Below are 115,343 nucleotides of genomic sequence, written 5' to 3'. Positions count from 1 at the left end.
CCAGATAGGATAGATTTAGGATTAGGAAGAGCGCCAGGAACTGATCAATTAACCGCTATGGAAATAAGAGGCGAACGTTTTTCAGCGCCACATCACTTTCCACAGGATGTTCAAAAGTTACAGCTTTATTTATCTGATTATAATGGTGACAGTAAAGTACGAGCAATTCCAGGTGAAGGTACCAATGTGCCCATTTGGATTTTAGGTTCAAGTACCGAAAGTGCCCATTTAGCGGCATCTTATGGCTTGCCTTATGCTTTTGCAAGTCATTTTGCACCTACTTATTTTATGGAGGCCATACAAATTTACAGGCAAAATTTCCGTCCATCAGCTACGTTAGCTAAACCTTATGTAATGGCTTGTATAAATGTTGTTGCTGCAGATACAGATCAAGAAGCAGAAAGATTATCAACATCTTTAAAACGTTTATTTATGGGTATTGTTACAGGAAAACGCCAATTGCTGCAACCACCCATAGATAATATGGATGGAGTTTGGAGTGATATTGAGGAAGAAGCCGTAAATCAAATGTTAGCTATCGCTTTTATTGGTGGACCAGAAAAATTAACTGCTCAGTTACAATCATTTGTGTCACAAACCCAGATTGATGAAATTATGGTAACCTCTCATGTTTATGATCATAAAGCAAGGCTTCATTCTTATGAATTACTGGCCAAAATCATTAAAGAGAGTTTGCAGTTGGCGGTTAATAGTTAGCTATTTATAGCAACAATAAAGCAATTTATCAATAGAACAATTTTATTTTAATAATATGGAATATAGACAATTAGGAGCTTCTGGTTTAAATGTCCCTGTACTTAGTTTTGGTACAGCAACTTTTGGTGGAGCGAACGAATTTTTTAAAGCTTGGGGCTCAACTCAAGTAGATGAGGCTACTCGCTTAATTAATGTTTGCATGGATGCTGGCGTTAATTTTTTTGATACTGCAAATATATATTCTCGAGGTATTGCCGAGGAAATTTTAGGCAAAGCTATTGCCGATTTACAACGCGACAAAGTGTTGATTTCTACAAAGGCAACTTTCCCAATGGGAGATGGACCAAATGATTTTGGCTCTGGTCGTTTACATTTAATTGATCAGGTAAATCAAAGTTTGAAACGTTTAAACACAGATTACATAGATGTTTACCACTTACATGGTTTTGATGCTAATACACCCGTTGAAGAGACCTTGAAAACTTTAGATAACTTAATCCAAAGTGGAAAGATAAGATATATTGCTGTTTCTAACTTTTCTGGATGGCATCTAATGAAATCTTTATCAGTTGCTGAAAGATACGGCTGGTCTAAATACATTGGTCACCAAGTTTTATATTCGTTGTACGATAGAGAATTTGAATGGGAACTTATGCCTTTAGCTATAGATCAAAATATAGGCACAATGGTTTGGAGCCCTTTATCTTCTGGTAAATTAGGTGGTAAATATGAACGTGGAAGGCCTTTTCCAACAGAGAACAGAATTCAGCAAGGTGGTTCTCATGGGCCTGCAATTGATCAAGAACGTTTGTTTACCATTGTAGACGCACTGAAAGCAATTGCAGAAGAAACAGAAAAAACGGTTCCTCAAGTAGCGTTAAATTGGTTGGTGCAAAGACCAACGGTTGCTAACATTATCATTGGAGCAAGAAATGAAGAACAGTTGAAGCAGAATTTACTGGCAGTTGGATGGAACTTAACCACTGATCAAGTTAAAAGATTAGATGAAGCAAGTAATGTTTATCCAATTTATCCTTATTGGCATCAACAACAAAATTTAAAATTGGTTCCTCAGCCAAAATTTTATTAGAATAATTACCTCAGAGCCAACGGCATATTGAAATACTTCAATATGCCGTTTTTGTTTTATCTTGAAATTACTATCTTCCACAAAAACCCAAATATGTATAAGCTAACTTTTCTATTTTTAATTTGTTTTACGCTAAATTCATCTGCACAAAGCCCTTATTTTCAGCAAAAACTAAAATATCAAATTAATGTTACCTTAAATGACATTGATAAAACACTAAAAGGTGATGAAACAATAATTTATAAAAATAATTCTAACACCACTTTAGATTTTATCTGGTTTCATATTTATCCCAATGCCTATAAGAATGAAACAACGGCAATGTTTCAACAAATTAAAAACGATCCATCTAGAAAGAAAAAATTAGAAAAATATAGCACTGGCCATATTGAGGGACTTAATTTTAAAGTGAATGATCAATTGGCAATAATAGAAGCACATCCAAATCCTCAATTTATAGATGTAATAAAAGTCAAACTCCCATTTCCACTTAAATCTGGAGATTCTATAAAGATTACCGCTGATTTTAAGGTGAAATTACCTAGTTATTTTTCTAGATCAGGTTATGTAGATGATGAATTTATAATTACTCAATGGTATCCAAAACCAGCTGTGTTTGATAGGGATGGTTGGCACGAATTCCCATATCTTGACATGGGAGAGTTTTACAGTGAGTATGCCGACTATAAGGTAAATATTACTTTGCCTTCTGCCTATGTTGTTGGTGCAACAGGGGTATTGCAAAATGCAGATGAATTGGAGCAATATAAAACAACTGGTGCCAAAAATTTTGCAGCAAAAGATGACAAACCTGCTTTATATGTTCCTAAAGATAAAAATGGAACAAAAACGTTAAGTTATGTAATGGATAATGTGCCTGATTTTGCATGGTTTGCTGATAAAAAGTATGTTGTTTCTTATGATACCTTAAAGCTGTCATCTGGTAAAATTGTAGATGTTTTTACTTACTACTATAACAAAAAGAAAACTTTATGGTTAGAAAGCGTTAATTATGCAAAGGATGCTACTTTAAAATACAGTAATTGGATTGGCGAATATGAATATCCAATTGTGCAAGTTGTAGAAGGACCAAAAAATAATGCCAGTGGCGGAATGGAATATCCTACCATAACGTTAATTACCAGTCCAGATGCAAAAGCACAATCTTTAGATGCAGTTATAACTCATGAAGTAGGGCACAATTGGTTCATGAGTATTTTGGGTAGCAATGAGAGAGCAAATACTTGGCAAGATGAGGGACTAAACACTTATTATCAGTTTAGGTATGAAGCAGAAAAGTATAAGGCTAATTCTATTTTTGGGGATGCGATACCAGAAAATATTAAAGCTTTACCATCCGATCAATTTCAATCTACTTTATATAATGCAATGATTAATAACATTCCAATGAATTCAGCAATAGCAACAGCTGTAGATAAATTTGCTAATTCTGATGATTATGCAATGACATCATACATAAAAACGGCTATTTGGTTATATCTGTTAGAGGCAAGTGTTGGTAAAGATCAAATAGATAATGCCTTTAAAACCTATTACAAGGATTGGAAAAACAAACATCCTTCTCCGCAAGATATGAAAGCTTCTTTCGAAAAATCACTTGGTAAAAACCTGAACCAATTTTTTGAGCTATTAAATAAGCAAGGTTCGTTTAAATAGGTTTAACTCGTTAAAATTCTTATCGGATTAGTAAGTAACTTATGAATAGGGCATTTATCTGCAATTACCATTAATCGCTCTCTTTGTTCAGTAGTTAAATCACCGGTAAATTCTATTTTTACAGCAATAGTTGTTTCCTTAGACATTTCTTCTTCCTTACAGATAGCCAAATCAATTTTTATAGATTCTAGGGGAATCTCTTTTCTATCAGCGTACATTCTAATTGTTATCGCTGTGCAACTACCTAAACTAGCCAATAATAAGGCGCCCGGGTTCATTCCTTCATCTGTTCCTCCTAATTCAGTGGGTTCATCTGCATAAATTAAATGTCCGCCAGCAAATACTTTTGTTTTAAATCTCGATTTATCTAGTTCTGTAATTGCTGTAATTTGTGAACTGCTCATATAATATTAAATTTACCTTAAACATAACATAAAATGGAAGAACAAAACGAAGCTCAACAACGATTAATTAATTTTCAATCGTTTACTGGAAAAGAAATCACTCAGTCTCCATCTCATTTTATGAATTGGTTAAAACCTAGCTTAATTAGTGCAGAAAGAGGAATGTTGCATTGTAGTTATGTGATTAGGAAAGAAATGACAAACCCTTATGGTATTTTGCATGGAGGTATAACTGCAGGAATTATAGATGATTTAATTGGGGCGACAGTGTTTATTTTAGGCTTAAGTGGAAAATATACTACTGTTAATAATAACATAGATTATTTTGCGCCGGCTGTAGAAGGAGATATCATTACAGCTAAAACTGCCATTGTAAAACAGGGAAGGACAATTATTAACTTACAATGTGAAGTTTATTTACCGAATAAAAACAGGTTAATTGCAAAAGGATATTCCAACATGCTTAACATCGGATAAGACATTCTTAAAAGGAATGCTTATTTCTTGTTAAATATTTAACCTTAACAAAACATTTGCAACCTAAGTTTGTTGTACCCTTACCCTAAAACCAAATTGCCATGTTGAACGATTATTTAAACCTCCAATTCGATGTAAAAGGTAAAACCTTTTCAGGATTTTGTATGAGAATTCATGACGATTTTCATTTAACCTATGCGGTAATTTTAGAAGATTGCCATTCCTTTTGCATTTGGCTTGATGAAAAAACATCTAAATGGTATTCTTCTAAGTTTACGAACCTAGATCAAAGCGTTTTGGATCAAATTATTGGTAAATTAGATGTTACAGAAGAGGCAAATATGCTTTCTGTTTCATAATTCCCAATTAAATTGTATTTGTTTTAATTCTTAATAGTCTTTATTGATAGTTTTAAGTTAATTATGTTTTGTAAATTCATAAAAACTTAAACAATAGACTATGAACAGAAAATCTATACTAATTCTATTTGGATTCCTACTGTTTGCTACGGTTACCTATGCCCAAAAAACTTTAAGGGGTAAAGTTACAGATGTTGCAGATGGCAGTGGAATCCCTGGTGTAAGTGTACTTGTAAAGGGAACAAGTTCAGGAACAACAACTCAACCAGATGGTTCTTACACCATTAATGTACCAGCAAGTGGCACAACTTTAATTTTTCAATATTTAGGGTTCGATACCCAAGAAATTACGATCGGAGATAAAACTGTAATTAATGCAATTCTCTCTTCAAGTTCACAAACCTTAGAAGGCGTTGTGGTAACAGCCTTAGGAATAAAGCGTAGCGAAAAATCTGTAGGTTATGCAACTCAAACTGTTAAAGGAGAAAATTTAACTTTAACAAAAGAACAGAATGTAATTGGTTCATTAGCTGGAAAAATTGCAGGGGTTCAGGTTACGGGCTCATCAGGTGCCAATATGGGTGGTACTCAAAAAATCAAAATTAGAAGCGTTAACTCAGTAAATGGTAGCGGACAAGCTTTAATGGTTGTAGATGGAACTCCAATTGCTCAGAGTAATTTTGCTGGTGCAGAAAACGGTGTAGATTACGGTAACATTTCTCAAGATATCAATCCAGAAGATATTGAAAGTGTTAGCGTTTTAAAGGGGCCTGCGGCTTCTGCACTTTATGGTATCAGAGGTCAATATGGTGTTATTCTAATCACTACCAAAAAAGGTTCTAAAGGTTCTAAAAAAGTTAATATTAGCCTCAATTCAGCATTTTCTATTGAGAAAACTGCAAATTTCTTAGAACTTCAAAATATTTATGGAGTTGGTAACAATCAAACTTTTTTAACCCTAACAGGAGGTCAGAAATATGTGAATGGCAATGATGAAAGTTGGGGGCCAAAAATGGATGGAACTCCAGTAAGAATGTTCTATAGCTTTTATCCTCAAGATCCAGAATTTGGTCAATTAACTCCATTTGTTCCTCATCCAGATAATGTTAAAGACTTTTATGAAACAGGTCATAATATTAACAATGGTATCACGGTAACAGGTGGAAGTGAAAATATTGATTATAGAATAAGCTATAATAATGCTTATGTAAATGGTGTAATTCCTAATACTTGGTTAAAACGTAATAACTTGGGCTTAAGTTCATCATTAAAAATAACAGATAAGTTATCTGTTGGTGCCAATGTAAACTATGCTAATAACAACGGACAGAGGCCAACTCAAGGCTATCAAGGCTCTTTTACTGGAGCTACACAATGGTTTCAAAGAAATATAGATATTGATCGTTTGCGTAATTACAAATATGCAGATGGTACAATATTAAACTGGAATGTAAATCCTAATACTACAAGTGGCATTATTACAACAAATAGGCCTAGTGATTGGAATAATCCATTTTTTGATGCTTATGAGGTATTAAATAATGATAATCGTGATCGTTTGTTTGGTGATGTAAATGCAACTTATCAAGTATTGCCTGAATTAAAGTTAAGCGGATTTGTTCGTTCTGATATGTTTACTCAAAACATTACGCATAAAGAGCCTTTAGGTGGTCGTTTGGTAGATAGCTATCAGATTGGTAAATACCAAAATGAAGAGAACAACTATGAATTTTTAGGTCAGTATGCTAAAACATTAAATGATATTTCCTTAAATTTCAATATTGGTGCTAACTTATATACTGTTAAATATTCTCAACAATACCAAGCTACGGTAGGTGGTTTATCAAGTCCGGGCTGGTATTCTGCAGCTGCGTCTATAGATAGGCCAGTAAGCACTTCTTTTTTAAGAAGAAAACAAGTACGAAGCATCTATGCAATGGGTTCATTTGGATATAAAGACACGTATTTTTTAGATGCTTCAATCCGTAATGATATTTCATCGGCTTTGCCAGATAACAATAATTCTTATTGGTACCCATCAGTTTCTGGAAGTTTTGTGTTTAGCGAATTAGTTAAATGGAAAGCTTTATCATTTGGTAAATTAAGGGCAAGTTATGCTATCGCTGGTTCTGATTTAAGTCCATACCAAACTGCATTTACTTATGGTCCTGGTTCTAATTACCCTGCAACTGCTGGAGCAATTAATACTTTGTTAGTGCCCGATAAATTAAAAAATCCAAATATTAAACCTTCATTTGCCAATTCATTTGAAGTTGGGGTTGATTTGAAATTCCTTAAAAATCGTTTAGGATTGGAGTTAACTTATTATAATCAAGAAAACAAAGATCAAATTATCGATTTATCAGTTTCTGGTGCTAGCGGATTTGATCAAACTGTTGTTAATGCTGGTTTAATTCAGAATAAAGGAATTGAAATTTCATTAAGTGGTAGGCCAATACAATCTAAATTATTTAGCTGGGATGCTACTTTAAATTTTGCTCGTAACAAAAACAAAATTGTAGAATTATATCCAGGTATCAATGTTTTACAAAATGATTTAAATACTTATTCTAGTCAAACTATTTATTTAAACTCTACTGTAGGTAGAACGTTTGGTAATTTAATAGGCCCTGGATATAAAATTGATCCAGGTACTGGAAAAGTTTTATTAGGTACAGATAATATGCCTCTATTTGATACCGCTAAAGATTTTGGAAGTGTACTGCCAGATTTTACAGGTGGTTTTCAAAATACATTCAAAATTTGGAAGTTTGATTTAGGTGCAATGATTGATTTTCAAAAAGGCGGACAATTCATGAGTTGGTCTAAAATGTTGTCTGCTAAGTCTGGTCAGGCAACCGAAACAGCAGCAATTAATGATAAAGGTTTTAACGTTCGTGATGCAATAGCAACTGGTGGTGGTGTAAAAGTAAATGGTATTTCTCAAGCAACTGGTCAGGAAGTTACCGCTTATGTAGATGCTAGAACATATTACAGAACGAATCTAGGTACACGCATTTATGACGAATGGATTTACAGCGCTTCATATATAAAGTTACGCGAGGTAAGTTTGGGCTATAATTTTGATGGAAAAGTTTTAGCCAAAACACCTTTTAAAACTGCTAAACTTGCCTTTATTGCTCGTAATCCAGTTATGATATGGCAAAAAGCGCCAAAAGGAGTAGACCCATCAGAATTATCATCAGGTAGTTCGTCTATCAGTTGGATAGAAAAAGGAGAGTTGCAAACTGTTCGATCTTTTGGAGTTAACTTAAACCTAACATTTTAATCTTAAAGCATATGAAAACAATATATAAATCAATTTTCAGCTGTTCTTTAGCATTAGTAATGCTAGGTAGTTGTACTAAATTTGATGATTCGATAAACACAGACCCTAATAGCCCAACAAAGGCATCTGGAACTCAATTAATAGCTAATGCAGAATTATCATTACCGGGAATTAGCTCATCGCCTTATGGTGTGCATTATCCACAATATCTTAGCAACACTTCATTTTCAGATAATAGTCGTTATGTTACTGTAAACTTCAATTTTTATGGTTTATACACAGGACCATTAATGAATTTGGAAAACGTAATTAACAATACAAATTTAGATGCTAGTGAAGGTCCAGTACCTAATCAAATTGCGGTTGCCAAAATTTTAAAAGCATATTATTTTTGGCACATGACAGATAGGTGGGGAGATTTGCCTTATACTGAAGCTTTAAAAGGTGATGTAAATTATTCGCCTAAATACGATAAACAACAAGCAATTTATAATGCTTTATTTACGCTATTGGATGAAGCAAATGCAGCATTTGTAACAGGAGCAATTAAAAATGACATTGTTTATGGTGGTGATGTTACCAAATGGAAAAAGTTAGGAAACACCATTCATGCTTTAATGGCTTTAAGATTAAGCAAGGTTGATGCTACAAAAGGAGCGGCCGAGTTTAACAAGGCGGTAACCAATGGTACGATGACTGCAAATACCGATAATTTAACTTATCCCCATTTGGCAGACCAAAACAATGAAAACTATTGGTACAATTCATTTACCAGATTAGGCAGAAATTGGTTTGCCGTTAGTAAGCCTGTGGTAGATTATATGCAACCCTTAAATGACCCACGTTTACCAGTATACGCTAACAAACCTACTAATACAGCTATCTCCACTTATGTAGGATTAGATTATGGTTTACCAGGTTCTACAACAGTAACTATAGCTAATTACAGTTTGTTGGGGAGCAATTTACGCTTGCAGAACTCGCCTGTGGCTTTGGTTACCTATGCACAATCTCTTTTTGCAATGGCAGAAGCAGCTAAATTAGGTTGGATTACAGGTGGTGATGCCACTGCTTTGGCCAACTATAATAATGCGGTAACAGAGTCTATTAGACAATGGACTGGCTCTACAACTAATGCATCAACCTATTTAGGACAAGCAAGTGTAGCTTACGACCCAGTAAATGCATTAATGAAGATTGGCACACAACGATGGGTGCATCTATTTTTGCATGGTTACGAAGGTTGGGCAGAATGGAGAAGAACAGGTTTTCCTACGTTTCTTGCTCCGCCTCCTGCAAACAATGGTGCGTTAATACCGAGAAGAGAAGCTTATGGAACACAAGAACGCTCTATTAATACAACAAATTATAATGCTGCAGTTTCTGGCTTTCCTTATGGTGGCGCAGATGATTTAAATGCAAGAGTATGGTGGGATAAACCGTAATCAGTTGGCAAATTGAATAATGTCAAACTGAGCCTTTCGAAGTATAAAGGATTATATCAATAAAACGTCCCGTTCTACACAGAGCGGGACGTTCTATTTGAAAAGCAATTTCAGTATTTCATTTGATTGTTAGTCCCGAACTTCGTTTTAATCCCTCGGTTCGTGCCTCAATTTTGGACTTTTCACTTCGTGTGGGTTTATTAAACAAAACCAGTGCTAAAGAACTACAAACTACTTCCAAAAAACAAATAAGCTAATCCTATCGCCGTACAAACACCAACTAAATCTGCCAATAACATAGCACCAACGGCATAACGGGTATTTTTTACGGAAACAGAACCAAAGTAAACTGCAATTACATAAAATGTAGTATCTGCAGCTCCTTGAAAAACACCAGATAATTTACTGGCAAAGGAATCTGCTCCATAAGCAGTCATTGTATCAACCATCATTCCTCTTGCAGCACCACCACTTAATGGCCTAATTAAGGCGGTTGGTAAGGCCTCAACAAATCGGGTATCTGCTCCTAAAAACACGAAGAAATTCTTAATGCCTAAAATCACCACATCGAAAGTGCCACTTGTTCTTAACATACTTATAGCCACCAACATTCCTACTAAGTACGGAATGATTTTAACAGCTGTTTCAAATCCATTTTTAGCGCCATCTATAAAAGCATCAAAAACATCAATTTTCTTATAAATGCCACCTAGAACAATCAATAAAATAACCAGTAAAATTAATCCATTACTCAATAGTCCAGAAAATGATTTAATGCCATCAGCATTTAAAGAAGTTATGTAAAATACAATACCTGCTATTAGAATAGAAAGACTCAAAATCCAACCAATTATAACTGGCTGTAATAGATTAATTTTTTGTTTAAACGACACAATTAACATTGCAGTTATCGTTCCGACAAAGGTTACGATTAAACAAGGGATAAAAATATCAGTTGGGTCGCTTGCATTTTTTGATGCCCGTAATGCAATTACGCTAACAGGAATAAGGTTTAAACCAGCTGCATGCAAACATAAAAACATAATTTGCGAGTTGCTAGCAGTATCCTTATTTGGATTAAGCTCTTGTAAGCTTTCCATAGCTTTTAACCCAAATGGTGTTGCTGCATTGTCTAACCCTAAAAGATTAGCAGAAAAATTCATGATCATGTGCCCCATTGATGGGTGTCCCTTCGGAATTTCTGGAAATAATTTAGAAAAGAATGGCCCGACAATTCTAGATAATAAACGAATGCCGCCAGCTCTTTCGGCAATGCTCATTAAGCCCATAAAAAATGTTAAAATTCCTATCAACTTTAAACAAAGCTCTACAGCTGTCCAACAGGTTTCGATTATTCCATTTACTCCAGTTAAATTAGTTGGGTCATCAGCTTTGCCAACAACCATCCAGCTTAAAATTTCGGTTTCACCAAAAAAGAAACATTTTATACAAGCAACTACAATTGCCACAATGATAAAACCAGACCAAATTCTACTTAATGCCATTCGTTTTTTATTTTGATGTTGAAATTAGGATTTTTTTAAAGCAATTTCCCATTTTGGAAAGATAAAATTGTCTTATCGCTATCCACTAACTCAAAGTTTGCAGTTTGATATAAAATGATTTCTCCTTTGAGCTTTAATTCTTTCGCAGAATAGGTTTGATAGGCATCGCAGAAGCTTAAATCTCCAATATCTTGTATCGAATATGTTTTAGTTGTACTTAAACCATCTAAAGCAGGACATTCATCATAATTTATACCAATACTCACTTCAATTCCATTTAAAATCACATTGTGGATAAGGAAATGAAAAATCTGTTTATTATTTTTTGGAATAGAGAAATAGCTTTTTAAATCTTGTTCTTCGTATGTTTTATTAACTATAGAAATTAATCCAGATAGGATAGAGGTAAAGTAGTATTTTCTAATGTCCTGCTTTTCGAAATCCTTTTGGTAACCACCAGCTTCAATTAAGATAGTTGATGTTCCTGCTTTTTGGAAATTATCGCCAAATGCCCGAGGTTCAAATTCATCATCAAATAAGCCAATGTGTTGCGGTAAATGTTCATCCAAGTCCCTAAACATATCTGCAATAACTAACATTGCGTTTTTTCTGGTTTCATCGATGCTTAATTCTTCATCAATAGCAGGAGCAAGAAAAGATAAGGTTGCAGGTTTTAAAGTTTTAGTAACACTCCATAAGGTTATTTGGTCGTGCAGGTTAAAACCAAAATCAGGATTAACATCAGCTCTGCATTGTTTTAATATTTTAGCCTCTGGAGTAGATTCTTTTAGGTAATCTCTATTGATATCAATTTGCTGAATATTTCTTCTAGTAAAAACTTCTGCACCATCTGGGTTAACCATAGGGATGACAAACAGTTGGCAGTTTTCCATTAACAGTTTTACAACCTTATCATCGCTCTGCAAAAAGTTAAATAGGTCGAACAAGGCCATTGTTCCTGTTGTTTCATCGCCATGCATTTGGCTCCAAAGCATAATTTTTGTTTTGCCTTTTCCCCAACTAATAAGATTGATGTTTTTTCCATTTACAGATTTCCCTAACTCCTTAATTTCAAATGTTGATGGAAGTTTTGCTAATAGTTCTGCAGTATCCTTATGCTTAAAAAAGCGGTCTTTCAACCGCTTTTCTTTAAATATTTCGTAATTATCAATTATAGATTTTATCATCATATTGTTAACTGAAAACTGCTAACTGATTAAGGTTTTTCGTCTGTCAGTTCAAATCCCCAAGTTTTTCCTTTTTCAGTTGCAGGAACTCCACTAACCATCCAAACTGGAGCTTTTGCGCCTTTTAAATAATAATCAAAAAACTGCTGCTCTCTAATTTGAATATCCTTTCTATTTTGACGCTGAACTAAGTTATGTGCTTCGTTATTGTAGTTTAACAACCAAACTGGTTTGCCTAAACGTTTTAAGCCTGTAAACATCTCAATTCCCTGATACCAAGGCACAGCTCCATCTGCATCATTACTCATGATCACCACTGGAGTTTTAACTTTTGGAAAATTAAATAAAGGAGAATTCTCGATGTATAATTCTGGTTTTTCCCATAAGGTTGCTCCAATTCTACTTTGGGTTTTTTCATATTGGAATTGTCGGTTCATTCCACTTTCCCAACGAATACCGCCATAAGCAGATGTCATGTTAACTACAGGTGCACCAGCCCAAGCAGCAGCATACATATTGGTTGCAGTTATTAAGTGTGCAACTTGGTAACCTCCCCAACTCTGACCTTGAATACCAATTTTAGTTCCATCTACCCAAGCATTTTGTTTTAAACTTTCTACACCTGAATTAATAAATTCTTCTGCAGACTTACCTGGGTGACCAGTTTCATAACTAATATCTGGTGCGAAAATCAAATAGCCATTACTTACAAAAAATGGAATATTTAAACGAGATGGAGTAGGAGCAGGAGCTTGATAGCTATACAATCCATCAGAGAGTTTCTCGTAAAAATAAACAATCATTGGGTATTTTTTACTTGGATCAAAGTTCTCAGGTTTGTACAAAATACCTTCAGATTTATAACCTTTTGGTGTTGTCCATTTTACCAATTCTGCAGTTCCCCAATTGTAATTAGCTTGTTGTGGGTTTGTGCTGCTTAATTTTAAAGCAGTTTTTAAATTGTCTTTAGACACATAAACATCTGGCGATGCAGTGTAACTTCCTTTATCAAAAAGAATAACATCAGCATTTTTAGCTTTAACCAAATTAGAATATTTAAATGGAGCCATTATAACCAATTCTGGTGCTTTACTATCATTAATCGCTTTGCGATAGAAACCATTTTGTTTAGTGACATTGTTTATTGCATCTAACCATAATACATCCTTTTTAGTAAAGAACCTAAAATCTGGGTCTAATCTTTCTGCTCTAAAAGTTAAGTTATTTGCCCTGCCAAAGCCAGCGGTTATATTTTTAGGAGCAGTTTTTCCATCTGGCGAAAATTGCCAAATATCAAAACGATCATATAATAAAACAGCTTTATCTTCTTCCATCCAACCTGCAATGCCATAGCTATTTGGTTCATCAGGCACATCATTTTCTTCATCATAAAACTTAACAGTCATTCCTTCGTTTAAAACTGTTGTTTTACCTGTAGCAACTTGGTAGGTTTTCCATAACATTTTTGCTTTGTCATAGTAAATCACATAGTTGCCATCTGGCGATGCCGAAGCATTTCCATCTAAACTTTCGATAATTTTTTTACGAACACCCGTTTTTACATCAACCAGATAGTAATCTCTTACAGAACCGCCAGTCCACTGAGAAGGAATACGATTTCCGTAATCTGTAGAAGCTAAAACAAATGCAGCGTTACCTTCATTAACTAAACTGGCTTCAGGTAATTTAGCATCTGTTAAAGGAACAATTTTAGGGTCTATGCTATAAATATCAATTGCTGTTAAATAACTTCTTTTTAACTCTCTATCTGCATTTTTTAATTGCATAGGTTGCAAGTAATCATCCTTGTAGCCCCAAATATCTAATTTAGCATTTTCGAAATCTACTAAAGTTGTATCTTTTGCTTTTTTAATTGGAGCAATACCGAAGAAAATTTTATTTCCATCCTTGCTAAAATTTACCCTTCCATCTCCACTTACGGCAAATTTTGCAGGCATACCAGTCATGTCATTATCAACCAAAATTTGAGCGGTATCTAATGAAATAGAGTTATAGTATAAATTGTAATCTTTAATCTCTTGTTTTTCTGGACTAGTTTCTCCCAAGAAAGCCAAACGCTCGCTTTCTTCATCAAATACAAAGTTTTTAAAGTTTCCTTTCCCTTTAACCAAGGTTTTTAAAACACCAGTTTCAGTGTTTAATAAGAAAACACCTTGTTTAGCAGCTGCATCTTTTTTAGAACCAGAAGCAGCAAAAACCAACTGTTTACCATCTTTACTAAAACTATAATCAGTTACATATTTATAGACACGTTCAATTCCTGTTGCTAAGTTTTTTATAATTAAATCCGTTCCTTCCTTTGAAGCAGCACTAGCAGGTTCGTCATCCGCAAATAAGTAATCTTCATTATCATTTTTAGGCTCAGCTGCCCCAGCACCCGGTCTGGCCGGTCTTTTACTTGTATCTGGGGCTTTTTCTAAATTATAAGCTAAAAGTGATGCGCCATTTTCAGGGAATTTAAAAGATTTTACTCTAGGTATTTTTGTAATTGCCAAAATTGTCAAATTTGCAATTCCTAAAGTATCCTTAGTCATTTCATCTGGTTTTTTCTTTTTGATTTTTGCTAATCTAGTATCCTTGAATAAAGGTTTAATAGAAAATGCCGCAAACTTTGAGTCTGGACTAAATAATGAAGATGATGACCCACCTCCGAAGCCACCACCACCTGGTGCGGCACCCCTTGCTATTTTGATTTTCTGAGTATTTAGTGTGTTTTGAAAGAATAAATTAGCGTCTCCTTCTTGAACACTCACGCCATAAGCTACCCAAAGTCCATCATTTGATACTTGTTTAGTTCCTATATTCTCCCAACTATCATAAACGTTATGATCTAATGGTTTTTTTTGTGCAAATGCAGCACTTGCAAATAATAATAAGAAAAAGGTTAATTTTTTCTGCATTGTTAATATAGTTTTAAGGTTTGGTTTTATTAGATGTTTAAAAATTGCAAATTTTGATGAGAATTTAGCTATTTGTACGCCAATTTTTACAATTAATGAAGCTTTTATTTGAAAAGCAATGGTTGTGGTTCTATTAAAGCAAGTCTGGCTTTACACTGTAGTTAAGGCTTTGCCTTAAGCTGCCGTTTCAATCCAGTTTAGTTAACATAAACTTGTGCAAATAGGGAAGGTTGTTGCTTGCATAAAAAACCGCAAATGTTCAGATTAAATCTGCGCATTTGCGGCTTATCAGTTTGCAGTTATGGTTCCAAAACTGATAACTGTGAATTGTAAACTGAAAACTACTTACCCTTTTTCTCTTGAGTTTTAGCTTGAGCTTGTGTTCTCATGTAATCATCTAAACGAGCTTGAAACTTAGATTTTTTCTTTTCAGTTTGTGGCTTAGTTTTATTTTCTTGTAAGATGGCGTGAATTTTCTCGTCATTAACCATTCTTCTAATTAAATATTGTTGCAAGAACGTGAACATATTCGCTAAGAAATAGTAATAGTTCAAACCAGCAGGATAGCTATTTAAAACACCTAAGAAAATAATTGGCATGATGTAACCAATATATTTCATTTGACCAGTAGCTCCAGAAATTTGGTTGTTAAAGTAAGTGTAAATTAATGTAGAAATAGTCATCAAAATACACATTAAACTCAAGTGGTCGCCAATAAATGGAATGGTAAAGCCAAATTTAATAAAATCATCATATGTAGATAAATCGTGCATCCATAAGAAGCTTTCTCCTCTTAACTCAAATAAGTTAGGGAAGAAGAAGAAGAAGGCCATTACAAAAGGTAATTGTAGTAACATTGGCAAACAGCCACCCAAAGGATTTACACCAACTTTCTTATAAAGTTTTAAGTATTCTTGTTGTAAAAGTGTAGCATTATCTTCACCGACTTTGGCTTTAATTTCATCCATTTCTGGCTTTAAAATTCTCATTTTAGCCATCGAGATGTACGATTTGTAAGTTAACGGTGACATTGCCAATTTAAGCAATACTGTTAACAACAAAATAATTACACCGTAACCCCAACCAAAACTTTCTAAGAACTGGAATACAGGTAATACTATAAATCTATTGATGTATTTTAATGGCCAATAACCCATATCAACTTGCTTCTCAATCTCTTGACCTTGAGCTTTTAAATTGTCGAATTTGTTATCACCGAAATAGAATTTCATTGCATAGTTTTGAGCAGCTAAATGAGTGTAAGGCAATTGCATATTTGCACCATACCACTTTACTTTACCCGTATCAGTTAAAATTTTAACCTCTAAATCACCTTTTTCAAATGGAACTTGCGGAATTAGAACCGCAGAGAAAAATTGTTGCTTAAATGAGAACCATTCAATTTTACCTTCTTTTAGCTCCTCTTTTTTATCACCACCCATCCCTAAATGGTCTGGATTTTCATTAACATATTTGTAATAAGGTGCTGCGTGTTCTTGTTCTTTTTTATGAGATTTTTCTTGTTGTAACAAAGTAGTTTCCCAATTTAAAGCAACACTATTTCCTTGTACAACTTGGTTTAAGCCATTTAAGTTAATGTTGAAACCAACATTATTACTTCCTGCTTTTACATCATAAACAAACTCAATAAACTTGTCTGCACTGTAATTAGCACGCATGCTAATGCTGTTTGCAGTTTGAGCAGCTTTAGTGAAATACAAATTGTTGGTATTTAATACTTTACCATCAATATTAATATTTAACCCAAACTTGTTATTGTCTTTACCATTGAATAATATAACAGGTTTTTTAGTATAAGTAACCTCTTTTTTTAATTCAACAGATAAAATTTTACCACCTACGTTAGTGAATGTTAATTTTAAGATATCATTTTCTAAAACCGAAGTTTCAGTAACTCCATTAATGTTTCCACCAAATGGACCTTTTAAAGTTGTAGTATCTGGCTTAACAGAATCTGCAGGCTTTGTGGCAGCAACTGCAGGTGCTGTTTTTGCTCCGTTTGCTTTAGCTAGTGAATCTGCAGTAATTTTTTGTCTTTGTTCTTCTTTTTTAAGATCGGCCGCATCAGGCTTCATGAAAAAAACAGAAGCTCCAATAATAACCATTATTAGAAAGAGCCCTGTAAATGTATTTCTATCCATTATGTTGTTTTAAACTTGTATTAATTTGTTTTCTTTTTGGTACGCTCCATCGCGGCGGCGACAAATTTAACAAAAAGTGGGTGAGGATTTGCAACAGTTGACTTTAATTCTGGGTGAAATTGTCCACCAACAAAAAATGGATGGTTTTTAAGCTCAATAATTTCTACCAATTTGCTATCTGGATTTATACCAGAAGCAGTCATTCCAGCATCTTCATATTGCTTTAAATAACTGCTGTTAAATTCATAACGATGTCTGTGTCTTTCAGTTATGTGTTGTTTTCCGTAAGCTGCAAAAGCTTTGGTTCCTTTTTTAATATCGCATGGATATGCGCCTAAACGCATAGTGCCACCTTTTAAAGTAATATTTTTCTGTTCTTCCATCATGTTAATAACAGGATGTTTAGAGTTTTCATCTATCTCAGTAGTATTCGCGTTAGTTAAACCTAAAACGTTTCTACCATATTCTATAACTGCACACTGCATACCTAAACAAATTCCAAAAAACGGAATTTCATTCTCTCTCACATATTTAATCGCTGTTATTTTCCCTTCAATACCACGACTTCCGAAACCAGGAGCAACTAAAACACCTTGTAAATGTCCTAATTTCTCTTTTACGTTATCATCATAAATACTTTCAGATGGAATATATTCTACACGAACTTTACATTCATTTTTAGCACCTGCATGAATAAAAGCTTCTGTAATAGATTTATAAGCGTCTGGTAACTCTACATATTTACCAACTAAACCAATTTTAACATCAGCCGTAGGGTTTTTTAAACGTCCTAAAAAGTCCTTCCAGCTTTCCATATCTGGTTCGTTTTTAGTAGGAAGTTTTAATTTGCTTAAAACTGTTTTGTCCAATTGTTCTTTCATCATCAATAAAGGCACGCTATAAATAGAAGATGCATCTATTGATTCGATTACTGCATTAACGTTTACGTTACAGAATAAAGCAATTTTTTTTCTGATATCTGGACTAATGTGGTGTTCTGTACGGCAAACCAAAATATCAGGCTGGATACCATACTCTAACAATGCTTTAACCGAGTGTTGTGTAGGTTTGGTTTTTAATTCTCCTGCTGCAGCTAAATATGGAACTAATGTTAAGTGAATTACGATTGCGTTATTAGCGCCTTCTTCCCATTTAAACTGGCGAACGGCCTCTACAAATGGTAAAGATTCGATATCACCAACTGTACCACCAATTTCTGTAATTACGATATCATAATCGCCACTTTCACCTAAAATACGCATGTTGCGTTTAATTTCATCGGTAATGTGTGGCACAACTTGAACTGTTTTTCCCAAATAATCGCCAGCTCTTTCTTTATTAATTACATTTTGGTAAATACGACCAGTGGTAATGTTATTAGCCTGTGAAGTAGGGGTGTTCAAAAAACGCTCATAATGACCTAAATCTAAATCTGTCTCTGCTCCATCTTCTGTAACATAACATTCGCCATGCTCATAAGGATTTAATGTTCCTGGATCAATATTAATATAAGGATCAAATTTTTGAATGGTTACACGATAACCTCTTGCTTGTAAAAGTTTGGCTAATGAAGCGGATATGATGCCCTTACCTAATGAGGAAGTAACACCGCCCGTAACAAAAATATACTTAGTCATGTTTGTGAGTTTGTGAAATTAATAGGCTTTTAAGGCCGTTTTAATTGTTTTTGTACGGGATACAAAGCTACACAAATTTATGGTTTTAGTGGTATTTGTTTTGAATAAATTATCTAGTTGATAGTCAATGATTAACTACGTCTTGTCATTCTGAGCTTGAAAAGAATCTAATTAGAGAAGCTTTATTAAGGCAAATTTCTTCATAAATATTAAAAATTTTTAGAAAAACAATGTCAGCAAGTTTTGGCTAATTAACCCGACTTTTCGCTGCTGCCAAAGTTTTAAGTCCCGACTTCATCGGGGAAGGGTCGGCATTCGCTTCAATAAGGTTTATATTACGAAAGCCTGTAGTTATTTGGAACATACAGTTCCCTACTGCAGCAAAAAACCATACAAATTCTTTTTAATGTCTTCTATTTTTCTTGGGTTCTTTTTGTCATCATATCTTGTATACATTTCAATTAGTTTTTTAAACTCCTTTTCGTTGTCAGCTCGTTTACCTTTTGCTGGTTCTGAAATTGCATAAATAGGAACATTTACCGATTCTACCTTTGTTGCAAACCAAGTTGTGTTATATCTAGGAATCGCTAAACCTAATATCATTCCAGGTAAACCAGTAAATCCTTCCGGACCGCCTTTTAATAAAATCTCGTCGGTGTAAAAGGCTACAACATAAACGCTATCGTTAATAACTGCTATTGCTTTTCTACAATCGTAACCAGCAATTTTACGAACATCATTCATAATTTTCCAATCTAAATTAGGGATAGTGTCTGGTAAGATATAATCTTCGCCCATGATAGATTTTTTAATTATCCTTTTGCTTTTCGCTAAATCCGTATACATTTCTGAAGTGTTCTGACCAGATGAAAAAGCAAACATCATGTCACTAGCATTAGTGTCTTTCTTTTGTGCTTTGTAACTAGAGGTTGTTTCATTGAAATTATAATCCCACAATGTGGTTACATATTTTTTCATTTTATCTTTTGCATCATCAGACAACCATTTATTATCGGCCATTTGACGTTGAAGATTTAATTTCTTTTCGTAAGTGATTTTTGCACTCGTAACAAAAACATTTTGAGCCTTTAAACTAACAGTTACAAAAGCCAGCACTAAAATTATTATCGATTTATTCATCATCTTATTTTTTATCTGCTTTCGCAAAATTTCCACTTAAACTATAGGTTAATCCAATTAAAACATATCTAGGAATATAACTATAGGTTGATTCATTGATATAATTTCCACCCACATAGCGGTTATAGCCAATTTTCTCATTCAATATGTCAGAAACTGATAGTTTGAGTTCTAGGGCATCCGTCTTTAACATCTTTTTAGATAGGTAAGCATTCCAGATATGTATGTTTAATGGGGTGTCAAATGATGCATTCGCTGGTCTGAAAGACATAGAAATAGTGGTGTTAAACTCCATTTTTCCTGGTAGCTGAATAGTGCCATTTATCTCGTGGTTATGGGTATATGTTTTACCATTGTTAATACTCCCAGTTGTAGAGCTGCTATTTGTGAAATTTACACTTGGTCTGTAACTCAAATTAACCTTTTCAGTATAATAACTTACACTCGGACTAAGTGAAATATTTTTGTTAGAATTTTCATTTATCACGCCGTTAATAACAGAAACATAGGTTGATTCATTGTAACCAACGCTTAACCCTGTTCTTAAATGCAACTTGGCAAAACCTTTTTGGTACGAAGCATTTCCATAAAAATTACTATTACCATTCATATTTATATAACTAGAAACAGTCTTGTTGTTTTTATCGATAGTTTGAGTTGAAACAATTGCATTATTTGTAAAGCTATAGCTAAAATAACCATACATAAATTGCTCTGATTTAAACTGATAGCTATTAAAATTAAAACCAAAATTATTATTAAATGATGGTTTTAAATTCAAATTCCCAACTACTTCATAAAGCGGATTGCTAATTTGTCTAATTGGTTGCAATTGGTCTACTCTCGGTTGATTGGTATTTCCATTATAACTTAAGGAAAAACTAGTGCTTTTTCCTAGTTTATAATTGAAGTTACTTCGAGGTGCCCAGTTTAAATAATCCCGACTAAACTTGTTGTTTCTGTCTAAATCGTTCAAATCAAAACTTGTTTGAGTGGCCTCTACACCTCCAGAAATAGAGAATTTTGTTGCTCTAAATTGTAAAACAACTTTTGCAATATTTGAGAAGTTATTAAAGTCGAAGTTATTACTTAGCGAATCAATTCTTTGTCTGTTTAACAAATTATCATACACCATTTTATTACTTGATGATTCTACGGTTTTAAAACTATATCCTGTTTGTAAAGACCATTTTTTACCTATTGGCTCGGTATATGAAACTCTTGCACCTAATGAGGTTTGCTTACCTGAATTATCTTTGAATAAATCTAATTTTCTAGTGCTATTTAATACACCATTAGTGTAATAATCAGTAATGTTTAAACTGTTTTCAATACTAGCATTATTAGAAGTTTCTGGTTGAAGGTCTATTGTTAATGTTCTGCCTTTTTTCTTAGATTTTCTTGTATAATTAATATTGCCGTTAAATAATTCACTATCGCCATCTCCAGTAGTGGTTTGGTCATTTCTGCTTACAAATAAACCAGCATCATTTAATGATTGATTATAGTTAATTGCTTTATTCTCACTAGTATTCTTTTTGCCTGCAAATGATATTTTTAATGTAGAAAGTGAATCAACAAATATTTCAAAATTTCCTTTTAGGTTTTGACCTGTTTTTCTGGTATAATCCGTTGTTTTACCAGAGCTGAAAAATGATGTGCCGTTTGGTAATAAATTTTGCCCGTTAGAAGTTCTAATGTCATCTACACGGGTATCGTTATTTTTGTAGTTAAGCTTTAAACCTAACTTATTTTCATTCCACTTATCAGAAAAGTGTGCTCCAAATGTTGTATAGTCAGGCAAGCCATTAGTAGGAGAGAAGTAGTCGTCATAATCTCCACCAGACATATATGAAATTGTACTGCCATCATCCATTACCTCAATCATATCATAGTCTCCGCCTTTTAGTTTAGACATAGCGGCAGTTATTTTCGAATCTTGATTTAGGTTTGATGAATTGCCATAAACTGCAGCTTTCATTTTACCTTTATAAATACCTAACATTCCTCCAATATTTTTAAAATGGTCTAAATCACTATTAGCATCAAGTGTGCTGAGATAACCATTTTTTGCATTATCTTTTAGCTTAATGTTAATTATTTTTTCTTTTTTACCATCTTCAATACCAGTTAATTCAGTCTCTTTGCTTTTTTTGTCGTATACCTGAACTTCCTTTACCGAACTAGCTTTTAAATATTTAGTTGCTAATAAAGGATCATCTCCAAAAAACTCTTCACCTTCAACTAAAACGGTGTTTACATCTTCCCCAGCTGCTTTAATTGCACCATTTTTATCTACTTCAATGCCAGGTAGTCTTCGTAATAAATCTTGAACATTGGCATTTGGTTTAACGGCAAAACTATCTGCCTGAAAAACAATGGTATCACCTCTCATTTTAATAGCAGCTTGTCTTTCTGCCTGAATTTTTACCTCATTCAACAAAAAGGTCTTCGTTTCCATGTGGATAGGGCCGAGATTAAATTTAGAACTATCTGTTAATCTGATATCTCTCACATAATCTGCCATTTTTGGATAGGAAATTAATAAGCTGTAATCGCCTTTTTTAAGATTAGTCAGTTCAAATTCTCCTTTTTCATTGGCCCTAACTGTTTTAACCATGATAGAGTCTGTACTTCTAATAAGCACGATTGAGCTGTTTTGAAGTTTTTTTCTTTCAATGGTATCTACAACAGAGCCTCTAATAGTAGCTTTTTGAGCAAAGGCTGATAAAATACAAAGATTCAGGGCAAGTAAAATAAAGAGCTTTTTGAGCATAGGAAGAGCGATAAATAGTTTGTTTGTGTGTTTGTTTTACTAAAGTATATTAAATGTTTTAGCTAATATGTTAAAGCCTTGTTAATAAATGTTAATTCTTAAAAACTTAGTTGATATGGCTAATATATAACTAATTATTTAGTTTTTAAATTTTAATCAAAAAAAATATCCAGACTAAGCTGGATATTTTTAAATAGGAGGGATTGAATTATTTTTCAATCATTTTGTAATAACGAACATAATCAACTTCCATTTTTTGAGGGAAAATATTATCATCAATCCCTTGACTGCCGCCCCAATCGCCACCAATTGCTAAATTTAGCAATAGATGAAATCTTTTGTCAAATGGCCAAACTTTATAACCTTTTCCTTCATTGGCAAATTCAAAAACAATTACGTCATCAAAATATCCTCGAATAGCATAAGGCGTCCAATCAACTCTATATTTATGAAAAGCTGAACTTGCATCAGGAATCATTTTGGTGCTCGTTTTTTGAGTATTTATTTTGAAATAATATGCTTCAGTGTGTGTAGTGAAGTGCACATTGTTTTGGTCATACCCCACATGTTCCATGATATCTATTTCACCAGATTTTGGCCAATCTCCATAAGCCCTATCTGTTGGCAACATCCATATTGCAGGCCAAGTACCTTTTCCAGTTGGTAATTTTGCACTTACTTCCATTCTTCCATACAAAACATCAAGTTTATTTCTGGTTACCAATCTAGCAGATGTATAAGCCATACCATTCATACTTTCTTTTTTGGCAGTAATAGATAGTTTTCCGTCAGCTACACTAGCATTGGCCAAAGTGTTGGTATAATATTGCTTTTCATTATTTCCCCAACCAGAACCACCAAGATCATAATCCCACTTTGCAGTTGCTGGCAAACCATTATAATCAAATTCATCAGCCCAAAAGGGTGTAGTTTCAAATGTCCAATTTTTATCTACAACAGTAACAGAAGTTGGAGGAATGATAATTGGTTCTTCTACATCTTTACCTGAAGAGCACGATTGACAAGACAATATCGAGCCAGTAGAGAGTGCAACTAGAAAATAAGCATTTTTAATTTTTCTATATATCATAGCGGCTAAAATTATAACTGCCTGATTGTAACATCAGGCAGTTGTTTTTTGTTATTTAAATTCGAAATCGTCAATATAGAAAATGCCTGGATTCACGTGCCCTTCGCCACCTAATTGTACAACTATTTTATCATACAAAGTTTGAGCCGTATAAGCGCTGAAATCAAATTCTAATTGTACCCAAGAATTGTATTGTGCTGCGGTAATTGTTTTTACAACTTCTAACTGGGTGGTCCAAGCATTACCACCTAACAATGAATTTTGAAGTTTGATAGAAACAGTAGGCGCTACCTTGGTGAAATCGTTTCCTCCTGGTAAGAATACTTTCAATCTAATCTTATTCTTTGCAGTTAAATCAAAACGATAAGGCATTGTTACATTTAAGTTTCCGTACTGGCCATCAGGTCCTGTTCTTTTTTCGTAGTAACCAACTTTTGCAGAAGTGTTAACAGGGAATTTTGATGGATTGTCATAACTTCTTACATAATCCATATTTTCTGCAGTCCACGTAAACGTAGCTGTATTTTGAAAATCGTCTGTTAAATTAGCTGCTTGAATTGGTTTTTGAACTGGAGGTATAACAGGTCTTACATATCCTTTCCTTATCAATTTTAAATACCAAGCATTACCAGCATTAGATTTATCTAAGCATCTCAACCACATTTCATCGTTAGTTAATGAAAGAATTTGGTACTGAGATACACCTAAATAGTAAGAAATAAATCCGTTATTACTTATTGTAATGTATTTTATTCCATTTACAGTGGTTACCAACCAAGTTAAGTTAGTAGCAGGAGTATAGTTTACTGTTGGGTCGCTGCTTCCTGTTGGCCCACCAATACCAGGTGCGTTAGATGCATTCGCGAAAGTAGTTCCGTTGTTGGCATACGTATATTTCAATGCATTCATATTAAATGTCATCTCATCATCGTAAAATCCCGTTCCTATTTTTTCATCAGGACCAGCTTGATACCAATCTGGAAATTGAGAACCAATTGGCCCCACACCTAAATGGCCTTGTTGTGTTTGATCAATTACCCACGTTTTTCCTGTTGCATTAGATAATCCGCCAGAAAGGGTTGTAAATGCTGGATCTGTTAGCATTGCTGGATTTGTACTTGCAATTACAACTGTTTTTGTTGTAGAAGCATAACCACCATCTGTAACAATGGTTAATTTTACAGTATATGTTCCTGCTAATGGATAAGAAGCTTGAGCATCAACACCTTCTGCTGTTGCACCATTTCCAAAATCCCAAATAGCTTTAAAGCCTAGACCTGTACTTTTAAAATTAACAACATTAGCATTGGTAGAAGTTGGGGTTACAGTAAACTGAACATCAGCTGTTGTAGGTGCTTTGCCTAGTTCTTTTACAGCATCATCTTTTTTACAAGAAGCCAATATAGTTAACATCAAACATAGACCAATCCAGATTGATGTTTTTGTAGTTTTTTTTAATGATTTCATTTTTTTAATGATTAATTATAACCTGGATTCTGTTTAATATTTCCTTTAGTAACATCAATCTCTGTTTGAGGAATCGGTAAATACTCGCTTTTATTAGCTTTAAATCCAACAGCGCCTAAAACAGCTACAGCTTTACCAGTCCGTACTAAATCAAAGAAACGATGCCCTTCGGTAGCTAACTCTAATCTACGTTCATTATAAATGTTATCTAAAGTAACAGGTACAGATCCAAGTCCAACTCTAGCTCTTACCGCATCTAATAATTCCTTCGCTCTAGTAGGGTTACTACCAGCTTTAACCAAAGCTTCAGCTTGCATTAAATAAGTATCTGCTAACCTGATTTCAATTTCATTAATAGGCCAATTTTGTTCAGCAACACCACTCGCAGAGCGGAAAGCTTTTAAAGGCGCATATTTTTTAATGAAATAATCTGTGTTTTGATAACGGGTATTGTAAGTTGCACCAGCAGTTTTTAAGGCAGCTCCATCAATAATTGTTGCAGCAAAACGTGGGTCAGTTTTCAATACATTAACTAAATCTAATGTAACCGGACAGAAGCCCCAACCACTAGAATAAGTATCGCCATTATAGCTATCCATTCCAATAAATTGAGTGCCAACATTGCCTTCACCACCATTAATCCATCCCCAATCTGACCAAGCAGCATTATTTGAGTGAGGGATTTCTAAGATAGATTCTGAGTTGAATTTGTTTGCAGGATTAAAGATATCTGCATAATTAGCCAATAAAGCATATCCATAAGCATTGCCAGTCTTATTAATGTCTTCAAATAAGGTAATGGCTTCTGTAAGTTTGGTATTATCGTTTTGATACAACAATACCTTTGCTAATTGTGCTTTAGCTGCTCCCATAGATATTCTACCTTTTTCACCAGCAGAAATTGTTGCTGGTAAACCAGGAAAAGCATCTCTCAAATCTTTTTCTATTTGAGTATAAACCTGAGCAGGAGTGGCCTGAACTTGTTTGTATAATTCATCAGTTGGTAAAACTGAAGTTATTAATGGAACTTTTCCAAAAAACCTTACCAAATCAAAATAGAAATACGCTCTTAAGAATTTTGCTTCGGCAGTTACTCTTGTTTTAAAAGCAGCACTTAAAGTAGTCGCTTTTTCAATTTTGCTTAAGATTAAGTTAGCGCGATTAATTCCTGTATAGTTCTTGTTCCATAATCCACCTTGTGGGCCAATTCTAGAATCCATATTGAAATTATCAAATGCAACCCAGTTAGGTTGGTCAGATGCATTACTACCTCCAGCCCAACAATCATCTGAAGCTGCACTTAATAAAGGCATTTTCATAGTGTAACCACCAGTTGTTCCCCATTGGGTAACATCGTAAACAGAAATGATTCCTTGCATTACTTCTGTTTCGTTCTTATAGAAATTATCTTCTAAAGCTGTGCCTTTTGGTGTTAGCTCAAGAAAATCTTTTTTACATGATACGAAAACCTGCATCATCGCAACTATTGCGATAGTACATTTTATATATTTTTTGTTCATCATTTATATTATTAAAAACCAACATTTAAACCTGCAAAGAAAGTTCTAGCTTGTGGGTAAAAACCACGATCAACACCATAACTACCGCCGCCAATCTCTGGATCATAACCTGTATATTTGGTTAGGGTTAATAGGTTATTAGCCATCACATAAAATCTTAATTTATTTAAGCCTGCTTTGCTAATTAAATTTTTTGGTAGTGAGTAACCAACTTGTAATGTTTTTATTCTGAAATATGAACCATCCTCTATAAATAAACTAGATACACGGCTATAATTTTTATTGTCATCAGCCAAAGTAAGTCTAGGTGTTGTGTTGCTAGTACCAGGTCCAGTCCATCTGTTTAAAATTGCAGTTGTGTAATTCGCAGTTGGTAAGTCAAATCTTCTCAATGCATTAAAAACTTGGTTACCAGCTACTCCTTGACCTAAAACAACCAAATCAAAGCCTTTATAAGCTGCATTAAATGTTAAGCCATAAGTAAAATCTGGAGTTGGGTCACCAATAATTTCTCTATCGTTATCACTAATTAAACCATCGCCATTTAAGTCGCGGAATTTAATATCTCCAGGTTTAGCATTAGGCTGAATTAATCCGCCAGCACTATTTTTGTAATTAGTGATGTCTGCTTGAGTTTGGAACAAACCTTCGCTTCTATAACCATAAAATGAACCAATTGCATGACCTACCTTAGTACGAGTAACCTCTAAACCTTGAGGTGTTACCGTTTGTCCGCCTAAGAATTCTTTGTCATCCCCTAAGAAATCTATGTTGTTTGTTAGGAACGATGCATTAGCAGCAACTCTAAATGAGAATTCTCCAATTTTTTTATTGTAACCTATTTCTAATTCAAAACCTTTGTTTGATAAATCGGCTATGTTACCAATTGGACCTGAGTTACCTACATAACCTGGTACTGCAATTTGCAATAACATACCTGATGTTTTTTTATGATACCAATCTGCAGTAATTGTAAAGTTGCCAAACAAAGTTGCATCCATACCAATATCCGTAGATGACGTTTCTTCCCATCTTAAATCTGGATTAGATAAAGCATCAGGACTAACACCATTATTTAAACCAGCAGAAGTACCTAAAGTATAATTCCTTCCACCACTTACGGTAGATAAATATCTAAAATCTCCGATGTTATCATTACCAGTGATACCGTATGATCCTCTGAATTTCAAGAAAGTAACCACTTTGTTTTGAGGGAAGAAGCTCTCTCTACTTGCAATCCATCCAACAGAACCTGATGGGAAATAACCATATTTATTGTTAGGGCCGAAACGTGATGAACCATCTCTACGGACAATACCAGTAAATAAATATTTCTCGTTATAATCATAAGTTAAACGAGCAAACATAGAGTTTAAAGTATTTAAATATTCGCCACCATAAAATACATCATTAGCTCTCGAAACTGGAAACTGCAAAGAAGCATCTTTTAGGTTATTAACTGGAATACCATCTTTAGAACCACCATTTGTTTCACCTTTATTTTTTTGAGCTGAATAACCTAATAACACCGTGAAGTTGTGTTTCTCAATAGATTTGTTATAGCTAATTGTATTCTCTAATGACCAGAATAATCCTCTATTATTGTTTCTATTATAAGAAGTAATTGTTGTTTGATTGATAGAGTTTAAGTAATAGATAGGAGAGAAGCTTTCACTACCCCAAAAGGCTAAATCAACACCACCTTGTGATCTTAATTTTAAACCTTTTATTGGTTCCACTTCAACAAAAGCATTACCAACAATTTTATCAGACCAACCTTTACCTTGTGCTACAGCTAAAGCCGCAATAGGGTTTAAAATTTCAGATTGTGCGTAACTAGAAATTCCGTAAGGCAAACCTTGTGAATTTCTAACAACTGGATTACCAGTGTATAATGGCAAATTGTATCTAGCTGGGTCTGTTTCTACTACGGGCGTAATAGGATCTATATTGATAGCACGGTTTAATGGAGAACCATATTCTGTGTTTGTTGCAACGCCAACTGAGTTAGTTCTTGTATAACCAATAGTTTGACCGAATTTAATTGCCTTAGCTAATTGGTGTTCAGAGTTAAAACGAGCAGTAAATCTTTTGTACTTAGAATTATCTGATGCTACAATACCATCTTGATCAAAATAACCAAACGAGCTATAATAAGTAGATTTTTCATTTCCACCGCTTAAGCTTAATTCGTGATTTTGAATTTTAGCACTGTTATTAAATACAGCAGCTTGCCAATCTGTACCAACACCTAAAGAAGATGGATTCGGGAAACGTGGTGTTCCAACCGTTGGGTTTGCTGCGAATTCTGCTTCGTTGTATAACGTTGCATATTGAGTAGCATTTAATAGGTCTAATTTTCTTGATGGCGCTTGAGTACCTAAATAAGTATTGTAATTAACACTCATTTTACCATTTTTATTACCTTTTTTCGTGGTAACGATAACGACACCATTAGCCGCTCTTGCTCCATAAATTGCTGCAGAAGCTGCATCTTTTAATACTTCTATTGATTCGATGTCTGCTTGGTTTAAGTAATCGATACCTCCACCAACTTGAACTCCATCTACAATATATAAAGCGTCACTGTTGTTAATAGAAGTAGTACCCCTAATACGAAGTGTGGCTCCATCACCTGGTTGACCGGAACTTGTAGTAATAGTTAACCCTGCAGTTCTACCTTGTAAAGATTGTTCAATTCTATTGACTGGCATATTCTCTAAGTCAGATGCCTTAACCTGTGAAATTGCTCCAGTTACAATGCTTTTCTTCTGTGTACCATAACCCACAACAACAACTTGGTCAAGTTCATTTTGCGAATCAGACATCGCAACATTAATAGGTTGCGAACTATTAATTACAAATGTTTGGGTAGCCATACCAATTTGAGAAAACTCAAGAACCGAACCTGCTTTAGGTACTTTGATTCTGAATTGTCCATTTTGATCGGTTGCTACACCTGAGTTAGTGCCCTGAATTTTTACGGATACCCCGGGTAGTGGTAGCCCGTCACTTTTGGAAGTTACTTTTCCCGAAACATCAATTTCTTGAGCGCTGAGGCTCAATGAAAAAAACAGGGAAAAGATCAAAAGAATGAACGTAGATTTTCCTTTCATAACAAATAATTTAAGTTTATATTTTGGTTAGTTCTATCTACAGTTTTTGGGGAGCTAGCTTTCCATCTGCTGCAAATATCATGTAACAAATATATGTGCTCACCTATCCGTAAATGAAAAATTGACCCACTACAATACCCATACAAGAACAACTTATTTCTTTTAAATTTATTTGAAAATGCATTATTCGACCACAACATTAATAAATTTGCTATCTTGAATAATAATTGCTCGCAATAAATTTTAACCAAATATTTACTGTTACGTTTTGAATGAGATGAGATATTTTTTTCTAATCTTTTTGATTGCTTTCTTTCCTCAATTTTACTTGAAAGCACAAGATCCAATCGGCTTACCTCAGGTAAGTAGCTATACTAGTTTAGACTATAAAGGTGGCACTCAAAACTGGGGAATTGCTCAAGACCGAGATGGGATCTTATACTTTGCAAATAATGAAGGCCTATTAACTTATAATGGATCCTACTGGAAATTGTATCCAACTCCACAGAAAACTATAGTTAGATCCGTTAAAATTGATGACAATGGAAAAATTTATATCGGAGGTCAAAATGAAATTGGTTACTTCGAGCCAAATGAATATGGAATTTTAACTTATCACTCTTTAAAAAATTTAATTGCACCAAAAGAAAGGCAATTTCCTGATGTTTGGGATATCATATTTAATGGAAATGAAGTCTGTTTTAGAACAGTTAATAAAATATTTCGGCTAAAGAATAATAGGATTGAAGTATTTCCAACACCAATAGCTTGGGTTTATATGGGGAGGGTAGGCAATGCGGTTTATGCCCAAGAAATAAATATTGGATTAAAAATCCTTATAAATGGTAAATGGGAAATAAAATGTAACGATAAAAGAATTATTACTGGAGTTGTCACTTCTGTTTTACCTTATAATGGAGATACTTTATTAATTACTACGCTAAAAGACGGGCTCTTTTTACTGAAAGGTAATGAGTTAATCAATAAGAAAACTTTTTTAGACAAAATCTTTTATAATGACAGAATTAACGGCGCAATGCAAATTAATAAGGATTTATATGCATTGGGAACCACCTCTTCGGGTTTATTTATTATTAATCGTAAAGGAACATTAATAAGACAGTTTTCTTACTCTGAAGGATTAAATAATAGCAATATAAGAAGCATTTTATTAGATCAGCATCAAAATTTATGGTTGGGCCTGGATGATGGAGTTTCATTTATAGCTTTTAATAGTGCAATAAAGCACATATACCCTGATAGAAGAAAACAGGTTTCTAGCTACGCAAGTAGAATTTTTGCTAATAAACTTTATGTTGGAACTTCAAATGGTGTTTTTGCTGCACCATTAAATACAAAACAAAAAGACTTGAGTAACTCACAATCTCAATTTACAGAGGTTAATAATAGTAAAGGACAAACTTGGGGCTTGGCAGAAATCAATAAACAACTTTTACTGGCAAATGAAGATGGAACTTCAATTATTGATGGAGGTAAAGCAACTCCACTTTATACAGGAACAGGAACTTGGCTGTTCTCATCTTTAAATAAAGCGAACAATAATGTTATAGCTGGTACTTATACAGGTTTGCAATTACTCAATTTTGAAAATAATAAATTTAGCAATAAAGGAACCCTCGCTGCTTTAAATGAGCCATTGAGGTTTATAGCAGTTGATGAAAAACTAAACTGTGTTTGGGCCTCTCATCCTTATAGGGGAGTTTTTAAAATAGATTTGTCTGCTGACAGACAAAAAATGATTAAGGCAAGCTTACTTACACAAAAAGATGGTTTGCCATTAACTTTATATAACTACGTATTTAAAGTTAAAAATAAGATTGTGGTAGCAACTGCTGATGGAATTTATGAATATGATGCTAATCGCAAAAAGTTTAAATCAAGTCAATTTTTTAGACCCATTTTTAAAAATTTATCCATACAATATTTAAATGAAGATCATGATGGAAACATTTGGTTTGTAACTACAAAAAATGTTGGTGTAGTAGATTTCAAGAAAAAAACAAAGAAAGCTAATTTTAGCATTGTAGAATTGCCGGAGTTAACATCAAAAATTGTAGCAGGCTTCGAAAACATTTATCCGTATAACGAAAGAAACATATTTATTGGCGCAAATAAAGGTTTAATTCATATCGACTATAAAAAATATGCAGCCAATATCTATAAGCCAAATGTACTTTTAGGGCAAATTAAAATTGTGGGGAAAACCGATAGCGTTTTTTTTGGTGGTTATTTCAATGGCAGTACAAAAGCTAAACATAAACTTTCATTTGAATACAATTCATTACATTTTGAATATGCATCAACATTATTTGAGCAAAAAGAAAATATAGAATTTAGTTATAAACTAGAAGGGTATGATGAAGAATGGTCTGCATGGAGCAGTAAAAGCGAGAAGGATTATACCAACTTAGGTCATGGAAAGTATGTGTTTTTAGTTAAAGCCAGAAATAACTTGGGTAATGAATCTAAAACCATTAGCTATGCTTTTACAATTTCTCCGGCTTGGTATAGAAGCAATTTGGCTTATGTAATTTATTTCTTTCTTTTTGGCTATATGCTGTATTTGCTCATAAAAGTTCAGGAAAAGGAGCATAAAAAACAACAAGATAACCTACGGCAAAAACACCAATTAGAAATAGAAAGAAACGAGCAACAGATTACAAAACTGCAGAAAAAGCAATTAGAAGCTGATGTTGAGTTTAAAAACAAAGAATTAGCAACCACTACAATGCATTTGGTTCAACGTGGTAAACTGCTTTCTAAAATTGGAGATGAGTTATTGCCGCTTGTACAACAAACAACTAGTAAAGACACGGCAAATGATTTAAAGAAAGTTATAAGGTTATTAAATGAAGCTAAAAAGTTAGATAATGATTGGGAACAATTCTCAATTCACTTTGACCAGGTTCATGCAAATTTCTTAAGTAATTTAAAGGATAAATATCCAAATCTTAGCCCAAGTGATTTGAAACTTTGTGCATACTTAAAGCTGAATTTGTCTTCAAAGGAGATTGCCCAATTACTAAACATAACCTCGAGGGCAGTAGAAGTAAGTAGATACAGATTAAGAAAGAAATTGAATCTAAAACCAGAAGTTAATTTGTTTGATTTTCTATTAAATAGTTCAACTAAAACTACTTAACAGCATTTATAATAGATTTTTACCTTTTTATCCTTTGCAGACCAGCCAATATAAATATTAGTGTCATTGCCTATGCGATAGCTGAAACCATTTAATTTACTTTCTTTTAATTCTTTGTAAAAAACTTTGTCAGGTGCATTTTTATCAGGATTCTCTTGTTCAGTGATGGCTGGAATTAAAATATGCTCCTCATCAAAGAAGAAATTAACTTCATTAGTTAAGAATTTAAGTTTTTTGTCTTCGTTTTTCAAATCAGCAGGAGCTAAATAGCTTTTTAATAATTCTTTAGCTGCTATTTCTTTTTTATAAATCTGTTCTCCATTTTTTGCGGTGATGGTAAATAAAAGTTTCATCTCATCAGGTTCATCTCCCAATAAAGCGACCTTAAAAGTATCTAATTGTACAGTATCTGTAAAAGCTTCAAGTTTAATTTTATGAATATTTCGCGCAGCTTTTTCTGATTTGGAATTACAGGCCACTACTGCAAAAGCAAACAATAGGAGTAGGGAATGAGCGAATTTCATGACTGACTAAATTTACAATCGAATATAAAAAAATATCCTAAAGAATTATTTTTTGTAAATCTTCTGGTGTATCAATTGCAATTGTTTCTATACCTGTTACTTTTGTTTGTATTTGGTAACCATTTTCTAACCAACGCAATTGTTCCAAGCTTTCTGCCAATTCTAATGATGATGGAGCTAATTTGGTAATTTCTAAAAGCGTTTTGGTAGTATAGCCATATATGCCAATATGTTTGTAGAACTGATGAGAAGATATCCATTTCTCTTTCTGATCCGCATTGCGGATATAAGGAATTGGATGGCGACTAAAATATATGGCTTGTTGATTGGCATTAATTACAACTTTTGGAATATTGGTGTTAAAGAGTTCATCATCAGTATGTATCTCTTTAATTAATGTTGCAAGTTGGATTTTATCATCTGTAAAACAAGATCTAACTAATGAAATTTGAGCTGGGTCTATAAATGGTTCATCACCTTGTATATTGATTACAATATCGTATCCTGGTAGTTTTAAGGCAACCTCTGCACAACGGTCTGTTCCACTTTGATGTTTGGTATCTGTCATTATTACTTCGCCACCAAACGCCTCAACAACAGAAGAAATACGTTCATCATCAGTTGCAACGACAACTTTATCTAAATCACATTTTTTAGCTTGCTCGTAAACACGTTGTATCATTGTTTTACCAGCAATATCAACCAAAGGTTTTGCAGGAAAGCGGGTAGAAGCGTAACGAGCGGGAATGATACCTAGAGTTTTCATACTTAGTTTATTTCTTTATTTGGTTTTGTAAAGCTAAACTTTTTTAATCGTTCAGTTATTAAATAAAACAAGCCAATGTAGACTGAATAAAATAAAATCTTAATCAAAAAGCCAATTATTATTTCAAATATTGAAAGATCAATATTTGTTACCATAGACCAACTACTTGGCATATAATCTCTATGTAATGAAGTTATTAGAATAACAAATTGTTCAAATGTAATCAACAGAAACGGTACAAATAATAACCTAATTACCCTTGATTTTCTTACCCATTTAAATCTAATTAGCTGAGTAATTAGAAAGTAAGTAAGTGGTGGCAAAAAAAATGCAAACCAATAAGGGCCAAACATTCTATTGAAAAGATTAAGCCTCTCTTCGCCTCCTTTAAATAATATAAATATTATTAACATTAGAAGGCAGCTCAAATAAACCAATCCACTAAAACTGATAAATCTTGATGATATGTCATCTAATTTATACAATCTGTCTTTTTCTTTTAAAATAATAGAGCTTATTAAGAATACAAGTGTGTAAAGCCCAAATACGATAAAAATGTCAATTCGAATAAAATCCATGATAAGCATTAAAACAAATGTAAATGCATCCATCAGGATTTAATTATTTAGAACAAACCGTTAATCTCTGCTTCAATAGATTGAATAATAGAACCTAGATCTTCCGGGTTATTGGTGAAATCTAGCTTATCCTTATCTAAAATTAAAAGCTTACCCAAGTTATAACCTTTAATCCAAGCCTCATATTTCTCGTTTAATTTAGATAAGTAATCGATACGGATACTTGCTTCGTACTCACGACCACGACGTTGGATATTGTTAACCAAAGTTGGTACTGAGGCTTTTAAATAAACCAATAAATCTGGCGGTTTGATAAATGAGGTAATGTTTTCGAAAATAGCTTTATAGTTCTCGTGGTCTCTGGTAGTCATTAACCCCATTTCATGTAGGTTTTCTGCAAAGATATACGCGTCTTCATAAATCGTACGGTCTTGTATTACATTACGTTTATGACTATCTATCTCAACAATCTGTTGAAAACGGCTATTCAAAAAGTAAATCTGTAAATTAAAGCTCCAACGTTTCATATCGCTGTAAAAATCCTCCAAATAAGGGTTGTTATCTACAGCTTCATATAAAGCTTCCCAGCCATAATTTTTGGCCAATAAACTTGTCAAAGTAGTTTTTCCAGCGCCTATGTTTCCAACTATTGCTATATGCATATTTTGTGAGTTTTGCGTTAGGGGTAATGAGTATGCGTTTTTGTCGCTAATCGCTAATCGCCTACCGCAATATAAATTAAAAACTTTTAAAACCAATTAATTCTCTTACTTCGCGTATTGTTTTTTGTGCGCTTTCTCTAGCTTTTAAAGCACCGTGTTTTGCGACCTGGCGAAGATAAGCCGTATCAGCTGCAATTTCGTTAATGCGCTCACGCATTGGTGCGGTTGTGATGATCATGTCTTCAGCCAATTGCTTTTTGAAATCGCCATAGCGAATAGCCATTTTATTATATTGCTCATCAAAATGTGCTAAAGTATCTTCAGATGATACGATTTTCATTAAATCAAATAAGTTCTGAATGGCTTCTGGTTTCTCTTGAAATTCTGCTGTCGGTCCGCTGTCTGTTATTGCTCTAGAAACCTTTTTACGGATAATTTCTGGTGTATCAGATAAATAAACTGCGTTACCTTCTCCTTCAGATTTACCCATTTTCCCTTTTCCATCCAATCCAGGAACTTTTACTAAGTTTTTAGTATAGCTAAAAGCATAAGGTTCTGGGAAATAATCTTGATTATATAAACGGTTAAACCTGTTTCCAAAAGTACGAGCCATCTCTAAATGTTGTTCTTGGTCTTTTCCAACAGGTACTTTTGTTGCTTTGTGAATTAAAATATCGGCAGCCATTAAAACTGGATAGGTTAATAAACCTGCGTTTACGTTGTCTGGATTACCACGAACCTTATCTTTAAATGAGGTACTGCGTTCCAATTCTCCCATATAAGCATTCATATTTAGGTATAAATACAATTCTGCAATTTCTGGAACATCAGATTGAATATAAATTGTAGTTGCTTCTGGGTCAATGCCACAAGCCAAATATTCTACTAAAACATGTTTTACATTTCCATGTAAATCTGCTGGGGTAGGGTGTGTTGTTAATGAATGTAAATCTGCTATAAAAAAGTAACAATTATACTCATGTTGCATTTGAACAAAGCTTTTTACGGCTCCGTAATAATTTCCTATATGTAATTTTCCTGTAGAGCGTATACCGCTCACTACTGTTTCTTTCATAATTGCCCGAAATTAAGAAAAAACCTATGAATGGATTTGAAATATTTATTTTTTGTAATCGGTGTTAAAAAATAATTATATAAAAATCTGATTTAAAGTTACTTAAATATGTGTTGACCGTCGCTTCATCGTCCGTTGATCGTCGGTTGACCGTCCAAAAGCCTATTTCGACGGTCAACCGTCGGTATACCGAGCCTATACCGACGAACAACTGCACTAAAATCTCTCAATTACTTAATAGATATTCAAAAAGTAACAAATAGATTTTCTTAATTTGTACTTTTGATAAGATGATTAAACTACTCAGAAAGATACATTACGTCTTTTCTTTATTCAGTATCCTTTTTTTCTTTATTCTATTTTGGCCTATCTATGTTTTAGGGACCAAAAATCCCAAAAATTATTCATTCGTAAATAAGATAAGAACATTACATTCTTTTTTATGTACGGCAGTTGTAGGTATTTTCTTCAAGTTCAGTTTTGAAAAAGAGTTGGATAAAAACCAAACTTATATTTACTGTGCCAATCATACCTCTAATTTAGATATCATTATTTTTTGCTTATTAGCCAAAGGACGATACCATTTTATGGGAAAAGAAGAATTAATGAAAAACCCGGTATTGGGCATCTTTTTTAGAACCATTGATATTGCCGTATCTCGTGAGAGTAAAATATCAGCATTTAGGGCATTTAAAAAGGCTGGTGAAAATTTAGAAAAAGGAATGAGTTTAATTATTTTTCCTGAGGGAAGAATTGATAATGCCTATCCGCCAATTTTGCAAGAATTTAAGAATGGACCATTTAGGTTAGCAATAGAAAAAAACATTCCTATTGTGCCAGTAAGTGTGATAAATATTTGGCAAATCATGTGGGATGACGGGATGAAGTTTGGTACTAGGCCTGGAATTGGTGATATTTATGTTCATGAGCCAATTTTAACTACTATCTTAGCTGAAGATAGTGCTGATGCCTTAAAGGAAGAAGTTTTTAAAAAGATAAACAGTAAGCTACAAAAATAGATGATAATAGATAAACAAACTGTTCATAAAGTCGCAGACTTAGCAAGAATTGACATAAAAGAAGAAGAAGTGGAAACACTAACTGTTGAAATGAATAAGATTTTAACCTTTATGGAAAAACTAAATGAATTGGACACAACAGGAGTAAAACCGCTTGTTTATATGAATGAGGAAGTTAATGTGTGGCGTGAAGATATTGCTAGACAAGAAATTAGTGTGGAAGATGGCTTAAAGAACTCGGCTAAACATAACGAAAGCTTTTTCTTTGTGCCAAAGATTATAGAAAAGTGATTTAACTGTAACATATGATAGGCATAGCCTGTCTAAAAAAAGAAAAAACAATAGCTGTATCACCATAAAATAGAATCCACACAATGCAAAAAGCACTCATTACCATTAATGATATAGGCCGTAAATATGTTATTGGCTCAGAAGTTATTCACGCTTTAAAATCTGTTAGCCTTTCAATCAACAAAGGAGAGTTTGTAGCTTTAATGGGTCCATCAGGTTCTGGAAAATCTACATTAATGAATATTTTAGGTTGTTTAGATACGCCAAGCAAAGGTGATTATATCTTAAATGGTACCAATGTAAGTCACATGACTGAAAACGAGTTAGCTGAAGTGCGCAATTCTGAAATAGGTTTTGTTTTTCAAACATTCAACCTTCTGCCTCGTGCTACCTCATTAGATAATGTTGCATTGCCTTTAATTTATGCAGGTGCCAGTAAAAAGGAACGTAATGAGCGTGCAACTAAAGCTTTAGAAAATGTTGGATTAGGTAATCGTGTTACACACAAGCCAAATGAACTTTCTGGTGGGCAACGCCAACGTGTTGCTGTTGCAAGAGCATTAATCAATAATCCGTCTATTATATTAGCGGATGAGCCAACGGGTAACTTAGATACAAAAACTTCTATTGAAATTATGGGATTATTAGAAGAGATTCACAGTAAAGGGAATACCATTATTCTGGTTACTCATGAGGAAGATATCGCACAACATGCACACCGTATCGTACGTATGCGTGATGGATTGATAGAAAAAGATTACATCAACGAAGATATCAAAACAGTTTCACCTCGTTTATCTCATTTAGAGAAAAAAGGTGATGATTTTGAAAGCATAGTTTAACTTGATATGAGATGTGAGATTTAGATTTGAGATAAGCCAAGTCTCAATACTCATATCTCAATACTCATATCTCAAAATGAAGATTTACACCAAAACTGGAGATAAAGGCGAAACCTCACTAATTGGAGGTGTACGTGTGCCTAAATATCACATTAGAATTGAGAGTTACGGAACGGTTGATGAATTAAATTCTTACATAGGTTTAATCATGTGTCAGGCTATAGATACGCATCACCAACAGGTTTTAAAGGAAATTCAAGATAGGTTATTCACAATTGGTTCTTCATTAGCATCGGACCCAAAGAAGTCTAAAATGAAAATTCCCGACCTCTTAGAAAGTGATATTGTGTTACTGGAAAAAGAAATGGATGATATGAATGAAGTTCTTCCTGCTTTAAAAAATTTTATATTACCAGGAGGAAATACTGTTGTATCTTATTGTCATTTAGCTCGTTGTGTGTGCAGAAGAGCAGAAAGATTAACGGTTGAATTGGCTTCATCTAGCTTTGTTGACAGCAATATTACAATTTATTTGAACAGATTAAGTGATTATTTATTTGTTTTGGCTCGTAAATTGAATGACGATGCTAAAACAGAAGAAAACATCTGGATACCACGAATTTAAATAGTGGAAAAAAATATTTGTTTTGCTCATTTTTTTTAACATACTTTTGCGCTTTCAGATTTAGAATAATTAATATTAAGAATATGTATTGGACATTAGAACTCGCATCGCACTTGGAAGACGCTCCATGGCCTGCAACAAAAGACGAATTAATAGATTACGGTATCCGTTCTGGTGCACCTGTAGAGGTGATTGAAAATTTACAAGCATTGGAAGATGATGGTGAGCCTTATGAAACTATTGAAGAAATTTGGCCGGATTATCCTACCAAAGATGACTTCTTCTTTAATGAAGATGAATATTAAAGCCTAAAGATTTAAAAGCCTCAGTATAAAAACTGAGGTTTTTTTATTTTATAGAACAATTTAGAGCTAGTTGTTGTTAATGTTTAGAAATCGGATAAAAACGAAAATATTATAAACTTATTAATCAACTAAAATCTAAATGTCATGGGAAATCTACTTTATGTTATCGCAGTAATCTTAGTCATCATCTGGGCAATCAGCTTCCTTGGAGGCTTTTACACAGGCGGTATAATTCACGTTTTATTGGTAATAGCAATTGTTGCTATTCTATTAAAAGTAATTAGAGGCGCAGCCTAGATAGCACAAAAATAATTGAGCTCTGATAATTAATTTATCAGGGCTTTTTTATTTTATTAGAAAAGCTGCTAATTCTAAATCTTCTGGATAAGTGATTTTGATGTTGTTTCTTTCTCCTTCAATAAGGTTGATTTTAAAACCAGCTTTTTCTACTACAGAAGCATCATCTGTAAATTTAGGTCTGTAATGCTGTTGGTACGCTGTTCTTAATTGACTTATTTCGAAAGTTTGCGGAGTTTGAATTAATACTAATTCGTCTCTATTGATAATCTTGCTTTCCTTGTCTTTTACCTTTCTAACAGAATCACTAGGCTTTATACACGTAACGGCATTTCCTTTTTGCTCAGCTACTTCATAAGCATTAGCTATGAGCTTGCTGCTAATAATGGGTCTAACGGCGTCGTGTATAGCCACAATTCCTTCATCTTTAATGGCCATCAATCCATTTCTTACAGAATGGAATCTTTGCTCGCCACCACGAATAATAAGGTGAGGGATATCGAAGTTATGCTTAAAGCATAATTCTTCCCACTGTTGGTGTAAATCAGCATTTAAAACAAGAATAATTTCTGGATTGAATATAGAATTGTGAAAAGCCAACATAGTGTGCATAAGCACGGGCTTATCTTTTAGCAATAAAAATTGTTTAGCAACTGAGTTTTGCATACGCTTACCAGATCCGCCACCAACAATTATTGCGTAGTATTTCATTTTGAGTATTTAGATGTTAGTATAAAGTATTTAGACAAGTTTATCTAAATACTTTATACTAAATACTAACTTCTATATAATTAACATCGCATCGCCATAGCTATAAAAGCGATACTTCTCCTTTAACGCTACTTGGTATGCATTCATTACATTTTCGTAGCCTCCAAATGCACTTACCATCATTAACAAAGTTGATTCTGGTGTGTGGAAGTTAGTAATCATACAATTTGCAATACTGAAATCGTACGGAGGGAAGATAAACTTGCTAGTCCAATCGTTAGCAGGTTTTAATCTTCTGCCAGATGAAACTGCAGATTCGATAGCACGCATAGATGTTGTACCAACCGCACAAATTCTTCTTTTATCATCGATTGCCTTGTTAACAATATCAACAGCAGGTTGCTCAATAATAAACTGCTCCGAGTCCATTTTGTGTTTAGTTAAATCTTCTACCTCAACAGGTCTAAAAGTACCTAAACCAACGTGCAAGGTAACTTCAGCAAAATCTACACCTTTTAATTCTAAACGTTTCATTAACTCCCTGCTAAAGTGTAAACCAGCAGTTGGAGCTGCTACAGCACCCTCATGCTTAGCGAAAATTGTTTGGTAACGTTCTTTATCTTGAGCAGTTGCTTTACGTTTGATATATTTTGGAAGTGGTGTTTCTCCTAGGATTTCAACATTTTTTCTGAATTCTTCGTCGGTACCATCAAATAAGAAGCGAATAGTACGGCCACGAGAAGTAGTGTTATCTACAACTTCGGCAACTAATAAATCGTCATCGCCAAAATATAACTTATTTCCAACACGAATTTTACGAGCTGGATCTACCAAAACATCCCATAAACGTAATTCTTTATTTAATTCGCGAAGTAAAAAAACTTCAATTGTTGCTCCAGTTTTTTCTTTATTTCCATATAAACGAGCAGGAAATACTTTTGTATTATTAAGGATCATTACATCCTTGTCATCAAAATACCCTAAAACATCTTTAAAAATCTTATGCTCAATCTTGCCACTATCTTTGTGCAAAACCATTAAACGGGCTTCGTCTCTATTTTCTGCAGGATTGTTCGCTAAAAGCGATTCAGGTAAATTAAACTTAAATTGAGATAACTTCATGTTTTTTTGATGTAGTAAATTAGGGCGCAAATTTACAAATTATAATTATGTTTTTTGCAATTAATAATTCTATGTGTTTTAGCACTAACCTAATCGATTGTATTTTTTATAATATACATCACTATGTGTAACCTTTTTAAGTATTTTTGGTCTAAACGATATGATGATGATTTTTAGACTTATTGGTGAGAGTTTCAGGTTTGCTTGGGATGCACTTCGTCAAAATAAATTAAGAACCGCACTTTCTCTACTTGGTATTACAATTGGTATTTTTATAATCATAGCTGTATTTACCGGTGTAGATACAATGAAAAATAAAATTCAAAGTAGCGTTGATAAATTAGGCTCAAATACATTATTTGTGCAAAAATGGCCTTGGATTTTTAGTGATAATTTTCCTTGGTGGAAATATGTTAATCGCCCTGAGCCATCATTAAGAGATTATAATGCCTTAAAAAACCGTATGGATATGGCGGTTGGGGTATGTTATGAGGTTTCGACCAGTAATCGCACCATTAAATATCGTAGCAATTCTGTTGATGGAGCGAGTTTAAATGCAGCTTCTCAAGAATACGATAAAACTTGGGATTTAGAGTTTGGAGATGGAAGATATTTTACAGAAAGTGAAGGCAGGGCTGGTTCACCCGTTTGTATATTAGGGGCAGAAATTGCTGATGGTTTGTTTGATGGTGACGAACCAGTTGGAAAACAGATTAAGGTAATGGGTAGACGAGTTACGGTTGTTGGGGTTTTTAAAAGAGAGGGTGAGGACATGATGGGGATGTCTCAAGATAAAAATGTTCTTATACCATTAAATCTGGCTAAAAGTATGTTCGATGTAAATAACGAACGATATAACCCACAAGTTACGGTTAGAGGAAAAGAGAATATCAGTTTAGAGGAAGTGGAAAGCGAATTGAAAGGACAAATGAGGTCCATTCGTAGATTAAGACCTGGTCAAGAGGATGATTTTTCCCTGAATAAAACTACCATGCTTTCTAACCAATTAGATATCATGTTTGGAGTAGTTAAAATTGCAGGCTGGATAATCGGTGGATTCTCCATACTGGTTGGTGGTTTTGGCATTGCAAATATTATGTTTGTTTCTGTAAAAGAACGCACAAATATTATAGGTATTCAAAAATCTTTAGGCGCTAAAAACTACTTTATCTTATTGCAATTTATTTTTGAAGCAGTTGCTTTATGTATCATGGGAGGTTTATTTGGACTTGGATTGGTATATATAGGTACATTGTTAATTACGTACCTTGCTGATGTTGAAGTGATTTTATATCTTAGTAATATAACATTAGGTATAGGTGTTTCAGTTATTATTGGTTTAATCGCAGGTTTTTGGCCAGCTTATGCCGCTTCAAGGTTAGATCCAGTTGAAGCGATACGTTCTTAACCCCTAAATCCCTTAAACGGGGCTTGGCAAATTTCAAAACAAAACATAAAAAAATGAGCAGTTTTTTCTGCTCATTTTTGGTAACTATTTTTATGAAAGTGGTTATTAGCTCTAAAAAAACTAGCTCAATTTAGCTAATGCTTCTTTAATTCTTCTTAAAGCTTCAATTAAGCTTTCGTCGGATGCTGCATAAGATAAACGAATATAGTTGTTGTTTCCAAATGAATCACCACCTACAGTAGCAACGTGACCAACATTTAACAAGTATAAAGCTAAATCTGCAGAATCTTTAATTACATTTCCATCAGCATCTTTTTTGCCGAAGAAAGAACTTATTTCTGGGAAGAAATAAAATGCACCATCAGGTAAATTTGTTTTAACTCCTGGAATATCATTCAACAATTCATAAACTAACTGTCTACGTCTTGCAAAAGCCTTTTTCATTTCTAATACAGTCTCTAAACCCGACTCATAGGCTACAATGCCAGCACGTTGTGAGATAGAACAAGTTCCTGAAGTGGTTTGACCTTGCATTTTATCGTTAGCTGCAGCAATTTCTTTGTTTGCTGCAATGTAGCCTAATCTCCAACCAGTCATTGCAAATGCCTTAGAAAAACCATTTACGATAATTACACGATCTTTAATGCTGTCAAATTGAGCGATAGACTCATGCTGATCAACAAAGTTGATGTGCTCATAAATCTCATCAGATAAAATATAGATATCTGGATATTTCTCAAATACCATAACTAATGCCGCTAATTCTTCTCTGCTGTAAACCGTACCTGTTGGGTTACAAGGAGATGAGAACATGAAAAGCTTACTTTTAGGAGTAATTGCAGCTTCTAATTGTTCTGGAGTAATTTTAAAATCACTTTCAATTGTTGTATCGATAAAAACAGATTTACCTTCAGCTAAAACAACCATTTCAGAATAAGAAACCCAATAAGGAGTTGGAATGATAACTTCTTCTCCTGGGTTAATTAAAGTTAAAATAACGTTAGATAAAGATTGCTTAGCTCCAGTAGAAACTACAATTTGAGAAATATCGTAATCTAAATTATTTTCTGTTTTTAACTTATTTACAATCGCCTGGCGCAATTCTGGGTATCCCGGAACTGGAGAGTAGCGAGTATAGTTTTCGTCTAACGCTGTTTTTGCAGCTTCCTTTACGTGATCTGGTGTATTAAAATCTGGTTCGCCAATGCTTAAGCTAATAATATTAATTCCTTTAGCTGCTAATTCGCGACCAAGTTTGGTCATTTTAAGTGTAGCTGACTCTGATAAGTTGTTGATTCTTTGAGATAAAACTGCCATAATATTTTTGTGAATGCGCAAATATAAAAACCAAATGTTACTAGGCAATAAAAAAGATACTTTTTCTTAAAATTCGGTGCTTAAACTGTATTTTTGCCTGCTAAATATCAGATTTTGCATCCAAAAAAGAAAGCCATTCTTATTTCACTCTGTGTGAGCATTATTTTAATGCTAGCAAAGTTTGCAGCTTATTTTTTAACTAATTCTAATGCAATTTTAACTGATGCAGCAGAAAGCATTGTTAACGTGATTGCCAGTTCATTTGCGTTTTACAGCATCTATTTAAGCACTTTACCTAAAGATGAAAACCATCCTTATGGCCACGGTAAGGTTGAGTTTTTCTCGGCGTTTGTAGAAGGTGTTTTAATTGGCGTTGCTGGGATAATCATTATATTTAAGTCAGCTCATGATTTATTCTATCCAAGTGAAATCAAACAACTGTTTGACGGAGCAATAATTATTGGAGCTACAGGTTTTATTAATTTAATAATTGGCTTTTATTTAATTCAAACAGGTAAAAAACATCAATCTATTACATTAGAGGCTGATGGTAAACATTTATTAACCGATTCTATTAGCAGTGCTGGATTAGTTTTAGGTGTGATTTTAATTCAATTCACTCAATTTTATTGGCTAGATGGAGTTATTTCAATCGCCCTTGGTTTATATATTATTTTTAATGGCTATAAATTAACCAGAAAATCTGTTGGTGGTTTAATGGATGAAAGTAATATAGAACTGGTTAAGGAGATAGTAACTGTTTTACAAGGCAATAGGCAAAATAGTTGGATTGATGTACATAATTTACGAGCTCAACAATACGGAGCAGATTTACATATAGATTGCCACGTTACACTTCCATATTACTTCGATTTAAATACTGTCCATAAAGAAATATCAAGTATTGATAAATTGATTAACATTACTGGTTCTCACCAAACTGAATTATTTATACACGCAGACCCTTGTTTGCCTGCTTGTTGCAATTATTGCAAAATGCCAAATTGCCAAGTGAGACAGGAAGACTTTAAGGGCGAAATAAAATGGACAATGGAAAACGTAACTAAAAACCAAAAGCATTTTAGCCAATGAGTTACTTTAATGTAAGAGTTTATGGATTGCTTATCAGTTCTAAAAACGAAGTTTTAATAAGCGATGAATACGAATATGACCAATATTTTTCGAAATTTCCTGGTGGAGGATTAGAACTTGGCGAAGGTTTAATTGAAGCTTTGAAACGTGAGTTTATGGAAGAGTGTAATGTAGAAGTTGAGGTTACTGGTCATTTTTATACAACTGATTTTTACGAAAAATCTTCTTTTAACGATAGCCAAGTAATTAGTGTTTATTATTTGGTTAAGGAGATTCATCCCCTGCAATTAAACTTCAAAACAAAAGTCTTTGATTTTGACGAAGGAGTTTTCCAATCTTTTAGATGGATTAATCTTAAAGATTTATCTGAAGATGATGTAACTTTTAAAACAGATAAAGCAGTTGCAAATCTTTTAAAGAAAGACGTTTTTTAAAATGGGGGAACGGATATTATATTATACAATACCTGTTTTGAAGCTGCTTTTATTTGTGGTTTTATTTCTGTTCTGTTTTTTGCCAACAACAATTTTATTCCAATTCAATTTTATTCAGCAGATTGAAAGCCCTCTTTTAGCAGATTTAATTGTTGAATTGTGTTTATGTTTAGCTGTAATTGGAGCATTATTAATGGTCTTCCAGCTCCTAAAGAAATATAGTTTTTACGATGTTTTTGTAATTCCAGAAAATTCAGTTTCAGGATTTTTAAAAGGAAGTTTAATTGGATTATTTTTGATTTTAATTTGTGCTGGTTTTACAATGCTAAATGGTAATGTTATTTTTAGTGCTGGGAATATCAAGATAATTGAAATTTTAGGCTATTTGATATTCTTTGTTCTGGTTGCTGTTTTTGAAGAGTTATTGTTTAGAACATTTCCATTGCTTGTTTTCGCAGAGCGATATCACGCAGCATTAGCTATTTTCTTAAGTAGTGTTTTATTTGGGTTGGCACATCTCGGTAACGATGGATTTACTTGGTTAGCAATGTTAAATATAACTTTAGCAGGAATTTTGTTTTCGATATTTACCATGCAAAAATGGAATATAAGTTGGGCAATAGGCATACATTTCGGCTGGAACTTTACACAAGGAACTATTTTAGGCTATCAAGTTAGTGGCGGAAAATCTTCAGGAATATTAATTGCAAAACCAGTGGGACAAACATATTTATCTGGAGGAACATTTGGAATTGAAGGTTCTGTTTTTTGTACTGCCATATTGATGATTTTAATCTTATTCTTGATATTCAAATACAAAATTGAACCTGTTCAAGAGCTATTATTAGAAGAAGAATTGGAAGAAGAAATGACAATATGAGTTTAATAGAAAGAGATAAAAAAGTAATCTGGCATCCATATACACAAATGAAAGATGCGCAAAACCCTATTCCAATTGTTAGAGGAGAAGGCGTTTATCTTTATGATGAAAATGGAAATAAGTACATTGATGCTGTTTCTTCTTGGTGGGTAACTATTCATGGTCACGCTCACCCATACATTGCAGAGAAGGTTTCTGCACAGTTAAAAGAACTAGAACACGTAATTTTTGCTGGCTTTACTCATGAACCTGCAGTTCTTTTGGCAGAGCGCTTATTGCCCTTATTGCCAGGTAAGCAAGATAAAATTTTCTATAGCGATAACGGTTCAACGGCTGTCGAAGTTGCTTTGAAGATGTGCTTGCAGTATTGGAATAACAAAGGAAATACGCAAAAAAAGAAGGTTTTGGCATTTAAAGATGCTTATCACGGAGATACTTTTGGAGCAATGTCCGTAAGTGGTAGGAGTATTTTTACCAATCCATTTAATGATTTGTTATTTGATGTGGAGTTTATCGATTTGCCTAACGAAACGAATATCTCAAATCTCACATCTCACGTCTCAGGTCACTCTTCCGAATTATGCTGTTTTATCTTCGAACCTTTAATTTTAGGTGCAGGCGGAATGCTAATGTATGAAGCAAAATACCTTGATGAACTTTTAAAAAGTTGCAAAGAAAACGAAGTTTTAACAATTGCAGATGAAGTAATGACAGGTTTTGGTCGCACAGGTACGTATTTCGCTTGTGAGCAACTAAAACATCATCCAGATATATTTTGCTTAAGTAAAGGGTTAACAGGCGGAACGATGTCAATGGGTGTGACCAGTTGCAACGAAAAGATTTTCGAAGCTTTTTTAAGTGATGATAAATTGAAAACCTTGTATCACGGACATTCATTTACAGCAAATCCTATTGCTTGTGCAGCGTCGTTAGCAAGTTTAGATATTTTACTGGCTAAAGAAACTTTGACAAATATCAAAAGGGTAGAAGCACAACATAAAATCTTTTATAAACAAATAGAAGACCATCCAAAAGTTAGAACCATTAGGCAAACTGGAACTATCATTGCCATTGAATGGGAAACAGGAAGTGATACTTCATATCTTAGCGGACTAAGAGACAGACTTTATAATTACTTTTTAGGAAAAGGAATTATCCTCCGCCCATTAGGTAACATCATTTATATCTTACCTCCGTATGTCATTTCTAACGTTGATTTGGCGTACATTTACAACTCAATTCAACAAGCTTTAGACGAAATATAATATGCAATTAACTTCGATTTTAGAAAATATTGTAAATGATAATTTACTGCATTCCAAATGGTTAAATACATTGTCATATATGGAAAATGCAGGTGCAAAAAAGATATCCGCTTCTGAACATAAAGAAGAAGTAACGCTACTTATTTTAAAGCACGCTGCCGAAGAACATCGTCACGCTTATTATTTGAAAAAGCAATTAGCAAAACTTGATGAAACTGTTTGCAAGACTTATAGCAATGCCGAATTATTGGCTCCAAGTCATACTAAATATTACTTAAATACTTTAGATGTTTTGGTTTGCAGATACTTAAAAAATCATTTTAACTTATCTGGCTACGATTTAAAATTTGCTGCTTATCTTTTTGTTACTTATGCAATTGAAGTTAGAGCAGATGAATTGTATCCGATTTATCAAGATATTTTAACCGCCAAAGAAAGTCGAGTTACTGTAAAATCTATCATTTTAGAGGAAGAAGGTCACTTAGAAGAAATGTTAAACCAACTAAGAGAGTTTTCTGCTGATTGGGAAAAACACGCAAATGAAATCATTAAAATTGAGCAACAAATGTTTAACGATTGGATGGTGGGTTTAGCTAAAGAAGTTGCTGCATGAGAATTGATTAATTTTTAGAAAAGCAAGTTCAGATTTTCATTTCAAGGTAAGTCCCGCTTTACATTTCAATACTTTTGCGCTTCGACTTCGCTCAGCGTAACAAAAGTATTTTCATTGCAATCGGGTTTATCATACGCAGGTTTATGCTATTAGTTGGGGTTTACTTGCAACAGCCTAAGTTAAATAGCCGGATGGAAGCGGCATCTCCTGATTTTTAATCGGGAATACAGCGTAAAGCAGGATTTCGATTAATTATTGCACAAGCATTGCGCTTCAAAAAACTAACAAGCAATTAGATTGTTGTAAATAAAAACTAAATATTATGTCTAAGTTTTCAGAATTAATAAATGGCAACAAGCCAGTTTTAGTAGATTTTTTCGCTGAATGGTGCGGACCTTGTAAAATGATGGCGCCAATTTTAGACCAAGTTAAAAGTGAGATAGGGGATAAAGCATCCATCATTAAGGTTGATGTAGATAAAAATAGAAATGCTGCTGCTGCCTATAATGTGCAAGGTGTGCCTACATTTATTTTATTCAAAAATGGCAAACAAATCTGGCGACAAAGTGGTGCTATTCTAGCTGCTCAGCTTAAAAATGTGATTGAGAGTAATAGTTAAACCTTAACAACCTTAGTTGGCGTAACAGCATAAACCTGCTCATTCGCTCTTGGTTTAATCAAACTTAAACCTGTAAACGCGCTAAAAGCAGGTATTACCGCATAATCATTACCAAAATAAAAGCAAGGAAATTTTAAGCTTTGTTTTGCCTTTCCGTAAACAGAAACTCCGGGGTGAATGTGACCACTGATTGGATAAAGGTTTTCTTCTGTACATTTTACGGCATCGTGTATAAAACAGAAGTTCGGTGTGCAATAGCTGGGTTCGTGAATTTCAATTCCCAAATTCTCGTATTGTTTTTCATGCAATTTATCGTGGTTTCCTTTTACCAGAACAAACTTCAAATTAGAATATTGCTCTTTCCAACGTTCAAATTCATCGATATCTGTATTCAAATCATGATGAAACATATCTCCATTAATCAATAATGTTTCTGGTTGATATTGGCTTAAAAGGTTGCTTAATCTGTTTAAATCACTCTGTGCAAGTGTAGATGGAACTTGCAAACCAGCTTTGCGGAAATGGGCTGCTTTACCTAGATGTAAGTCGCTTATGGCTAATAGTTGTTCGTTTGGTAAAAAAATGGCTCTTTCTTTAGCTAAAATCAGCTCTTCGTCTCTAATCGTTATCGTCATCTATTCAGTATTGTCATGCTGGGCTTGTCGAAGCATTTATCGTTTGATTAAACAAAGTTAAGTGATTATGACTTTTATACTTTAACAACTTTTAAACATTTGATATCAGCTTTGACAACTTTCTTTGCAATTTGATAGAAAATTGTCAAAGCTTTTTATTATTTAAAAACTTCAACTTTCATATGCTCAATTCTGTGTTCCAATTCCTCTGAACTCATATTGGCACGTAAACTATCAACTTTAATCGGGAATGATAATGGCGTAAATCTTTTTGGATGTGTAATTACAATAGTACTTTGCTGAATGCGATGTAAAGCTGCCGCTAATCTTGGTTCTTCCAATTGCTGATAGAAAACCTCGTCATAAGCTTGTCGCAATAACAAATTGTTTTTGTCGAAATCGCTAAAAACATTAAAAAACAATCCTGCAGAAGATTGCAAATGTTTATTCGCTACATACTTGCCAGGATAACCTTGAAAAACCAAGCCAGAAATGCAGGCAATATCTCTAAATTTTCTACGAGCCATTTCTGTAGAATTGATACTTAAGGAAATGTCTTCTGTTAGATTTTCAGGGGAGAAAACCTCGTAAGCAATAGCATCATCCATCGGGATTTCAATATCGCTCAATAACTCAAAGCCATAATCATTCATCGCTAAAGAGAAAGTTATCGGTACCAATTTACTCAATCGATAAGCAACTAAAGCCGCTAAAATCTCATGAACCAATCTTCCTTCAAAAGGATAGGCAAAGAGGTGGAAACCTTCTTTATTGTTTATCATTTCGATTAATAATTCATCATTTCTTGGTACGTGTGAACGTTCTTGTTGCACTAAAAACAAAGGATAAACCACATCTAATTCTTCTTCTTGATGGGTTTTATTTAATACTTCATTGTATTTTTTTCTTAAAACGGTTCCTAAACTTGAAGACAATGGCAATCTGCCACCTAACCAACTTGGCGACATTGCTTTTTTCTGTTTGCTTTTGCGAACAATAACAGTCATATCTTTAATATGCACAAACTCTAAAATTCTTCCTGCCAAGGTAAAGCTATCGCCAGCTTTGAGTTTAGAAACAAAATATTCTTCTACCATTCCGATGTAGCCACCAGAGAGAAATTTAACTTTCAGCATTGCATCACTTACAATGGTGCCAATGTGTAATCGGTGACGCATTGCAATTTGCCTGCTTTTTACCTTCCAAAGTCCATCTTCTTCATCTTTTGAAACTTTTTTAAACTCTTGATAAGCAGTTAAGCTATCTCCACCAGAGGTGATAAATTGCATCATCCAACTCCATTCTTCAGGTAAAAGCATCTTAAAAGCGTGGGTGTTTTTTACTTCATCATAAATGATTTTATCCTCAAATCCATCGCCAATGGCAAGTGTTACCAAATATTGAATAAGCGTATCGAAAACCATAATTACAGGCTCTCTGCTTTCTATATTGTTTTCTTTTGCAGCTTCTTTAATCGCGGCTGCTTCGACCAATTCTAAAGCGTGAGTAGGCAAGAAGTAAATTTTTGAAGTTTCACCAGGTGAGTGACTCGAACGACCAGCTCTTTGCAAAAATCTAGCAACGCCTTTTGGCGAACCCACTTGAACAACGGTGTCTACGGGCTTAAAATCTACACCTAAATCTAATGATGAGGTGGCAAGAACTGCTTTTAATAAACCAGTGTGTAAAGCATCTTCAATCCAGTTTCTTAACTCAAAATCTATAGAGCCGTGATGAATTGCAATTCTCCCAGCTAGTTCGGGCTCAATATTCAGTAAATACTGGTACCACATTTCAGACTGGCCACGAGTATTGATAAAGATTAAGGTGGTTTTGCTCTTTTCTATAATTGGCAAGAGTTTGTATGCTAATTTTAAGCCCAAATGTCCCGCCCAAGGCAAAGTTTCAATATCATCTGGTAAAATAGATTTGATGATGATTTTTTTATTCAGCTTTGCTTTAATGATGGTTCTTTTAGCTGTTGTATCAGGCTCAATTACATCTAAGGCTTCCTCAATATTGCCTATGGTTGCAGAAATTCCCCAAACTCTTAAATGCTGCTTTTTATTTGCCTTTTGTAAACCTTTAATTCTCGAAATGGCTAACTCTACCAAAACGCCACGTTTACTTCCTAAAAGTTCGTGCCATTCATCAGCTACAATACATTTTAAGCTCTCAAACAAAGTTGATGAACCTTTTTGAGCCAATAAAAGGTGTAAGCTTTCTGGAGTGATGAGCAATACCTCGGGCATTGATTTTTTCTGTTGCAGCTTCTCTGCTTGTGAGGTATCTCCATTTCTTACCCCAACGTGCCAGTCTAATTCAAGTTCTGCTAAAACCTCTCGCATCGCTCTTGCAATATCTTTGGCTAGAGAACGTAAAGGTGTAATCCAGATGAGCTGTAAGCGGTCCTTGGCCCTTTTCTTATCCTTTACTTCCGACAAGTTAATCCCTTCAATTACAACGGCTAAAAACAACGAAAATGTTTTACCGAAACCAGTAGGAGCGTTAACCAAACCGCTATAACCTTTGGCGTAATAACTCCAAGCTTCTTCTTGAAACTTAAAAGGTTTTTTATCGTCTTTCTTAAGCCAATCGAGAACTTGCTGATAACCTTTTGTTTTAGCTAAACTCATAATGTAGAATACAATAACTGTTTGAGGTCATCTAAAGTATTAATTTCATCGGCTTTTTTATCTTTTCGCCATCGGGCGATACGAGGAAAACGCAATGCTAAACCAGCTTTATGTCGTTTACTTTCGGCAATACCTTCAAAAGCAATCTCAAATACTAATTCTGGTTTTACCGTTCTAACCGGACCAAATTTTTCTATTGCGTTTTTGTTTACAAACGAATTAACCTCTTTTATTTCTTTATCTGTTAAACCAGAATAGGCTTTAGCTATGGTGATTAATTGTTCGCCATCTCTCACTGCGAAGGTATAATCGGTATAAAAATTAGCTCTGCGTCCGCTTCCTTTTTGAGCATAAATCATAACAGTATCAACTGTATAAGGATTTATTTTCCATTTCCACCAATCGCCACGTTTACGACCAGTATGGAAAATAGAATCTAGCTTTTTAAGCATAATGCCTTCACTGTTTAATTCTCTTGAAGTTTCTCTTAGCTCGGCCAGTTTTTCCCAACTGTCAAATTCAATTACTGGAGATAGTAAGGCGATATCTTTTGTTGTTAAATTACCTATGATATCAACTAAGATTTTCCTGCGTTTTGATAAGGGTTCTTGTCGAATATCATTACTTTCAAACTCTAAAACATCATAAGTAAAGAAGCCGATTGGTGCATCGTTTAGTTGAGATTTATTTATCGTTTTGCGATTTAACCTTTGTTGCAAAGTGCTAAATGATTGTACTTTGCCGTCTTTAACCGAAAGTATTTCTCCATCTAAAACTGTTCCGTCTGGTAATTCGTCTTTTAAAAAATGTAGTTCAGGAAATTGATTTGTTACCAGTTCTTCACCTCGTGACCAAATAAATAATTCCCCATTCCGTTTTACAATTTGTCCACGAATACCATCCCATTTCCATTCAGCTTGCCAAGCACTGGTTTCTCCCAAATTTACTGGTTCAGCTTCTAAAGCATAAGCCAAACAAAAAGGGTAGGGCCAACTATTGTCGGTATCCACATATACACCAGCAATAAGTTCTTGATAGGTGATTTCATTTGGCAACCATTTGCCCATAATGCTATGCATTATTTTGCTACTCTCTTCTTCACTATGTTTGGCAATAGCGTTAACTAACATTTTATTAGAAACCCCAATTCTGAAATTTCCAGATATTAACTTGTTGAAAATGAAACGTTCTTGTGTATTTAGGCTATTCCAAGCATCTAAAATGTATTCTTTTTTAACCTCGTCAGTTTCGCCTTGTAATTGTGCAAGTTCGTTAATCCATTGGTGTAAAGGTTTTTCAACTGTATTTTCTGCTGTCGGAAGAACCAAAGCAATGGTTTCACTTAAATCGCCCACGCTACTGTAACTTTCAGAAAATAACCATTCAGGAATTCCACTTAATTCAATTGCCCATTGTTTAATTAATGCAGCATTAACTGGTCGTTTTGGCCTTTTACCAGTAAACATAGCGATAACATAAGGTTTATCTCTGTCATCAGCTTCTGTAAAATACAAAACTAATGCAGCAATTTTATCATTGGTTTTATTGCTGAGTTCTAATTCTTGGATGAGTTGTGAAAACCTTTTCATAATAAGATTTGAGTATTGAGATGTGAGATTTGAGACAAATTGCAAACCTTATTTTATTTCTTCTTTATTTGACTCTCCAATAATCTCGTCATCATCTTCTGCGCCATATTTAGTGGTTACTTCTTCAGAATTTATACCGATTTCGTTCAAATATTTTGAAAAAACTGTTATAACACCGTGTGTAACAAATACTTTTTCTGCTTCAGTGGCTTTAATGGCCGATAATAATCCTGGCCAATCTGCGTGGTCGCTCAAAGCAAAACCAGCATCAGCACTACGCCATCTTCTTCCAGCTCTAACCGCCATCCATCCAGAACAAACACCAATTGCAGGTTGCTGTAAGCTTTTTACCCAACGCCCATCAGCTAATGCAGGCGGAATAATCACTATCCCTTTTTGCATTTCATCTTTTTTAATTTCTGGTGTTATTCTTATTGTTTCTGGCAATTCTACACCAGCTTCAGCGAAGCCTTCATTTAAATTGGCAATAGAATTATGAACGTAGATTGGATATTCACCAGCTAGATTTTTGATTAACCTTTGTGCCTTACCTAAGCTATAAGCAACTAAAATACTTGTTTTTCCCTTTGTACAATTATCATTAATCCAGCTTTTAATTTGTTTAAAAATTAATTCCTGAGGTTGCCAATTGTAAATAGGTAAGCCAAAAGTGCTTTCAGAAACAAAAGTATGGCATTTTACCGGCTCAAAAGCGGTGCTAATACCATCATATTCTACTTTGTAATCTCCAGAAACTACACAGATTTCTCCCTTATACTCTATTCTAATTTGCGATGAACCAATTACGTGGCCTGCTGGAAAAAGACTTAACTTAACGCCATTTATGTCTATTTCCTTGTTGTATGGCAAGGTTTGTACGTTATCTTCTAAGCCATATCTTTGCTTTAAAATTGGTTTAGTTAAATCGTGGCATAAATAGTTTTTATTGCCCCACTTCACGTGGTCTGCGTGCCCATGTGTTGTTACTGCATAATCTACAGGATGCCAAGGGTCAATGTGAAAATTGCCTTGTTTACAGTAAATTCCTCTGTTTGTAAATGTTATTAATGCCATACCTACTATAAACGAACAAGCCGGCTTATAAGTTTTATTAATAATTATCGGGTAATTAGCCGATATTTGGAATTATCGGGTAATTAGCCGATATTAGATTTATGATAGCTGTAATAACTGGAGACATAATTAATTCTAGAGAACTACCTGATGAGTGGATAGGTACACTTAAATCTGCATTAGTAGGGCTTTTTGGTAAAAATGTTAACTGGGAAATATTTAGGGGCGATAGTTTTCAGATAGAATTAAATGCAAAAGATGCGGTAATAAACGCCATATATATTAAGGCTTGTATTAAAACTTTAAAAAATGCTGATGTAAGAATAGGAATAGGCATTGGGAAGAAAACCGTTAATGCAGAAAAGGTAACTGAGGCAAATGGAGAAGCTTTTATTAACTCTGGAAGTGCTTTTGATACGTTAAAAGTAAATAAGTTAAATATGGCTATTAAAACGCCTTGGCCAAAGTTTGATGAAGAGATAAATTTATTTATTAAATTGGCATTAATAACAATGGATAGTTGGGGGCAAATTTCTGCCGAAATGGTTAAGTATGCCATAGAAAACCAAAACACCAAACAAGATAAGATTGCAAAAATATCTGGCAGAAGTCAATCTTCTGTAAGTGAAGCTTTAAAAAGAGCTCATTTTACTGAGATAATGGAACTTGAAAACAGGTATAAAGCTCAAATTGCCAAACTAATTAAAAAATAATGGAAATTGCTTTACTGAAACTCTTACTAGCTCATATCTTGGGCGATTTCTTTTTGCAACCTAACTCTTGGGTCGAAGAAAAGGAAAAAAAGAAACTAAAATCAGCTAAATTTTATTTGCATGTCGCACTTCATGTTGTACTCATATTTATAGTTTTTTTATCTTTTAGTGTTTGGAAAATAGCTTTGGTTGTTGGTGCTCTACACGGAATTATTGATGCTTTAAAGCTCACCTTTCAAAACGAAAAAACAAAACGAATTTGGTTTTTTGTAGACCAAATATTACATACTGTAGTTGTCTTAATTTGTTGGCATTATTATTATTATGCCATCATAAACCTCGATTTTTTACAAAATGCCAAGTTCTTGTTGTTTCTAATAGGCGCACTCTTTCTCACATCGCCAGCTGCCATATTTATAAAGGTAATTATAGCTAAATGGATACCAGAGAGTACTGCATCTTCGCTGCAAGATGCAGGAAAGTTTATTGGAATTATAGAACGTCTGTTAATTTACTTATTCGTTTGCACGCATCATTTTGAAGCAGTTGGTTTTTTATTGGCAGCCAAGTCCATTTTTAGGTTTGGCGACCTAAAAGAAGCACACGATATTAAACTTACTGAATATGTTTTAATTGGAACTTTATTGAGCTTTGGGATTGCGCTAATTTTGGCAACGAGTATTTTGAATGTTAATCTCTAAGATTTTTTGAAAAGTAATTATAGAAACCTATTTAAGTTGGTTAACCAATGCTAATGCATATACCTCTTTGTTAATGGTTCGTTAACCAATCGCTGTCAGACTGTTGCCTCATTACACATTTTTTCTAAACCTAATGGAAACGAGCACGAGTCCAGTGTAAGTCACTTATATTAATTAGATTTGGTGCTTTGCGTTTTACAGGCAAGAGCAAAAAAAAGTTGCTATGGGAAGTTCATAATTACTTAGGGAGTAAGACTAAAAAAGTTGCTGACAGAGAATTATTTCACCTGCCCAGTAAGGAATATATTTTACCAAATTTAGATAATAATTTAATTGAAGATGCTTATCAGGAACTAGAATTACTGGGATTTCCCGTTACTTTGAGTATGTTCGACTTACTCAAAACAGATTACCACGGTGATATTTTAGCTAAAAATTTAGAGAAGCACGAAGGCAAAGTGGTAAAGATGTTGGGTAATTTCGTGTGCGATAAAACAGTTCACACCATTAAAAGTACTAAAATGTGGTTTGGCACCTTCATAGATAGTGAAGGGGATTTCTTTGATACTACACATTTCCCAAATGGTTCACCTATTTATCCTTTTAGAGGTAAGGGATGTTACTTGATTTTAGGTAAAGTTGTGCTTGATTTTGGAGTGCCTAGTGTTGAGGTGATTAAGTTTGCTAAATTGCCAATTATGGATAACCCTGTATTGGTAACCGATAGTAAGCCATTAAAGCAGAAATATAATTGATTAGCCGCAGATTCGCTGATTTTAAAGAATAAGAAACTATTAAAGATAAAAGTAATAGGCTAAGTATTGTAATTGGGTTGTTGTATCCCGAAGCCGAAGCAAAATCTCAAACTATTAATCTGCTAATCTGTGGCTAAAAATTCAATAGGTTTTACATTAAAATGCACCTCAAAAAAACATTATCCCCAAGGACAAAACTTTTCCACATATAGATGCATATTGAGGGTTATTTTGTTAAATTCGCAAGGTTATAGTAAAACCTAATTTAAAATTTGCGGTTGGCACTTAGCGGTTGGCATTTTATATGCTGAATACGATACGCTTAACGCAAAACAAAAAAAATTTATGGCAGAAGATTTAGAAAATCAAGAGAACGACAAAATCATTTCAATAAACATAGACGAGCAGATGAAATCTGCTTACATCGATTATTCGATGTCTGTTATTGTAAGTAGGGCTTTGCCTGATGTACGTGACGGGTTAAAACCAGTACACCGCCGTGTTTTATACGGTATGCTAGACTTAGGTTTAGGTGCAGGAAAACCTTATAAAAAATCTGCTCGTATTGTAGGAGAGGTATTGGGTAAGTATCACCCTCACGGAGATTCATCTGTTTATATGACCATGGTACGTATGGCTCAAGAGTGGAGCTTACGTTATTTAATGGTTGATGGACAAGGTAACTATGGTTCAATTGATGGGGATTCGCCGGCAGCAATGCGTTATACGGAGGCACGTTTCCAGAAAATGGCAGAAGAAATGTTGGCAGATATCAATAAAGATACTGTTGATTTTCAGTTAAACTTTGATGATTCGTTACAAGAACCAACGGTACTGCCTGCAAAGGTTCCAAATTTGTTAATCAATGGCTCATCTGGTATTGCAGTAGGTATGGCAACCAATATGGCGCCACACAACATTACTGAGGTTATCAATGCAACTGTTGCTTATATCGAAAACAACGAAATTACAATTCCTGAGTTAATGAAATTTGTAAAAGGTCCTGATTTCCCGACAGGAGCTATTATTTATGGTTATTCAGGTGTTCAGGATGCTTTTGAAACTGGTAGAGGTCGTATTGTAATGCGTGCTAAAGCTGAGATTGAAACCGTTAAAGATCGCGAAACGATTATTGTAACTGAAATCCCTTACCAAGTAAATAAGGCCATGATGATTGAGCGTACTGCTGAATTGGTTGGCGAGAAAAAACTGGAAGGTATTTCTAACATTAAAGATGAATCGAATAAAGATGGTATTCGTATCGTTTATGAAATTAAACGTGATGCAAATGCAAGTATCGTTTTAAATAACTTATACAAACAAACTGCTTTACAGACATCTTTCAGTGTAAATAATATTGCGTTGGTTCATGGCCGTCCGCAAATGTTAAATTTAAAAGATTTAATTCGTCACTTTGTTGATCACAGACACGATGTAGTTGTTCGTAGAACGAAGTTTGAATTAGCAGAAGCTGAAAAACGTGCACACATATTAGAAGGTTTATTAATCGCTTTAGACCATATTGAAGAAGTGATTAAATTAATTCGTGCATCAAATACACCAGAAGAAGCAAGAGTTGGCTTAATGGAACAATTTGGTTTAAGCGACATTCAGGCAAGAGCAATCTTAGACATGACCTTACGTAGGTTAACAGGCCTGGAACGTGATAAAATTAAAGATGAGTACGCAGAATTGATGAAAACCATTGAGTATTTGAAATCAATTTTGGATAGCGAAACTTTAAGAATGCAGATCATTAAGGATGAGTTAGCTGAAATGCTTGAAAAATATGGCGATGAACGTAGAACTACAATCGTTCACTCGGCAGAAGACATGAGCATGGAAGACTTCATCGAAGATGAAGAAGTTGTAATTACTATTTCTCATGAAGGTTACATTAAACGTACCCCAGCCTCAGAATACCGTACACAAGGTAGGGGTGGAAAAGGATCTAAAGGAAGTGATTCTAGAAATGAAGATTTCATTGAGCACTTATTAATAGCTTCAAACCATAATTACATGTTATTCTTTACCGAAGCGGGACGTTGTTTCTGGTTAAGAGTTTATGAAATTCCCGAAGGAAGTAGATTGAGTAAAGGAAGAGCATTACAAAATATCATCAATATCCCTAAAGAAGAAAAGGTTAAAGCTTATATCAAGGTTAAAAACTTAAAAGACCAAGATTATTTAGAGAATAACTTCATCATCATGTGTACTAAAAAAGGTACCATTAAGAAAACTTCTCTAGAAGCTTATTCTCGCCCACGGGTTAATGGTATTAATGCAATTAATATTAACGAAGGTGATCAATTGCTAGAGGCTAGTTTAACAACTGGAAGCAGTGAGATTGTAATGGCTTTACGTTCTGGAAGAGCAATTCGTTTTAACGAAAGTACGGTTAGACCGATGGGAAGAACTGCAACAGGAGTAAGGGGTGTTACTTTAGCCCATGATAAAGATGAAGTAGTTGGTATGATTGCTATTGATGACCCATCTGCAACTGTATTGGTGGTTTCTGAAAAAGGTTATGGTAAACGTACTGATATTGACGACTATCGAGTTACAAATCGTGGTGGTAAAGGTGTTAAAACTATAAATGTAACTGAAAAAACTGGCGCATTAGTTGCTATTAAAAATGTAACAGATGCTGATGATTTAATGATCATTAATAAATCTGGTATAGTTATTAGGATAGTAGTGAGTGAGTTAAGAGTAATGGGTAGAGCAACTCAAGGAGTTAGGTTGATCACATTAAAAGGTAATGATGAAATCGCATCTGTAGCTAAAATTGAACACGAAGATGAGGTTGAAGAAGTAGAAGAAGTAGAAATCGTTGAAGGTTCAACCGTAGAAACTGTTAAGGATTCGACGGGAAAAGTCGAAGAAAAACCTATTGAAGATAACAGTTCTGATACCGAGGAAGAAACAGAAGAGAATTAATATAATTTAAAAAAAATAATAAACAATGAAAAAATTACTTTTAAGCATACTATTTGTAGGTGTGGCATTACTGGCAAATGCACAAAAGAGTGAAATAGCTGAAGCAAAAAAAGCATGGGATTTATTTACTTTGGTAAGTGGGGGGAAACAGCCTTTTGATAAAACAATGGCAAGTTTAAACAAAGGCTTAGGACATACAGATCTTGCAATTGCAAATGAAAAATCTAAAGTTTTGCCAGATGCGTGGTCTTACAGAGCACTATTTGCTTCAGCAATTGCATTAACTGATTCTGTTAATGCTGAAAATTCTTTAGCAAAGCAAAAGATTGCAGAAGAAGCAATTGAAAAAGCAAAATCACTTGATGCTAAATCGTCTGAGAAGGATAATCTAGCCACAGCACAGCTGAATATTAGGAATGCTATAAGTGGCCGCGCTGTAAGAGCATATTATAAGAAAGATTATGCTATAGCTTTAGCAATGTTTAATCAGCTTATCGCATTAAACCCTAATGATACTTCAATGTATGTCAATGCTGCTGTGACAGCTAAATTGGCAAAAGACTACCCTCAGGCAATTGAAAAGTACAAAAAAATAATCAGTCTAAATGTGCCACAGGTCAAAGATTTTTATTCTGAGGCCATTACAACAAATTTAGAATTTGTTAAAGATACAACAGCCGCTTTAGCATTACTTAAGGAAGCCTCCGCAAAATACCCAGACGATGCAGCTTTTATAGGTGTCGAAACAGATATATACATTGTTAGAGGTGACATTGTTAAATCTCAAGAGATGTTGAATAAGTTAATTGCCAGAGATCCAAAAAAGCCAATTTATCATCATTTAATGGGAGATACATATTACAAACAAGCTTTAGAAATTCAAGCACAAAAAAACAAGCTAGACCAAAAGAAGATTAAAGAACTTGATGCTTTAACTGCAAAAATGACCAAGCTTATTGATGAAGCATTACCGCACTATAAAAAAGCTACAGAATTAGATACAAACTATGTGCCTTCTTTAGAGTCACTGAAACAGATTTATGGTTTTAAAAATGATGCAAAAAACTTTGATGATGTTAAGAAAAGGCTAGATGCTATTCCAGCTAAAAACTAGAATTAGATATTTTTTTTTAAAAGAGGGATAATTTATCCCTCTTTTTTTTTGTTATTTTTGTAATGTTATTTTTGTAATATTAATACTCGTAAAATGATAAGTAAGTATTTAGTCTCGCTTTTCCTGTTAATTAGTTCTCAAGCTGTAGCCCAAACATCTCAAGTTCAAATTGCACAAAATAGTGTAGGAAAACTACAGGCTAGTATTGCCAATAAAGAAGATTTTAAAAAGCAACTAACTATAATAGCTGAGGGGATAAAAGCTCTTGAGTTGGCTAAAGTAGATAAAAAGACCAAAAATTGGCCAGAAACCTGGGCTCTCAAAGCATATCTAAGTTCTTATATTGCAATTATTGATGACAATGAGTCTAATGCAGATAAATATTATGGTTTAGCAACTGAAGCTTATGAAAAAGCAAAAACATTAGATAAATATCAGTCTAATAATGCCTTAATTACAGCTGCAAATCACAACATTAATAGTAAAAAACAAAAGGATGGTAATAAAGCATACCAACAAAATGATTTTATAACTTCTTATAAATTACTAAAACAGGTAAGCGATTATTTCCAAACAGATACAACTTTAGCAGTAAATACCGCAATTTGTGCGCAGAATATCCAATATTATAATGAAGCCTTAACGTATTATAAAAGAGCGAAAGATAATGGCATTAAAAATTTTTTTGTATTTCAGTATTTAGCTAATATATACAGTTCAAAGTTTGAAAGTGAACTTGCAATAAAAACGTTAGAAGATGGTTTAGTTGTAAATCCGTATCATCCATATTTAACAAATGATTATATTAATTTACTGCTTGATAATGATAAATATGATAAAGCACTTAAAATTATTGAAGGATCAATAGCAACTGAAAAAAGAAGTAAATTACTGCTTTTTCTTTATGGTTATCTCCAACAATCTGAGTTAAATAATAAACCAACTGCTGAGATAGCTTTTAAAAATGCATTAGATATTGATCAAAATTATTTTGATGCATTATATCAATTAGGTTTAGTATATATTAATAATTCTAATGATGCATTAAAGGAGAAAAACAAACAAAAAGCTAGTTCTTTTATTAATCGTGCAGAACTAACTTTATTAAGAGCCCATGAGATTAATCCTAATGATAGAAATACAATTCAACTTTTAATTCAAATCTATACCAGAAAGAATAAGTTAGATAAAGTCCAGGAATTGAAAAGAAAATTAAATGAGTTTTAAAAACTATATGCCCAAAGGAGGGTATAGTAATTTATTACTTAACATAATGTTAATTATAAGACATTGTTGTAAAATAAAATTATTTTATCTAACCTTATTAATTTTTTTATTAAGTTTTTGTAATGTTTATTCTAATGTTAAATTATGATAACCTGACATTTGCAGAAGCTGAAAAATGAATTTAGAATTGGTAAATTACGAGCCGGGTATCATGAAGTTGAGATTCCATTAGAATTATTCTAGTTTAAAATTATATTTTTACAACAAACCTTTAAAATGACTACGAAAAAATCAACACTAGGCTTCATATTTATTACCATTTTAATTGATTGTATTGGTTTTGGAATAATAATACCTGTTTTACCAGATTTGATAAAAGAGATTTCAGGAAAATCTTTAGCAAACGCTTCAGAATATGGTGGATTGTTATTAGTTGCTTATTCAATTGCCCAGTTTATTTTTGCTCCAATTGTTGGTGGCTTAAGTGATAAATATGGTCGCCGACCAATTTTGTTGATATCCCTTTTAGGTTTAGGTATAGATTATATTTTCTTGTCATTTGCACCAACATTAGCTTGGCTGTTTTTAGGGCGAATTATTGCTGGAATTACAGGTGCAAGCTTTACAACAGCGATGGCCTACATTGCTGATATAAGTACCCCAGAAAAGAAAGCCCAAAATTTCGGAATGGTTGGTGTTGCTTTTGGGTTGGGTTTTACTATAGGGCCACTTATAGGTGGTTTATTTAGCGAAATGGGACTTAGGGTTCCGTTTATGATATCCGCAGGTTTAACACTTTTAAACTGGTTTTATGGTTATTTCATATTACCAGAATCTTTAGCTAAAGAAAACCGCAGGGAATTTTCCTGGAAAAGAGCAAACCCAATTGGTTCATTAAAAAGTGTTTCAAAATACCCTGCTATTATAGGATTAGTTATTGCTTTGCTATTGCTTTACATTGCTAGTCATTCGGTACAATCCAACTGGGGATATTATGTAAAAGAAAAATTCAATTGGGATCCAAAAATGATTGGTTATTCATTAACCGTTGTAGGTATTGCTGTAGCTATAGTCCAAGGCGGGCTAATTCGTATAGTAATTCCTAAAATTGGCAGTAAAAAAGCAATTATGTTGGGATTATCTTTGTATGCAATTGGATTTACTTTATTTGCTTTCGCAACAAATGGTTTAATGATGATGATTTTTATTCTTCCTTACTGTTTAGCAGGAATTGGAAACCCTGCAATGCAGACCATTATTTCAAATCAAGTTCCAGATAATGCTCAAGGAGAAATTCAAGGAATTGTTACGGGTATGCAAAGTTTAGGAGCTATTATTGGGCCATTTTTAATGGCGTTTATTTTTGCCCATTTTATTGATAAAAATAACAGTATTTATTTTCCAGGTGCACCATTTATCCTCAGTGCAATTTTAGCATTAATTTCATTATTCATTACAATATCAGCATTAAGAAAACATCACTAAAGTAGTTCTATCGCCAAATTTGCTAACTCACTCCTCTCCCCTTTTTGCAGGGTAATATGTGCATATAATGGATGTTTTTTGGCATTTTCTATCAAATAAGATAATCCATTACTTTCGGAATCTAAATATGGTGTATCAATTTGATAGATATCTCCAGTAAATACGATTTTCGTATGCTCGCCAGCTCTTGAGATGATGGTTTTAACTTCATGTGGTGTAAGATTCTGTGCCTCATCAACTATAAAGAAGATTTTAGTAATTGTTCTTCCACGTATGAATGCAAGTGGTGCGATTTGAATTTTCTCTGTACGAATTAACTCATCAATCTTGAAAAGCATTTTTTCATCGCCAGCAAATTGTTCTCTTATAAACTTTAAATTATCCCATATTGGCGCCATGTATGGGTCTATCTTAGCCTTAACATCACCTGGTAAAAAACCAATATCTTTATTGCTTAGAGGAACAATTGGTCTTGTAATGTAGATTTGTCTAAAATCTTTTCTTTGCTCTAAAGCCGTAGCTAACGCCAATAAAGTTTTACCAGTACCAGCATTTCCTTGGATGCTAACTAGTTTTATATCAGGGTTTAATAAAGCATCAATGGCAAATGACTGTTCGGCATTGCGGGGATAGATGTTAAAAGCTGATTCTTGAAAAATGTACCTTAGATTTTTAGCAACTTTATCATAGAAAGCAATAGCACTTTTTTTCTTGTTCCTTAATATATAGAAATGATTAGAATCAGTGTAAGGTAATGTTAATGATGAGGCATCAATAGTTCCGTTATTTTTAAGTGCATCAATAACTTCTATAGAAAAATCTAAGATTTCTGTCTTACCTGTATAAAGTTCATCTGCATTTTTAATTTTACCTGTTTCATAATCCTCAGCATATAAGTCTAAGGCTTTAGCCTTTAAGCGTAAACAAATATCTTTTGAAACTAATATAACCTTACGTTTTGGGTTTTCTTCCTTTAAAGCAAGTGCAGCATTTAAAATGCGATTGTCAAATTTCCCGTCACCAAAAAGTTTTTCAGCATTATTTTTTTTTGGGTGTTCATCTAAAACAACCTTAAACTTCCCAAGGCCATTCTTTTTTAGGTTAAACCACTTATTAATCAAATGGTTTTTAGATGCCTTATCTATCAATCTGATAAAATTTCTCGCTTCGAAATTACGTGTATCATTTCCACTTTTAAAATTATCAAGTTCTTCCAATACGAGAATTGGAACAGCAACATCATGTTCTTGAAAATTATTTACAGCATCATGGTCATAAAGAATAACCGAAGTATCTAAAACAAATATCTTTTTTGAGGAATTTTTATCTTGAAGTGCAGCCTTTGACATAATACCTTAAATTTAGTATTTACCATTTAAAGATTATAGTTATTCGAAATAAAAAAGCTGCAAAACGAAAAACGGAGACCATCTTCTTTCGATTTGGTTCTCCGTTTTAACCTTATCTTTAACCGTAGTTAAAAATATGGCATCAATTGAATGTACTTAACCTAATTCGTGGCTCTGTTCATCTTGCGAATTCCTGAACTCATTTATAACCTATTATTTATATTGCTTTACTCCGTAAAATGCGGCAATTGATAATAGTGCCCGATATTGCTTTTCAAACTAATTATTGGTTTTACAACCGCTAAGTCTTTCAAATATCTTTCTCTTGCGAGTGATTGTTTAATAACTTAATTTTTTACATGCTAACCGTCTTGCGACTTCTTAATGTAAAACGATTTTGCATTTTGCAACGCTCGTCGAATTTGTATCAAATTAATTATAGGCCTTACAACCTCTGTTATTGTAAACTTAGCTGCTCTTGCGAGTGATTGAGTTTTTAATTACTTAATCTTTTACATGCTAACCGTCTTGCGACTTCTTAATGTAAACCGTTGGCATTTTGCAATGCTTCTCGAATTTGATGTTTAAGCTTTGAATACTCCCAAAAATTTTAGCCTTGCGACTTAGTTTTTGTTTTGGATTATTCTATCAGACTGTCAAAGTACTTCGTTATTGATATCATCTAAAGTAGCCTCTAAAGCAATATGTGTCAAGTAAAATCGATTTTTCTTTCTAACAAGTTATGAACTTTTAATAGTTAGTTATCAACAAGCTACAATTCAACTTATTATTGAATGGTTAATGAAATGAATGGTTTTTCTTTTAAAAGCTATCAGGTTATTAACAATTGTTATTAACTGCCTTGTTCACATTTTACTCAAAAAAACATAGAATTGGAAAATGAAATTCTGCATATTTTTTTAGTTCTACTAAAAATCTTTGTTTTTAAAGTATGATTTTCAAAGCTTTTTAAAACCTAAATAATGTAAATTTGTACCATGTTTAATCAACCAATTAGAAATATACAAGACTTTTTGCTGAGTACTTATTTTGCAGATGGTTTGCGTATTACAATTGGTGTGCTTTGCCCCTCTTTGCTTTTAGCACAATTTGGAATGTTGCAGTATGGGATGACCCTCTCATTAGGTGCATTGTGTATTAGCGTGGTAGATTCACCTGGTCCAATTGTGCATCGTAGAAATGCAATGTTAATTACAACAGCCTTAATCACAATTATTTCTATTATAGTTGGCTTAACGAACAAAAGCATTATTGTTACTGGAACATTGTTAGTTATTTGCAGTTTTATTTTCTCTATGCTTTTTGTTTATGGAGATAGAGCGGCTTCAATAGGCGTTTCTGTATTGCTAATCATGGTTTTAAGTATAGATGATATTAGGCCATGGAAAGAAGTTATGCTTTATGCTTTACTCATTTTTGCGGGTAGTATTTGGTATACACTGCTAAGTTATTTTGTTTACAGACTTCGCCCTTACCGATTAGTACAACAAATATTAAGTGATTCCATTTTACAAGTAAGTGATTTTTTAAGAGCGAAAGCTAAGTTTTATCACGAAAATGCAGATTACGAAAAGAATTATGCTGAATTATTACAATTGCAAGTACATGTTCATGAAAAGCAGAATGAAGTTAGAGAAGTACTATTTAGAACTAGGGAAATCGTAAGAGAATCTACGCCAGAGGGAAGATTTTTGTTATTAGTTTTTGTAGACATGGTTGATTTATTTGAGCAAGTAATGTCTACCTACTATAATTATAAACAGTTACACGAGCAGTTTGATTCTATCGGCATTTTGCCCCAGTATGAAGATGTAATTAATAAAATTGCAGCTTCGCTAGATGAAATTTCTTTTGCACTGAAGAGTGGAGGAACGCCAGGCTTAGCTTATGGATTAGTAGAAGATGTAGCAAAGCTAAAGGACCAAATTACTAAACTTGAGGTTAATAGAGATGAAAAATACACAACTTTAGGTTTAATAGCTTTAAAAAACATTGAAGTAAATATTGAAAATATTGTTTCGAGAGTTAAAACGATTAATAGCTATTTCAATAAAAATGAGAAGAAAAATTTAAAGAGTAGAGATATTGATGTAGATAAATTTATTACCAGACAAAGTACTGATGTTAAGTTGTTATTAGACAATCTAACATTTAGTTCTTCTACATTTAGACACTCTGTTAGGGTTGCTATTGTAATGCTTATAGGGTTTATAGTTGCTAAAAGCTTAGGTTTTGCACATAGCTACTGGATACTCTTAACTATTTTGGTTATTTCTAAACCTGGATTTAGTTTAACAAAAGAAAGAAACATACAGCGTTTGGTGGGAACAATAGTTGGTGCTTTTATTGGTATGGGTATTTTAATGTACATACACGATAAAAATACCTTATTTGTAATTTTGCTGATTTGTATGATTGGCAGTTATAGTTTTCAGCGTAAAAATTATGTGGTAAGTGTATTGTTTATGACACCATACATTTTAGTGCTCTTTGATTTTTTAGGTATGGGAAGTATATCCGTAGCTAGAGAAAGGATTTATGATACTTTAATAGGTTCTGGCATTGCGTTATTGGCAAGTTATTCGCTTTTTCCTAATTGGGAGCATGAGAAATTAAAACAAGCAATGGTTGATATCATTAAAGCCAATTCAAATTACTATAAAGAAGTAACCTTGTTATATTTTGAACAGAACCACAATTTAACAAATTATAAACTAGCCAGAAAAGCTGTTTATGTAAGTACATCAAACTTGGCTTCTTTGTTTCAACGGATGTTTTCTGAGCCTAAAAGCAAGCAGTTACACATTAAAGAATTGCATCAATTTACGGTATTAAATCATTTGCTGTCATCTTATATAGCCACTTTATCCTTATATAAAAAAGAACACCAATTTGTGCATAGCAATTTTGAGGAGTTAAAACCAGTTTCAGAAAACACTATTTATTTATTGAATTTATCTTCAGAAAATTTATTGATCCACAACGAAAATATTAGCAATGTGCCATTAATCCGTAGAAAAAATGTGGTAGAGCTAAATTTAGATGATGAAAATATGATTATCTCAGAACAGTTTGATTCAATTCAGAAAGTGGCTTATGACATCTTTAAGTTAGCAGAAAAGCTAAAAATTTAAAGCTTTTACTACTTTCAAACTAACATTTTTTTTAGCTATTTCTTATTTCTAACAACAAAAGAAAACCTATTAGCTATCCGCTTGTTATTTAATCATAAAAAATAAAAATATGAACAAGTTATATACAGGTGCTGTTGAAGCAAAGGGTGGAAGAGATGGACACGTTAAATCAACTGACGGAATAATTGATTTTGAACTAAAAAAACCAAAAGAACTAGGCGGACAAGGTGGTGCTACAAATCCTGAACAATTATTTGCAGCAGCATGGGGTGGTTGTTATTTAGGGGCGTTAGGTAGTGTGGCCGAACCTGAGGGAGTTGATACAAGTGAAGCTACGGTTAATGTTCAAGTATCGTTTAATAAAGATGGTAAAGAGTTTGCTCTTTCTGCAGATTTAGACGTTCATATACCAAATGTTTCTCATGATGAAACTCAAAGGTTAGCAGATATGGCACATAAGGTTTGTCCATATTCTAAAGCAACTAGAGGTAATATTGAGGTTAGAGTTACTGCAGTCTAGAATAAATCCGTCTTGTTGGATTTATTTCATCATCTGGTTTGCAAGAAAGACCCTGAAATGAATTCAGTCTGACGATACATAACAAAAAAAACCTTCACAATATTGTTAAGGTTTTTTATTTAATTAACGCTACATCTTATTAATCAACTAAGCAACAACCGTTTCTTTAATTGTATTCTCTGGTCTGCCATTTTTAAAGGCTTCCCTAGTTTTTAAACCTAGTAATTCAAACATAGCCATGTCATCCACAAAAGAAGGATTTGGTGTGGTTAATAATTTATCGCCGGCGAAAATAGAGCTTGCACCAGCCATGAAACAGAAAGCCTGTTCTAAAGTGCTCATTTCCATTCTTCCGGCACTTAAACGTACAACAGAGTTTGGCATTACAATTCTTGCCGTTGCAATCATTCGTACCATATCCCAAATTGGTACACGTGGTTGGTCTTCTAGTGGTGTGCCTTTTACTGGTACAAGTGCGTTAACAGGAACTGACTCGGGGTGTTTTTCCATATTAGCTAAAGTTTGCAACATCGAAATTCTATCCTCTGGCGTTTCGCCTAAGCCAATTATACCCCCACTGCAAACTGTTAATTTGGCTTTACGTACGTTTTTGATAGTATTTAAACGGTCATCATAAGTACGTGTAGATATAATTCTTTTGTAATCATCTTCAGAGGTATCAATGTTATGGTTATATGCATATAAACCTGCATCAGCTAAACGTTGAGCCTGATTTTCTGTTAACATACCCAAGGTACAACATACCTCCATATCCATATCGTTAACTGCTTTAACCATTTCAATTACTCGGTCAAAATCTCGATTGTCTCTAACCTCACGCCAAGCAGCCCCCATACATAATCGAGATGCTCCACCCTCTTTTGCTTTAACGGCAGCACTCACAACCTGACCAATCTGCATTAAAGGTTGTACTTCTAAGTCAGTGTGGTAACGAGCAGCTTGTGGACAGTAAGAACAATCTTCTGCACAACCGCCTGTTTTTATAGATATCAATGAGCTAATTTGAACCTCATTATAATCTTTCTGCTCACGATGAATACTTGCAGCTTCATAAACCAAATCCAAAAACGGCTTGTGATAAATCGCTGAAATTTCTTCCTTTGTCCAATCGTGTCTTAATGTTTGCATATTTTATTTATTCGTTTTATTAATATGTTCTATTTAATCTCGTTTTTATAAAAGTAATTTGCTAGCTAATCCTAATAATAGTAAAAATCCGAAAACGTCTGTAAATGTTGTAATTATTATAGATGATGCAATAGCTGGGTCAATGCCAACTCTTTTTAATACCAAAGGAATACTTGAACCAGTAATCCCTGCAATAACCAAATTACCAGTCATAGCCATAAAAATAACTAGGCCTAACATTGGTTCTCCATCAAAAAAGTAAGCAAAAATAAATACGATTAAGCCTGTTACCGCACCATTAATTAAACCTACTGTAAACTCTTTTAATACTGTTCTATAGGCCTGATTGTCTGTTAAATCATATAATGAAATACGTCTAACTGTTACAGCTAAGGCTTGTGTTGCTGCGTTTCCCCCCATTCCTGCAATAATTACCATATAGGCAGAAAGTACCGCTAGCTGACTTAATGTACTTTCGTAATGACGCACAACCGCCGATGCCAGAAAAGCTGTACCTAAATTAATAATTAACCAAGGTAGACGAGATTTTACCGCTTCAATCCAGTTACCACTTAACTCCTCGTCTTCAGATACCCCAGATATTTTCAGGAAATCTTCTGTGTTTTCATCTTCTAAAACGTCAATCACATCATCAAATGTAACGCGTCCCAGTAAATGCATTTCGTCATCTACAACCGGAATACTGGTTAAATTATACTGTGATATAAGCTTTGCTACTTCTTCTTGGTCAGTATCTGCCTTAACGTAAACTACATCAGCATTAACCATATCGGTTATTTTGGCGTTGCCTTTAGCTTTAATGATATCTTTTAAAGAAACAATTCCTTTAAATATATTATTATCATCAACAACGTTTACGGTATAGAATTCTTCAATCTCTTCACTCTGACGTATGATTTCATCAATAGCATCTTTTTTAGTGAGGTTTAAGTTAATTCGGATAACCTCGGTATTCATTAAACCTCCGGCAGTTTCCTCATCATAACTCATCAAATTCCTGATGCTCGATGCGTCGTCCTCACTCAGGTCTTCAAGGATTTCCTTTTGTTCGTGCTCTTCTAATTGCGAAATAATATCCGTTGCATCATCGTAATCAAGCTCTTCAACAATTTCGGTACGCTTGTCTGGGTGTAATTGCAAAAGCAATTCTTCTGGATGCGCTTCTTCATGCATCTCAGAAATCACTTCAGAAGCAATCTCAACATCCAATAAATTTATGATTCGTTGTTGGTCTTCGCTATTGATGCTTTCAAATAAAATAGCAATTTCAGACGCGTGATATTCCGCAAGCGTAGCTTTAAGTAGTTCATTGTCACCACTTATTGCCTGCTTCAGTTTAGAAACGTCTGTTTTATCTAAATCAAATGATTGCATAAGCTACTAAGATAGAAATAATTTATTTTCAAAATGCCACAAAAAGCCATTTAGAATAGATATAAAAGGTTTTTTAACATTAAAAAAACAGTGTCAGTATTTCTTTGCAATTGCAGTCCTTCTTTTCGTTGCTGCCGAGAAAAACGGCATACACTTCAATAAGGTTTATATAACTGAGGTAGTGGTTCTTTTGAACATACCGTCATTGCGAGGAGGAACGACAGCCTGTCCCGACTATTCGGGAAAGCAATCTTTCTTGCTTAGCATACTTTAGTCCTTAAAAAACAAATCGATTTTCTTGACTAAGGAGCTCATACTTTCGTTATGATTAATTGTATAATATAAATCAGCATTAATTGATTTATCTACCACAACCCCATCTCTAATTTTCAATATATAAGGGAAGCCTTTCTTGTCCTTAATGCCATATAACACGGTTGAAATATAAGATTTATTAAAATCTGAAACAGGATTCCTCCCATCCAAATAAATAACATTTATGCTGTTGTTAAGCAAGGGCAAAACCTCTTGTTCTATTAATTTTTGAATAGACTGTTTGTTATTATAACAAAAGAAGTTAGCATTGTTTATTTTTAAAACATATTGTTCATAAGCCTTTTTATAGGCTTTTTCATCAAAATAACTCTTAATAGATAGAAAGATGAATACTGGAAAAAATAATAAAAGCAATGGAACAATTACAACAATTGCCAGTAATATTATTAGGCTCTCTCTTATAATTCTTATGAACCTCATTGGTATTTTATCTTTTCAAGATACTTATTTATAAGCCGTATAAATTTCTTTCCTATGAAAAACATCATTTTGCTAACTAAACCCGTCCCGATAGCTATCGGGAGCATGAAAGTCACATTTTTCCCCGAAGGAGGCGGGACAGTACCCACAAATTGAATACAGGTTTTGATTTTCAAAAAATTATCAATTTAGATAGATTTTTCACAGGTTCTGAATGACAAAATTGTTTCAAATCTCACTTCTCAATACTCATATCTCACTTAAACCAACCCTTCCTCCAAAAGTAAATTACCTGCACAACTGCAATTAAACCCATTACAATCATGGTATACAAATAACCGTGTTCTTGGTAAAGTTCTGGCATATTTTGAGGTAATATCTTTCCTGTAATTGGGTCTTCCCTACTAAAGTTCATACCGTAAATACCTGCAATAAATGTTAGCGGAATAAAGATAGATGAAATGATAGTTAACACCTTCATAATTTCATTCATTCTATTGCTTATGATAGACAAATACATATCTATATTACTTGCCGAAATCTCCTTTAGTGACTCTACCATATCAATAATCTGTATGCAATGGTCGTAAGCATCACGCAAGTAAACTTTAGTAGACTCTCCAATCAGCGGACTATCGGTTCTTAAAATATCGTTCATTTTATCACGCTCTGGCCAAGCTACTCTTCTCAATGTAATTAGGTTACGTTTAATTAATTGAGTGTCGAACATGATACTTTTATCTGGTTTTTCGAATAATCTATCCTCTATCAAATCTAGTTGCTCACTCCAATTGCCCAAAACGGCAAAGTATTCATCGATAATCATATCCATTAAGGCATACATCAGGTAACTGCTTCCACCTATGCGAATATTACCCTTACCTATCTCTAAACGATTACGAATTGGGTCTAAACAGTCTGCGTATTTATCCTGAAAAGTGAATAATACGTTACTGGTTAAAATGAATGACAATTGTTCGTTTTCTAAAACATTCTCTTCATCAAGAAAGAGCATTCTGCTGATGGCAAAATCATAAGCTCCATATTCTTCATATTTAGGACGTTGGTAAGTTCTTGTAATGTCTTCTAAAATAAGCTTGTTGATATTCCAATCCTTAGTTAATGTATCAAACATAGAAAGGGAATTAAAACCCTTTATTTCAACCCAGTAGTTATAAATTTTGTCAGTTAAGCGTTGCTTTAAACCTTCAATGTTTTCAATATGTTCTACCTTGTAATAACCTTCGTTATAGGTATATAAGTTGATGTGAGGTGCTAAAGAATTCTCATCAATATAAACGGTACCTGGACTAGAACCAGGACTTGGTAAAGCATAACGATGTTTATGATGTTTGTGTTTGCTTTTAGACATTTATTAAAGATATGATTTTGTTTGTGGACCTTGATTAAACAATAAATCTACAATACTTAAATTAGGAATAAATTCGTTTCTATCGCTAAACACTTGAAAATAGTTTTTCGTTTGAAAGGAATGAATAGTTTTTTTACTAAAACTGTCTCTTAAATCTAATCCTTCTGGCTCCCTAAAATATTCTTCGGTAAAATTAATAGTTGGATTTACTTTCAATTGTTTGAAGATCCAGTTCAATAACTCTAGGTTATAATCAAAAAGGAAATCATATTTTTTCTCATAAAATGGCGCAATACCATCTTCATAATATTCAAAATAAGCAGAACTTCTATAACAAGTTTGTAAGCTTAGCCAATGTAGGCGTTGCCATTTTGCATCGTAGCTAATTTTAACATCCTTGTATGGTTTGTGAACTTTAGAACCTTTAATAACAGGTACCACTAAATCCAATATGCCATCTGGCGATGCTATATTTGCTCTATTTCTGAAAGTTTGCTTAGGGAAATGTTCTTGTTTTTCTAATGAAATACTGAAGTTTTGTTCTTTTAAAGCTGTAATATAACTTACAGGTGGAATATAAAAAAGTGGAAATATAGCTGAACTTTGCATCTGTTATTTTATGTTTGCAATCTAGGCATCGAAATTAATGATTAAAAAAGGCATTTTGCACATCGGGTTATTTTTTTTGTATTTGTTATCTCTATTGCCCTTATCCATTTTACACTTTTTTGCCAGGTTAATTTATTATCCACTTTATCATATTGTAAAATATAGACGAAAAGTAGTAAGAGAAAATCTGCAAAAATCTTTTCCAGAAAAGAGTGTTAAAGAGATTATTCGCATTGAAAAAAGCTTTTACAAATATTTGGCAGATTTGATTTTCGAAATCATCAAGTTAAATACAATTTCAGAAAAGGAATTACGTAAACGTGTTAAATTTAATGGTCTAGAACAAATTGAGGCTTACTTTAGTAAAGGAGAAAGTGTGTTGGCATGTACTGGGCATTATGGTAATTGGGAGTTATGCATGCTAGCATTGGGATTAAACTTAAGTGCGACTGAATATGTGATTTATAAGCCATTAGCTAGTGAATTATTTGAAAAATGGTTTCAAAAATTAAGAACACGTTTTGGAAATGAATTTGTGCCGATGCGCCAAACGTTAAGAAAGGTAATTGCTACTAAAGACCAGCCCACGATGTTCTGTTTTGCTGCCGACCAAACGCCTGTTAAGGAGGAAACACAGTATACTTTGCAATGGTTAAATCAACCAACTGCTGTTTTGTTAGGCTTAGAGAAAATAGCGCTACAGACCAATAGACCAATATTTTATTTTGATGTAATTAAAGTTAAACGAGGTTATTATGAGGTTGATTGTTTGCTTTTATGCGAAGAACCAAAAGTTACAGAAGGCCACGAAATTACCGATAAACTTTATGAGTTTTTAAATAAAACCATTCAGGCCAAGCCAGATTTTTGGCTTTGGAGCCATAAGCGATGGAAATTTGTTAAGTAGATGGATATGAAACCAAGTGTAGCGGTTGTAATTTTAAATTGGAATGGTAAAGTCTTGTTAGAAAGGTTTTTACCTAGTGTGGTGCAATCTAGCTATGAGAATCTACAAATCATAGTAGGTGATAATGCTTCCACAGATGATTCCATTGAGTTTATCAAAACAAATTTCCCTCAAATAACTATCCTTACGAACAATAAAAACTATGGTTTTGCTGGTGGGTATAACCACATTTTACAAAGAGTAAATGCCGATTATTTTGTGCTGCTAAACTCTGATGTTGAAGTTCCAGAAAATTGGATAAAACCTGTAATAGCTTTAATGGAGAGCGATGAAAAGATTGCAGTTGCTCAACCAAAAATAAAATATCAAGTTCAAAAAGACCAGTTTGAGTATGCTGGTGCGGCTGGTGGCTTTATGGATTTATATGCTTATCCATTTTGTAGGGGAAGAATTTTTGATGAAGTTGAGTTCGATCATAATCAATACAATACAAATGCAGATATCTTTTGGGCAAGTGGAGCCGCATTTTTCATTAAAAGCAAAGCCTGGAAAGAAGTAAATGGTTTAGATGCTGATTTGTTTGCCCATATGGAAGAAATAGATTTATGCTGGCGTTTAAAAAACCTAGGCTATCGTATTGTTGCTTGCACAGATGTGGAAGTTTACCATTTAGGTGGTGGTACACTTAATGCGGTTAATCCTTTTAAAACCTATTTAAACTTTAGGAATAACCTAATTATCATGCAAAAAAATTTACCAAAGGGCGATGCATATCAACTAATCTTTGCAAGGATTTGGCTGGATTTTGCCGCTTGGTTACAATTTTTATTAAAAGGAAAACCTAAATTTACATTAGCTATTTCTAAGGCTCATTTTCATTTTTTCAGAGACTTAAATAAAACAGCTGCAAAAAGAAGCGAAAAACAAATTGCATTTAAAAATCATACCGGCGTTTACAAACACAGTATTGTTTGGGCTTATTTCATTAAAAAGACAAAGAAGTTTAGCGACTTAAGATGGTTTTAAATACCTTTTAATTGCTCACCAATTGTTTTTTCTATCCAATAAACAGTATTTCCTGCTAAGCCTATTGTACTGAATTTAATCAAACCATCTTTACCTACAATTACATGTGTAGGATACCCATCAATTTCATATTTTTGAGCATAAAATCTTCCTTCATCAATTATATTATAATTAAAGGGAGTAGTTTTTAAAAATGCTGCAAGGTCAGTTTTGTTGTCTAATCCTATTCCAATAAATACTACATTTTTATTGTCTTTGTATTTTTCTACTACTTTATTCAGCTCAGGAATTTCCTGCTTACAAGGTGGACAATTGATAAACCAAAAATTGATAACATACACTTTATCAATCGATGTTTTTAAATCGTATTTATTTCCATTGATGTCTGTAAACTTATCACCTTTAAACTTCTCTCCTTCTTTTAATGAGGCTGCCTGACGAGGTTTTGGCATATTAAGTATTGCGGCTTTCCTTCTTTCATCAGCCCTTGCCTTTTCAACATCATTCATTTTGTAGGCTACAAATTCATCAAGTCCTGTCACCTTTTTTAAATTGTACTCTCCTGTTTGCATTAATTTCTGCCAAATGGAATAAGGCAAAACAGTTCCCGAACTATCTTTTACAATTGTATTTTCATCCAATTTTGTGGTTGTTCTTGTCGTTGTTTGCGCATGAACACTTACTGCAAAAAACAAAATAATTATGAATAGGTATGCTTTCATTTGATAGGAGTTATTTTAATAAACTTTCAATTGCTAAACGGTAGCCATCTAAGCCGAAACCTGTTAAAACCCCTTTACAGTTTTTTCCTGTTAACGAAATATGGCGAAATTCTTCACGAGCGTAAATATTAGAGATATGTACCTCAACCACAGGAGTTTTTATGGCCGCAATGGCATCAGCAATAGCTACAGAAGTGTGTGTATAACCTCCTGCATTAATGATAATGCCATCATAAGAAAAGCCAATCTCGTGTAATTTGTTAATCAACTCCCCTTCTACATTGCTTTGGTAGTAATCAATTTCTATGATACTGTACATTTCACGCAGTTGCGAAATATAAGATTCAAATCCTTCTGAGCCATATATTGATGGTTCACGTAAACCTAAAAGATTTAAATTTGGACCGTTGATTATTTGTATTTTCATACGTTTTTGTTTGAAATGTTGTAACGTTGCAATGTTATAAAAAAAACTCAATAAATTTAATGAATACCCAATCTTATCTTAAAGGTTTTAAGGATTATTTAAAATTAGAACGTTCACTTTCTAAGCATTCTATTGAGGCTTATTTAAACGACGTTGATAAATTGGTACAATATTACTTAGCAATAGATAAGGATTTAAATCTCAATCAAATACAATTATTAGATTTAAGGGCTTTCATCACTTGGTTAAATGAAATCGGAATGCAAGCCAATACACAAGCAAGAGTAATTTCTGGTATCAAAGCCTTTTTTAATTATTTAATGCAAGAAGAAATTATTGAGGAAGACCCAACTGCATTATTAGAAGCTCCTAAACTAACCAGGAAACTTCCAGATACTTTAAATATTCATGAGATTAATAAACTAATTGATGCCATTGATGCTTCAAAACCTGAAGGAATGCGTAACAAAGCCATAATTGAAATGCTCTATGGTTGTGGCTTACGTGTTACTGAGTTGGTAGAATTGAGGATCTCTAATATTTATGCTGATACAGAATTTATTAAGGTTATTGGAAAAGGGAATAAAGAACGTTTAGTGCCAATTGGTTCTGTCGCTTTAAAACTATTGGAAATCTATGTAAATGAAGTACGTGTTCATTTGAACATTAAACGTGGGCATGAAGATTTTATATTTTTAAATCGTTTGGGAAGTAGGTTATCACGTATTTCTGTTTTCACGTTAATCAAAGATTTAGCTGCTAAAACTGGAATTCACAAAAGTATCAGTCCACATACCTTACGTCATTCTTTTGCCACTCATTTAATAGAAGGTGGTGCAGATTTAAGAGCAGTTCAAGAAATGCTGGGGCACGCAAGCATAACCACTACAGAGATTTACACACATTTAGATAGAGATTATTTAAGAAGTGTAATTACGCAGTTTCATCCGAGGTCTTAACCCCCAACCCCCTAAAGGGGGGTTGCAAGATGTAAATAGATGATAAACTGCGAGTAGTTTTTTATTCGTTTGAAAGGAAGTCCCCTTTAGGGGATTTAGGGGTTGTAGCTAGCCCTAATCATCCTATCTTTCCCCTGCATATCTTTTTTTAACTCAATGTTTTTAAATCCTTTATCTTTTAATAAATTAACTGTTTGTTCACCAAGGTATTCATTAATTTCAAAGAAAAGCAGTCCATTATTTGCTAAGTTTTTTAAGGCAAAACTGGCAATGGTTTCGTAAAATATCAATGGATTTTCATTGCTTACAAACAATGCCCTGTGCGGTTCATTGGCAACCACGTTTTGATGCATTGCTGGTTTCTCATCTTCTTTAATATATGGAGGGTTGCTAACGATAACGGAGTATTGAGTATTGAGTATTGAGTATTGAGATTGGAGTATATCATCTTTAATAAACCCAACTTCGACATTATTTAATATGGCATTTTTTTTTGCTGTTTCTATTGTATCTTCTGCAATGTCTAATGCATAAACGTTGGCATTAGGAAGGTTTTTCTTTAGCGAAATGGCTATGCAACCACTACCTGTGCCAATATCAAGTATATTTTTGATTGACGATTGACGATTGACGATTGCATCATTCGTAAATCGTAAATCGTAATTCTTAACTTCTTCGATAATCCACTCTACTAATTCTTCTGTTTCTGGTCTTGGGATTAAAACAGATTCGTCTACTTTAAAGGTGAAACCATAAAAATGAGCTTCTCCTAAAATGTACTGAATTGGTCTCCCGGTTTTTAATTCTTTTAAAATAGCAAGAAACTTTGCGGCTTGCTCTTCAGCTATTTCCAAATCCTTTTTAAGCGAATAATCAGCTCTGCTATAATTTAAAAGATATTGAAGTGTAACCAAAAACAAAGCTTGACTTTCATCTTCCTGATAAATAGCGCTTAAGCTTTCCTTAAAATTTTGAGCTAATTGTTTTAATTGCATTTGCTGTAAAAATAGTCATAATCAGACGAATTGATATGCGTAAATCAAAAATCACCTACCATATGGCAGGTAGGTAAATCGAAAATATAACCTACATTTGTAGCAATGACCGATGAACTTTATATGCAACGTTGCCTTGAATTGGCCAAATTGGGGATGGGAAATGTGAGCCCGAACCCTATGGTTGGTTGCGTAATTGTTCATGAAGGCCAAATAATTGGAGAAGGTTATCATCAAAAAATTGGCGAAGCCCATGCTGAAGTAAACGCCATTAATAACGTATTTTCAAATTTTAGTGAAACCGCTCCTGCCCTTTTAAAAAATGCCACAGCTTATGTAAGTTTAGAACCCTGTGCTCATTTCGGAAAAACTCCTCCTTGTGCAGATTTGCTGGTTAAACATCAACTCAAAAAGGTTGTTATTGGTAATACCGACCCATTTTCTGAAGTAAATGGCAAAGGAATTGAAAAACTAAAGGCAGCTGGAATAATAGTAGAAACAGGCATTTTAGCGGACCAATGTACTTACTTAAATCGCAGGTTTTTTACTAGAATAAAACAACAAAGACCTTTTATTATTCTAAAGTGGGCACAAACTGCTAATGGCTTTTTTGCACCAGCTGGCGCTTCTCAACAATGGATTTCTGGTCCACTGGCTAAACAATGTGCCCATCAATGGAGAACAGAAGAAGATGCAATTTTAGTGGGCAAACAAACGGCAATGATTGATAATCCTCAACTAACAGCTAGAAATGTAGCAGGAAAAAATCCAATCAGAATAATAATTGATAAAAATTTAACCATTCCATCAAGTCATCATATTTATAACAAGGAAGCAAAAACGATTATCTTCAACGAAGTTAAAACTGATGTTATTGATAATATCCACTTTGTGCAGATGGAAGATATGCAGTTTTATTTAGCTCAGAAAATAGCTTTTCAGCTATATTTAATGGATATTCAATCTGTAATTATTGAAGGTGGCGCTCAAATCTTAAATCAGTTTATTAACGCTAATTTGTGGGATGAGGCTAGAGTTTTTACAGCTAAAACAGTTTGGGAAAATGGTATTAAAGCGCCACAATTAATTGGAGATGTAATTGAACATTTGCAAATTGGCGATGATGAATTAACAATAACTCAGCATATATAAAGAATGATTTATTTAATATTAAGTATAATTTGTAGCGTTACGGTTGGTGTTCTATTAAAATTGGCCAAGCGTTATCAAATTAATATCATGCAAGCCGTAACGTGGAACTATCTATTCGCAATTGGCTTAAGTGCTTTTTTCTTTAAACCAGATTTTAGCACTATTGGTACGCATATCAGCACACCTATTTATATTGTAATAGGCATTTTACTTCCTGTTATATTTTTGGTTCAAGGTTTTGCTGTAAGGTTAACAGGTTTGGCAAGAACAGATATTGCGCAACGTTTATCCTTATTTATATCGCTTTGTGCTGCTTATTTCTTGTTTAATGAGCATTTCGACCGGTTAAAATATGTCGGACTGATTCTAGGTTTTATTGCTATCATTTTCACAATGTACCGTAAATCTGGAAGTCCCTCTTCTAAAAATGGTTGGTTGTATTTGCTACTTGTTTTTGTAGGTTTTGGCATCATAGATGTTTGTTTCAAATTAGTTAGTCAAATCACTGTTATTCCTTATGCAACATCGCTTTTCATTATTTTCTGCATTGCTTTTATTTTATCGCTTATCTACATTTTGTATTTGGCAATAACCAAGAAAACCAAATTGCAATTGGTGAATTTTATATGTGGTTGTATCTTGGGTTTATTCAATTTTGGTAATATCTTATTTTATTTAAAAGCTCATAAGGCAATGGCCGATAACCCTTCTACAGTATTTGCAGCAATGAATATTGGTGTAATCATAGCCGGAAGTTTTATCGGAATTGTATTGTTTAAAGAGCGTCTAAGCAAATGGAATTACTTCGGACTAGCCTTAGCACTAGCAGCAATCATCTTGATCACTTTATCGAAATTGCATGCTGTTCGATGATACTTATCAAACCATTTTAAAAACTTCTGAAGGTATTTTTAGGGATAAAGGCAGTAAGTTTATCGCCTATGCATATTCATTAAAAAGTGAAACCGAGGTTAAGGAAATCATCGCTAAATTAAGAAGCGAACATACAAAAGCAAGGCATTTCTGCTGGGCTTTACGTTTAACTCCAGATAGAAATGTATTCAAGTTAAATGATGATGGAGAGCCTTCAGGTACAGCTGGTCGACCGATTTTAAACACGCTCCTTTCTGCCGATATAACCAATGTTTTAGTAGTGGTTGTTCGCTATTTTGGCGGGACATTGTTAGGTGTTCCTGGTTTAATTAATGCTTATAAAACTGCTACTGTAGAAGCAATTAAAGAAAATCAAATCGTCACCAAAACAGTAAATGACATTTATCAAATCAACTTCGATTATTTGGTAATGAATCAAGTAATGAAAATTGTAAAAGACGAAAATTTAGAAATCATTAACCAAGAATTTGATACCAATTGTCTAATAAAATTTGAAGTTCGAAAATCTAATCTCAACATTGTTTTAGCAAAATTAGAAAAGGTTGAAGGAATTGAGCTAAGGTATTTGGCTACTGTATAGCGGGCCGTCATTTCCTTCACTTTACCGTAATTTCGATCCCGATTCTTCTTCGGGAGAGAAATCTCCAACCCTCTTAAGCACTGGCCTAGCTTTGCCGTCATTCCAGACCATATGGCAATCGTAAAGCGAAAAACCAACTATGGCAACTGTCTTTCGTGTTAACATACCCTTCCGATAGCTATCGGAACGAGTTGGGTATGACTTGATTTCTATGAACCAATAAGCTATTTTTATTAAGTTTGTTATTCCTTTCCCGTAAGCTAAAGCAAACGGCAATGAACAAATGACACTAATGAACCATTTATGAAATTATCAGAAGCTGATTTAATCATCAATCCAGATGGAAGTATCTATCATCTAAACCTATTACCAGAAGATATTGCCGACACAGTAATCACAGTTGGTGATTTGGATCGTGTTGGAGAAATAAGTAAACACTTTGATTCAATTGAGCTTAAAAAGGGTAAAAGGGAGTTCATTACACATACAGGCTATTTGGGTAAAAAGCGGATCACCGTTATTTCAACAGGTATTGGTACTGATAATATTGATATTGTTTTTAATGAATTAGATGCTTTGGTTAACATCAATTTCGAAACAAGGGAGATTAAAAAAGAACTAAAATCCTTGAATATCATTCGTGTTGGTACTTCCGGCGCTGTTCAACCAGATATCCCTATGGGTACAATTTTAGCATCTACTTATGGGTTGGGTTTTGATGCCTTGATGCATTATTACATTCAACAAATGTCTGGCGATGAGCACAGTTTATTAGATAGTATCAAATCTCATTTTTCGCATATCAAAGGCATTCATCCTTACTTAACTGCTGCAGATTCAACCTTGTTGCAAACCATAGGGAAAGACATGGAAAAAGGAATTACAGTTACAGCGCCAGGGTTTTATGCGCCACAAGGCCGACAAGTACGAGCAAAAAATGCCGTTCCAAACTTTATCAGTCAATTAAATAGCTTTAAAGATGGAGCGAATAGGATTACCAATTTAGAAATGGAAACAGCTGGCATTTATGCCCTAGCTAAAACACTAGGACATAAAGCACTCTCTGTTAATGCAATTTTGGCTAGCCGTGTTAAATTTGAATTTAGCACCGAACCTAACAAGATTGTAGACAAAGCAATTCAAATGGTGTTAGGCAGCATCTAAGCCTCAGGTATTTTCTCTACCACTAGCTCATTTCCGGCCATATCTATATAAATAACCGTCATTTCATTTAAATCTGTTACCCACTTCTCTACTCCTGCTGCTGCTGCTTGTCTACAAAAAGTTTGATAATCCGTTTCCCCATTTTGATGAATCTTCAAAGCTTCACGAATACCACTTATAGATGATTCTGGTTCAATAATCAAATCTTCATAAATCGGCGGACCTTGAACAGCTTCGTCGCCAGTGCCAAAATAAGTAGACATACCGTTAATCACATATACATCATTTCTGGTTACACCCATTGCCTTAATTTCTTGAATGAAAGCTGGAAAATCTGCTCCGCTTTTTACTTTTGATTCTGCGATATGTATTTCTTCTAGGTTAAGCATAGTTTCTAAATTTATTGACTTACAACTTTATAAATCGTGGTTTGGCTGTACACCTCATCTGGCTCTAAAATAGTACTTGGAAAATCAGGAATGTTAATACCATTTGGATGATGTTGTGTTTCTACACAAAAAGCGTCAAATTCATTGTAATCTATTCCCCCTTTTCCATTTTTTACCCCTAAATATTTAGAAGTATATAAATGAGCAACAGGCTCTGTACTGTAAACTAACAAAGATAAGCCACTATTAGTTTCAGTTGTTTTACTCGCTAATGTTAAGCTTCCATATTCTTTATCTAACACATACGTTTGGTCATAGCCCATTTTTTCATCCCAACCTTCTCCTATCGCTTTTCCTTTTCTAAAATCGTGATGCGTTCCTTCAACAGGCAATAATTTTCCAGTTACCACACTGTTAGTGTCTTGTTCTAGCCAATGTGAAGCATTCATCTGATGGATGTGATTTTTAATATTTCCACCAGTTGGTGATAAATTAAAGTAGCTATGATGTGTTAAATTGATTGCTGTTGCTTCATCTGTATCCCCCGAATAAGATAAAATTAACTCGTTGTTATTAGTCAATTCAAAACTTAACTGAATAGCCAAATCGCCCGGGAAATTCTCTTCGCCATCAAGGCTGAAATATTGAAAGGTAACCTTAGCATTTGGTTCTTCAGCAATGTCGATAATGTCCCAAACCTTTTTGTCAAACCCTTCAACACCACCATGTAAACAATCTTCACCATTGGTTTGAGCTAACTGATATTCAATCCCGTCAATTTCAATTTTCCCACCTTTAATTCTATTGGCATAACGACCAATAATTGCACCTAGGTAAGGGTAGTCTTTTAGGTAATCTGGACTAAGATATCCTTCAAATTCATCAAAACCTAAAACGATATCTTGTTTATCACCTTTGGCATTTGTAACTATAAATTTGTTGATTATGGTACCATAATTGAAAATCTTTACCAAACTGCCTTTATCATTGCTTAATTCGACTGCAATTACCTCTTTTTTATCAATAAAAATGCCTGTATTTATTTGCTTTACTTTCATAAATTGTATCTTAGCTTGCTGGCTAAATTACAACTTAAACTCAGAAATATTCCAGTAAAATATTTTTTATGAAAGACCAATTAGTAGATAAATTTTTAGAGAAGTACAATCAACAACCAACCGCATCTTATTTCGCCCCAGGTAGAGTAAATTTAATAGGAGAACATATCGATTATAATGGAGGTTTAGTAATGCCTTGTGCCATTACAGCAGGCACCTGGTTACTTTTAGCACCAAACGATGATAATGTAATCAGATTTAGTAGCGTAAATTTTGAAGGTGACCAAATCATTCCTATTGAAAAAAGCTACACAAAAAATGGAAACGATTGGTATAACTATCCATTAGGTGTTTTTCATGAATTACAACAATTCGACTGGCTTTCAGGCGGATTAGATTTATTGTATTTTGGAAACATCCCAATTGGCTCTGGCCTATCATCTTCTGCATCTATTGAGATTTTAACCGCTTATGCTTTAAACGATTATTATAATTTAGGTCACGATAAACTAGAATTAGTTAAGCTTTCTAAAAGAGTAGAAAATATCTTTATTGGATTAAACTCTGGTATCATGGATCAGTTTTCTGTTGCTTTTGGTGAAGCCAATAAAGCCATCGTGTTAAACTGTGATTCATTAAAATACAAAATTGTAGATTGTGATTTGGGCGATTATGTATTGGCCATTATCAATACAAACAAAGCTAGAAAACTAGAAGAATCTAAATACAATGAAAGGTATGAAGAGTGCCAAACTGCTTTGAAGACCTTACAAACAGCAATTAACATTAACAACTTATGTGAGTTAACGGCAGAGAAATTTGCATTACATAGTCATTTAATTACTGATGAAACTGTATTAAAAAGAACAACTCACGTAGTGAAGGAAAATGATAGGGTTCATTTAGCTGCTAAAGCATTAAACGCAGGACAATTAGAAGAGTTTGGTCGATTAATGTATGCTTCACATCAATCTTTAAGAGAATTGTATGAAGTTTCTGGAAAAGAACTAGATGCTGTGGTAGATTTTTGTAAGGATTACGAACATGTTATTGGTGCAAGAATGACTGGCGCTGGTTTTGGTGGTTGTGCCATCGCCCTGCTTAAAAAGGGACAAGAAGAAGACTTTGCTAAAAAACTAACTGATTATTATGTAGATAAAATCGGCTATCCTGCTGCAATTTATGTGCATCAGATTGGTAACGGTGTAGGTAAAATTTAAAAATAAAGTCCTTGGTTGGTGTCCCACCAACCAAAATTAAAATAAAACCACATAGACACATAACTATTTGCCTATGTGGTAAAACCAAATAATGAGAAAACTAAAACTCGACGAACTTAATCGTGTAGACATTCAGGAATTTAAAGAGCAAGAGAAATTACCTGTTGTTGTAGTGCTAGATAATGTGAGAAGCATGCACAATGTAGGTTCTGTTTTCCGCACGGCTGATGGCTTTTCAATCGAAAAAGTAATACTTTGCGGTATTACTGCCCAGCCACCACATCGTGAGATAGAGAAAACTGCTTTGGGTGCAACACAATCTGTAGAATGGGAACATTTTGAAGATACTTTAACTGCCATTGATTCGCTAAGGAACCAAGGTTATCAAATCATCGCTATTGAGCAAGCTGAAAATAGCACCATGCTTAATACTTTTAAACCAGATACAGCTGCTAAATATGCTTTAATTTTTGGCAATGAAGTAAATGGAGTAAGTGACGAGGCTATGCAAAAGATTGATGAATGTATCGAAATTCCACAATTTGGAACTAAACATTCTTTTAATATTGTAATTTCTGCTGGTATTGTTCTTTGGGATTTCTTCGCGAAATTAAGATTGTAACCCACTTTTCCGTCATATCGAACGAGGAACGAGGAGATATCTCTATGTTATTAGCACTAGCTTGGTTGACATTACATAAGTAACGTACAGATTTCTCAATCGCGAAAAGCTCATATCGAAATGACGGTATATGATCGTGCCCACCACCAATAATTAAGCAAACATTATGGAAAACCCACTTTTAAAAAAGCTTCAAATCAAATCTGGTTTTAAGGTAAAAGTATTGAATGCACCAGAAAACTTTCCAAATATTATTGGCGATATTCCATCAGAAATAAGCATTTCACCTAGTGATGTAGAAAATTATGATGGCTTATTAATTTTCGCCATCACAAAAGCTGATTTATTAGCCACATTAAATCAAGAGGCCAAGTTGATTAATGATAAAACTATTTGTTGGATTATCTATCCAAAAGCTAAATCTAAACTAGCTAGCGACTTAAACTTAATGATGGGTTGGGATGATTTAAAAGTCTATAATTTAACACCTTGTGCTTCTGCTGCAATAGATGAGACTTGGACAGCCATAAGAATTAAACCAGTTAATGCCCAAAAGAAATCTGGTCGCGGTAATGCAGAAATACAAACCAATGATTATAGCAACTATGTTGATATAACCAATAAAATCGTAACTCTCCCTGCAGACCTAAAAGCGGAGTTGGAAAAACAAAGCAGTGCTTTAAGTTTTTATGAATCAATATCTTATACTAATCGCAAAGAATATGTGCTTTGGGTAATCACCGCTAAACAAGAAAAAACAAGATTAGAACGTATACAAAAAACTGTAGAGAAGTTATTGACTGGTAAAAAGAACCCAACAGAAAAGTAAAATAGTATTGTCATCCTGAGCTTGTCGAAGGACGTTTCGACAAGCTCAACGTGACAAACTTAACTAACCCATCAAAACTTTATCAGGTGTAATTGGTAAACTTCTTATCCTTTTACCCGTTGCATTAAAAACAGCATTAGCAACTGCACCGGCAAAACCAATGATTGCAATCTCTCCCATTCCCTTCGCTCCCATCGGATTTACAATTGGGTCTGGTTTATCAATAAAAATTACATCCACCTCAGGTACATCTGCATGTACAGGAACGTGGTAATCAGCAAAGTTGTTATTTACATATCTGCCATAGCGATTATCTAAAATGGCTTCTTCTGTTAAGGCCATTCCAATGCCACCAACTGCACCACCAACCATCTGGCTACGAGCTGTTTTCGGACTAACAATCTTTCCACTATCTCCAACAGAAACAATTTTACTCACTTTTACCACACCCGTTAATTGATGCACTTTAACCTGCACAAAGTGGATAGAAAAAGAGTACATCGAATAATTCTTTGCATCTGGGTTATTCTGAGACGATTGAATGGTTTTTTCAATCATCGGTAAGTTGTTTTTCTTCAATACATCAACAAAGTTAGAGGTAGCATCCATATTTGAATTAGCTGCTAATTCTGCAATAGTTGCTTTTAAGGCTACACAAACATCATTAACAGCAGAACCAACTGTAGAAAGTGTAGCAGAGCCACCCTGACTTGGTGCTGGTGGTAAAGAAGAATCGCCTAACTCAAACGTAATTTTATCAGTAGGGATATTCATTAGCTTACTAGCAATTAATCCCATTCCTGTTCCAGTTCCTGGACCAATATCACTTGTGGCACTTTGTAAAACCAAAGTTCCATCTGCTTTTAAGATACCTTTTACACTAGCTCTACCTCTACCAGCATTAAACACACCAATACTTACACCATAGCCTACGTTCCAAGAACCTTCTACAATGCTTCTAGGTTTGTTTTTCCTTTTATCCCAACCAATTTTGGCCGAACCTAATTTATAAGCTTCCTTAATATATTTACTAGAAAATGGTCTATTTTGAGCAGGGTCCTTTTCTGGATCATTTTTAATCCTAAAGTCTAGTGGATCCATATCCAAAGCGTGAGCCATTTCATCAATAGCACTTTCTAAAGCAAAGGCTCCCGTCGCTTCACCTGGTCCACGCATCCAAATAGGCACACTCATATCTAGTGGAACGATGTAATAATTGGTATTCACATTTTCAGAACTGTACATAAACTTACTCATGTTCACTACGCCTTCAGTAAAGTTCTCGTATGTAGAGCTTTGTCCAAAAGCTGTATGCGTGATACCTGTAATTTTGCCATCCTTAGTTGCGCCTAAGCCAATCTTTTGATGTGCCGCAGGTCTGTTACCAACCATTGTAAACATCTGGTCGCGGGTAATAACTAGCTTAACAGGCTTTTTAAGATGTTTAGATGCCATCACCGTAGCAATTTCCAAAGGCCATGTTCTTAAAGCCATTCCAAAACCACCTCCCACAAATTCAGAATTAACCTGAACACTTTCCGCAGGAATTTTAAACGCCCCAGCAATTGTGTTTTGGGTAGCCTTTACACCTTGTGTTTTGGCATAAACTGTAACTTGGTCGTTTGGTCGCCAATCTGCAATAATCCCATGCAATTCCATCGGATTATGAGTTTCAACTGGCATTACATAAGTTTGCTCAACCTGTACTTCGGCAGTTTTATAAGCATTTTCCACGCCTCTTACATAAGGTGCAGCACCTTGTAATTTTTTTACACTGGCATCTTTAATGCTTTTCTCAAAATCAGTATTAAAAGCTCCTTTTTCATAAGTTACCTTAACTAAAGATGCTGCAAAAGTGGCCCTTTCAAAAGTATCAGCCACAACTAAGGCAATTGGTTGCCCATTAAATAAAACTTGGTCAGTATAAAATATCTTCAGTTTTGCACCACCTTCTGCTTCATATCCAGCAACTGAAGGTTTATTTAAGTGAGATAGTACACCCAAAACTCCCGGAGCTCCCGAAGCTGCTTTGCTATCTATTGCTGTTATTTTTCCTTTGGTTATAGTGCTCGTAACTAAAACACCATAAGTTAATCCAGGTAATTGATACTCTGCAAAATATTTAGCCTTTCCAGTTACCTTATCAACACCGTCTACACGGTCGTTTTCATCTTTAAAAAATAAATTTCCCATTACGCTTTCGATTTGGCAATAGTTAACGCTTCAATAATTGAGTTTGGGGCAAGCTTTAGTTTGAAATCATTTTCTCCAAAACCTTTAGCATCCTTCATAGCAAGTTTTGCAGCTTCCTCAAAATTTGCTGGAGTTGCTGTTTTCCCTTTTAAAAATGCTTCAGCAGTTGTCAATCGCCAAGGTTTGTGTGCAACACCACCCATTGCCAAACGAACATTTGTAATAGAGCCATCCTTAATCTCCAATGCAGCCGCAACAGAAACTAAGGCAAAAGCATAAGAAGAACGGTCTCTTACTTTTAAATAATGAATATGCTTGTTTAAATTGTTTACTGGGATTTCTAACCTCACAATCAATTCACCTTTTTGCAAATTATTGTCTTTTTCTGGTGTTGTACCAGCTAAACGGTGAAAATCTACAAAGTTTATCTTTCTTTCACCTTTCGTACCAGCAATAACTACTTGAGCATCTAATGCGGCTAAACCAACACACATGTCACTGGGGTGAACAGCAATACAAGATGCTGATGTGCCGAATATGGCATGCATTCTATTGTAACCACCAATTGCACCACAACCTGTTCCTGGCTCCCGTTTATTGCAAGGCATTGTGGTATCGTAAAAATAACCACAACGTGTGCGTTGCATCATGTTACCACCAACAGTAGCTACGTTTCTTAATTGTGCGGAAGCACCAGATTGCAAAGCCAACATTAATAAGGGGAATTTGGCTGCAACAATCGCATTTTCAGCCAATGCCGAATTAGAAACCAATGCGCCAATATGCAATATGTTATTTTTTAACTCAATCTGTTTTAAAGGCAGGTGATTAATATCAATCAGCTTTTCTGGAGCGGTTACTCCCCTTTTCATTAAATCAACCAAGTTCGTTCCCCCAGCAATAAATGTTGCTTTTGGATCTTTACTCACTAAACCCAACGCGGTTTTAACAACCGTAGTTCTTAAGTATTGGAAATTAATCATATCGCTGCTCCCTTTTCTTTAACTTCTTGTATCGCATCAATTATGTTAGGGTAAGCGCCACAGCGACAAATATTTCCACTCATGTATTCCCTGATTTCTTCCTTAGAATTAGCGTGACCTTCACGAATACAAGCCACAGCGCTCATGATTTGTCCTGGTGTGCAATAACCACATTGAAAACCATCATGTTTAATAAAAGCAGCTTGCATTGGATGTAGTACATCGCCATTGGCTAAACCCTCAATGGTAGTAATGCTCTTTCCTTCGTTCATTACTGCCAAACTCAAACAAGAATTTACTCTAACGCCATCTACGTGAACTGTACAAGCGCCACACTGCCCATGGTCGCAACCTTTTTTAGTACCCGTTAAGCGTAATTGCTCCCTTAATAAATCTAAAAGCGTAACTCTAGGCTCTACTTTTAAAGAAAAAGGCTTGTTATTTACCTTCAAGTTCAAGGGGATTTTCTCAAAAAGTTCTGCAAATTGCTCATCTACTTTATTGTCTGCCGCTTTTAAAACCGTTAAAGGCGTTAAGGATAGTGCAGTAATAAGTGTAGATTTTTTTAAGAAATCACGGCGTGTATCACCAGATTGGTTAGTATCAATTTCAGCCATAATAAATAAGGAATGGTTATTTCTCTAATATCGGAATAACAAAATTTCTTTCATTAGGTTTTGGCAATTTAGAAGGATTCTATAGTAAGAGCCGTCATTGCGACGTGGCAATCTACTAGGCAAAGTCAAATAATTTATTTAGAAAAACAATGACACCAGCTTTTGGCTAAACCCGCCCTTCATTTTACTTTACTTCTTGCTCGTTTCAAAAAAATAAGAACAAGGTATTGACTTTTATTTCTTTGAATTAATGCTGTTTTTCGCTAAGGTCTTACGAGCAATAAAAATTTCTAATGCAATTAATAATAATGAAATGGCAATTGATATATAAAAGAAGTTGCCTAATCCACCGTTCTTAACTTCAACAGGAACGGCTGAAAGTGGCGGATAGATGGTTTCGCCTGCAAGTTTATATTGAAATATGGTACCAAAGACCATAACTAGCGTCAATAAAAAATTTAGGATTAAAAATATGCAGTTAGCAATTAGATTTTCTAATCTTACAATTAAAATTCTTACCAAATAAACTGGGTAAAAAACTAACATACAACATATAAAAAAGAAGAGATTACTCTTCACTAAGAAATAAGTATCATGAAGGTTAATATCAATACTGTGACTACCAAAGCCTATCCCCATATAAAAGGAAAGAAGAATAGAAATTAGACATAAAACAACAAACCAAACAATTTCTTTTTGATAGTTTTTCATTTACCTAAACTAATTAATAAAATCAAAAAGCCACAGACCTTCAGACTTAAAATCTGCGAATCTGTGGCTATTAATTTATCGTCATTTCAACGTTAGGAGAAATCTGCTAGATAGACTTCTCGTCGCTGCGCACTGTCGAAATGACGCTTTCCTTTTCTTATGCGTAAGCAACAGCATCCTTAGATGGCAACTTGCTGTAACCCATTAAATATTCATCTACTTTTCTAGCGGTTTCTCTTCCTTCAGAAATGGCCCATACAACTAAAGACTGACCTCTTCTCATGTCACCAGCGGCAAAAACCTTCGGAATATTAGTTTGAAACTCACCTTCAACTGCCTTTACATTTCCACGCACATCTAATTCTACACCTAGTTTTTCTATTAATCCTTCTTTTTGAGGATGCAAGAAACCCATCGCTAATAAAACCAATTCACAAGGATATTCTTTTTCTGTACCTGGAACTTCTTTGAAACCTAAAGCTCTTCCATTGGCATCAATTTCCCATTGCACCTCAATAACACTTAAAGATTTTAAATTACCGTTTTCATCAGCATTGAACTTCTGTGTATTAACCGCCCAATTCCTATGTGCACCTTCCTCATGTGATGAAGTTACTTTTAACAACATTGGGTATTGTGGCCAAGGCATATGCTCAGTTCTGCTTTGTGGTGGCATTGGCATGATCTCAAACTGCGTAACCGATTTTGCACCCTGACGGTTTGATGTACCAATACAATCTGAACCTGTATCTCCACCACCAATTACAATTACGTTTTTACCAGTTGCTTTTAATTCCTTGCCTACAATTGGTCTACCACCAACTCTTTTGTTTTGTTGCTTTAAGAAGTCCATTGCAGGATAAATACCTTCTAATTCTCTTCCCGGCAAGTTTAAGTCACGCGGAATAGTAGAACCGCCTGCCAATACAATAGCTTGATAATCTCTTAATAAGGTACTTAATTCTACATTTTCACCAACGTTAGCATTACAGTTAAATACAATGCCTTCTTCTTCCATTAAGTTAATCCTTCTCTCTACTACATCTTTTTGTAGTTTAAAATCTGGAATACCGTATCTTAATAAACCACCTGGAACATCATCACGTTCAAAAACCACTACTTCATGACCAGCTTTATTCAGTTGAGCTGCAGCTGCCAATCCTGCCGGACCAGAGCCAATTACAGCCACTTTTTTGCCTGTTCTAATTAATGGTGCATTTGCTTTGATGAAACCCTTTTCAAAAGCAATTTCTATAATGTGTTTTTCAATTTCCTCAATTGATACTGGAGATTTATTGATACCTAGCACACAAGCGCTTTCGCAAGGTGCAGGGCAAATTCTTCCTGTAAATTCTGGGAAGTTATTAGTGCTTAATAATATTTCAGTAGCATTTAACCATTCTCCCTTATAAACTGCATCATTAAATTCTGGTATAACATTACCTAATGGGCAACCTGATTGGCAAAATGGAACGCCACAATCCATACAACGAGCGGCTTGTTTATTTAACTGTTCTGCCGGAAGCGGATCTAGGAATTCGTTATAATGTTGTAAACGATCTTTTGGTTCTTGTCTTGAAGGCGAAACTCTTTCGTATTCAAAAAATCCTGTCACTTTTCCCATCTTAATTGATTTTAACTTGTTGACGTTGTAATAAAACTGCTTTGTATTCTTTAGGGAAAACTTTAACGAAATGTGCAGATTGTGTTTCCCAATCGCTTAAAATAAATTCTGCAACTCTACTGCTAGTTAATCTGATATGATTCTTCAATAAAGTCTGAATCCTTTCCTCATCCTCTGCCTGTAGTGGATCTAAATCAACCATCTCTGGGTTACATTTGTTAGCAAAGGTTTTGCTTACATCGTAAATCCAGGCGATACCACCACTCATTCCTGCAGCGAAGTTACTTCCTGTATCTCCAATTACTAAAACCTCTCCACCTGTCATGTACTCACAACCATGGTCTCCTACTCCCTCTACTACTGCAGTTGCACCTGAGTTACGTACAGCAAAACGCTCACCTGCTTTACCTCTTACATATAGCTCTCCAGAAGTCGCACCATAAAGTGCTACGTTACCAATAATGATATTTTGCTCTGGTACATAAGTGATATCTCCGAATGGATAAATAACCAATTTAGCACCTGATAAACCTTTACCCACATAGTCATTTCCTTCTCCTTCTAATGATAAGGTTAAACCCTTAGCGGCAAAGGCACCAAAACTTTGTCCAGCAGAACCATGGAATTTAAAGTTGATGGTGTCTGCTGGTAATCCAGCACCTTTATGAACCTTAGAAACTTCGTTAGATAACATTGTTCCTAACGCCCTATCTGTATTTTTAACATCAAAGTTGGCAAATACTGGTTCGTTATTTAAAATAGCAGGTTGTGCTTTTTCAATTAATTGATGATCTAACACGTTATCCAACCCGTGATCTTGGAATTCGGTTTGAGTTAATGGTAAACCATTTGATGGTTCTTTATACAAGATTGGAGATAAATCTACATATTTCAATTTCCAATCTTCATCACCAATCGCTCTCACTTTTAATACTTGAGACTGACCAACCATTTCATTGATTGTTCTGAAACCTAACTCGGCCATGATCTCACGTAATTCTTCTGCTAAGAAATGGAATAGATTAACCACATGGTCAGCATCGCCAGTAAATAGCTTTCTTAATTCTGGATCTTGTGTTGCCACACCAACCGGACAAGTATTTAAATGACATTTACGCATCATGATACAACCAGCAGTTACTAAAGCCGCTGTGGCTACACCCCACTCTTCTGCCCCTAATAAAGCGGCAATGGCAATATCACGACCAGTTTTTAGCTGACCATCAGTTTGTACAACAACCCTACTTCTTAACCTATTTTTTACTAAAGTTTGATGAGCTTCTGCTAAACCTAATTCCCATGGCAAACCTGCATGTTGAATTGAGGTTAAAGGTGATGCACCAGTTCCGCCATCATAACCTGATACTAAAATTACATCAGCGTGTGCTTTTGCAACTCCGGCAGCAATGGTACCTACACCTGCTTTAGAAACTAGCTTTACGTTAATTCTAGCAGCCCTGTTGGCATTCTTCAAATCGAAAATCAGCTGTGCTAAATCTTCAATTGAATAGATGTCATGGTGTGGTGGTGGCGAGATTAAACCTACCCCCGGTGTAGCGTGACGAACTTTTGCAATCCAATCATCCACTTTGTGGCCAGGTAACTGACCACCTTCTCCCGGTTTTGCACCTTGAGCCATTTTAATCTGTAACTCATCAGCGTTAGTTAAGTAATAACTGGTTACACCAAAACGAGCAGAAGCAATTTGTTTAATTGCAGAACGCATCGAATCGCCATTTGCCATTGTCTGGTAACGCATTTCATCCTCTCCTCCTTCTCCAGTATTACTTTTTCCGCCGATGCGGTTCATGGCAATTGCTAAAGTGGAGTGTGCTTCATGAGAAATTGAACCAAACGACATGGCACCAGTTGCAAACCTTTTTAAGATAGATTCAGTAGATTCTACCTCATCTAATCCTATCGCAGGGCGAGAATAATCAAATTCCAATAATCCACGAATGGTATAGGCCTGAGCAGTTTGCTCATTAATTAATTTAGAATATCTTTTGAAAGTAGCGAAATCATTTCTCCTTGTTGCATTTTGTAACAAGTGAATGGTTTCTGGATTAAACAAGTGTTTTTCACCACGTCTTCTCCATTTGTAAGTTCCACCAGCAGCTAAAATTGGTTCTGCTTGTGTTTTTGGTCCGAAACTACGACGATGTTTAATTAATGTTTCGTGAGCAATTTCATCTAAACCCAATCCACCGATACGAGAAACAGCGCCTGTGAAATGTGTATTTACTACTTGCTGATTGATACCTAAAATTTCAAATATCTGTGCACCATGGTAAGATTGTAATGTCGAAATTCCCATTTTAGAGAAAATCTTTAATAAACCATTATTTGTAGCGTAGATATAGTTAGAAATTAACTTCTCCTGACTTAAACCACTTTCAGCATCAAATCTTCTGATGGTTTCTAATGCTAAATATGGGTTAACAGCAGTTGCACCAAAACCAATTAAGGTAGCGAAATGATGAACTTCCCAAACATCACCAGCTTCTACCACAATACCTACTGCACCGCGATAACCTTTTCTGATCAAATGGTGGTGTACTGAAGAAACTGCCAATAAAGAAGGAATTGCAGCATGTTCTGAATCGATTGCCCTATCGGAAAGCACGATTACTTGGAAACCATCTTCAACTGCATCTACTGCATAACGACATAAACGATCTAAAGCTTTTTGCATTGCTCCAGGTTTGCCATCTGCTCTAAAATACATTTGAAGTGTTTTAGATTGGAACAACCCAGTATCTATACTACGTAGCTTTTCTAGTTCTAAATTGGTTAATATTGGATGTTTGATACCCACACAGTGACACTGCATTTGATTTTCTTCCAATAAGTTACCATTGTTACCCATGAATCCTGCTAAGGACATCACCACTTTCTCACGAATGGGGTCAATTGGGGGATTGGTAACTTGAGCAAATAACTGTTTAAAGTAAGAAGATAAATGTTGTGGGCGTTTAGATAAAATAGCCAAAGGCGTATCTGTACCCATCGAACCTATCGCTTCCTTACCTTCAATTGCCATTGGTTTTAACAACAAATCGATATCTTCTCTGCTGTAACCAAAAACTTGTTGATATTTAAAGATAGAATCTTCGGCCAAGTTGGTAAACATTACCCTTGGTTCTGGCAATTCCTCTAATTTAATTTGATATTGATTAATCCAGTCTGCATAAGGACGGCGACCACAAACTTGTTGTTTAATTTCTTGATCGCTGATAATTCTACCTTGTTGCATATCTACAACAAACATTTTGCCTGGTGTTAATCGGCCTTTTTCAATAACCGTACTTTGGTCAATTGCTAAAGCACCAGATTCTGACGCCATGATTACCCTATCATCGCTAGTTAGCACATAACGAGACGGACGTAAACCATTACGGTCTAAGGTAGCACCAATTAAACGACCATCAGTAAAGGCAATTGCAGCAGGTCCATCCCATGGCTCCATTAACGAGGCATGGAATTGATAGAATGCCTTTTTAATTGGATCCATATCTTCGTTACCATCCCAAGCTTCAGGAATTAACATCATTAAAACGTGAGGTAATGAACGACCAGCGTGTAATAAAAGTTCAACTACGTTATCCAAACAACCAGAATCTGATTGTGTCTCATCAATTACAGGAAGAATCATATTTAATTCTTCTGGCGTAAAATAAGGAGATGCGAAAGATTTTACGCTAGACCTAAACCAGTTTAAGTTTCCTTGCAAAGTGTTGATCTCTCCGTTGTGGGCAATAAACCTAAATGGTTGCGCTAATCTCCAAGAAGGGAAAGTATTGGTAGCAAAACGTGAGTGAACTAAGCCAAACGCAGAAACCATGCGTTTATCACTTAACTCGGTAAAATAAGTTCTTACTTGTAAAGAAGTAAGTTGACCCTTATATATAATGGTACGTGAAGAGAAAGATACAATGTAGAAATTCTCTTTACTACCATCAACAGTATTGTAAATTGTTTTGGTTAAATAGGTTTTAAGGACAAAAAGTTTACGTTCAAAATCTGCTCCTTCAGCAATGTCATAAGGTCTGGCTACAAATACCTGCTCAATTTCTGGCTCAACAGAAAGTGCCATGTTACCAATATCCGTAGTATCAACCTGTACTTTTCTAAAGCCTAGTACTTCAAGGCCTAGTTTTTCGGCAGTACGATAAATAATCTCACGACATTCTTCTCTTGCACGTATTTCTTTAGGTAAAAAGAGTTGGCCAACGCCATAATCTCCATAAGCAGGTAAGCTAAAACCGGTTCTTAAACATTCGTCGAATAAAAATTCATGTGGTACTTGAATCATGATGCCTGCTCCGTCTCCAGTATTTGGCTCTGCTCCACAAGCTCCACGGTGATCTAGGTTTTCGAGAATGGTAATTGCATCTGAAATAATTTGGTGCGATTTTCGGCCTTTTACGTGGGCAACGAAACCGATACCACAGGCATCGTGTTCGAAACTTTTTCGGTATAGTCCTTGTTGTTCATTCAAGTGTTCCATGTTGGTTTGTTAGTTAGTGTATAGGAAACACTAAGATACTGATTTTTTATGACAAATTACATAATCGGTAATATTTTTGAGATACATTCATATATTAGCTATTATTTTAACTTATAATTGCTAATTTAATAATTGTTAACGATATCATTTGCAATATTGATAAACCAAAAAAATACTATTCAAGCATAAGAAATTGAAATTTTAAGCTTAGAACAGGTTTTTTCAGTGGCGTCATACCCAATTGATTGGGTATCTTAAAGCGAAAGACAAGCCTAATGCCCATTTCTTAATGCTTTGCCATTCCTTCTCTACAGCTATCAGAATGAGCTGAGCATGGCGTCGACTATTTATCTACCATATCAATGCTAGAAACACAGAATTGTCGAAACATACAGCCATTCCTATTGGTCTGTGTCCTCACCGACCGAAATACACTATTTTGTCTTCTAATTTACCTATTTTGAATTTAATTAAGCAATAAAGTAACCTAACAATACAACAATTTTAAATATAATCAACTAACAGTCAACACTATATTATTTTTCGCATTTTTCTTTTCGTAAAACGCTTCCTTTTTCTACCTTTGTGCCGGGCAAGTCTTTTACGATCAGCTCCCTTTGAACTCCCCCAGGGCGGGAACGAAGCAAGGGTAGAAGGTTGTAGCGGTGCGATAAAAGTTGCTTGCCCATTTTTTTCCCTCCACCCTGAAAGGGCTTTTTTTAATCAGGGTTTCTTCTGAACCGAACCATATTCTTATAAATACTATTAAAATTATGAAATTTTTTATTGATACTGCAAATCTTGACAACATTAGAGAAGCACAAGATTTAGGCGTTTTAGACGGTGTAACTACCAACCCTAGCTTAATGGCTAAAGAAGGTATTACTGGCGATGCAAATGTAATTGCTCATTATAAAGCGATTTGTGATATTGTTGATGATAACGTTAGTGCTGAAGTAATTGCTACTGATTACGAAGGTATCATTAAAGAAGGTGAAGCTTTAGCTGCTTTAAATCCTAAAATCGTAGTAAAAGTTCCTATGATTAAAGATGGTGTTAAAGCCATTAAATATTTCACCAATAAAGGAATTAAAACTAACTGTACCTTAATATTCTCTGCTGGTCAGGCGTTATTAGCTGCTAAAGCTGGTGCAACTTATGTTTCTCCATTCTTAGGTCGTTTAGATGATATCTCCACTGATGGTTTGCAATTAATTGAAGACATCCGTTTAATATTTGACAACTATGGCTACCCTACTCAGATTTTAGCTGCATCTATCCGCGGGCCATTACATATTGTTGCATGTGCTAAATTAGGTGCTGATGTGATTACTGCTCCTTTAGCTGCAATTACTGCTTTATTGAAACACCCATTAACTGATAGCGGTTTAGCTACTTTCTTAGCAGATCACGCTAAAGCAAGCGGAAAATAATCAACTGTCGTCCTGAGCTTTTCGAAGGATAACCATTAATATTTTACAGAAAGAGCCTCGAATTATCGGGGCTTTTTTTTGGTTTCACCATCTAAGAAATCCATCCCTGCGGCAGGCAGGTAAGGGCAGTAAGGTAAAGGTGTTGGCGTTGGTTAACAACATAGAAATATAGAAAACATAAGGCTATTATAGCGAAGCGATAAGTTTTCTATTTATTCTTTACTCATCGTCCCTTTGTTTCCTTACTCTTAGATTTTCTTATATGCCTTATATGGTTGATCTTATTTCCTGGTTATGCAGTTTATATTTCAGTTCCTTGCTCCTTATTCATTTATCTTTTCCTTCTTAGATTCTCTTAGATGGTAAAACATTAGCCAAATAAAACAGCTTTCACTTGATCGTAATCTATCTGTTCATCTGGCTCAATCAATATTCCCTTCACTCCTGCTCCGTTTGCCGCTTCAACATCTCTAGGTTTATCGCCAATCATAACAGATAAAGCTGGGTCAATATCATATTTAGCAATTGCATCTAATAACATACCAGAACCGGGTTTTCTGCATAAACAAGGGTCGTTAACTGTTGGGTGGTGCGGACAATGATAGGCATCGATAAATTCTACACCTTGTTTTTTGTAAGTATCAAATAAGATTTGATGCATTTCTGCTAAGCCTTCTTCTGTATATCTTTTTAAAGCAATTCCACCTTGATTGGTGATAACTATTAATAAATACCCTTCATCATAGAACTTTTTTAATGGAGGTATTTGATACTCCAATACCTCAAAGTCTTCTTTACGGCATATATAATCATTGATTTCGTGGTTTAAAACACCGTCTCTATCTAAAAAAATTGCTTTATTCTTCATGTTGCGAATATCATAATAATTTTTGGTTCCTTAACGTCATATCAAACGCAGCGCACCTGTCCCGTCCCGATAGCTATCGGGATCTTCGGGAGCGAGGAGATATCTGCAGGAAGAATTAACTCGAAGATCTCTCCTATCGTCGAAATGACGAATACATCGAGTTGAGATGGCGAAAAGCTACCTGATCTCAAAACTTCCAACCAACCTTGCAACTGCAGAAGACGGGCCAATCAATACCTGAACCTTCCCTGTTTTAGTTTTCAAATCATCAAGCTTCACATCATAATGTTGAATATCTGAGGCCTTTAATTCGAAGGTCAAATGCTGCTGTGTACCCTTCTTTAAATGGATACGTTTAAAACCTTTTAACTCCTTAATTGGCATATCAGCACCAGCTTGTTTAATATAAAGCTGTACTACTTCATCACCATCATAAGTACCTGAATTTTTAATAGTTAAGTTAATGCGTAAAGGTGTTTTGTTATTGAGTTGTGTAGCCGATAATTTCAATCCGCTATAGGCGAAACTCGTGTAACTTAAGCCATAACCAAAGGGATAAAGTACAGGTTTGGTTACATAACGATAAGTTTTTCCCTCCATGCTGTAATTATCAAAAGCAGGAATATCATTAATAGAATTATAAAATGTAACAGGCAATCTTCCAGCTGGATTGTAATTGCCTATCAATACATCAGCCAATGCCGCACCACCTTTTTCGCCGCCATACCAAGTCTCTACAATGGCGTTTAAGTTCTCTTGTTCCCAGTTAATGGATAGAGCACTTCCGTTTAGTAAGACCAATACAATAGGCTTACCCAGTTTTTTCAGTTCTTTTAAAAGTTTCAATTGTACTGCTGGTAAATTTAAATCTGTTTTATCCCCACCTAAAAAACCAGGAACCTTTACCTTTAAGTCCTCTCCTTCCAACCTTGGTGAAATGCCACCTACAAATACAATCATTTCTGCTTTTGTGGCTATGGCTAATGCTTCATCGAATTCTTTTTTAGGATTATAATTTGGGGTGTCTATTACGTTGCATCCCTTAGCATACATCACATTAGTGTTCGAGAAAGCTTTTTGAATGCCTTCTAAGGGCGTAACGATATGTTTAGGCTCACCATTATAGTTTCCCAGTAAAACTTCAGCATCATTCGCATTCGGGCCAATTACAGCCAAAGTTTTAAGGCTGTGTTTTAAGGGCAAAACATTTCCTGCATTTTTTAACAATACAATAGATTCCCTCGCCATTTGTAAAGCTTGCGCTTGATGCGCCTCATTATTAACTATACTATAAGGGATTTTCGAATAAGGATTAGCTTCATCAGCATCAAAAACACCTAATTTAAACTTCGCCCTTAATAAACGAGCAACTGCCGTATCTAGTTCGCTTTCCTTCAATAAACCTTGCTGTATGGCAGGAATAACTGCTTTTGTATAACCATAACACTGGTTATCTGCGCCAGCCTTTATTGCTTGTGCTACAGCTTCTACACTATCTTTAGCGGTTTTATGGAACATGTAAAAATCATAAACAGCACCACAATCTGTGGCCACAAAACCTTTGAAATTCCATTTATTTCGTAAAATATCATTCAATAAAAAGGCATCGCTACAACAAGGTTTGCCATAAAGGCGATTATAGGCACACATGAACGAATAAACGTGGCCTTCTTGCGTTAACATTTTAAAAGCAGGTAAATAAGTTTCCCATAAATCCCTTTTACTCGGTCTGGCATCAAACTCGTGCCTGCTGGGTTCTGGACCGCTATGTACAGCAAAATGTTTAGCAGTAGTAATGGTTTTAAAGTATCTTGGATCATCGCCCTGCATGCTTTTTACAAAAGCTACGCCCAGTTTCCCGGTTAAATAAGGGTCTTCGCCAAAAGTCTCGTGACCTCTACCCCAACGCGGATCTCTAAAGATATTTACGTTGGGCGAATAGAATGTTAATCCAGTATATTCCTTTCTATTTCCTTCGCTAATAAATTGATGGTGTTTTGCCCTTGCCTCATCGCTAACCATCGTACCCATTGTAAACATACCATTGGTGTTAAAGGTAGCGGCCAAGCCAATAGGCTGAGGAAATGAAGTAGCTAAACCAGCCCTTGCCACCCCATGCAAAGCTTCGTTCCACCAATCGTAAGCAGGTATTTTTAACCGGTCAATTGCTGGCGTACGATTATCCATCTGTAATGCTTTTTCTTCTAAAGTCATTCTTTTTAGCAAATCCTTAACCCGAGTTTCCAAAGGTAATTTGGCATTTAAATAAGGAGCATCTTGAGCAAAACAGCTGGCCGTACAAAAAAATAAAAGGGGAATGATGAACTTGGAGTGCATATAGGATGGTGAATTAGCTTGAATCGTAAACAATTTTACAAATTTTTTAATTCTAAAACACCTATTGTTAAATTGAAATGATGCATTTTTTCTACCACTCTACATTCTTTTTACTCAACAACACAACGCCTCAACAACTAAACTAATAAGTTAATAAAACCATAACCTCTAACTAACATAACCCTATTCTATGTCTATTTACAATTAATCACCTTATAAATCAGTAGACTACGGCATTGCCGAAAAAAAACCTTGCATTAAAAATTCCATAAAGCTATATTTGCACCACTTTAAAGGAAACGGTTAAACGAATACTTTAAATTGATTCCGTAGCTCAGCTGGTAGAGCATTACACTTTTAATGTAGTGGTCCTGGGTTCGAATCCCAGCGGGATCACAAAAACCTTCAAGCCTAAAGCTTGGAGGTTTTTTGTTTTATTCCCACTGGGATTCGAACAGAAGCGTTGGCCTGGGTTCGAACTATTTCTTGAGCGGGTTTGTGCCTGGCTAAAGCGAGCGAAAAATCCCAACGGGATCACAAAGCCTCACACTAGTGAGGCTTTTTTCGTTTTACTTCGTTTCGTCATTCCGACTTCGGAGGAATCTATTAGTTAAATTCCTTAAAGATTATTCAGAGACATTCCTGTATAGCAGGAATGAGGCTTTGGACAAGGTCAATGCGGAGGGAACATATCTTATAATCCCAGCGGGATCACGAGAAGCCTCACAGAAAGGCGAGGCTTTTTTGTTTTAACATGGTTTGTCATCCTGAGCCCGCGAAGGATCTCATAGTTGAATACTCGAAGAATAAGTGTAGGCATTTTATAATGGGATTACAAATCCCAAGGATAAGTAATTCGAGATACCTTTCAGGACATCACGAACAGCTGGTCGAAATAAATTTTCGATAATGAGACTTTGAACCAGATCAATGTGCGCGGATCATGGTTTAAACTATCAGTTTTTACTAATAGAGAATCAATATTTACAAAAATGGCTTCATTTCATTTTCAATTTGTTTCCTTAAATCCATCAGTTTGATGGCATATTGCTCCATCTGCTGTTCTTCATCTGTTTTGGAGTAGAACTTAGGGACTTTTACAGGTATACCCTCGTCGTCTACAGCTACAAATACAATAATACAATGGGTTTTCTTTTCAAATTCTTGGCGTTTAATGTTTCTTGAAAAAACATTGATGGCAATATGCATGCTTGTAGATCCAGTATAAATTACCTCGGCTTCAACTTTAACGATGTGCCCAATTTTAATGGGAGAATAAAATCGGATGCCGCCCACGTATACTGTGACACAATAGCTGGAACTCCATGAGCTAGCACAAGCATAACCCGCTTGATCAATCCATTTCATTACACTACCACCATGCACGTTACCACCGTAATTTACGTCTGCCGGCTCTGATATAAACTGGAAAGTTGTTTTTTGTTCCATTGTGATAAAGATGGCATTTTAAAAAATCAATTCAAATTGTTTCCCCTCTCTTTTATCTACTTTCTAATTCGCATATTCCCGACAGTTACTATTATTACACGATTTAAATGCAATTGATGGAAATGAGATCCCTACTGCAACCGTTAAGTGCGGCGTCACTTGCGCATTAATATCAAGATCAACAAATATTAATTCATTTCATACCAAAATATAAGTTTAATGCACTTATTATTACACTACTGTGGTGAAATCACAAGAAACTCCAATAGAGAACTTTCAATATTTGTCATCTAATTCATCAGCCAGATTAATTATACGTTTTAAATCTGACACAAAGTGGTTCGAGAAAATGTCAGTGAGGTTCACAAAGCCTTCAACGAAAGTTGGAGGCTTTTTTGTTTATGAGGTTTCGTCATTCCCTGCCTATCGGTAGCAGGCGACTTCGGGGGAATCTAACGGTTGAATACTAGAAGACATCAGTGTTTTGGCTAATGGGATTAATCAAAAAAACAATACTTTTATGGAAAATAACATTATGAAACACTTTTTTCATCGAACTTATTATTTCTGGTTGATCACACGTATTATTTTCATCGCTGGCGCAATATTGGATTCTGGCAGAATGTTCGATAAAGGGTTAGATACCCTAGATGTGTTTATTAATTGCTCTATTATCATATATTTAGTCCTTATGATATATAATACGATTAATGAATTTAGGAATGCACTTTCGAGTGCTGTCACAAAATATATTGTAGGAGTCCTTTCATTAGTGCTCGCCGTTGCAATTATCGTTGTGGTAGCAACCCATGATAGCAGACTAATGGTACTTGCCACCTGCTTTGTGATATGGATTGTTTTGCTAGGTATTTTTGATCTGTCTATATTGAATAGAAGTGATGAAACAAAAGAGAAAATAGAGGGAGAATGATTATCCTTAGTTTAATTTGTCATTCCCTGTCTACCGGCAGGCGAGTTTGGAGTGATCCATTAGTTGAATATTGAAAGAGTATCCGTGTCCTGGTTAATGGGATTACAAATCCCAATAACAGGAAGTTCGAGATGCCTTTTCCTAAAGGAATGTGTCAAGGGCATCGCCATGTGACCTTTGGCATAGCACATCACCAACAGCTGGTCCAATTCAGCCTTAAATTTTGTTAATCAGTTTCAGTGTTTTCAAGTCGTAAATTCCAATTTCGTTCTTGTCTGTTTTGTCCTGTTTGCCATTATTGTTTGTATCGTAATGACCGGTAATAATGATAGTTCCTGTTTTCTTATTAACTACCCAAGTGCTTACAAATAATTTGCTGTCAGTAAGTTGAGTTTTTTGTTTTCCATCTGTTGATAAAACTATAATTTGGGTTGGGTCACTCCAGTCAATTCCTTTCTTTCCGTCTAGGTCAATAGTCTTTGCTGAAACAAGTAAACAATTAATTCCTAAGCTGTCAATTTTTACTTGTTCAACTTTCTGAAAATATCCTTCGTTTGGATAGTAAACCTGGTTGGTCTGTCCACTTTTAGTGTCAATAAATAAAAGGTATCTATTCTTCAAACCTTCCATTTTGCCCCAATTTTCAATTCCAGTAATAACATATTCAGTTCCTTCAACTTCTGTCAGCTTGTTAAAGCTTACATAATTGTATTTGTCTTGGCCATAAGTTGTTAAGGCGAAAGTTGTCAAGATAATTAAAATTATATTTTTCATTGTTTTGATTTAAGGTTTTATATGTTATTTCAAATATAAAAAAGATAAACCCTGTCACTTTCGTTAAAGTGTTAAAACATGTTAAAGACATAAGGGTTTAATTTATCCAATTCCAAATCCCTCTCCAAAACAATCTCTCTCCTCTTTTGTTACTAGCCAATAATCTACGCACTTGTCTAAAAACACACAAACAATTCCACCTAAAAAATCAAGCCTAATCAAAATCCTATTGATTATAGGACTCTCCTTGTTATTAATTGGAGAGGGATACTTTGGAATTCAGCTACATGAACTTTCAGAACGTCAAGAACGTTTAAAGAAGGACTTTGCCGATATGAACAATATCAATTTAGGTCTTTTTTCTGTTGATCAATGGCACGATAAGGTAGAACATATCATTAAACACCAGGTTAGAGACTTAAACATCACGGCTCAAGAGAAAAAAGCGCTTCAAAAAGAAACAGAAGGGGTCATTATCGCACTCATCAATAAGGCCGAAGCACTGGTAATCAAACCAGAAAAAAAATCTCTTAGGGGTAAATTAGTCAAGTTCGCAGTTAAAAATTTTGTAAATGTTGATACCATCAAGAAACAGGTACCTGGCATGGCCAGAACCATGATGAAGAAAATTGACAATCCCAATAACAAGAAACAGCTGAGTAAAATGGCACTCCAAGAGCTCGACAAGTTTGAACAGAGCGATGTAATTGACAGCATTTTAACAGCCAATGCCGTAGCCATCAATAAGGTGTACAAAAAGTACAAGGTTGATTCTAATGAGCAACTGAACCAAAAAATCCAGTCAGAACTCAAACGCATCGAAACCGCTACCTATACTTATTGCTCAGCCATGCTCATTTGCATCGTGCTGTTGCTCACTTTATGGTGGATCTTCAGGAAACAAAAAGCATTACACGCTACCTTATTTATCATGTCATTGCTCTTTGCCTTCATCCTACTTGGTGTTGGCCTTACCGCATCAATGATTGAAGTAGATGCTCGTATCAACGCTTTAGATTTTGTGTTGCTTGGCCAACACGTTAGCTTCCCAGACCAAGTTTTGTTTTTTGAAAGCAAGAGCATTTTAGATGTAGTCATTATCCTTGTTAAAGGAACGGCAATTGATTCAATCCTCGTAGGTGTGCTTATCTTAGTATTCAGTATACTTTTCCCCATCATGAAACTCAGTTCAACAGGTATACACCTGCTCGGGAGAAAGAGTTGGGCAGAAAACAAAGTCATCAAATATTTTGCATTCCAATCTGGTAAATGGAGCATGGCCGATGTCTTCGTAATCGCCATACTGATGGCCTACATTGGCTTAAATGGTTTGCTAGAAAATCAATTGCAACAGCTTAATGTTCCTGTAAACTCACTCACCATGATCTCAACTCATAATACCGCCCTACAACCCGGCTATATCATATTCATCGCTTTTGTACTCTTTGGTTTAATCTTATCAACCATTCTCAAGTTCATTACACCCAACGATGCCTCTTAGTTAATTATCAACAAAAAATAGAATTTTAACCCATATAAACCCAATACAACCTTGACCGCCAAAAAAGATAAGCAACCGCAACAGAAAGCTCCAAAGAATAGGCTAGCTAACGTTCTTTTGATTTTGGGCCTTGGTATTTTCCTTGTTGGGGAAGGCTATTGTGGTTATAAGCTCTATACCCTATCTAACGAGCAAGAACAAATTGCCGAGGATTATGCCACTGTAAACAGCATTACCTTTGGTGTATTTTCAGTAGATCTTTGGCGGGATAAGATTTCGCATATCGTAACCAAGGAAATAAAAGGTTTTAAAATAACTGAGGAGCAAAAAAAAGAAATCCGGAAAGATATCGAAACGCAACTCCACGCCATGATTAGTAAAGTTACCAAGGAAATTACCAAACCACAAAAAGGCATTGGTAATAAACTAAAGAAGTTTGCCTTTAAGCAATTTGTTGACCCTAAAGAAATTCACGCTCAGGTTCCCTCCTTTGCTAATACCATTGTTAATAGAATAACTAGCCAAAGAGCAACCAATAAATTGAAGAATATTGCAACTGATAAATTCGATAAGCTGGTAGACCAAACCTTTGATAGCACAAAAGTGGCGATCTATCAAGTAACTAAACAAGTGTATAAAAAGTACCACGTTAATAACCAACAGGCTTTCAATAAACAAATAGAAACCAAATTAAACAATAGCCGTAAGGTTACCTATAACTATGCATATGCCATGCTAGGCTGTGTAGCAATGGCCTTTGTTGCTTGGGTCATCTTGAGAAAAAAGACCCATTTACACAGTACCTTATTCATAATGTCTTTACTTTTTGCTTTGGCCTTATTGATAATTGGTGTAACGGTTTCCATTATTGAAGTAGATGCTCGATTGAGTTCCTTTGAATTTCTAATGATGGGCGAAAAGGTAGTTTTTGAAAATCAGGTGCTTTTTTTCCAAAGTAAAAGTATCTTAGGTATTGGAGAAGTACTGATACAGCAGCCTAAACCCGATGCAATTACCGTGGGTATCATCATTATACTTTTCGTAATTATACTACCCATCTTGCGCATTACTGCAAGAGGAATCCACATGCTTTGCAAGCCAATAATTGCAGAAAATGGCATTACAAGATACTTGACTTTCGAGTCTGGCAAATGGGACATGGCCGATGTCATGGTGGTAGGTATATTGATGACTTATATCGGTTTAAATGGAATTCTAAAAAGTCAACTCTCAGGATTGAACATGAAAGACGAGTTTTTAAGAACGGCAACCGTCAATTACACTTCATTACAGCCAGGCTTTATCATCTTTGTTGGTTATGTAGCCTTTGGTTTTTTCCTCTCTTTCATGCTAAAGCAGATCACTTGCAATACAAAATAATTTAGTTTATCAATGTTCTTCCCAAACTGGAGCATGCATGTAGTATGTGCTATACCTAGTTTTTGAATTTGCCCTTTGATCCCTTTTTAACCACCACGGCCATGAGCTAGCTTGAGTGTTAGTTTTATGTAGCTTTTCAACCCCTCAAAACTACACAGTCCTAGCCCAAGTACGAGACTGGCCTTATTCCGATAGCTATCGGAAGCAAAAGGAAGGAGAAGTAGTTAATTGTTTAAAGCAGATCTCCTCTCTAGCAATAAATCAGCAAGATGGAGAAGTGAAGGCTTTTCGCCGAACGGCTCAGCTTGCGGTATAAAAACAATTAACGTACTTATCCGACTAGGCATTTACAGCCTTGATTTTTGGTTACCTTTTCATCAAGGAAAAGGTAAATTGCCCCCGCGGCAAAGAGCGGGGAAAGCCTGAGCGTTAGAGTAAGTTACCAGGAAAAGCGGTTACTTGTAAAAGGAGATTGGTTCGACTCGCTAGTGAACTGCTGTTGATAGTGCAATACTTTTTCCACACGCCACAGACCTGAGCTAACTAAGTGACAAATTCCATTGTTAACCTGATAGCAACATCCTATTTTCTAAATATAATTCAATACATTATATTTAAAACCTAAACGCTTTTATGAACCCTACGCACAAAATAAAGACTGTCAACCTACTGATACGTCTTATCCTACTCACAACCTTACTAGTACATCCCTTATTAACCCATGCACAAATAAAATTAAATGGAACCTACGTGGCTACCAAAATATCATACCTAAGCGATGATGAGCTACCAGACGATAACATACTGAAATATTCTTACGTTAAATATACCTTCAGCAATCCAAATAAATTAAATTATGCTGGTGTTTACGATGATTTAGGTACGCCATTCTTGTTTGAAGTAAAAGGAAATCTGTTATTGCTTAAAAACGATGTTGGTTTTGTATTGAATACCATGAGAATTATTGAAAATACACCTGAAAAATTAGTATTAGCCAGTGCATCTCAAAGAGGTGACCTAGAAGATCCCAAAGCCATTAAATACACGCTTTACAACGAAAAATTAGTTCAAAGAAGTTTAGCCCTTAGCCCCGATGATATTTTTAGCATCAAGGGAACAGACACCACTTATAAATCTGGGCAGAAAATTTATGCCCAGTTTAAAGGCCCTGCTTTTCAAACTTATATCTACGACAGAATTCGAAATAACAAAAAGGATGTTAAAAGTGGTGAGTTCGATTGCACCTTTATCATTGATGAAAATGGAAAACCAGATAGCTTAAGGATTATTCAAGGCATCAATCCAAAGTTTGATGCAGAATATGTTAAAGCCTTTAATAGTGCAAAAAACATGTGGATACCAGCACAACATAATGGTAAAAATGTAAAAGTCTTGATGGACCTAAGCCTTCAATACTTTACTTCTGATCAGGCATTGCCAAGCTATTTTAATGGTCAAAAAGCCAATGCTGCTTATCAAAATAAAGATCATGAGCTGGCACTCTATTATTTTGATAAGGCACTAGAGGCCAAGGGAGATGATACGGATAATTTATATAAACGTGGCATTTGTAAACAAATGTTAGGCAACATCAAAGGAGCTTGTGCAGATTGGAATAAAATAAAACTACTAGGAAAAAACATTGCTGATGAATTACTGCTTAAATATTGCAAATAAGTTAGCAAAACGATATTGTTGCTTTTCCAAGAGGAATGTCCTTGATGCAGAACAACTCGAACAGCTAAATTGAAAAACTACTGGTGAATTTTGCAATCAGCCTACCTAACTCAAAACTAGTGTTACTAGTACGTGCTTCTTGTTTCATTTTTGTTTGCCAATCACTTCGTTCTTGATATAACTTCGAACTACCTCATAATTGTCTATTGGTTCACCTTCAGATTTATCGTCATTAAAATCATGGTGAACTGTTCTGTCCCAATAAACTCTCCATTCAATCAAAGGGAAATATTTTGGTGTTTCTGCAATCCAAAAGTTTCCGTAACCACCCGAATACGCACCAACTGGTTTAAAGTAAGCATTGAAAAGTCGCCCGTCAACCGACTGACAATAGAAACCCCGAAGTTTAAGGGTGTCAATAGCAAATGGATTAATGATATTTAGTCCTAAAACTCCAAAGACAATTATTGAACACAAAATATTTATTGTCTTTGTCAACCAGATTCCGTCTGTCTTGTTTGTAAATACAAGTAGCAAAGCGAAAATTGAAAGACACACTGAAAAGATTACATCTGTCCAAAATCCTGTCAACGAAATATCAGTCAACAAAACGGTCGACAAATAAGCGACAAAGAAAATTGTAAATATTATTTGTGTCCGTTGTTTCATTTGTCTTTTGCGGTGTGTAGCTGTATCGTTCTAAGTTATTTAGATTTGTCATAGAGTGATTGTAAGTCGCCTTTTGATGGAGTGAACTTAAAATATTTTGGCTCGTGTAGAATAGAATTGAAATAAATTTCTTGCGCATCCTTCTTGCCCCTTAATTCAGCAATTGCGCTGAATTGTGCAATCAATATACTGTAAAAACCTCCAATGTGTCTTTCATTGTATGATTCTGTTTTATCGTATCCAATCCAATCAAAGTCATCATAGTCAAAGTTTTTAAAGTAGAAATATTCCTTGTCATTAAATTTTGGAAGTTTGTCGCAAAATTCAAGTATCTTTTTATTGTTCTTCATCATCTGAAGAACCTTGAATCGCCCACCAACCAAGGTATTCATCATATTCAAAAAGAAGATTGCCTTTTCAGTTTCGTCTTTAAATCCTAAACCGTCAATGTTGAAATTATGCTTACTCAAATCAGCATCGTTAAATAATGTAGCGATTCCGCCATGAATGCGATAGTAGTAGTTACCAAGCAACCATAGGCTATCAATCTTCTTGGAAAGAACTTCATTTGCTACAACTGCAACTGGTCTTGGTGTGAGTTTTTCGTTTATCCTATTGTAATGGATTTCACGAATGACATACCACAATACTAACTCTTCGTTATCTGGCCTTTCTAGAAAGCGATTCTCTAAAATTGTCATGTCACCTTTACCCACTGCAATTAAAGCATCAATAATATGATTAAGCTTAGGTGTCCTTAATGAGTCAATTGCTTTGGCAAATTTGTCACCTTTTGCATTTGTATTGTATGAATATAGTTCACTTATAGCTATTAAATTGTTTAAGTCCTTTTGTTCAAGTCTTATTTGAGCCTTTGTAAAAGTTGCTGTTACCAGAAGAATAAATGTCAAAAAGTATTTCATCAAGGTTGTTTAATTAAAGTGTTCGTTTCTTAAAGTCAATTCAAAGTTAGCAGTGTCGCTACGCATGGCAGGTAACGTTTTGGAGCCTGTCGCCGAAAAATTAGCAAAACTCCTGTTATGTGACGTATTGTTATTCATTTTTCTGTTTCATAAAATTCAGTAAGTCAAGAATATGTTGTTGCGAATGTCCATGGAAAATAAATTGAAAATACCAAAGTCCATCTGCCAAGCTATTATTCTCAATTCGCCATTTAATTTCTAAAAGGTCTAGGATGATGTCGCTCAAATCGTCCATTGCATCTCCAAGTGCAATGTCTGTTAAATTGTTAACATCATTAATATCTAGAATGGTTTTGTAAAATCCAAAGTCCTTAAAATTACTTGAAATATTTTGTCTGATGTCGGGAAGTAGCGATTGGTCAAAGTCAGGGAAATCGGTTTCATCAAATTCGTATTTTATGTCAAAATACAGGTCGTAAATTTTCACAAGGTTTCTTTCCAGCAATTTTTCTTTGTCAGATATTGTCAAGTTTGGTAGCAGTCCATATTTAACAATTTCGTTTATTGTAGGAATTAGTTCTTTCATTGAGATTTCGTACTAATATGGAACATAATTTACGTGGATTGGCGAAGGTGGCGGTACATGCTTCAAGTTTATACGTCAGCCCGCCTAATGCAAAACACTTGTTAACAGCCGTTATTTTTCTAACAGTTGGCCATATCTGTCAACTTTGTCTCCTTGTGTTACCATAATATTTTTGTCAAAGTCGAAGAATGGTTCAAGTTGCCAATCTTCACTCCCCGCAAATCCAATTCGTGAATAGAAGTCAAGAAAATTCCACAAGTTGTCACCCAGGATTTTGCCGTGCATAGTGTCTCCTTCGTGAGAAAAATATATTATCTCGGAAGGACTATTTCCAATGGCGATTATGTCTCCATTTGGAACATCCATCATAGGCAATTTGTCTTGCCATAGTTTTTCCATTATTTCGATTGCTTCTATGTCGTTATATTCTGGGTCAATGGATGCTTTTATCCATTCTTGAAAATTAGTGTATTGTTCTGCAAGTGAATTTAAATTCCAATAAATGTCACCAGAAAAATTCTGTCTGAACTCCTCTGAAAGTGTTTCGTCAAATTGATAGCTAAATTCTAAATGTTTAGAAAAATAGAATAACTTTCTTAAGTCGTCAGGTATAGTCTTTCCAATTTGCATTTCAACAGAATCTATTTCTGCTACGGTCGCAGGCCTGTCGATGAAAGGCTTAAGCATAATTGTCCAGTTTTTTCGCTTGGCAATCTCTAGTAGCCAATCGATTTTATTTATTACTTGTTTGTATGTCTGTTCGTTTGTCATTATAGTGGCTGGTAACGGTTTATAGGTTTAAGTTGAGCCTAAATTTATTTGCACAAATTACCCACATCACTAAACTAAATAAATAACTTCAAATTATTATGCTTGCACTTAGCCCGAGGCTTAACTTAAACGTGTTGTTATACGTAGTTGCAATTGTCTATAAAGATTTTTGTCTTTTCAATAGCTTGTTTATTTTCCTGTCTTTAATATTTAAGATAATAATTCCTGTCCAAGCTTTATTGACATAAAGTCCTTCTGGTTCCTTATCCAATATTGTAACCTGAACGTTGTCTGGTGTAAGTTGATTGACCAATAAATTCCTTAATTCGATATTTGCTACTTCATTTACGACAATACCGTTTGCAATTAATATTGGTATAGCGTCATTTGCTAACTTCTTAAACTCCTTTTGTCTAAAAAATCTATGCTGAATTAAAGTTAGTTTTGTCTCCTTGTCGGACAATAATACTTTTTTTAACCATATCTCATTGTCTTCAGCTGTCAGTCCGTAAGGAGTGCCAGAAATGTCTTGACCGAACGATGTTGTGGTCACAAATAGAAAAATTATTATAGAAGTCAGTGTCTTCATTTTTTCTGGCAATTACGTATAACGTTTTGGCGCTACCCGAAGGTGGCGATTTCGAAGCAATTCAATGTCAACCAAGCACAGACTTTGATTGATGCACAAAGCTTGATTTAACCACTGAATCTCCACTTTTGGATAGGTGCTGTTATATGCAGGTTTTATAAATTGCTTATTATATGGTCTAACAGTTGGATAAAAACATTTTTGTCAAACAAGTTATTTAGATAATCACTACATACTACATTTCCATTAATAGCTTCTACTTTTTCCTTTAGGTCTACAAACTCATTCTTAATATTTGGATTTCCAAGCAACGTCTTTGCATTTAATATGTCTTTTGTCCAAAACGCATATGCGCCAATACCGCAACAAGCAGATTCACACTGTGTTTCCAAATATCTCCAAAATGGTTCAGTTGTTGTAATTTCAACATCAATGTCACACACAACTGCATTCGAGTCCCAGTCAACCCACTTTATCCATTTGTCTTTTCCAATGCTTATGTCGCTGGTGTTTTCCACAGTTGCTTGTGTGTTTAGTAAACTTGCATATAACTTTCTTATACCAGCCAAAAACATTCTCCAATGCAACTATAAGTGGTTGTATTTGAGCCATGGCTTTACTGGTTTGTATGGCTAATATATTAAATTAGAGATCATCAAAAGGACCTTTTATTTATTCATTGTTTTGGTGCTCACGTGCAAATTTTTGTCGTTTGCTATCGTTATGCCTTAACCCTCCTTTGGAAATCAATAATCCGCTACATCCATTTCTACAAAAACAGGAATGGTAAATTTGAAGGTAGTACCATAACCTAACTTGCTTTCTATGGCAATGCTTCCTTGATGCTGCGCAACAAACTCCCTTACCAATAACAGGCCTAATCCACTACCTCGCTCCTTTTCTGTACCTAGTTCAGACTTGCTATCTTTTAAATCCTGAAACGCTTGAATAACCTCAGCAGACATACCCATGCCATGGTCAGTTATGCGAATCTCTACTTCATCTCCTAATACACTTGCAGTTACCCTAATCGGTTCTCCGCCAATTGAGGTGAATTTTATAGCATTGGTAATGATGTTTTGTAAAATGGAGCGTAGCATATGCTCATCGCC

97 protein-coding genes, 1 tRNA gene and 1 other RNA gene (2 of these 99 only partly in view) are annotated in these 115,343 nt (G+C 34.6%); 47 read left to right on the top strand and 52 right to left on the bottom strand.

All coding sequences use genetic code 11. The annotated features are described in order from the left end of the window. The 3 genes from EZ428_RS13575 to EZ428_RS13565 all read left to right on the top strand — a co-directional run. Positions 1–717: the 3' portion of an LLM class flavin-dependent oxidoreductase gene (locus EZ428_RS13575; protein ID WP_131553708.1), read on the top strand. It extends 315 nt beyond the left edge of the window; the window shows 717 of its 1,032 coding nt (coding positions 316–1,032); its start codon lies off the left edge, out of view; it ends in the stop codon at positions 715–717. Positions 718–772: 55 nt separating this feature from the next. Continuing rightward, on the top strand, positions 773–1,807 hold the full coding sequence (locus tag EZ428_RS13570; protein WP_131553707.1) for an aldo/keto reductase: 1,035 nt from the start codon (positions 773–775) through the stop codon (positions 1,805–1,807). 93 nt (positions 1,808–1,900) lie between these two features. Then, a complete protein-coding gene (locus EZ428_RS13565; RefSeq protein WP_131553706.1) occupies positions 1,901–3,484 on the top strand; it encodes a M1 family metallopeptidase in 1,584 nt (527 codons plus the stop codon). Positions 3,485–3,486: 2 nt separating this feature from the next. Here EZ428_RS13565 and EZ428_RS13560 read toward each other — a convergent pair whose 3' ends face one another. Beyond that, positions 3,487–3,888, bottom strand: coding sequence for an OsmC family protein (locus tag EZ428_RS13560; RefSeq protein WP_131553705.1), 402 nt, complete (start codon positions 3,886–3,888; stop codon positions 3,487–3,489). Positions 3,889–3,921: 33 nt separating this feature from the next. On the opposite strand from EZ428_RS13560, the gene EZ428_RS13555 reads away from it, so the two are divergent. From EZ428_RS13555 to EZ428_RS13540, 4 genes are all read left to right on the top strand, one after another. Continuing rightward, entirely contained in the window at positions 3,922–4,365 is a 444-nt protein-coding gene (locus EZ428_RS13555) for a PaaI family thioesterase (protein ID WP_205945703.1), read from the top strand. A gap of 101 nt (positions 4,366–4,466) precedes the next feature. Continuing rightward, positions 4,467–4,724, top strand: coding sequence for a hypothetical protein (locus EZ428_RS13550; protein WP_131553704.1), 258 nt, complete (start codon positions 4,467–4,469; stop codon positions 4,722–4,724). 100 nt (positions 4,725–4,824) lie between these two features. Continuing rightward, the gene (locus EZ428_RS13545) at positions 4,825–8,013 is read left to right on the top strand and encodes a SusC/RagA family TonB-linked outer membrane protein (protein WP_131553703.1); all 3,189 of its coding nucleotides are present in this window, start codon (positions 4,825–4,827) and stop codon (positions 8,011–8,013) included. An 11-nt stretch (positions 8,014–8,024) separates the two neighbouring features. After that, positions 8,025–9,458, top strand: a complete 1,434-nt coding sequence (locus tag EZ428_RS13540) for a SusD/RagB family nutrient-binding outer membrane lipoprotein (protein ID WP_131553702.1) — start codon at positions 8,025–8,027, stop codon at positions 9,456–9,458. 224 nt (positions 9,459–9,682) lie between these two features. On the opposite strand, the gene EZ428_RS13535 is transcribed toward EZ428_RS13540, so the two are convergent. The 11 genes from EZ428_RS13535 to EZ428_RS13485 all read right to left on the bottom strand — a co-directional run bounded on the left by EZ428_RS13535 (position 9,683) and on the right by EZ428_RS13485 (position 29,979). Then, positions 9,683–10,963, bottom strand: a complete 1,281-nt coding sequence (locus tag EZ428_RS13535) for a nucleoside recognition domain-containing protein (RefSeq protein WP_131553701.1) — start codon at positions 10,961–10,963, stop codon at positions 9,683–9,685. A 35-nt stretch (positions 10,964–10,998) separates the two neighbouring features. Then, positions 10,999–12,153, bottom strand: coding sequence for a M14 family zinc carboxypeptidase (locus EZ428_RS13530; RefSeq protein WP_131553700.1), 1,155 nt, complete (start codon positions 12,151–12,153; stop codon positions 10,999–11,001). 26 nt (positions 12,154–12,179) lie between these two features. Further along, the gene (locus tag EZ428_RS13525; RefSeq protein ID WP_131553699.1) at positions 12,180–15,071 is read right to left on the bottom strand and encodes a S9 family peptidase; all 2,892 of its coding nucleotides are present in this window, start codon (positions 15,069–15,071) and stop codon (positions 12,180–12,182) included. 341 nt (positions 15,072–15,412) lie between these two features. Beyond that, complete coding sequence (gene yidC / locus EZ428_RS13520; protein WP_131553698.1) at positions 15,413–17,233, bottom strand: membrane protein insertase YidC; 1,821 nt, start codon at positions 17,231–17,233, stop codon at positions 15,413–15,415. Positions 17,234–17,253: 20 nt separating this feature from the next. Beyond that, positions 17,254–18,870, bottom strand: coding sequence for a CTP synthase (locus EZ428_RS13515; RefSeq protein ID WP_131553697.1), 1,617 nt, complete (start codon positions 18,868–18,870; stop codon positions 17,254–17,256). 372 nt (positions 18,871–19,242) lie between these two features. After that, positions 19,243–20,010, bottom strand: coding sequence for a GLPGLI family protein (locus EZ428_RS13510; protein ID WP_225871062.1), 768 nt, complete (start codon positions 20,008–20,010; stop codon positions 19,243–19,245). 4 nt (positions 20,011–20,014) lie between these two features. After that, a complete protein-coding gene (locus tag EZ428_RS13505) occupies positions 20,015–22,786 on the bottom strand; it encodes an outer membrane beta-barrel protein (RefSeq protein WP_131553695.1) in 2,772 nt (923 codons plus the stop codon). A gap of 208 nt (positions 22,787–22,994) precedes the next feature. Next, positions 22,995–23,876, bottom strand: a complete 882-nt coding sequence (locus EZ428_RS13500) for a glycoside hydrolase family 16 protein (protein WP_131553694.1) — start codon at positions 23,874–23,876, stop codon at positions 22,995–22,997. A 51-nt stretch (positions 23,877–23,927) separates the two neighbouring features. After that, complete coding sequence (locus tag EZ428_RS13495) at positions 23,928–25,343, bottom strand: PKD domain-containing protein (protein ID WP_131553693.1); 1,416 nt, start codon at positions 25,341–25,343, stop codon at positions 23,928–23,930. A gap of 11 nt (positions 25,344–25,354) precedes the next feature. Then, positions 25,355–26,866 carry a RagB/SusD family nutrient uptake outer membrane protein gene (locus EZ428_RS13490; RefSeq protein ID WP_131553692.1) on the bottom strand — a complete coding sequence of 504 codons (1,512 nt, stop codon included), beginning with the start codon at positions 26,864–26,866 and terminating at the stop codon, positions 25,355–25,357. A gap of 8 nt (positions 26,867–26,874) precedes the next feature. Next, positions 26,875–29,979 (bottom strand): SusC/RagA family TonB-linked outer membrane protein, encoded by a 3,105-nt coding sequence (locus EZ428_RS13485; RefSeq protein WP_131553691.1) that lies wholly within the window; start codon positions 29,977–29,979, stop codon positions 26,875–26,877. 277 nt (positions 29,980–30,256) lie between these two features. Here EZ428_RS13485 and EZ428_RS13480 point away from each other — a divergent pair, with 277 nt between their 5' ends. Further along, complete coding sequence (locus EZ428_RS13480) at positions 30,257–33,142, top strand: triple tyrosine motif-containing protein (RefSeq protein ID WP_131553690.1); 2,886 nt, start codon at positions 30,257–30,259, stop codon at positions 33,140–33,142. Here the strand turns inward: EZ428_RS13480 and EZ428_RS13475 are convergent. From EZ428_RS13475 to trpS, 5 genes are all read right to left on the bottom strand, one after another. Next, a complete protein-coding gene (locus tag EZ428_RS13475) occupies positions 33,139–33,666 on the bottom strand; it encodes a hypothetical protein (RefSeq protein WP_131553689.1) in 528 nt (175 codons plus the stop codon). The two genes, EZ428_RS13480 and EZ428_RS13475, sit on opposite strands and share 4 nt — an antisense overlap. 37 nt (positions 33,667–33,703) lie before the next feature. Continuing rightward, complete coding sequence (kdsB, locus tag EZ428_RS13470) at positions 33,704–34,432, bottom strand: 3-deoxy-manno-octulosonate cytidylyltransferase (protein ID WP_131553688.1); 729 nt, start codon at positions 34,430–34,432, stop codon at positions 33,704–33,706. Positions 34,433–34,434: 2 nt separating this feature from the next. After that, positions 34,435–35,043 (bottom strand): hypothetical protein, encoded by a 609-nt coding sequence (locus tag EZ428_RS13465; protein ID WP_131553687.1) that lies wholly within the window; start codon positions 35,041–35,043, stop codon positions 34,435–34,437. Between the two features lie 14 nt (positions 35,044–35,057). Next, on the bottom strand, positions 35,058–35,672 hold the full coding sequence (locus tag EZ428_RS13460; RefSeq protein ID WP_131553686.1) for a deoxynucleoside kinase: 615 nt from the start codon (positions 35,670–35,672) through the stop codon (positions 35,058–35,060). 76 nt (positions 35,673–35,748) lie between these two features. Then, on the bottom strand, positions 35,749–36,747 hold the full coding sequence (gene trpS / locus EZ428_RS13455) for a tryptophan--tRNA ligase (protein WP_131553685.1): 999 nt from the start codon (positions 36,745–36,747) through the stop codon (positions 35,749–35,751). Positions 36,748–37,037: 290 nt separating this feature from the next. Here trpS and EZ428_RS13450 point away from each other — a divergent pair, with 290 nt between their 5' ends. From EZ428_RS13450 to EZ428_RS13425, 6 genes are all read left to right on the top strand, one after another. Further along, positions 37,038–37,766, top strand: coding sequence for a lysophospholipid acyltransferase family protein (locus tag EZ428_RS13450; protein WP_131553684.1), 729 nt, complete (start codon positions 37,038–37,040; stop codon positions 37,764–37,766). After that, positions 37,767–38,057 (top strand): Asp-tRNA(Asn)/Glu-tRNA(Gln) amidotransferase subunit GatC, encoded by a 291-nt coding sequence (gene gatC / locus EZ428_RS13445; protein WP_131553683.1) that lies wholly within the window; start codon positions 37,767–37,769, stop codon positions 38,055–38,057. Positions 38,058–38,140: 83 nt separating this feature from the next. Then, positions 38,141–38,899, top strand: coding sequence for an ABC transporter ATP-binding protein (locus EZ428_RS13440; RefSeq protein ID WP_131553682.1), 759 nt, complete (start codon positions 38,141–38,143; stop codon positions 38,897–38,899). Between the two features lie 76 nt (positions 38,900–38,975). Next, positions 38,976–39,524, top strand: coding sequence for a cob(I)yrinic acid a,c-diamide adenosyltransferase (locus EZ428_RS13435; RefSeq protein ID WP_131553681.1), 549 nt, complete (start codon positions 38,976–38,978; stop codon positions 39,522–39,524). Between the two features lie 83 nt (positions 39,525–39,607). After that, entirely contained in the window at positions 39,608–39,829 is a 222-nt protein-coding gene (locus tag EZ428_RS13430; protein WP_008240955.1) for a DUF2795 domain-containing protein, read from the top strand. Positions 39,830–39,973: 144 nt separating this feature from the next. Further along, entirely contained in the window at positions 39,974–40,126 is a 153-nt protein-coding gene (locus tag EZ428_RS13425) for a lmo0937 family membrane protein (protein WP_131553680.1), read from the top strand. Between the two features lie 48 nt (positions 40,127–40,174). Here EZ428_RS13425 and EZ428_RS13420 read toward each other — a convergent pair whose 3' ends face one another. Next, the gene (locus EZ428_RS13420) at positions 40,175–40,837 is read right to left on the bottom strand and encodes a 2-C-methyl-D-erythritol 4-phosphate cytidylyltransferase (protein ID WP_131553679.1); all 663 of its coding nucleotides are present in this window, start codon (positions 40,835–40,837) and stop codon (positions 40,175–40,177) included. 72 nt (positions 40,838–40,909) lie between these two features. Then, positions 40,910–41,959 carry a tRNA preQ1(34) S-adenosylmethionine ribosyltransferase-isomerase QueA gene (queA, locus tag EZ428_RS13415; protein WP_131553678.1) on the bottom strand — a complete coding sequence of 350 codons (1,050 nt, stop codon included), beginning with the start codon at positions 41,957–41,959 and terminating at the stop codon, positions 40,910–40,912. Between the two features lie 163 nt (positions 41,960–42,122). On the opposite strand from queA, the gene EZ428_RS13410 reads away from it, so the two are divergent. Then, a complete protein-coding gene (locus EZ428_RS13410) occupies positions 42,123–43,367 on the top strand; it encodes an ABC transporter permease (RefSeq protein ID WP_205945722.1) in 1,245 nt (414 codons plus the stop codon). A gap of 120 nt (positions 43,368–43,487) precedes the next feature. Here the strand turns inward: EZ428_RS13410 and EZ428_RS13405 are convergent, their stop codons facing one another. Next, positions 43,488–44,684: a pyridoxal phosphate-dependent aminotransferase gene (locus EZ428_RS13405; protein WP_205945702.1), complete on the bottom strand. Its 1,197-nt coding sequence runs from the start codon at positions 44,682–44,684 to the stop codon at positions 43,488–43,490. A 114-nt stretch (positions 44,685–44,798) separates the two neighbouring features. Here EZ428_RS13405 and EZ428_RS13400 point away from each other — a divergent pair, with 114 nt between their 5' ends. From EZ428_RS13400 to trxA, 6 genes are all read left to right on the top strand, one after another. Further along, the gene (locus EZ428_RS13400) at positions 44,799–45,776 is read left to right on the top strand and encodes a cation diffusion facilitator family transporter (RefSeq protein WP_131554026.1); all 978 of its coding nucleotides are present in this window, start codon (positions 44,799–44,801) and stop codon (positions 45,774–45,776) included. Continuing rightward, positions 45,773–46,210, top strand: a complete 438-nt coding sequence (locus EZ428_RS13395; RefSeq protein WP_131553676.1) for an NUDIX domain-containing protein — start codon at positions 45,773–45,775, stop codon at positions 46,208–46,210. Before EZ428_RS13400 ends, EZ428_RS13395 begins: the two co-directional genes overlap by 4 nt. A gap of 37 nt (positions 46,211–46,247) precedes the next feature. Next, positions 46,248–47,090: a CPBP family intramembrane glutamic endopeptidase gene (locus EZ428_RS13390; RefSeq protein ID WP_165501776.1), complete on the top strand. Its 843-nt coding sequence runs from the start codon at positions 46,248–46,250 to the stop codon at positions 47,088–47,090. Further along, the gene (bioA, locus tag EZ428_RS13385) at positions 47,087–48,355 is read left to right on the top strand and encodes an adenosylmethionine--8-amino-7-oxononanoate transaminase (RefSeq protein WP_131553674.1); all 1,269 of its coding nucleotides are present in this window, start codon (positions 47,087–47,089) and stop codon (positions 48,353–48,355) included. The genes EZ428_RS13390 and bioA overlap by 4 nt, the downstream gene beginning before the upstream one ends. Before the next feature lies 1 nt (position 48,356). Continuing rightward, entirely contained in the window at positions 48,357–48,968 is a 612-nt protein-coding gene (locus tag EZ428_RS13380) for a hypothetical protein (RefSeq protein WP_131553673.1), read from the top strand. Positions 48,969–49,290: 322 nt separating this feature from the next. After that, positions 49,291–49,587 (top strand): thioredoxin, encoded by a 297-nt coding sequence (gene trxA, locus EZ428_RS13375; RefSeq protein ID WP_131553672.1) that lies wholly within the window; start codon positions 49,291–49,293, stop codon positions 49,585–49,587. On the opposite strand, the gene pdeM is transcribed toward trxA, so the two are convergent. The 4 genes from pdeM to EZ428_RS13355 all read right to left on the bottom strand — a co-directional run bounded on the left by pdeM (position 49,584) and on the right by EZ428_RS13355 (position 55,521). Next, the gene (gene pdeM, locus EZ428_RS13370; RefSeq protein WP_131553671.1) at positions 49,584–50,222 is read right to left on the bottom strand and encodes a ligase-associated DNA damage response endonuclease PdeM; all 639 of its coding nucleotides are present in this window, start codon (positions 50,220–50,222) and stop codon (positions 49,584–49,586) included. The genes trxA and pdeM overlap by 4 nt on opposite strands. Before the next feature lie 158 nt (positions 50,223–50,380). Then, positions 50,381–52,858 (bottom strand): ligase-associated DNA damage response DEXH box helicase, encoded by a 2,478-nt coding sequence (locus EZ428_RS13365; protein ID WP_131553670.1) that lies wholly within the window; start codon positions 52,856–52,858, stop codon positions 50,381–50,383. After that, the gene (locus tag EZ428_RS13360; protein ID WP_131553669.1) at positions 52,855–54,447 is read right to left on the bottom strand and encodes an ATP-dependent DNA ligase; all 1,593 of its coding nucleotides are present in this window, start codon (positions 54,445–54,447) and stop codon (positions 52,855–52,857) included. The genes EZ428_RS13365 and EZ428_RS13360 overlap by 4 nt, the downstream gene beginning before the upstream one ends. Positions 54,448–54,495: 48 nt before the next feature. After that, on the bottom strand, positions 54,496–55,521 hold the full coding sequence (locus EZ428_RS13355) for a ligase-associated DNA damage response exonuclease (protein ID WP_131553668.1): 1,026 nt from the start codon (positions 55,519–55,521) through the stop codon (positions 54,496–54,498). Positions 55,522–55,622: 101 nt separating this feature from the next. On the opposite strand from EZ428_RS13355, the gene EZ428_RS13350 reads away from it, so the two are divergent. From EZ428_RS13350 to EZ428_RS13320, 7 genes are all read left to right on the top strand, one after another. Then, complete coding sequence (locus tag EZ428_RS13350) at positions 55,623–56,234, top strand: SatD family protein (protein ID WP_131553667.1); 612 nt, start codon at positions 55,623–55,625, stop codon at positions 56,232–56,234. After that, positions 56,234–56,935, top strand: coding sequence for a DUF3307 domain-containing protein (locus EZ428_RS13345; protein WP_131553666.1), 702 nt, complete (start codon positions 56,234–56,236; stop codon positions 56,933–56,935). Before EZ428_RS13350 ends, EZ428_RS13345 begins: the two co-directional genes overlap by 1 nt. Positions 56,936–57,123: 188 nt before the next feature. Then, entirely contained in the window at positions 57,124–57,690 is a 567-nt protein-coding gene (locus tag EZ428_RS13340) for a hypothetical protein (RefSeq protein ID WP_131553665.1), read from the top strand. A 345-nt stretch (positions 57,691–58,035) separates the two neighbouring features. Next, positions 58,036–60,630 carry a DNA gyrase subunit A gene (gene gyrA, locus EZ428_RS13335; RefSeq protein ID WP_131553664.1) on the top strand — a complete coding sequence of 865 codons (2,595 nt, stop codon included), beginning with the start codon at positions 58,036–58,038 and terminating at the stop codon, positions 60,628–60,630. 25 nt (positions 60,631–60,655) lie between these two features. Then, the gene (locus EZ428_RS13330) at positions 60,656–61,744 is read left to right on the top strand and encodes a tetratricopeptide repeat protein (RefSeq protein WP_131553663.1); all 1,089 of its coding nucleotides are present in this window, start codon (positions 60,656–60,658) and stop codon (positions 61,742–61,744) included. Positions 61,745–61,837: 93 nt separating this feature from the next. Then, positions 61,838–62,971: a tetratricopeptide repeat protein gene (locus tag EZ428_RS13325; RefSeq protein WP_131553662.1), complete on the top strand. Its 1,134-nt coding sequence runs from the start codon at positions 61,838–61,840 to the stop codon at positions 62,969–62,971. A 276-nt stretch (positions 62,972–63,247) separates the two neighbouring features. Beyond that, positions 63,248–64,456, top strand: coding sequence for a TCR/Tet family MFS transporter (locus EZ428_RS13320; RefSeq protein WP_131553661.1), 1,209 nt, complete (start codon positions 63,248–63,250; stop codon positions 64,454–64,456). Here the strand turns inward: EZ428_RS13320 and EZ428_RS13315 are convergent. After that, positions 64,453–65,805 carry a PhoH family protein gene (locus EZ428_RS13315; protein ID WP_131553660.1) on the bottom strand — a complete coding sequence of 451 codons (1,353 nt, stop codon included), beginning with the start codon at positions 65,803–65,805 and terminating at the stop codon, positions 64,453–64,455. The two genes, EZ428_RS13320 and EZ428_RS13315, sit on opposite strands and share 4 nt — an antisense overlap. A 998-nt stretch (positions 65,806–66,803) precedes the next feature. On the opposite strand from EZ428_RS13315, the gene EZ428_RS13310 reads away from it, so the two are divergent. Together EZ428_RS13310 and EZ428_RS13305 are read left to right on the top strand one after the other, a co-directional pair. After that, positions 66,804–68,960: an FUSC family protein gene (locus EZ428_RS13310; RefSeq protein ID WP_131553659.1), complete on the top strand. Its 2,157-nt coding sequence runs from the start codon at positions 66,804–66,806 to the stop codon at positions 68,958–68,960. A 109-nt stretch (positions 68,961–69,069) separates the two neighbouring features. Beyond that, positions 69,070–69,480, top strand: a complete 411-nt coding sequence (locus tag EZ428_RS13305; protein WP_131553658.1) for an organic hydroperoxide resistance protein — start codon at positions 69,070–69,072, stop codon at positions 69,478–69,480. Between the two features lie 147 nt (positions 69,481–69,627). Here the strand turns inward: EZ428_RS13305 and bioB are convergent, their stop codons facing one another. The 5 genes from bioB to EZ428_RS13280 form a co-directional block, all read right to left on the bottom strand. Next, positions 69,628–70,629 carry a biotin synthase BioB gene (gene bioB, locus EZ428_RS13300; protein WP_131553657.1) on the bottom strand — a complete coding sequence of 334 codons (1,002 nt, stop codon included), beginning with the start codon at positions 70,627–70,629 and terminating at the stop codon, positions 69,628–69,630. Between the two features lie 45 nt (positions 70,630–70,674). Next, positions 70,675–72,024 (bottom strand): magnesium transporter, encoded by a 1,350-nt coding sequence (gene mgtE, locus EZ428_RS13295; protein ID WP_131553656.1) that lies wholly within the window; start codon positions 72,022–72,024, stop codon positions 70,675–70,677. A 270-nt stretch (positions 72,025–72,294) separates the two neighbouring features. Beyond that, on the bottom strand, positions 72,295–72,780 hold the full coding sequence (locus tag EZ428_RS13290; protein ID WP_131553655.1) for a hypothetical protein: 486 nt from the start codon (positions 72,778–72,780) through the stop codon (positions 72,295–72,297). 256 nt (positions 72,781–73,036) lie between these two features. Then, positions 73,037–74,152, bottom strand: coding sequence for a magnesium/cobalt transporter CorA (gene corA / locus EZ428_RS13285; protein ID WP_131553654.1), 1,116 nt, complete (start codon positions 74,150–74,152; stop codon positions 73,037–73,039). 3 nt (positions 74,153–74,155) lie between these two features. Further along, the gene (locus tag EZ428_RS13280; protein WP_131553653.1) at positions 74,156–74,761 is read right to left on the bottom strand and encodes a WbqC family protein; all 606 of its coding nucleotides are present in this window, start codon (positions 74,759–74,761) and stop codon (positions 74,156–74,158) included. A gap of 37 nt (positions 74,762–74,798) precedes the next feature. Between EZ428_RS13280 and EZ428_RS13275 the strand changes: the two genes are divergently transcribed. Together EZ428_RS13275 and EZ428_RS13270 are read left to right on the top strand one after the other, a co-directional pair. Beyond that, positions 74,799–75,668, top strand: a complete 870-nt coding sequence (locus tag EZ428_RS13275) for a lysophospholipid acyltransferase family protein (RefSeq protein WP_131553652.1) — start codon at positions 74,799–74,801, stop codon at positions 75,666–75,668. Between the two features lie 6 nt (positions 75,669–75,674). Beyond that, on the top strand, positions 75,675–76,694 hold the full coding sequence (locus EZ428_RS13270; protein ID WP_131553651.1) for a glycosyltransferase family 2 protein: 1,020 nt from the start codon (positions 75,675–75,677) through the stop codon (positions 76,692–76,694). Here the strand turns inward: EZ428_RS13270 and EZ428_RS13265 are convergent. Next, positions 76,691–77,416, bottom strand: coding sequence for a TlpA family protein disulfide reductase (locus EZ428_RS13265; protein WP_131553650.1), 726 nt, complete (start codon positions 77,414–77,416; stop codon positions 76,691–76,693). The genes EZ428_RS13270 and EZ428_RS13265 overlap by 4 nt on opposite strands. A gap of 10 nt (positions 77,417–77,426) precedes the next feature. Further along, positions 77,427–77,843, bottom strand: coding sequence for a type II 3-dehydroquinate dehydratase (gene aroQ, locus EZ428_RS13260; protein ID WP_131553649.1), 417 nt, complete (start codon positions 77,841–77,843; stop codon positions 77,427–77,429). A 59-nt stretch (positions 77,844–77,902) separates the two neighbouring features. Between aroQ and xerD the strand changes: the two genes are divergently transcribed. After that, positions 77,903–78,802 carry a site-specific tyrosine recombinase XerD gene (gene xerD, locus EZ428_RS13255; protein WP_131553648.1) on the top strand — a complete coding sequence of 300 codons (900 nt, stop codon included), beginning with the start codon at positions 77,903–77,905 and terminating at the stop codon, positions 78,800–78,802. 95 nt (positions 78,803–78,897) lie between these two features. Here xerD and prmC read toward each other — a convergent pair whose 3' ends face one another. Continuing rightward, complete coding sequence (gene prmC / locus EZ428_RS13250; RefSeq protein WP_131553647.1) at positions 78,898–79,797, bottom strand: peptide chain release factor N(5)-glutamine methyltransferase; 900 nt, start codon at positions 79,795–79,797, stop codon at positions 78,898–78,900. A 105-nt stretch (positions 79,798–79,902) separates the two neighbouring features. Here prmC and ribD point away from each other — a divergent pair, with 105 nt between their 5' ends. The 4 genes from ribD (at position 79,903) to EZ428_RS13230 (ending at position 83,587) form a co-directional block, all read left to right on the top strand. Continuing rightward, positions 79,903–80,949, top strand: coding sequence for a bifunctional diaminohydroxyphosphoribosylaminopyrimidine deaminase/5-amino-6-(5-phosphoribosylamino)uracil reductase RibD (gene ribD / locus EZ428_RS13245; RefSeq protein WP_131553646.1), 1,047 nt, complete (start codon positions 79,903–79,905; stop codon positions 80,947–80,949). A 3-nt stretch (positions 80,950–80,952) separates the two neighbouring features. Then, positions 80,953–81,822, top strand: coding sequence for an EamA family transporter (locus tag EZ428_RS13240; protein WP_131553645.1), 870 nt, complete (start codon positions 80,953–80,955; stop codon positions 81,820–81,822). Continuing rightward, positions 81,809–82,423: an IMPACT family protein gene (locus tag EZ428_RS13235; protein WP_131553644.1), complete on the top strand. Its 615-nt coding sequence runs from the start codon at positions 81,809–81,811 to the stop codon at positions 82,421–82,423. Before EZ428_RS13240 ends, EZ428_RS13235 begins: the two co-directional genes overlap by 14 nt. A gap of 303 nt (positions 82,424–82,726) precedes the next feature. Beyond that, positions 82,727–83,587 (top strand): nucleoside phosphorylase, encoded by an 861-nt coding sequence (locus EZ428_RS13230; RefSeq protein WP_131553643.1) that lies wholly within the window; start codon positions 82,727–82,729, stop codon positions 83,585–83,587. Here EZ428_RS13230 and EZ428_RS13225 read toward each other — a convergent pair. Together EZ428_RS13225 and EZ428_RS13220 are read right to left on the bottom strand one after the other, a co-directional pair. Then, complete coding sequence (locus tag EZ428_RS13225) at positions 83,584–83,976, bottom strand: DUF1398 domain-containing protein (protein ID WP_131553642.1); 393 nt, start codon at positions 83,974–83,976, stop codon at positions 83,584–83,586. The genes EZ428_RS13230 and EZ428_RS13225 overlap by 4 nt on opposite strands. 11 nt (positions 83,977–83,987) lie before the next feature. After that, on the bottom strand, positions 83,988–85,034 hold the full coding sequence (locus EZ428_RS13220; RefSeq protein WP_131553641.1) for an aldose epimerase family protein: 1,047 nt from the start codon (positions 85,032–85,034) through the stop codon (positions 83,988–83,990). A gap of 68 nt (positions 85,035–85,102) precedes the next feature. Here EZ428_RS13220 and EZ428_RS13215 point away from each other — a divergent pair, with 68 nt between their 5' ends. From EZ428_RS13215 to EZ428_RS13205, 3 genes are all read left to right on the top strand, one after another. After that, on the top strand, positions 85,103–86,254 hold the full coding sequence (locus EZ428_RS13215) for a galactokinase (RefSeq protein WP_131553640.1): 1,152 nt from the start codon (positions 85,103–85,105) through the stop codon (positions 86,252–86,254). 91 nt (positions 86,255–86,345) lie between these two features. Then, on the top strand, positions 86,346–86,876 hold the full coding sequence (locus tag EZ428_RS13210) for an RNA methyltransferase (protein ID WP_131553639.1): 531 nt from the start codon (positions 86,346–86,348) through the stop codon (positions 86,874–86,876). A gap of 166 nt (positions 86,877–87,042) precedes the next feature. Further along, positions 87,043–87,705, top strand: a complete 663-nt coding sequence (locus tag EZ428_RS13205; RefSeq protein ID WP_131553638.1) for a YdeI/OmpD-associated family protein — start codon at positions 87,043–87,045, stop codon at positions 87,703–87,705. 63 nt (positions 87,706–87,768) lie between these two features. Here EZ428_RS13205 and EZ428_RS13200 read toward each other — a convergent pair whose 3' ends face one another. The 6 genes from EZ428_RS13200 to gltB all read right to left on the bottom strand — a co-directional run bounded on the left by EZ428_RS13200 (position 87,769) and on the right by gltB (position 98,343). After that, positions 87,769–89,898, bottom strand: a complete 2,130-nt coding sequence (locus EZ428_RS13200) for a xanthine dehydrogenase family protein molybdopterin-binding subunit (protein ID WP_131553637.1) — start codon at positions 89,896–89,898, stop codon at positions 87,769–87,771. After that, on the bottom strand, positions 89,898–90,881 hold the full coding sequence (locus tag EZ428_RS13195; RefSeq protein WP_131553636.1) for an FAD binding domain-containing protein: 984 nt from the start codon (positions 90,879–90,881) through the stop codon (positions 89,898–89,900). The genes EZ428_RS13200 and EZ428_RS13195 overlap by 1 nt, the downstream gene beginning before the upstream one ends. Further along, positions 90,878–91,498, bottom strand: coding sequence for a (2Fe-2S)-binding protein (locus tag EZ428_RS13190; RefSeq protein WP_131553635.1), 621 nt, complete (start codon positions 91,496–91,498; stop codon positions 90,878–90,880). Before EZ428_RS13190 ends, EZ428_RS13195 begins: the two co-directional genes overlap by 4 nt. Positions 91,499–91,732: 234 nt before the next feature. Next, positions 91,733–92,209: a hypothetical protein gene (locus EZ428_RS13185; RefSeq protein WP_131553634.1), complete on the bottom strand. Its 477-nt coding sequence runs from the start codon at positions 92,207–92,209 to the stop codon at positions 91,733–91,735. Between the two features lie 157 nt (positions 92,210–92,366). Then, positions 92,367–93,833, bottom strand: coding sequence for a glutamate synthase subunit beta (locus EZ428_RS13180; protein ID WP_131553633.1), 1,467 nt, complete (start codon positions 93,831–93,833; stop codon positions 92,367–92,369). Position 93,834: 1 nt separating this feature from the next. Then, positions 93,835–98,343, bottom strand: coding sequence for a glutamate synthase large subunit (gene gltB, locus EZ428_RS13175; RefSeq protein ID WP_131553632.1), 4,509 nt, complete (start codon positions 98,341–98,343; stop codon positions 93,835–93,837). A gap of 590 nt (positions 98,344–98,933) precedes the next feature. On the opposite strand from gltB, the gene ffs reads away from it, so the two are divergent. Together ffs and fsa are read left to right on the top strand one after the other, a co-directional pair. Next, positions 98,934–99,033: signal recognition particle sRNA small type (gene ffs / locus EZ428_RS13170), an RNA gene on the top strand. Positions 99,034–99,116: 83 nt separating this feature from the next. Then, positions 99,117–99,776, top strand: coding sequence for a fructose-6-phosphate aldolase (gene fsa / locus EZ428_RS13165; RefSeq protein WP_131553631.1), 660 nt, complete (start codon positions 99,117–99,119; stop codon positions 99,774–99,776). 370 nt (positions 99,777–100,146) lie between these two features. Here fsa and EZ428_RS13160 read toward each other — a convergent pair whose 3' ends face one another. Both EZ428_RS13160 and EZ428_RS13155 read right to left on the bottom strand, forming a co-directional pair. After that, complete coding sequence (locus tag EZ428_RS13160; protein WP_131553630.1) at positions 100,147–100,644, bottom strand: D-glycero-alpha-D-manno-heptose-1,7-bisphosphate 7-phosphatase; 498 nt, start codon at positions 100,642–100,644, stop codon at positions 100,147–100,149. 177 nt (positions 100,645–100,821) lie between these two features. Continuing rightward, positions 100,822–102,858, bottom strand: a complete 2,037-nt coding sequence (locus EZ428_RS13155; protein ID WP_165501774.1) for a glycoside hydrolase family 3 C-terminal domain-containing protein — start codon at positions 102,856–102,858, stop codon at positions 100,822–100,824. A 446-nt stretch (positions 102,859–103,304) separates the two neighbouring features. Between EZ428_RS13155 and EZ428_RS13150 the strand changes: the two genes are divergently transcribed. Next, positions 103,305–103,377 (top strand) — tRNA-Lys (locus EZ428_RS13150). A gap of 588 nt (positions 103,378–103,965) precedes the next feature. On the opposite strand, the gene EZ428_RS13145 is transcribed toward EZ428_RS13150, so the two are convergent. Then, complete coding sequence (locus tag EZ428_RS13145; protein ID WP_131553628.1) at positions 103,966–104,430, bottom strand: acyl-CoA thioesterase; 465 nt, start codon at positions 104,428–104,430, stop codon at positions 103,966–103,968. Positions 104,431–104,950: 520 nt separating this feature from the next. Between EZ428_RS13145 and EZ428_RS13140 the strand changes: the two genes are divergently transcribed. Then, positions 104,951–105,361, top strand: a complete 411-nt coding sequence (locus tag EZ428_RS13140; protein WP_131553627.1) for a hypothetical protein — start codon at positions 104,951–104,953, stop codon at positions 105,359–105,361. A 216-nt stretch (positions 105,362–105,577) separates the two neighbouring features. On the opposite strand, the gene EZ428_RS13135 is transcribed toward EZ428_RS13140, so the two are convergent. After that, entirely contained in the window at positions 105,578–106,135 is a 558-nt protein-coding gene (locus EZ428_RS13135; protein ID WP_131553626.1) for a hypothetical protein, read from the bottom strand. A gap of 229 nt (positions 106,136–106,364) precedes the next feature. Here EZ428_RS13135 and EZ428_RS13130 point away from each other — a divergent pair, with 229 nt between their 5' ends. The 3 genes from EZ428_RS13130 (at position 106,365) to EZ428_RS13120 (ending at position 110,693) form a co-directional block, all read left to right on the top strand. Beyond that, positions 106,365–107,636, top strand: coding sequence for a paraquat-inducible protein A (locus EZ428_RS13130; protein ID WP_131553625.1), 1,272 nt, complete (start codon positions 106,365–106,367; stop codon positions 107,634–107,636). A 51-nt stretch (positions 107,637–107,687) separates the two neighbouring features. Further along, positions 107,688–109,016, top strand: a complete 1,329-nt coding sequence (locus tag EZ428_RS13125) for a paraquat-inducible protein A (protein ID WP_131553624.1) — start codon at positions 107,688–107,690, stop codon at positions 109,014–109,016. Between the two features lie 750 nt (positions 109,017–109,766). Beyond that, entirely contained in the window at positions 109,767–110,693 is a 927-nt protein-coding gene (locus EZ428_RS13120) for an energy transducer TonB (RefSeq protein WP_165501773.1), read from the top strand. A 144-nt stretch (positions 110,694–110,837) separates the two neighbouring features. On the opposite strand, the gene EZ428_RS13115 is transcribed toward EZ428_RS13120, so the two are convergent. From EZ428_RS13115 to EZ428_RS13085, 7 genes are all read right to left on the bottom strand, one after another. Then, positions 110,838–111,170, bottom strand: coding sequence for a hypothetical protein (locus tag EZ428_RS13115; protein WP_131553622.1), 333 nt, complete (start codon positions 111,168–111,170; stop codon positions 110,838–110,840). Positions 111,171–111,397: 227 nt separating this feature from the next. Further along, positions 111,398–112,285 carry a hypothetical protein gene (locus EZ428_RS13110; RefSeq protein ID WP_131553621.1) on the bottom strand — a complete coding sequence of 296 codons (888 nt, stop codon included), beginning with the start codon at positions 112,283–112,285 and terminating at the stop codon, positions 111,398–111,400. A gap of 130 nt (positions 112,286–112,415) precedes the next feature. Further along, complete coding sequence (locus EZ428_RS13105) at positions 112,416–112,871, bottom strand: DUF5063 domain-containing protein (RefSeq protein WP_131553620.1); 456 nt, start codon at positions 112,869–112,871, stop codon at positions 112,416–112,418. 111 nt (positions 112,872–112,982) lie between these two features. Next, positions 112,983–113,642 (bottom strand): SMI1/KNR4 family protein, encoded by a 660-nt coding sequence (locus EZ428_RS13100; RefSeq protein ID WP_131553619.1) that lies wholly within the window; start codon positions 113,640–113,642, stop codon positions 112,983–112,985. A gap of 157 nt (positions 113,643–113,799) precedes the next feature. Then, positions 113,800–114,231, bottom strand: coding sequence for a hypothetical protein (locus EZ428_RS13095; protein ID WP_131553618.1), 432 nt, complete (start codon positions 114,229–114,231; stop codon positions 113,800–113,802). Between the two features lie 155 nt (positions 114,232–114,386). Further along, complete coding sequence (locus EZ428_RS13090; protein WP_165501772.1) at positions 114,387–114,806, bottom strand: DUF6331 family protein; 420 nt, start codon at positions 114,804–114,806, stop codon at positions 114,387–114,389. 171 nt (positions 114,807–114,977) lie between these two features. Continuing rightward, positions 114,978–115,343, bottom strand: the 3' portion of a protein-coding gene (locus EZ428_RS13085; protein WP_131553616.1) for a hybrid sensor histidine kinase/response regulator. 876 nt of this gene lie beyond the right edge of the window; only the last 366 of its 1,242 coding nucleotides appear in the window; its start codon lies beyond the right edge, outside the window; the stop codon is at positions 114,978–114,980.

It is taken from the genome of Pedobacter frigiditerrae, assembly GCF_004331645.1.
GTDB lineage: Bacteria > Bacteroidota > Bacteroidia > Sphingobacteriales > Sphingobacteriaceae > Pedobacter > Pedobacter frigiditerrae.
The sequence above is the reverse complement of the archived record's forward strand: the minus strand, read 5'-3'. Positions and strand labels throughout refer to the sequence as shown.

Excerpts from the sequence above, each read along its gene's own strand:
- EZ428_RS13570 (WP_131553707.1), top strand. The coding sequence starts at position 773 with ATGGAATATAGACAATTAGGAGCTTCTGGTTTAAATGTCCCTGTACTT.
- EZ428_RS13565 (WP_131553706.1), top strand. The coding sequence starts at position 1,901 with ATGTATAAGCTAACTTTTCTATTTTTAATTTGTTTTACGCTAAATTCA.
- EZ428_RS13560 (WP_131553705.1), bottom strand. The coding sequence starts at position 3,888 with ATGAGCAGTTCACAAATTACAGCAATTACAGAACTAGATAAATCGAGA.
- EZ428_RS13555 (WP_205945703.1), top strand. The coding sequence starts at position 3,922 with ATGGAAGAACAAAACGAAGCTCAACAACGATTAATTAATTTTCAATCG.
- EZ428_RS13550 (WP_131553704.1), top strand. The coding sequence starts at position 4,467 with ATGTTGAACGATTATTTAAACCTCCAATTCGATGTAAAAGGTAAAACC.
- EZ428_RS13545 (WP_131553703.1), top strand. The coding sequence starts at position 4,825 with ATGAACAGAAAATCTATACTAATTCTATTTGGATTCCTACTGTTTGCT.
- EZ428_RS13540 (WP_131553702.1), top strand. The coding sequence starts at position 8,025 with ATGAAAACAATATATAAATCAATTTTCAGCTGTTCTTTAGCATTAGTA.
- EZ428_RS13535 (WP_131553701.1), bottom strand. The coding sequence starts at position 10,963 with ATGGCATTAAGTAGAATTTGGTCTGGTTTTATCATTGTGGCAATTGTA.
- EZ428_RS13530 (WP_131553700.1), bottom strand. The coding sequence starts at position 12,153 with ATGATGATAAAATCTATAATTGATAATTACGAAATATTTAAAGAAAAG.
- EZ428_RS13525 (WP_131553699.1), bottom strand. The coding sequence starts at position 15,071 with ATGCAGAAAAAATTAACCTTTTTCTTATTATTATTTGCAAGTGCTGCA.
- yidC (WP_131553698.1), bottom strand. The coding sequence starts at position 17,233 with ATGGATAGAAATACATTTACAGGGCTCTTTCTAATAATGGTTATTATT.
- EZ428_RS13515 (WP_131553697.1), bottom strand. The coding sequence starts at position 18,870 with ATGACTAAGTATATTTTTGTTACGGGCGGTGTTACTTCCTCATTAGGT.
- EZ428_RS13510 (WP_225871062.1), bottom strand. The coding sequence starts at position 20,010 with ATGAATAAATCGATAATAATTTTAGTGCTGGCTTTTGTAACTGTTAGT.
- EZ428_RS13505 (WP_131553695.1), bottom strand. The coding sequence starts at position 22,786 with ATGCTCAAAAAGCTCTTTATTTTACTTGCCCTGAATCTTTGTATTTTA.
- EZ428_RS13500 (WP_131553694.1), bottom strand. The coding sequence starts at position 23,876 with ATGATATATAGAAAAATTAAAAATGCTTATTTTCTAGTTGCACTCTCT.
- EZ428_RS13495 (WP_131553693.1), bottom strand. The coding sequence starts at position 25,343 with ATGAAATCATTAAAAAAAACTACAAAAACATCAATCTGGATTGGTCTA.
- EZ428_RS13490 (WP_131553692.1), bottom strand. The coding sequence starts at position 26,866 with ATGATGAACAAAAAATATATAAAATGTACTATCGCAATAGTTGCGATG.
- EZ428_RS13485 (WP_131553691.1), bottom strand. The coding sequence starts at position 29,979 with ATGAAAGGAAAATCTACGTTCATTCTTTTGATCTTTTCCCTGTTTTTT.
- EZ428_RS13480 (WP_131553690.1), top strand. The coding sequence starts at position 30,257 with ATGAGATATTTTTTTCTAATCTTTTTGATTGCTTTCTTTCCTCAATTT.
- EZ428_RS13475 (WP_131553689.1), bottom strand. The coding sequence starts at position 33,666 with ATGAAATTCGCTCATTCCCTACTCCTATTGTTTGCTTTTGCAGTAGTG.
- kdsB (WP_131553688.1), bottom strand. The coding sequence starts at position 34,432 with ATGAAAACTCTAGGTATCATTCCCGCTCGTTACGCTTCTACCCGCTTT.
- EZ428_RS13465 (WP_131553687.1), bottom strand. The coding sequence starts at position 35,043 with ATGGATGCATTTACATTTGTTTTAATGCTTATCATGGATTTTATTCGA.
- EZ428_RS13460 (WP_131553686.1), bottom strand. The coding sequence starts at position 35,672 with ATGCATATAGCAATAGTTGGAAACATAGGCGCTGGAAAAACTACTTTG.
- trpS (WP_131553685.1), bottom strand. The coding sequence starts at position 36,747 with ATGAAAGAAACAGTAGTGAGCGGTATACGCTCTACAGGAAAATTACAT.
- EZ428_RS13450 (WP_131553684.1), top strand. The coding sequence starts at position 37,038 with ATGATTAAACTACTCAGAAAGATACATTACGTCTTTTCTTTATTCAGT.
- gatC (WP_131553683.1), top strand. The coding sequence starts at position 37,767 with ATGATAATAGATAAACAAACTGTTCATAAAGTCGCAGACTTAGCAAGA.
- EZ428_RS13440 (WP_131553682.1), top strand. The coding sequence starts at position 38,141 with ATGCAAAAAGCACTCATTACCATTAATGATATAGGCCGTAAATATGTT.
- EZ428_RS13435 (WP_131553681.1), top strand. The coding sequence starts at position 38,976 with ATGAAGATTTACACCAAAACTGGAGATAAAGGCGAAACCTCACTAATT.
- EZ428_RS13430 (WP_008240955.1), top strand. The coding sequence starts at position 39,608 with ATGTATTGGACATTAGAACTCGCATCGCACTTGGAAGACGCTCCATGG.
- EZ428_RS13425 (WP_131553680.1), top strand. The coding sequence starts at position 39,974 with ATGGGAAATCTACTTTATGTTATCGCAGTAATCTTAGTCATCATCTGG.
- EZ428_RS13420 (WP_131553679.1), bottom strand. The coding sequence starts at position 40,837 with ATGAAATACTACGCAATAATTGTTGGTGGCGGATCTGGTAAGCGTATG.
- queA (WP_131553678.1), bottom strand. The coding sequence starts at position 41,959 with ATGAAGTTATCTCAATTTAAGTTTAATTTACCTGAATCGCTTTTAGCG.
- EZ428_RS13410 (WP_205945722.1), top strand. The coding sequence starts at position 42,123 with ATGATGATTTTTAGACTTATTGGTGAGAGTTTCAGGTTTGCTTGGGAT.
- EZ428_RS13405 (WP_205945702.1), bottom strand. The coding sequence starts at position 44,684 with ATGGCAGTTTTATCTCAAAGAATCAACAACTTATCAGAGTCAGCTACA.
- EZ428_RS13395 (WP_131553676.1), top strand. The coding sequence starts at position 45,773 with ATGAGTTACTTTAATGTAAGAGTTTATGGATTGCTTATCAGTTCTAAA.
- bioA (WP_131553674.1), top strand. The coding sequence starts at position 47,087 with ATGAGTTTAATAGAAAGAGATAAAAAAGTAATCTGGCATCCATATACA.
- EZ428_RS13380 (WP_131553673.1), top strand. The coding sequence starts at position 48,357 with ATGCAATTAACTTCGATTTTAGAAAATATTGTAAATGATAATTTACTG.
- trxA (WP_131553672.1), top strand. The coding sequence starts at position 49,291 with ATGTCTAAGTTTTCAGAATTAATAAATGGCAACAAGCCAGTTTTAGTA.
- pdeM (WP_131553671.1), bottom strand. The coding sequence starts at position 50,222 with ATGACGATAACGATTAGAGACGAAGAGCTGATTTTAGCTAAAGAAAGA.
- EZ428_RS13365 (WP_131553670.1), bottom strand. The coding sequence starts at position 52,858 with ATGAGTTTAGCTAAAACAAAAGGTTATCAGCAAGTTCTCGATTGGCTT.
- EZ428_RS13360 (WP_131553669.1), bottom strand. The coding sequence starts at position 54,447 with ATGAAAAGGTTTTCACAACTCATCCAAGAATTAGAACTCAGCAATAAA.
- EZ428_RS13355 (WP_131553668.1), bottom strand. The coding sequence starts at position 55,521 with ATGGCATTAATAACATTTACAAACAGAGGAATTTACTGTAAACAAGGC.
- EZ428_RS13350 (WP_131553667.1), top strand. The coding sequence starts at position 55,623 with ATGATAGCTGTAATAACTGGAGACATAATTAATTCTAGAGAACTACCT.
- EZ428_RS13345 (WP_131553666.1), top strand. The coding sequence starts at position 56,234 with ATGGAAATTGCTTTACTGAAACTCTTACTAGCTCATATCTTGGGCGAT.
- gyrA (WP_131553664.1), top strand. The coding sequence starts at position 58,036 with ATGGCAGAAGATTTAGAAAATCAAGAGAACGACAAAATCATTTCAATA.
- EZ428_RS13330 (WP_131553663.1), top strand. The coding sequence starts at position 60,656 with ATGAAAAAATTACTTTTAAGCATACTATTTGTAGGTGTGGCATTACTG.
- EZ428_RS13325 (WP_131553662.1), top strand. The coding sequence starts at position 61,838 with ATGATAAGTAAGTATTTAGTCTCGCTTTTCCTGTTAATTAGTTCTCAA.
- EZ428_RS13320 (WP_131553661.1), top strand. The coding sequence starts at position 63,248 with ATGACTACGAAAAAATCAACACTAGGCTTCATATTTATTACCATTTTA.
- EZ428_RS13315 (WP_131553660.1), bottom strand. The coding sequence starts at position 65,805 with ATGTCAAAGGCTGCACTTCAAGATAAAAATTCCTCAAAAAAGATATTT.
- EZ428_RS13310 (WP_131553659.1), top strand. The coding sequence starts at position 66,804 with ATGTTTAATCAACCAATTAGAAATATACAAGACTTTTTGCTGAGTACT.
- EZ428_RS13305 (WP_131553658.1), top strand. The coding sequence starts at position 69,070 with ATGAACAAGTTATATACAGGTGCTGTTGAAGCAAAGGGTGGAAGAGAT.
- bioB (WP_131553657.1), bottom strand. The coding sequence starts at position 70,629 with ATGCAAACATTAAGACACGATTGGACAAAGGAAGAAATTTCAGCGATT.
- mgtE (WP_131553656.1), bottom strand. The coding sequence starts at position 72,024 with ATGCAATCATTTGATTTAGATAAAACAGACGTTTCTAAACTGAAGCAG.
- EZ428_RS13290 (WP_131553655.1), bottom strand. The coding sequence starts at position 72,780 with ATGAGGTTCATAAGAATTATAAGAGAGAGCCTAATAATATTACTGGCA.
- corA (WP_131553654.1), bottom strand. The coding sequence starts at position 74,152 with ATGTCTAAAAGCAAACACAAACATCATAAACATCGTTATGCTTTACCA.
- EZ428_RS13280 (WP_131553653.1), bottom strand. The coding sequence starts at position 74,761 with ATGCAAAGTTCAGCTATATTTCCACTTTTTTATATTCCACCTGTAAGT.
- EZ428_RS13275 (WP_131553652.1), top strand. The coding sequence starts at position 74,799 with ATGATTAAAAAAGGCATTTTGCACATCGGGTTATTTTTTTTGTATTTG.
- EZ428_RS13270 (WP_131553651.1), top strand. The coding sequence starts at position 75,675 with ATGAAACCAAGTGTAGCGGTTGTAATTTTAAATTGGAATGGTAAAGTC.
- EZ428_RS13265 (WP_131553650.1), bottom strand. The coding sequence starts at position 77,416 with ATGAAAGCATACCTATTCATAATTATTTTGTTTTTTGCAGTAAGTGTT.
- aroQ (WP_131553649.1), bottom strand. The coding sequence starts at position 77,843 with ATGAAAATACAAATAATCAACGGTCCAAATTTAAATCTTTTAGGTTTA.
- xerD (WP_131553648.1), top strand. The coding sequence starts at position 77,903 with ATGAATACCCAATCTTATCTTAAAGGTTTTAAGGATTATTTAAAATTA.
- prmC (WP_131553647.1), bottom strand. The coding sequence starts at position 79,797 with ATGCAATTAAAACAATTAGCTCAAAATTTTAAGGAAAGCTTAAGCGCT.
- ribD (WP_131553646.1), top strand. The coding sequence starts at position 79,903 with ATGACCGATGAACTTTATATGCAACGTTGCCTTGAATTGGCCAAATTG.
- EZ428_RS13240 (WP_131553645.1), top strand. The coding sequence starts at position 80,953 with ATGATTTATTTAATATTAAGTATAATTTGTAGCGTTACGGTTGGTGTT.
- EZ428_RS13235 (WP_131553644.1), top strand. The coding sequence starts at position 81,809 with ATGCTGTTCGATGATACTTATCAAACCATTTTAAAAACTTCTGAAGGT.
- EZ428_RS13230 (WP_131553643.1), top strand. The coding sequence starts at position 82,727 with ATGAAATTATCAGAAGCTGATTTAATCATCAATCCAGATGGAAGTATC.
- EZ428_RS13225 (WP_131553642.1), bottom strand. The coding sequence starts at position 83,976 with ATGCTTAACCTAGAAGAAATACATATCGCAGAATCAAAAGTAAAAAGC.
- EZ428_RS13220 (WP_131553641.1), bottom strand. The coding sequence starts at position 85,034 with ATGAAAGTAAAGCAAATAAATACAGGCATTTTTATTGATAAAAAAGAG.
- EZ428_RS13215 (WP_131553640.1), top strand. The coding sequence starts at position 85,103 with ATGAAAGACCAATTAGTAGATAAATTTTTAGAGAAGTACAATCAACAA.
- EZ428_RS13210 (WP_131553639.1), top strand. The coding sequence starts at position 86,346 with ATGAGAAAACTAAAACTCGACGAACTTAATCGTGTAGACATTCAGGAA.
- EZ428_RS13205 (WP_131553638.1), top strand. The coding sequence starts at position 87,043 with ATGGAAAACCCACTTTTAAAAAAGCTTCAAATCAAATCTGGTTTTAAG.
- EZ428_RS13200 (WP_131553637.1), bottom strand. The coding sequence starts at position 89,898 with ATGGGAAATTTATTTTTTAAAGATGAAAACGACCGTGTAGACGGTGTT.
- EZ428_RS13195 (WP_131553636.1), bottom strand. The coding sequence starts at position 90,881 with ATGATTAATTTCCAATACTTAAGAACTACGGTTGTTAAAACCGCGTTG.
- EZ428_RS13190 (WP_131553635.1), bottom strand. The coding sequence starts at position 91,498 with ATGGCTGAAATTGATACTAACCAATCTGGTGATACACGCCGTGATTTC.
- EZ428_RS13185 (WP_131553634.1), bottom strand. The coding sequence starts at position 92,209 with ATGAAAAACTATCAAAAAGAAATTGTTTGGTTTGTTGTTTTATGTCTA.
- EZ428_RS13180 (WP_131553633.1), bottom strand. The coding sequence starts at position 93,833 with ATGGGAAAAGTGACAGGATTTTTTGAATACGAAAGAGTTTCGCCTTCA.
- gltB (WP_131553632.1), bottom strand. The coding sequence starts at position 98,343 with ATGGAACACTTGAATGAACAACAAGGACTATACCGAAAAAGTTTCGAA.
- fsa (WP_131553631.1), top strand. The coding sequence starts at position 99,117 with ATGAAATTTTTTATTGATACTGCAAATCTTGACAACATTAGAGAAGCA.
- EZ428_RS13160 (WP_131553630.1), bottom strand. The coding sequence starts at position 100,644 with ATGAAGAATAAAGCAATTTTTTTAGATAGAGACGGTGTTTTAAACCAC.
- EZ428_RS13155 (WP_165501774.1), bottom strand. The coding sequence starts at position 102,858 with ATGACTTTAGAAGAAAAAGCATTACAGATGGATAATCGTACGCCAGCA.
- EZ428_RS13145 (WP_131553628.1), bottom strand. The coding sequence starts at position 104,430 with ATGGAACAAAAAACAACTTTCCAGTTTATATCAGAGCCGGCAGACGTA.
- EZ428_RS13140 (WP_131553627.1), top strand. The coding sequence starts at position 104,951 with ATGGAAAATAACATTATGAAACACTTTTTTCATCGAACTTATTATTTC.
- EZ428_RS13135 (WP_131553626.1), bottom strand. The coding sequence starts at position 106,135 with ATGAAAAATATAATTTTAATTATCTTGACAACTTTCGCCTTAACAACT.
- EZ428_RS13110 (WP_131553621.1), bottom strand. The coding sequence starts at position 112,285 with ATGAAATACTTTTTGACATTTATTCTTCTGGTAACAGCAACTTTTACA.
- EZ428_RS13105 (WP_131553620.1), bottom strand. The coding sequence starts at position 112,871 with ATGAAAGAACTAATTCCTACAATAAACGAAATTGTTAAATATGGACTG.
- EZ428_RS13100 (WP_131553619.1), bottom strand. The coding sequence starts at position 113,642 with ATGACAAACGAACAGACATACAAACAAGTAATAAATAAAATCGATTGG.
- EZ428_RS13095 (WP_131553618.1), bottom strand. The coding sequence starts at position 114,231 with ATGAAGACACTGACTTCTATAATAATTTTTCTATTTGTGACCACAACA.
- EZ428_RS13090 (WP_165501772.1), bottom strand. The coding sequence starts at position 114,806 with ATGTTTTTGGCTGGTATAAGAAAGTTATATGCAAGTTTACTAAACACA.